The organism is Streptomyces sp. NPDC101152, from assembly GCF_044768275.1.
Lineage (GTDB): Bacteria > Actinomycetota > Actinomycetes > Streptomycetales > Streptomycetaceae > Streptomyces.
In genome coordinates this window covers 1-113081 of record NZ_JBIWPO010000009.1, presented here as the reverse complement: position 1 = coordinate 113081, position 113081 = coordinate 1, and the positions used below count along the sequence as shown (strand labels likewise).

Genomic DNA, 113081 nt, shown 5'->3' with positions numbered 1-113081 from the left:
ACAAGCCCTGCACCTTGGCCCGCCCGCCGAGCCGCCCCTCCGTGCCCACCTCGCGTGCGACCCGGGTCACCTCGCCGGTGAACAGCGACAACTGGTCGACCATCTTGTTCACCGCCCGGCCAAGGCGCCGCAGGTCACCGCGCAACTGCCGGTTCCCGTCGTGCAGATCGACCCGCTGGGTCAGATCGCCGCCGGCCACCGCGTCCAGCACCCGCGTCGCGTTCGCGGCCGGGGCCACCAGGGCGTCGAGCAACTGGTTGACGTCGTTGACCCGGGAGGTCCAGGCGCCCTGACCAGGGCTCGCCGACAGCCGTTCGTCCAGCCGGCCGGAGCGCACCAGCTCCCGCTTGACCCGCTGCGTCTCCGCGTTGAAGTGGGTGCTGCGGTCCATGATCTGGTTGAAGACGGCGGTCAGTTCGGCCACCATGCCGTGACCCGTCTCCGGCGCCTTCGTGAAGTCGCCGTCCCGGGCGGCCGTCATCGCGGCGAGCAGCGGGCGCAGCTCCGATGCTCGGACTTGTTCCGGTTTCTGACCGTCTTCGAGCACACGCGTAGCACTGTTCTCACTCATGGCGGCCCACTTCGGTAACTCGGCGCTTATGGGCGTGGCCAGTCTGTCACTCTGTCCGCATCGACTGAGGCGTATTCGTCCGAACTGCTCGGGGAGCTGGACATGGGGGCCATACCGACGCAACGGGAGACCGCTTCCCGTGCCTCCGGCATGCCTGGGCACCGGGAGGCGCCCGGCGGCGCGCGGACGTACGCGACCCTGCCGGGAAGCGCCGTCGCGCCCGGCTCCGCCCGCGCCCTGCTGCGCGCCGCGCTCACCGAGTGGGCCAAGGAGCAGCGCCCCGGCGCCGAGCACCTCACCGACCGTCTCGCCGACGACGCCGTGCTGGTGGCCAGCGAACTCGTCACCAACGCCGTCGTGCACGCGGGCACCGACGTCGAGCTGGACTGCCGGCTGGAGGAGACGTCCGGCGCGCTCGTCGTCGAGGTGTGCGACCAGCATCCCTCCCGCGCCCCGCGCGGCTCGGACGCCGAAGTGCCGTACGAGACACCGGAGTACGGCCGCGGGCTGCGCCTGGTCGCCACGCTCGCCGAGTCCTGGGGCGTCACCTACCGCACGGGCGCCAAGACGGTGTGGGCACGGCTGTGCCCCGAGCAGAACACGGCCGCAGGGCCGGCGGCCCCGGGCGCTGAGGCACAGCCGCAGCTCGCACCCCGGCAGACCCTGGAACAGGGCCTCAGCGTCGCCGAGTTCCTCGCGCCCGAGCCGCAGCGCGCCGAACGCGACCGGGAGTGGCTGCACCGGGGCGCCCTGTCCTTCCTCGCCGAGGCCTCCGACCTGCTCGCGGGGCAGCTCGACGAGAACCTCGTTGCCGCGCTCGCCGGCCAGCTGATCGTGCCCCGGCTCGCCGACTGGTGCGCGGTGTGGATGGAGGACGAGGCCACGGGCCGCTGGAGCGCGGGCGGCGACGGCTGGGACGCGGAAGGGGGCACGGGCGCGGGGCCGCGGCTGGCCAGGGTCTGGCACGGCAGCGAGAACCGCATCGAGGAACTGCGCCGGGCGCTGGAGAAGGACCCGCCGCAGGGCACCGACGGCATGGGGGTCCCCCCGGTCGAGCGCAGCCGAGAGTGGGGGAGGTCCGGGCCGGTGCCCTACCCCTGGCCCGGTGGGGCGCTCGAGCTGCGCGAGGCGCACGGCACCGCCCTCGCCTACCGGCTGATCGCGGGCGGCCGACCGCTCGGCACCCTCGTCATCGGCCGCTCCGGCCTGCTGCGCTTCCCCGACGAGGTCACCGGCCTGGTGGAGGACCTCAGCCGCCGGATCGCCCTCGCGATCGGCGCGGCCCGCCAGTACGCCCGCCAGGCCACCATCAGCCGCGTCCTGCAGCGCGGCCTGCTGCCCCTCGCCGTGGCCGAGATCCCCGGCATACGCAGCGCGCTCGTCTACGAGCCGTACGACAAGGGCGGCCCCAGCGGCGACTTCTACGACGTCTTCCCGGCCGGCGACGGCCGCTGGTGCTTCGCCGTCGGCGACGTCCAGGGCAAGGGACCCGAGGCGGCGGTCCTCATCGGCCTCGCCCGCCCCTGGCTGCGGCTGCTGGCCCGCGAGGGCTACCGCGTCGCCGACGTCCTCGACCGCCTGAACCAGCTCCTCCTCGACGACACCACCGAGGCCGCCGACGCCGCGGCCCGCGCCCTCGCCAGCGGCCGCCCGCCGGCCCCCGGCGACGGCCCGCAGACCCGCTTCCTCTCCCTCCTCTACGGCGAGCTGGTACCCGTCGACTCCGGCGTGCGCTGCACCCTCGCCTCCGCCGGGCACCCCCTGCCGCTGCTCCTGGGCGCCGACGGCGACGTGCGCACGGCGGCCCGCCCGCAGACCCTGCTCGGGGTCATCGAGGACGAGACCTACACCAGCGAGACCTTCGAGCTGCGCCCCGGCGACACCCTCCTCTGCGTCACCGACGGCGTCACCGAGCGCCGCTCCGGCTCCCGCCAGTTCGACGACGCCGACGGCCTCGCCACCGCCCTGGCCGGCTGCGCGGGGATGAACGCCGAGCTGATCGCGGAACGCATCGCGAGGCTGGTACACGAGTTCGGCGGCCGGCCGCCGGAGGACGACCTGGCGCTGCTGGTGCTGCAGGCGCAGTAGCCACCCGTCCCGGTACTGGACAATGGAGGGCATGCCCTCCGCACTCCCCGACGGCGAGCCGGTCCCCGCCGACGGCGCACTCCCCGCATCCGCCCTCGCCGGCGCGTCCGCCCGCCCCCTCGGCTTCTACCTGCACGTCCCGTACTGCGCGACCCGCTGCGGCTACTGCGACTTCAACACCTACACCGCGACCGAGCTGCGTGGCACGGGCGGTGTCCTCGCCTCCCGGGACAACTACGCGGACACCCTGACCGACGAGATCCGCCTGGCCCGCAAGGTCCTCGGAGACGACCCGCGCCCGGTGCGCTCGGTCTTCGTCGGCGGCGGGACACCGACCCTGCTGGCGGCGGGCGACCTGGTGCGGATGCTGTCGGCGATCCGCGACGCGTTCGGCCTCGCACCGGACGCGGAGGTCACGACGGAGGCGAACCCGGAGTCGGTCGACCCCGCCTACCTGGCCGCCCTCCGCGAGGGCGGCTTCAACCGGATCTCCTTCGGCATGCAGAGCGCGAAGCAGCACGTACTGAAGGTCCTGGACCGCACCCACACCCCCGGCCGCCCCGAGGCCTGCGTGGCCGAGGCGAAGGCGGCCGGCTTCGACCACGTCAACCTGGACCTGATCTACGGCACCCCCGGCGAGTCGGACGACGACTGGCGGGCGTCCCTGGAGGCGGCGCTCGGCGCGGGCCCCGACCACATCTCTGCGTACGCGTTGATCGTCGAGGAGGGCACGCAGCTGGCCCGCCGGATCCGCCGCGGTGAGGTCCCCAAGACCGACGACGACGTCCACGCGGACCGCTATCTGATCGCCGAGGACGTCCTGTCCGGGGCCGGCTTCGACTGGTACGAGGTCTCCAACTGGGCCACCACCCCCGAGGCCCGCTGCCTCCACAACGAGCTGTACTGGCGCGGCGCCGACTGGTGGGGGGCGGGCCCCGGCGCACACTCCCACGTCGGCGGGGTGCGCTGGTGGAACGTCAAGCACCCGGGCGCGTACGCGGCGGCCCTGGCGTCGGGCCGATCACCGGGCGCCGGGCGCGAACGCCTGTCCGACGAGGACCGTCGCGTCGAACGCATCCTGCTGGAACTGCGCCTGCGCGAGGGCGTACCGCTGGACCTGCTGCGGCCGGACGGCCTGGCCGCCGCCCGCCGGGCCCTGACGGACGGGCTGCTGCAGCAGGGTCCGTACGACGAGGGCCGGGCGGCACTCACCCTGCGCGGCCGGCTGCTGGCGGACGCGGTGGTCAGGGACCTGGTGGACTGACTACGCGGTGACGAAGTCGATCAGTTCCTCCACGCGGCCCAGCAGTTCCGGCTCCAGGTCCTTGTAGGAGCCCACGCGCTTCAGGATCGCCTGCCACACCGCGCCCGTGTTGTCCGAGGGCCAGCCCAGTGCCCGGCACACGCCCGTCTTCCAGTCCTGGCCGTGCGGGACGCGCGGCCATGCCTCGATGCCCAGGGAAGACGGCTTCACCGCCTCCCAGATGTCGATGTACGGGTGGCCGACGACCAGGGCGTGCTCGCTGGTCACCGACTCCGCGATCCGCCACTCCTTGGTGCCGGGGACCAGGTGGTCCACCAGGACGCCCAGCCGTGCGTCCGGACCCGGGGCGAAGTCCGCCACGATCGAGGGCAGGTCGTCCACGCCCTCCAGGTACTCCACGACCACGCCCTCGATGCGCAGGTCGTCACCCCAGACCTTCTCCACCAGTTCCGCGTCGTGCCGGCCCTCGACATAGATGCGCCCGGCGCGGGCCACGCGCGCGCGTGCGCCGGGGACGGCCACCGAACCGGACGCCGTACGGGCGGGGCGTACCGAAGCCGCCCCGGACGGCCGTACGAGGGTCACCACGCGGCCCTCCAGCAGGAACCCCCGAGGCTCCAGCGGGAAGACCCGGTGCTTGCCGAAGCGGTCCTCCAGGGTCACCGTGCCCGCCTCGCAGCGGATCACCGCACCGCAGAAACCGGTGCCGGGCTCCTCCACCACCAGACCGGGCTCCGCCGGGACCTCGGGGACGGGCTTCGGCCTCTTCCAGGGAGGGGTCAGGTCGGGGGAGTACTGGCGCATTCGGATGACGATAGGAGAAGCCGGCGGGCGATCACGTAGACACGCCGAAACGCGTTGCGAGCGCGTCCCGTTGCGCCCGTACGAAGCCGGCGTCCACCACCGCTCCGTGACCGGGCACGTACAGCGCGTCCTCGCCGCCCAGGGCCAGCAGCCGGTCGAGGGCGGCCGGCCAGCGGGACGGCACGGCGTCCGGCCCCGCCTGCGGTTCGCCGGACTCCTCCACCAGGTCGCCGCAGAAGACCACCTCCGGCGAGCCGGGAACCAGGACGGCGAGATCGTGGGCCGTGTGGCCGGGGCCGACGTTCGCCAGCAGGACCTGCCGGCCGCCGCCCAGGTCGAGGGTCCACTCGCCGGAGACCTGATGACGGGGCGGGACGAGGGCAGCCGCGGCCTCCTCCGCCGCGTCGGCGTCCAGGCCGCCCCGCACCGCGTCCGCGATCAGCTCCTCGCGCCCGTGCCGGGCGCCGAACACCGTGTCCATGCCCACCGCGCCGAACACCTCCGCGCCCGCGAAGGCCGCCGCGCCGAGGACGTGGTCGAAGTGGGGGTGGGTCAGCGCGAGATGGGTCACACGGCGACCGGCGAGTTCCTCGGCCCGGGTCCGCAGCCGCGCCCCCTCGGCGAGGCTCGACCCCGCGTCGATCACCAGTGCCGTGTCCGCCCCGACGACCAGCCCCGCCGTGCAGTCCCACCTCGGCAGCCGGCACCGCCCGACCCCCGCCGCCACCCGCTCCCACCCCAGCTCTTCCCAAGTCACCGTCATACCGCGACGCTAGCCGTACGCCCCGGCAACCCGGGCCGACCTTGCCGCGGGTGTACCCCACCGCCGTACACTGGGCCGGGGAACGCTGGCACTCGGACGGACAGAGTGCCAGGCGAAGTGCCGAGGGGACGACTGCTGGAGGTGTGCGCATGCTGAACGAGCGACGGCTTCAGGTGCTGCGCGCCATCGTCCAGGACTACGTCGGCACCGAGGAGCCGGTCGGGTCGAAGGCCCTGACCGAGCGGCACAACCTCGGGGTGTCCCCGGCGACCGTCCGCAACGACATGGCGGCCCTCGAGGACGAGGGGTTCATCGCCCAGCCGCACACCAGCGCCGGGCGGATCCCCACGGACAAGGGGTACCGCCTCTTCGTCGACAAGCTCGCCGGCGTCAAGCCGATGACCGGCCCCGAGCGGCGCGCGATCCAGAACTTCCTCGACGGCGCCGTCGATCTCGACGACGTCGTCGCGCGGACCGTGCGGCTGCTCGCGCAGCTGACCCGGCAGGTCGCCGTCGTGCAGTACCCGTCGCTGACCCGCTCGACCGTGCGGCACGTGGAGCTGCTCTCGCTCGCCCCCGCGCGCGTGATGCTCGTGCTGATCACGGACACCGGCCGGGTCGAGCAGCGGATGGTCGACTGCCCCGCGCCCTTCGGCGAGGCCTCGCTCGCGGACCTGCGGGCGCGGCTCAACAGCCGGGTCGCGGGACGGCGCTTCACGGACGTCCCCCGACTCGTGGAGGACCTCCCCGAGGGCTTCGACCTGGAGGACCGGGGTACCGTTGCGACGGTGCTCTCCACCCTCCTGGAGACGCTCGTCGAGGAGAACGAGGAGCGGCTGATGATCGGCGGAACCGCCAATCTGACCCGCTTCGCCCATGACTTCCCCCTCACCATCCGGCCCGTTCTGGAGGCGCTGGAGGAGCAGGTCGTGCTCCTCAAGCTGCTGGGCGAGGCCGGGGATTCGGGCATGACCGTACGCATCGGTCACGAGAACGCCTACGAGGGACTCAACTCCACCTCCGTGGTCTCCGTCGGCTACGGTTCGGGCGGCGAGGCAGTCGCCAAACTCGGCGTGGTCGGACCGACCCGCATGGATTACCCGGGAACGATGGGAGCGGTACGAGCGGTGGCACGGTACGTCGGACAGATCCTGGCGGAGTCGTAAGTGGCCACGGACTACTACGCCGTTCTCGGCGTGCGCCGCGACGCGTCGCAGGAAGAGATCAAGAAGGCCTTCCGGCGGCTCGCACGCGAGCTGCACCCGGACGTCAACCCGGACCCGAAGACCCAGGAGCGGTTCAAGGAGATCAACGCCGCCTACGAGGTGCTCTCGGACCCGCAGAAGAAGCAGGTCTACGACCTCGGCGGCGACCCGCTCTCGCAGGCGGGCGGCGGTGGCGCGGGCGGCTTCGGCGCCGGCGGCTTCGGGAACTTCTCGGACATCATGGACGCGTTCTTCGGCACGGCGTCCCAGCGCGGCCCACGCTCACGCACCCGGCGCGGCCAGGACGCGATGATCCGGCTGGAGATCGAGCTCGACGAGGCGGCCTTCGGCACCACGAAGGACATCCAGGTCGACACCGCGATCGTCTGCACCACCTGCAACGGCGAGGGGGCGGCCCCCGGCACCTCCGCGCAGACGTGCGACATGTGCCGCGGCCGCGGTGAGGTCTCCCAGGTGACCCGGTCCTTCCTGGGCCAGGTCATGACCTCCCGCCCCTGCCCCCAGTGCCAGGGCTTCGGCACGGTCGTGCCGACCCCGTGCCCGGAGTGCGCCGGCGACGGCCGGATCCGCTCCCGCCGCACCCTCACGGTCAAGATCCCGGCCGGTGTGGACAACGGCACCCGCATCCAGCTCGCGGGCGAGGGCGAGGTCGGTCCCGGCGGCGGTCCGGCCGGCGACCTGTACGTCGAGATCCACGAGCTCCCGCACGCCACCTTCCAGCGGCGCGGCGACGACCTGCACTGCACGGTGACGATCCCGATGACGGCCGCGGCCCTGGGCACCAAGGTGCCGCTGGAGACGCTGGACGGCATGGAGGAGGTCGACATCCGGCCCGGCACCCAGTCCGGCCAGTCGATCCCGCTGCACGGCCGGGGCGTCACCCACCTGCGCGGCGGCGGCCGGGGCGACCTCATCGTCCACGTCGAGGTCACCACCCCGACCAAGCTCGACCCCGAACAGGAACGCCTCCTGCGCGAACTCGCCAAACTCCGCGGCGAGGAACGCCCACAGGGGCAGTTCCAGCCGGGGCAGCAGGGTCTGTTCTCGCGGTTGAAGGATGCGTTCAATGGTCGCTGACGCGGACTGGTGGGCGGCCGGGGGTTCGGGGGTTGGCCCCTGGGCAGGCACAGTCAGCCGGGGCGGCAGGGGCTGTTCTCGCGGTTGAAGGATGCGTTCAATGGTCGCTGACGCGGCGATCAACCGGCGCTGAGGCTCACCCATTCACCTGGCCTATGCCATGGGGGCTGCCCGATTCGGACTTGTTCGGAGGACGTGACAACATGCGGCCATGTCCTCCGCACTGACCGATCTCTTCCCGCATCCGATCGTGCAGGCCCCCATGGCGGGCGGCGTCTCCGTGCCCGCCCTCGCCGCCGCCGTGTGCGAGGCCGGCGGGCTGGGGTTCCTGGCCGCCGGGTACAAGACCGCCGACGGCATGTACCAGGAGATCAAGCAGCTGCGCAGCCTCACCGGCCGCCCCTTCGGCGTGAACCTCTTCATGCCGCAGCCCGAGTACGCGGACCAGGGCGCCGTCGACATCTACCGCCACCAGCTGGCCGGCGAGGCCACCTGGTACGACACCGAGCTCGGCGACCCCGACAGCGGCCGTGACGACGGCTACGACGCCAAGCTCGCCGTGCTGCTGGACAACCCGGTGCCCGTGGTGTCGTTCCACTTCGGCGTCCCCACCCGCGAGGTCATCGACTCCCTGCACCGTCTGGGCACCTTCACCCTGGTCACCGCGACCACCGCCGAGGAGGCCCTCGCCGTGGAGCGGTCCGGCGCCGACGCGGTGATCGCGCAGGGCGTGGAGGCCGGCGGCCACCAGGGCACCCACCGCGACAACCCGGAGAACGACCAGTCCGGCATCGGCCTGCTCTCCCTCGTCGCCCAGGTCCGCGAGACCGTGACGATCCCGGTCGTGGCGGCCGGCGGCATCATGCGCGGCGGTCAGATCGCCGCCGTCCTCGCGGCGGGCGCGAGCGCGGCCCAGCTCGGCACGGCGTTCCTCGCCACCCCCGAGTCCGGAGCGGCCGCCGTCCACAAGCAGGCCCTCACGAATCCCCTGTTCACGCGTACGGAGTTGACCCGCGCCTTCTCCGGCCGCCCGGCCCGCGGCCTGGTCAACCGCTTCATGCGTGAGCACGGCCCCTACGCTCCCGCCGCCTACCCCGAGATCCACCACATCACCTCCCCGCTGCGCAAGAAGGCCGCCGCGTCCGGCGACGCGCAGGGCATGGCGCTGTGGGCGGGCCAGGGCCACCGGATGGCCCGCGAGCTGCCCGCCGGGCAGCTCGTGGAGGTCCTCACCGCCGAACTCGACGCGGCCAGGACAGCGTTGTCCGGCAAGGGGGACCCGCGATGACCGCGCCGGTGTTCGTGGCCGAGGACCTGCCGGCCGAGGCCGGGCAGTACGTCCTCGACGGTACCGAGGGCCGGCACGCGGTCTCCGTGAAGCGGCTGCAGCCCGGCGAGGAGGTCGTCCTGACCGACGGCGCGGGACGGCACGCCGCCTGCGAGGTGCTCGCCACCGAGGGCAAGGACCGGCTGGTCGTGCGGATCACCTCGGTGTCCGAGGAACCGGCGCCCTCGCCGCGCATCACCGTCGTGCAGGCCCTGCCCAAGGGCGACCGCGGCGAGCTGGCCGTGGAGACCATGACCGAGGTCGGCGTCGACGCCGTCGTGCCCTGGCAGGCCGCGCGCTGCATCACCCAGTGGAAGGGCGACCGCGGCCTGAAGGCGCTCGCGAAGTGGCGGGCCACCGCCCGCGAGGCCGGCAAACAGTCGCGACGGGTCCGCTTCCCGGAGATCGCGGACGCGGCGACGACCAGACAGGTGGCCGCACTTCTCGCCAAGGCCGACCTCGCGGCCGTCCTGCACTCCGACTTCGAGCACGTGAGCGAGCCCCTGGCCACCGCCGAACTCCCCGCCCACGGCGAGATCGTGCTCGTCGTCGGCCCCGAAGGGGGCGTCTCCAAGGACGAGTTGGCACTTTTCGAGGAGGCGGGTGCGAAGGCGTACATGCTGGGGCCCACCGTGCTGCGTACATCGACCGCCGGCACCGCGGCCGCGGCCCTGCTCCTGGGCCGCACCGGCCGCTGGTCCTGACGTAGGTCGTTTGTGCGACGCTTACCTCTTGAGGCGGGAACGCTGCTCACCTTGCTATATCGGGCTGTCGGCGTTGCTACGGTTGTCGCATCCAGCAGGATCTACCGCCGGACGGGCGGGAAGTCACGCCTGTGGAGGCCCTGTAAGACCGGCTCTTTCGGGAGCGGCGGGGGCCTGTGAAGCAGGAACCCGTGGTGCTGTCGCGTACGGCACGGACCGGAATCGTCTGCACCGCAGGCGAGGGCGAAAACGCTTCTATGCCGAGGTGCGTGGAGCTTCTGCGGCCCCTGCTGCCTGCCGGTGACGGTCTGTGGCAGGGGCTGCCTTTTGACCCCGGGAGTGCTTGCTGCTTACCGACTTCTCGATGCCGGTCCGCATCCAGGGGAGATGACCGTATCCGCCCTACCGCCGGACGGCACGTGATGGCAGGCTGCCCTCATGGGCGCGACGAGGCGCAGTCGGTGGCGACCGCCAGGACGACGGGTGGTGGCCGTGGCGGGTTTCGCCCTCGTGGCCGTCGCAGGGGCCGTGGCCTGCGACCCCGGAGGGCTCGGCACCGCGGCCGTCGCCTATACCACCGACCAGACCGCCACCAAGGAACTGAAGCGGCACAACATCGACGTGCAGTGGCTCAGCTGCACCTCCAACTACGGCAACAACAACACCGCTCACAACGCGACGCCCACCGCGAGCGAGACGACCGTCGCCGACGTCGACTGCCAGGGCCAGACCAAGGACCGCAAGGACATCACCGTCACCGGCAAGGTCACCCGGGCCGTCGACGGCGCCTGTGTGCGCGGTGATCTGACGGCCAAGGTCGGCGGCAGGACCGTGTTCCACGTCTCCGGGCTCGGCGACTGCACCTCGACGCCCTCACCGATACAGAACAACCCCGGTGGCGGCAGCGGCAGCGGGCCCGGCGCCACCGTCACGGTGACCGTGACGCGGACCATCTGGTGCAAGGGCGACCCGCAGTGCTGGCCGGTCCAGGGCAAGTGATCCAAACCCCTGCCCGGGAAGGCAACCGCTGCCTACAGTGATCGTGTGACGCAGCCCGCAGCTCCCGCGTATCTCCGGTTCCCGCACCTGCACGGCGAGTTGGTCGCCTTCACGGCCGAGGACGACGTGTGGCTCGCCCCCCTCGACGGCGGCCGGGCCTGGCGGGCCAGCGCCGACAACGTACCGGTCGACCACCCCCGCATCTCGCCCGACGGCACCACCCTCGCCTGGACGTCGACCCGCGACCGGGCGCCCGAGGTGCACATCGCCCCGATCGACGGCGGTCCCGCCAAACGCCTCACGCACTGGGGGAGTTGGCGCACCCAGGTGCGCGGCTGGACCCCGGACGGCGAGATCCTGGCGATCAGCACCTACGGCCAGGCCAGCCTGCGCCGCAGCTGGGCGCGGGCCGTCCCGCTCGACGGCGGCCCGGCCACCACCCTGCCCTACGGCCCCGTCGGAGACGTCGCCTTCGGCCCGGCGACGGTCCTGCTCTCCGCGCCGATGGGACGCGAGGCCGCCTGGTGGAAGCGGTACCGGGGCGGCACCGCGGGCAAGCTGTGGATCGACCCCGACGGCGACGGGGAATTCGTACGCCTGCACGAGGAGTTGGACGGCAACCTGGAGAGCCCCGTGTGGATCGGGGACCGGATCGCCTTCCTCTCCGACCACGAGGGCGTCGGAGCCGTCTACTCCTCCCTCGCCGACGGCTCCGACCTGCGCTGCCACACACCCACCGACGGCTTCTACGCCCGCCATCTCGCCGGCGACGGCTCGCGGCTGGTGTACGCGTCCGCCGGCGCGCTGTGGCTGCTCGACGGCCTCGACGGCGCCGAGCCGCGCCGACTGGACGTCCGGCTCGGCGGCCCCCGTGTCGACCTGCAGCCCTTCCCCGTCAACGCCGCCCGCTGGTTCGGCTCCGCGCACCCCGACCACACCGCCCGCGGCAGCGCGGTCGCCGTCCGCGGCGCCGTGCACTGGGTCACCCACCGCTCCGGCCCCGCCCGCGCGCTGGCCGCCGAACCCGGCGTACGGGCCAGGCTGCCGCGCACCTTCCGGGTGGACGGCGAGGAACACGTCGTCTGGGTCACCGACGCCGAGGGCGAGGACGCCCTGGAGTTCGCCCCCGCGACCGGGGCGGCCCCCGGCGCCACCCCGCGCCGGCTCGCCGCCGGGCAGCTCGGCCGGGTCCTCGGTCTCGCCGTGGCCCCCGACGGCGGCCGCGTCGCCGTCGCCGCGCACGACGGACGGGTCCTGCTCGTCGAACGGGACAGCGGCGAGGTCCGCGAGGTCGACCGCAGCGCCGACGGCAACGCCTCCGACCTGGTCTTCTCACCCGACTCCGGCTGGCTCGCCTGGTCCCACCCCGGCCCCAGCCCGCTGCGCCAGCTCCGCCTCGCCAACACCACCGACCTCTCGGTCACCGAGGCGACGCCCCTGCGCTTCCGCGACTACTCCCCGGCGTTCACCCTCGACGGCAGGCACCTCGCCTTCCTCTCGGCGCGCTCCTTCGACCCGGTCTACGACGAGCACGTCTTCGACCTGGCCTTCGTCGGCGGCTCCCGCCCGCACCTGATCACGCTGGCCGCGACCACCCCGTCCCCCTTCGGACCGCAGCGCCACGGACGCCCCTTCGACGCCCCGGACAAGGACGAGACGCCGGACAGCGAGGGCGCCCCCAGCACCCGTATCGACCTCGAAGGACTCGCGGACCGGATCGTGCCGTTCCCGGTCGAGGCCGCCCGCTACTCCACCCTGCGCGCCGCCAAGGACGGCGTGCTGTGGCTGCGCCACCCGGTGCGCGGAGTCCTCGGCGCCTCCCGCGCCACGCCCGACGACGAGGACCCCAAGACCGCCCTCGAACGGTACGACCTGGTCCAGCAGCGCATCGAGCACCTCGCCTCCGACGCCGAGCACTTCGCGGTCAGCGGCGACGGCAAGCGCGTCCTGCTGTGGACCGACGACAAGCTGAAGGTCGTCCCGAGCGACCGGCGCGCCTCGAACGACGACGAGAGCGACACCAACATCACCGTCGACCTCGGCCGCGTCCGCCAGACCGTCGACCCGGCCGCCGAGTGGCGCCAGATGTACGCCGAGACGGGCCGCCTCATGCGGGACCACTTCTGGCGCCCCGACCTGGGCGGCGTCGACTGGGACGGCGTGCTCGACCGCTACCGCCCCGTCCTGGACCGCGTCGCCACCCACGACGACCTCGTCGACCTCCTCTGGGAGGTCCAGGGCGAACTCGGCACCTCCCACGCCTACGTCAGCCCGCGCGGCGGCTACGGCAACGGCGAACGGCAGGGCCTGCTAGGCGCCGACATCTCCCGCCACGAGGACGGCAGTTGGCGCATCGACCGGGTCCTGCCCGCCGAGACCTCCGACCCCGCCGCCCGCTCCCCGCTGGCCGCACCCGGCGTCGCGATCCGCGCCGGCGACGCGATCGTCGCGGTCGCCGGGCGCCCGGTGGACCCGGTGACGGGCCCAGGCCCGCTGCTGGTCGGCACGGCGGGCAAGCCCGTCGAACTCACCATCCTGCCCTCCGGCGGCGGCGACCCCCGGCACGCCGTGGTCGTCCCCGTCGCCGACGAGGAACCCCTGCGCTACCACGCCTGGGTCGCCGACCGCCGCGCCTACGTCCACGAGAGGTCCGGCGGCCGCCTCGGCTACCTCCACGTCCCCGACATGGTCGGCTCCGGCTGGGCACAGCTCCACCGCGACCTGCGCGTCGAGGTCACCCGCGAGGGCCTGGTGGTCGACGTCCGGGAGAACCGCGGCGGCCACACCTCCCAGCTCGTCGTCGAGAAGCTGGCCCGCAAGATCGTCGGCTGGGACCTGCCCCGCGGCCTGCGCCCCTCCAGCTACCCCCAGGACGCGCCCCGCGGCCCCGTCGTCGCCGTCGCCAACGAGTTCTCCGGCTCCGACGGCGACATCGTCAACGCGGCCATCAAGGCCCTCGGTATCGGCCCGGTCGTCGGCACCCGCACCTGGGGCGGCGTCATCGGCATCGACAGCCGCTACCACCTGGTCGACGGCACCCTGGTCACCCAACCGAAGTACGCCTTCTGGCTGGAGGGTTACGGCTGGGACGTGGAGAACCACGGGGTGGATCCCGACGTGGAGGTGGTGCAGCGCCCCCAGGATCACGCCGCCGGACGCGATGTCCAACTGGACGAGGCGATCAGGCTGGCACTGGAGGCACTGGAGCAGCGGCCCGCGAAAACCCCGCCCGGATTGCCCACGTAAGGGGCGCGGGCGCGCGACCAGCCACAAGCCACCCGCACCCGGCGACGATACAGTTACCCCACATTCGATCACCGCTGTTCAGGAGGCCACATGGCTGGGGAACCGCAGAAAGACTGCCTGTTCTGCAAGATCGTGGAGGGCCACGTCCCGGCGACGATCGTCCGGCAGACAGACACCACCGTCGCCTTCCGCGACATCAACCCCCAGGCCCCCGTCCACATCCTGATCATCCCCAAGGTCCACTACGACAACGCCGCCGCCCTCGCGGCCGGCGCGCCGGAAATCGCCGCCGACGTCCTCCGCGAAGCGCAGGCCGTGGCGGACGACGAAAAGCTCGAAAGCTACCGCACCGTCTTCAACACGGGCCCCGGCGCCGGCCAGACCGTCTTCCACGCCCACGCCCACATCCTCGGCGGCCGCGGCCTCCAGTGGCCCCCCGGGTAACCCGCCGTGTCGGTACGTGAATTGGTCGTCCTCGGCACAGCGAGCCAGGTCCCGACCCGGCACCGCAACCACAACGGCTACCTGCTCCGCTGGGACGGCGAGGGCATCCTCTTCGACCCCGGCGAGGGCACGCAGCGCCAGATGCTGCGCGCCGGGGTCGCCGCGCACGACCTGAACCGCATCTGCGTCACCCACTTCCACGGCGACCACTCCCTCGGTCTCGCGGGCGTGATCCAGCGCATCAACCTCGACAAGGTCCCGCACGAGATCACCGCCCACTACCCGAAGTCCGGGCAGCGCTTCTTCGACCGCCTGCGGTACGCGACGGCCTACCGCGAGACCGTCGGAATCACCGAGGCGCCGGTCGACAGCGACGGCCCCCTCGCCACCACCCCGGCGTACACCCTGGAGGCCCGCCGGCTCTCCCACCCCGTCGAGTCCTACGGCTACCGTCTCACCGAACCCGACGGCCGCCGTATGCTCCCGGACCGCCTCGCCGCGCACGGCCTCACGGGCCCGGACGTGGGCCGCATCCAGCGCGAGGGCTCGCTGAACGGCGTCTCGCTGGACGAGGTCAGCGAGGTGCGCCGCGGCCAGCGGTTCGCGTTCGTCATGGACACCCGCCTGTGCGAGGGCGTGCACGAGCTCGCCGAGGGTTGCGACCTGCTCGTCATCGAGTCGACCTTCCTCGACGAGGACACCGACCTCGCGACCGAGCACGGCCACCTCACCGCAGGCCAAGCGGCCACCGTGGCCCGCGACGTCGGCGTACGGCATCTCGTGCTGACGCACTTCAGCCAGCGCTACTCCGAGCCCGAGGAGTTCGAACGGCAGGCGCGGGCGGCCGGCTTCGAGGGCGAGCTGACGGTCGCCCAGGATCTGCTCCGGGTCCCGGTTCCGAAACGTCGGTACTGCACCATTCCGGGGGATAACCCCCGGACCCCCAGCAGAAAAGCAGGTCAGCAGGGGTGGCCGACGCGGACACCGCGAGGCGAACTCGAGTAAGAGCACCCGTACGATGCTGTGATGCCCCTCCCCAAAGCGGAACTGCACCTCCATATCGAAGGCACCCTGGAACCGGAGCTGGCTTTCGAGCTGGCCGCCCGCAACGGCGTCGAGCTGCCGTACGGCGACACCGACGAGCTGCGCAAGGCGTACGCCTTCGAGGATCTCCAGTCCTTCCTGAACCTGTACTACGAGCTCATGGCCGTCCTGCGCACCGAGCGGGACTTCGAGGACCTGGCGAACGCCTACATCGCCCGCGCCGCCGCCCAGGGCGTCCGGCACGCGGAGATCTTCTTCGACCCGCAGGCACACCTCGCGCGGGGCGTGGAGATGGGCACGGTCGTGGAGGGGCTGTGGCGGGCGCTGGGCAGCAGCGAGGCGAACCACGGCGTCTCCACCCGGCTCATCCTGTGCTTCCTGCGCGACGAGTCCGCCGAGTCGGCCCTCGCGACCCTGCACGCCGCGAAGCCGTACCTGGACCGGATAACCGGCGTCGGCCTCGACTCGGCGGAGGTCGGACACCCGCCGGTGAAGTTCCGCGAGGTGTACGAGGCCGCCGCGGCCCTGGGCCTACGGCGGGTCGCCCACGCCGGTGAGGAGGGGCCGCCCAAGTACATCACCGAGGCGCTGGACGTGCTCGGCGTGGAGCGCGTCGACCACGGCCTGCGCTGCGTGGAGGACCCGGCGCTGGTCGATCGGCTGGTCCGGGACCGCGTACCGCTGACCCTCTGCCCACTCTCCAACGTCCGCCTGCGCACGGTCGACACCCTCGCCGACCACCCGCTCCCGGCGATGCTCGAAGCGGGCCTGATGTGCACGGTCAACTCCGACGACCCGGCGTACTTCGGCGGCTACGCGGGCGACAACTTCGAGGCCGTGCACACGACCTTGGGCCTGTCGCAGGACCAACTGCGCGACCTGGCCCGCAACTCGTTCCTCGCCTCTTTCCTCGAGGACGACGAGGAACGACGGGCCCGCTACTTGGCCGAGGTGGAGGCCTACGAGTTCTAGTGCCGCGGCACTAGGGGGTGTTGTGGAAGTCCAGTGCGGTGCCCGCGGTGTTCGGTGCGTGGCCTCGGCGTGCCGGACGAAGGTCCTGGATGGGGGTCCCCCCGCTCGAGCGTAGCCGAGAGTGGGGGAGGAGCTACTCGGGCCTTTGGCCGGTGCGGCGAGTGGGGGTACCCCCTCTGGGGGAGCGTGCCGGGCGCCGTGGGTGCTGTGCGGGGCTTTCAAAACACCCCCTAGGCCGCCTTGGCAACGTCCGGCGCGCTCTCGCGCCCCGACAGGGGCGCGGGGCCGGGTCGATATGCGGCTCCGCCGCGGGGCGTGACAAGCCCCCACCGACCCGCACGGGAGGCGACCACGGTCATGGGAACGGCGATCACGAGCAACCCCAGTGCCAACACCATCCCCATCACCGAAAACCCAGCCTGCGAGGACAGCACACTCCCCGTGAGGGGCCCCGCCGCCGTTCCCAGCGAAGACGCCGACCCCACCAGCACCGCCCAACGCCCCCGCGGGTCCAGGCAGGCAGCCAGGCCGATGACGTACGACAGCACCACCGGGTAGAGCAGGTTCCACGCGATCTCACCGCCCGCGAAGGAGGCCAGGTCGCTCGCGGAAGCGCTCAGCACGATGCAGCCCGCGATGAGCGCCGTACCGCCCCCGACCGGAACCGCCCGTCCGAGGCGCGGACCGACCGCGCCGGCGACCGTCACGCCCAGCAGCCCCGCGCCGAGCGCCACCGCGAAGACCGCGCCGACGGTGGCCTCCGTCAGGTGTGCCTGGGTCAGGCCGATTTGGCCGCTGACGCCCCACAGGGCGTTCTGCGCGAGGGACCAGCAGAGCATCGTGGCGGCGAGGACCGCGCCTGAGCGGCGGTGGGGGAGGCGGGTGCCGGCGAGGGGGCTGTGCGCGGTCGCCGTGCGGACCGGGAGGCGGCCGGTGAAGGGCCAGACGGCGAGCGCGGTGAGGGCGATCGCGGCGAGCGGCTGGCCGTGGCCGGGGCCGAGGTGGGGGACCGTCAGATAGACGGCGCCGGCGAGGGCGGAGACGCAGAGCAGGCCGACGGTGGTCGTGCGGTGGGGGTCGGGCTGGGCGGCGATGCCGGTGGCGGCCACCGTGGTCGCCGTACCGGAGCCGAAACCGCCGAGCAGGGCGGCGGCGACGACCGCCGGGATGCTGTCGGTCAGCGCCGCGGTGCCGTAACCGAGGACGGCGAGGGCGAGGCCGACGCGGGCCAGGGTGCGGGCGCCGATCCGTTCGACCCGCGAGGCGAGGACGAAGCCCGCCGACGCCGAGCTGAGCAGCAGGGCGCTGCCGAGGGCGCCCGCCTGGGTGGCGGTCAGGGGCAGCCCCGAGTCCAGGCGGCCGACGGTGGTGGGGAGCAGGTAGGGGGCGAGGTACCCGGCCGTGAAAAGGGCGACGAGGGGCCAGGCGACGGTGCGAGGGGCGAACACGGGCGTTCCCAGGGCATGCGAAAGAAGCGGCTCAAGAAGAGGGTTGGGCGCAGGCCGTCGACGGACAGGAACGCGCGAGCAAGTTGTATCAAGCACGCGGTTTGTGGAAGAAGCCGAACGGGTGTGATGTGGCACACGTTGCGTTTGGGGTGGGTGGGGTCGGGTAGAAGTGCGCCCCGCTCAGCCGGTCAGAGCTCAGCTGCTCAACGCCAGTGTGCCGAGCCCCCCGAACCCGGTGCCGTCGCCTCGATCTTCGCCCTGATCTCCCGCATCACCGCGACGATCCGCTCCTCGTGCTCCGGCGTCAGCCGGGCCACCGGCACTGAGCAGCTCACGGCGTCCTGTGCCGGGACCTCGTAGCGCAGTGCGAAGCCGAAGCCGACGATGCCGAGGACGCCCTCCTCGCGGTCGACCGCGTACCCGCGCGCGCGGACCTGTGCGAGGTCGGCGGCCAACGACTCCCTGGAGGTGAGGGAGTTGGGGGTGAGGGCCGCGTACGGACCCTCGGGGAGGTCCTCGTCGGGCCGTTCGGCCAGCAGCGCCTTGCCCAGCGCGCCCACGTGCGCCGGCAGGCGGCGGCCGACCCTGCTGATCGTCCTCAGGTATTCGTGCGACTCGCGGGTGGCGAGATAGGCCACGTCCCGGCCGTCCAGGCGTCCCAGGTGGATTGTCTCACCGAGCGCCTGGGAGGCCTCGTCGAGATAGGGCCGGACGAGACGGACCCGTGGGTCGGAGTCCAGGTAGCTCGTGCCGGTCAGCAGGGCGTGGATGCCGATGCCGTAGAGGGAGCCGGTGATGTCCGTGCGGACCCAGCCCCGGCTGATCAGGGTCTGCAGCAGGGCGTACATCGAGCTGCGCGGCACCTCGAGCGCCTCGGCCAGTTCCTGCAGCCGTGCCGGGCGGTCGCCGCGCGCGGCGAGCAGTTCCAGCAGTTCGACCGTCCGTGCCGCGGACTTCACCTCGCGGACGCCACCGCCTGTCTCCGACATGGGCCGATGGTAGTCCGCCGGTGACCGGACGTTGACGGGCCGCCGTTCGCCTATCTAGTCTTTGTCTCCATACGTAGATGACATCTATATGGGGAGACCTCGTGAGAGGCGAGACGGAAACAACCGCGCGAAGGCTGCGGGACGGCATGGACAGCGGAGTGCTCTCCTTCCCGCTGACCTCCTTCCACGACGACGGCTCGCTCGACCCGGACGGCTTCCGCGCCCACGTCGCGGCCCAGCTCGCCACCGTGCCCGGCGCCCTCTTCCCCGCCTGCGGCACCGGCGAGTTCTTCTCGCTGGACGAGGACGAGTACCGGCAGGTCGTCACCATCGCCGTCGAGGAGTCGGCCGGCCGGGTGCCCGTCGTCGCCGGCACCGGGTACGGCTGGGCCCAGGCCGCCCGCTTCGCGCGCATCGCCGAGGAGGCAGGCGCGGACGCCCTGCTCGTGCTGCCGCACTACCTCGTCGCCGCCCCGCAGGACGGGCTCGTCGGCCAGTTGGAGCAGATCGCCGCCCGCACCCGGCTCCCGCTCGTCGCCTACCAGCGCGGTCAAGTCGCTTACACGCCGGACTCGTTGCGGCGGATCGCCGGCATCCCCAACGTCATCGGCCTCAAGGACGGCCACAGCGACCTCGATCGCCTCCAGCGCCTCACCCTCGCCGCACCCGAGGGCTTCCTGTTCTTCAACGGCGCCGCCACCGCCGAGATCCAGGCCCGCGCCTACGCCACCGTCGGCGTCCCCGCCTACTCCTCCGCCGTGCACGCCTTCGCGCCCGAGATCGCGAACGCCTTCTTCACCGCCCTGCGCGCCGGCGACGACAAGAGCGTGGACCGGCTGCTGCGCGACTTCTACGTCCCCCTCGTCGAACTCCGCGACCGGGTGCCGGGCTACGCCGTGGCCCTCGTCAAGGCGGCCGCCCGGCTGCGGGGACGGCCGGTCGGTCCCGTCCGCGCCCCGCTCACCGACCCCTCGCCCGCGGACCTGGCCGACCTCCGGACCCTTCTCGCCACCGGACTCGACCTCGTAGGAGCCTCCCTGTGAACCTCACGATCACGGACGTACGGCTGACCCCGATCCTGGTTGCCGACCCCCCGCTGCTCAACACCCAGGGCGTGCACCAGCCCTACACCCCCCGCCTGATCGTGGAGGTCGTGACCGCCGACGGGATCACCGGGGTGGGCGAGACGTACGGCGACACCAAGTACCTGGAACTGGCCCGCCCGTTCGCCGAGAAGCTGCGCGGACGCCAGGTCAGCGACCTGAACGGGCTGTTCACCCTCGCCGACGAGGTCGCTGTCGACGACACCCGGGTCTCCAGGCAGGTGGACGTCGGCGGACTGCGCGGCGTCCAGACCGCCGACAAGCTGCGCCTGTCCGTCGTCTCCGGCTTCGAGGTGGCCTGCCTGGACGCCTTCGGCAAGGCGCTCGGCCTGCCGGTGCACGCGTTGCTCGGCGGCAAGGTCCGCGACGCCGTCGAGTACAGCGCGTACCTGTTCTACAAGTGGGCCGCCCACCCCGAGGGCGTCGCCGGGGAGAAGGACGACTGGGGTGCCGCCCTCGACCCGGCGGGCGTCGTCGCGCAGGCGCGGCTGTTCACGGAGCGGTACGGGTTCACCTCGTTCAAGCTGAAGGGCGGCGTGTTCCCGCCGGAGGAGGAGATCGCCGCCGTACGGGCGCTGGCGGAGGCCTTTCCCGGCCACCCCCTGCGCCTCGACCCCAACGGGGCCTGGTCGGTGGAGACCTCTTTCAAGGTCGCCAGGGAACTCGGGGGCGTCCTGGAGTACCTGGAGGACCCCGCGCTCGGCACGCCCGCGATGGCCGAGGTCTCCGCCGGCACCGACGTGCCGCTGGCCACCAACATGTGTGTGACGACCTTCGCCGAGATCAAGGAGGCGTTCACCCGGGACGCCGTGCAGGTCGTCCTCTCCGACCACCACTACTGGGGCGGTCTGCGCAACACCCAGCAACTCGCCGCGATCTGCCGGACCTTCGGTGTCGGGGTCTCCATGCACTCCAACACGCATCTCGGGATCAGCCTGGCCGCGATGACCCACGTCGCCGCCACCGTGCCGAACCTGCACCACGCCTGCGACTCGCACTACCCCTGGCAGTCGGAGGACGTGCTCACCGAGCGCCTGCGGTTCGAGGGCGGCAAGGTCACCGTGTCCGACACGCCCGGCCTGGGCGTCGAGGTCGACCAGGAGAAGCTGCGCGTCCTGCACCGGCGGTGGCTCGACGACGACGGTGCGCTGCGCGAACGCGACGACGCGGCGGCGATGCGGGTCGCCCACCCGGACTGGGTCACCCCGGCGGTGCCCCGCTGGTAGCGCGGAGGACGGCGCGGCGGGGCGTGCGGTGGCCGCCGGGGCGTGAGCGGCGGCAGGCTGTCAGTGATGTGGTGCACACTGACTGGATCCGCACCATGTCAGGGAGTGCACCGTGATCGCGCCCAACGCGCCCAACGCGTCCACCGGAAAGGGACCGTCGCCCCTCGCACAGGGACACCGGGGTCAGGACCAGGTCGACCCCCTGGCCGCGCTGCGCGCTCCCGGTGACCCGCCCTGGGACGTGTACCTGACCGGCACGGTCTTCCTGGACATCATCTTCACCGGGCTCGACTCCGCCCCGGTGCGCGGGACCGAGTCCTGGGCCCGCGGGATGGGGTCGAGCCCCGGCGGCGTCGCCAACATGGCCACCGCACTGGCCCGGCTCGGCCTCAGGACGTCCCTGGCGGCCGCCTTCGGCGACGACCACTACGGGGAGTACTGCTGGGACGCGCTGGAGACCGGCGAGGGCATCGACCTCTCCCCGTCCCGCACGGTCCCCGGCTGGCACTCCCCGGTGACCGTCTCCATGGCCTACGAGGGCGAGCGCACCATGGTCTCCCACGGCCACGAGCCGCCCCCGGAGGAACCGGCCCCCGACCACCCGCCGTACGCCCGCGCCGCCGTCGCCTCCCTCACCCCCGGCAAGCGGGCCCCCTGGATCGCCCAGGCCGCGAGCCGCGGCACCCGCGTCTTCGCCGACGTCGGCTGGGACGACACCGGCGCCTGGGACCTCGCGGGCCTCGCCGACCTCGAGCACTGCGAGGCGTTCCTGCCCAACGCGGAGGAGGCCATGCGGTACACGGGCGCCCAGTGCCCCCGCGCCGCCGCCCGCGCCCTGACCGAACACGTGCCGGTCGCCGTCGTCACCCTCGGCGCGGAGGGCGCCTACGCCGTGGACCGGCGCACCGGCGAGACCGCGGAGGTGCCCGCCATCGCCGTCGAGGCCCTGGACCCGACGGGAGCGGGAGACGTGTTCGTCGCCGGCTTCGTCACCGGCACCCTCGCGGGCTGGCCGCTCGCCGACCGGCTGGCCTTCGCGGGACTGACCGCCGCCCTGTCCGTGCAGGAGTTCGGCGGCTCCTTGTCGGCACCGGGCTGGTCGGAGATCGGCGCCTGGTGGCGCAGGGTCCAGTCGGTGGAGGGCCAGGACCCGCAGGCCCTGACCCGGTACGCCTTCCTGGAGGCACTGGCACCCGTGGAGGAGCCGTCCCGCCCGTGGCCGCTGCGGCGCGCGGTGCCCACGATCGGGTTCGGGAGGTCGGGATGAGACGGGCGTGAGCCCGTCAGCCCGCGGTGACCGTGCTCCGTACCGTCCCGTCGGGCCCCGCGAGCAGCACCGGCGTCCGCTCGCCGCCGAGGTCCCGAACGGCCGCCCGGTCCTGCTCGGACACCGACTCGGCCGCCGTCACCACGGCGGCCGCCTCCAGCGACTTCGCGCCCGAGGCCACCGCCATCGCGACCGCCGTCCGTAGCGCGCTCAGCTCCAGCGAGGGAAGACTCACCGTCCCGGCGACGTACGTACGGCCGGTCTCGTCGCGTACGGCCGCCCCCTCGGGCACACCGTTGCGGGCCCGCGCGGAACGGGCCAGGGTGACGATCTTGCGGTCCTCGGGGTCGAGCGCGCTGCTGTCGGTCATGGGGCGAGCATACGTAGCCGTACCGCCGCTATCCGGCCAAGGGGTACATCGTCCCGCGCCGGCCCTCGGGCGAGGCCGGCCACACGCCCCCACCTGGCCGGTCTGGCTCGCCGTGACCGCCGTCTTCCTGGCCACCACCTCCGGCGACCTGCTGTCGGGCGTGCACACGGTTCTGGCGATCGACGCGGCCGTGGTGCTGCTCGCCGCCGCACTGGTCGCGGCGGGAAGCGCTCAAGGGCGGTCGAGACGAAGGCGCTCGGCGCGCGGTAGACCGGCCACGACCAGGTCGTACGAGTCCTCGATGAGCTCCCGGACCAGCCGGTCCGGGAGCTTCCCGTCCACCGTGACCGTGTTCCAGTGCCGCTTGTTCATGTGGTAGCCGGGGACGATCAGACCGGGGTGGTCGGCGCGCAGGCGGACGGCGTCCTCGGGGTCGCACTTGAGGTTGACGGTCAGCGGACGCGCGCCGAGGCTGCTCAGCGCGAACAGCTTGCCCAGGACCTTGAAGACCGAGATCTCCGGGTTGAACGGGAAGTCCTCCACCACCGCGTTGAAGGACAGACAGAAGCCGCGCAGCTCCTCGGGGGTCACTCGGCCTTCTCCTCCTCGGGCACCTGAGCCGGTTCCACCGGCTCCACCAGCACTGTCACGATCTTGTTCCGGCGCCCGGCCGACGCCTCCGCGGTCAGCCGCAGCGCCCGCCCGTCCGGGAGCTCGACCACGCTCGACGCCCCCGCGATGGGCACCCGGCCCAGGGCCTTCGCGAGCAGCCCGCCGACGGTCTCCACGTCCTCGTCGTCGAACTCGTCGAGCCCGTACAGCTCGCCGAGGTCGGTGATGTCGAGGCGGGCCGTGACGCGGTGGCGGTCCTCACCGAGGTCCTCCACCGGCGGGAGCTCACGGTCGTACTCGTCGGTGATCTCGCCGACGATCTCCTCGAGGATGTCCTCGATGGTGACGATGCCGGCCGTGCCGCCGTACTCGTCGATGACGACGGCGACGTGGTTGCGCTCCTGCTGCATCTCGCGCAGCAGGTCGCCGGCGTTCTTGGTGTCCGGCACGAAGGCCGCGGGGCGCATCGCCGTCGACACCAGCTCGCTCTCCGCGTCCCGGCTGATGTGCGTCTTGCGGGCCAGGTCCTTCAGGTACACCATCCCGACGATGTCGTCCTCGCTCTCCCCGGTCACCGGGATGCGCGAGAAACCACTGCGCAACGCCAGCGTCAGGGCCTGACGGATCGTCTTGTAGCGCTCGATCACCACCAGGTCCGTGCGCGGGACCATCACCTCCCGCACCAGCGTGTCGCCCAGCTCGAAGACCGAGTGCACCATCCGGCGCTCCTCGTCCTCGATCAGCGACTCCGCCTCCGCGAGGTCGACCAGTGCCCGCAACTCCGCCTCGGAGGCGAAGGGACCGCGCCGGAAACCCTTGCCTGGGGTCAGCGCGTTGCCGATCAGGATGAGCAGACTGGGGATCGGCCCCATGATCCGCGCGAGCGGCAGCAGCACGTACGCCGCCGCGGTGGCCGTGTTGAGCGGGTGCTGGCGGCCGATGGTGCGCGGCGAGACACCGACCGCGACGTACGACACCAGCACCATCACGCCGATCGCGACGAGCAGGGCACGGGTGGTACCGGGGAACTCCTGCAGACAGGCGTACGTCACCAGGGCCGCCGCCGCCATCTCGCAGGCCACGCGCACCAGCAGGGCGACGTTCAGATAGCGGGTCGGGTCGGCGGCGACCTGCGCCAGCTTCGCGCTGCCGCGGCGGCCGGAACGCACCGCCTCCTCGGCCCGGAAACTGGAGACACGCGCGAGGCCCGCCTCCGCACAGGCGGCGAGCCACGCCACGACGACCAGGGCGACCGCGCCCGCGACGATCTGCCCACTCATGACACGGTCGGGGCCGGGGACGGGCCACTGAGGCCCTTCTCCGCGCGCCAGCCGTCCACGATGGCCGCCTGCAGACCGAACATCTCGGCCTTCTCGTCCGGCTCCTCGTGGTCGTAGCCCAGCAGGTGCAGCACCCCGTGGACGGTGAGCAACTGGAGCTCCTCGTCCATGGAGTGCTGCGTCGGGGCTTCCTCGCCCTGCTTCTTGGCCACCTCGGGACACAGCACGATGTCACCGAGGAGGCCCTGCGGGGGCTCGTCGTCGTCCTTCGACGGCGGCCGCAGCTCGTCCATCGGGAAGGACATGACGTCCGTCGGCCCCGGCAGGTCCATCCACTGGATGTGCAGCTGCTCCATGGCGTCGGCGTCCACGACGATCACCGAGAGCTCGGAGAGTGGGTGGATGCGCATCCGCGCGAGTGCGTAGCGGGCGATGTCGAGGATCGCCTGCTCGTCGACCTCGGTTCCGGACTCGTTGTTGACGTCGATCGACATGGCGCTGTGTGTGTCTACTTCCCCTTGTGCCCGGACTTCCCCCGGCCGCCCTTGTGGGTGCCGTTCTCCGTGCCGTGCGTGCTGTCGTACTTCTCGTACGCGTCGACGATACGGCCGACCAGCTTGTGCCGAACGACGTCCTGGGACGACAGGCGGGAGAAGTGGACGTCGTCGAGCCCCTCGAGGATGTCCTGCACCTGACGCAGGCCCGACTTGGTGCCGTTGGGCAGGTCGACCTGCGTCACGTCGCCGGTGATCACGATCTTCGAGTCGAAGCCGAGCCGGGTGAGGAACATCTTCATCTGCTCGGGGGAGGTGTTCTGGGCCTCGTCCAGGATGATGAAGGCGTCGTTGAGCGTACGGCCGCGCATGTATGCCAGCGGCGCCACCTCGATCGTCCCCGCCGCCATCAGCCGGGGGATCGAGTCCGGGTCCAGCATGTCGTGCAGCGCGTCGTACAGCGGGCGCAGGTACGGGTCGATCTTCTCGTACAGCGTGCCCGGCAGGAAGCCCAGCCGCTCGCCCGCCTCGACCGCGGGCCGGGTCAGGATGATGCGGTTGACCTGCTTGGACTGCAGGGCCTGCACGGCCTTGGCCATGGCGAGGTAGGTCTTGCCGGTACCGGCGGGGCCGATGCCGAAGACGATCGTGTGCTTGTCGATCGCGTCGACGTACCGCTTCTGGTTGAGGGTCTTGGGGCGGATGGTGCGGCCGCGGGAGGACAGGATGTTCTGCGTCAGTACCTCGGCCGGGGTCTCCTGGCCGTCGCTCGTCCCGTTCTCGCTCGCCTTCAGCATGGCGATCGAGCGTTCCACTGCGTCCTCCGTCATCGGCTGCCCGGTGCGGAGCACCAGCATCATCTCGTCGAACACGCGCGAAATGAGGGCGACGTCGTGCGGGTCGCCGACCGCGCTGATCTCGTTTCCCCGGACGTGGATGTCGGCTGCCGGGAAGGCCGTCTCGATCACGCGCAGGAGGGAGTCGCCGGATCCCAGCACGGTGACCATCGGGTGCTGGGCGGGGACCGTGAGCTGTGCTCTCGCCTGCTCCTGCGCGGGGGTGTGAGCTGTGGGTGTCTGAGTCATGGGCCGGCTCTGTAGGCCTGCGGTTCCTCCTCGTCAGGGCCGCACAGCTGAGGGCGGCCTCGCGATTCCAAGAGTACGACGGGGCACTGACAACGCCGTAGGACTTTTCGGAGCGGAGTCGCTGGCCGTCACGCTACGGGTACGACCGCTCACGGAACGGCGCCGCACCCGCAGGCTGAAAATCGCCCTTCGCGGAGTCGGCCGGAAATCGTCCTTGCCGCCCCCTTGCCTCTGGCGCATCAATGGAACCGGTAGTTCCGACGGACCGTCAGATCCACCACGCCACCCCCCACCCGGCGCCCCGCACCGCGCCTCCCATCCATCCCCACATGGCTTTCCCACACGGGAAGGGAGCCGGATTCCATGAGAGGCAAACGCATAGGAGCAGGTGCGGCCATGGCGGTAGGGGCCCTCGCGGCCGCTTCGCTGGCGTTCGCGCCCAGTGCCCTCGCCGTCACCCCGCAGTCCGCGACGATCAGCGCGGACTGCGGCAGCTTCGGCAGCGGGCAGGCAACCCTCACCGCCACCCAGGACGGCACGGCGGCCACCATCACCGTCACGTCGGCCGTCACCGCCCCGATCGCCCTGTCGCAGGACTCGATCTCCTCGACGCTCACCCTGGTGAACAACACCACCGGCGCCACCAGCACGTTCAGCGGGACCAAGAACCCCGCGATCGCGGCCGGTGACCCCGTCACCGTCGGTCCCCTCGACGGCACCGTCGCCTCCGGTGACAGCCTGGAGGCCTACGGCGGCTCGCTGCAACTGGTCGTCTTCGGGATCACCGTCACCTGCACGCCGACCGGGACCCAGTCGCCCGGACCGTTCGTGTTCGACTGACACGTCCTTGTGCAGATAGCCAACTGGCCGTCAGTTCCTGGGCGACAGACAGGAACTGACGGTCCATCAGTTCATTTCGGCATCTCCATTGACTTCTCACGCGATCCCCACATCAATGCCCCCAGCGAGCACAGAAGAAGAGGGGGCACACCCATGGGTTCGCAGAACCGAAGACGCCGTATGGCATCGCTGCTCGGGGCGGCCGCGCTCGCGGTCACCGCGGGTGGCGCCCTGGCCTGTCCGGCCGGCGCCGCCACCAACGTGGACTTCCCCACGCACTGCATCCCGCCCGCCGTCGCCGGCATCCCGCCGATCGACGGCACCACCACGGCGAGCATCGCCGTCGACAACGCCGCGCCGAAGGTCGGCGACACCGTCACCGTGACCTACACGGTCGTCAAGCCCGCCGCCAGCAATCCCACCGCGATCGCGCTGCCGGCCGACATCATGACGCCCACCGGCAAGGTCACCCTCGGCGGCGCGCAGACCGGGAGCGTCACGGTCGCCGGACCCAAGAAGAACGACCCGGTGCCGGGCAACGGCGCCTTCCCGTCGTTCTCCATGTCCGGCACCTTCAAGGTCACCGCGCCGGGGGCGATCACGCTCTCGCCCGGCGACTACAACATCCACACCAGCTACGTCCTCGAGCTGGACACCCCGTGCACGGTGACCAACCCGCCCGCCCCGGTCTCCGCGACCGTCACGGCGACGAACTCCACCCCGGTCAACACCCGTGCCATCACGCTCGACAAGGCCTCCGGCAACCCCGGTGCCAGTGTCGTCGTCAGCGGCACCGGCTTCACCGCGGGCGCCACGGTGACCCTGGCCGGCCGCTCCGGGGCCACCCAGACCGCGGACAAGGCCACCGTCACCGCCGACGCGAGCGGCAAGATCAGCGGCCCCCTCGTCGTCAACGACAAGACGACGACGGGGATCGTGGCGTACGAGGGCAGCGCGTACAGCGACGCCCTGGGCGCCGGGCCGGCCGCGTACACGGTCGTCGACAACACCCCGATCCCGGCCGGGAGTCAGAAGCTGACGACCACCGTGAACGCGGGCACGCTGTCGATGTCCCAGGCCGGGGACTCCGTCGCGCTGTCGGCGGTGGACTTCGGCAAGGGCGGGGCCTCGACCGGCAAGCTGCAGACCGTCACCGTCAAGGACTTCCGCGGCGGTCCGGCGGGCTGGTCGCTCACCGGCAAGGTCACCGACTTCACCGGACCCGGCGCGAAGATCGACGCCGGGAAGCTGAGCTGGAACCCCGCCTGCGCCACCAAGGCGGGCAGCCCGAGCACCTGCCAGGCGGGTTCGGCGGGCGCGGTCGGCACGTCGGGGGCGACGCTGGCGTCCACCCCCAACGGCACGCTGACCGGCGGCGAGTTCACGGCGGACGCCGGGCTCTCGCTGGACGTACCGGCGTTCACCCCTCCGGGGTCGTACGCCGCCGTCCTGACCCTCACGCTCAGCTGACCGTACGGGCGTCCGCACCCGCCCGTCCCTCTCCTACCGCCGAAGTCCGTGGGGGTCCGCACCCATGAGAAAGCTGTACGTCCTCCTTCTCGGCCTGTTCCTCGCCGCACTCACCCCGTCCGCCCATGCCGCCGACAACGGCAGCTGGTCCGTCTACCCCGTCTCCTCGAAGATCGCCGCCCGCCCGTACTTCTACCTCTCCGCCGACCCCGGTACGAGCATCTCGGACAAGGTCGTCGTCGCCAACAAGACCGCCGGGCCGCTGACCTTCCGCCTCTACGCCGCCGACGCCTACAACACCGCCCGGGACGGCGGGTTCGCGGTTCGGACGGTGCACGAGACGCAGCATGGCGTCGGGGCCTGGGCCAGGCCCGCCAGGTCCCGGATCACCGTCCCCGCGCACGGCAGGGTCACCGTGCCCTTCACCCTGCACGTGCCCGAGGGCGCCGAACCCGGCGACCATCCGGGAGCGCTGGTCGCGCTGGACGAGCGGATCGACAGGGGCGGCGGGTCTCTGGCGCTCGGCGTGCAGCGCGCCGTCGCGGCCCGCGTCTACCTCCGCGTCGGCGGTCCGACGGTCCCCGCGATCTCCGTCGAGAACGTGCACATCAGCCACAGCCAGCCGCTCGTCCCCGGCTTCGGGACCAGCACGTCGACGATCTCCTACACCCTGCACAACACCGGCAACGTCACCCTCGACCCGAAGGTGGAGCTGCGGGCGAAGGGCCTGTTCGGCCGTACGCTGCTCTCCCGCGACCTGTCCCGCGTCCCGTCCGAACTCCTGCCCGGCCAGCGGGTCCGGCTGACCGAGCCGTGGCGCGGGGCGCCCCAACTCGACTGGGGGGACGTCACGTTGACGGCGAGCGCGCAGGACACCCGGGAGTCGGCGAGCGCGTCCTTCCTCGCGCTGCCGTGGGTGGCGGTGGCGGTGCTGCTGACGGCGCTGGTCGTGGGCGCGGTGTTCGTCGTCAGGGCGCGTCGGGGCCGGGCGGTCGGGCAGGGCTCCGTGCGTGAGGCGGCAGCCGCTCGCGTCCCGGAGGTGAGCTCGTCGCGGAGGTGAGCTCAGAGCGCGTCGGGGCCGCGTTCGCCGGTGCGGACCCGTACGACGGTCTCGACCGGCAGGGCCCAGACCTTCCCGTCGCCGATCTTGCCCGTCTGCGCGGCCTTGACGATCGCGTCGATGACGGCGTCCGCGTCGGCGTCGTCGACGACGACCTCGATGCGGACCTTGGGCACCAGGTCGACCTGGTACTCGGCGCCGCGGTACACCTCGGTGTGGCCGCGCTGACGGCCGTACCCGCTGGCCTCGGTCACGGTCAGGCCGTGCACGCCGATCTCCTGCAGGGCCGTCTTCACCTCGTCGAGGCGGTACGGCTTGACGATCGCGGTGATGAGCTTCATGCCTGGGTGTTGACCTTCTGGGCGGAGGGGACGACGGACGAGCTGACCGGGGCGCCGTGGCCCAGGACGCCGTGATCGTATGCGGTCTCGGCGTGCACCGTAAGGTCCAGGCCGGTGTGCTCGTGCTCCTCGGCCGCCCGGAAGCCCATGGCCTTGTCGATCAGTTTGCCGATGCCGTACGTCACGGCGAAGGCGTACGCGGCCACGACCACCACCGCGACCGCCTGCCTGCCGAGCTGGGCGAGCCCGCCGCCGTACAGCAGCCCCTCGGTGCCGCCGGTCATGGCCTTCTCGGCGAAGACGCCGATCAACAGGGTGCCGATGACGCCGCCGACCAGGTGGACGCCGACGACGTCGAGCGAGTCGTCGTAGTTCAGCTTGAACTTCCAGCTCACCGCGTACGAGCAGACGACGCCGGCGGCGAGGCCGACCACCAGGGCGCCCAGCAGGGACACCGTGCCGCAGGAGGGCGTGATGGCGACCAGGCCCGCGACCGCGCCGGACGCGGCGCCGAGGGTCGTGGGGTGGCCGTCGCGCCGCTGCTCGACGAAGAGCCAGCCGAGCAGGCCGGTGCAGCCGGCGGCCAGGGTGTTGAGGAACGCGGCCGCGGCGAGGCCGTTGGCGCCGAGCGCGGAGCCGGCGTTGAAGCCGAACCAGCCGAACCAGAGCAGGCCCGCGCCCAGCATCACCATCGGCAGGTTGTGCGGGCGCATCGCGTCCTTCTTGAAGCCGAGCCGCGGGCCGAGGACCAGCGCGAGGGCGAGACCGGAGGCGCCGGACGTGATCTCGACGGGCAGACCGCCCGCGAAGTCCAGGGCACCGAGGTGGTCCACGATCCAGCCGCCCGGTCCCCAGACCCAGTGCGCGACCGGAACGTATACGAGCAGCGCCCACACCGGTACGAACACCAGCCACGCCGAGAACTTCGCGCGGTCCGCGATCGCGCCGCTGATCAGGGCCGCCGTGATGATCGCGAAGGTGAGCTGGAAGGTGGCGAACAGGACGGTGGGGACGGTGCCGTGCACACTGTCCGGGCCGAGGCCCGCCATGCCGGCGTGCCCCAGCCCGCCGAGGAGGCCGGCGCCGATGTCGTCGCCGAAGGCGAGGGAGTAGCCGGCGACCAGCCACACCACCGTCACCAGGGCGATCGACACGAAGCTCATCATCAGCATGTTGAGGACGCTCTTCGTGCGGACCATTCCGCCGTAGAAGAGGGCCAGGCCCGGGGTCATCAGCAGGACCAGGGCGGTGGCGGCGAGCAGCCAGGCGGTGTCACCCGTGTTGATCTGCGCGGCGGCGAAGGTCACGGTCGTCTCCATCGAGGTGGGGGCTCGTCAGAGGGTCACCGGTGTGCGTTTCCGGTTGCGTACGGCTGTGTTTCCGTGACGTTTCGTTGCGTCGGGGTTACCGAATCCTCACGGTACGGCGGGGGTCCGGGGATCAGGGAGAATGGGCGCATGAGCGTTCGTACCCAGTCATCCGAAGAGTCGGGCGAGACCGTCCACCGTGCCGGCTTCGCCTGCTTCGTGGGGCGCCCCAACGCGGGCAAGTCCACCCTCACGAACGCTCTGGTCGGGCAGAAGGTCGCGATCACCGCCGACCAGCCGCAGACCACGCGGCACACCGTGCGCGGCATCGTGCACCGGGAGGACGCGCAGCTGATCCTGGTGGACACGCCGGGCCTGCACAAGCCGCGGACCCTGTTGGGGGAGCGGCTCAACGACGTCGTGCGCACGACGTGGGCCGAGGTGGACGTCATCGGCTTCTGCCTGCCGGCGAACGAGAAGATCGGGCCCGGTGACCGGTTCATCGCGAAGGAGCTCGCGGGGATCCGGAAGACGCCGAAGGTCGCCGTCGTCACCAAGACGGACCTCGTCGACTCCAAGGCGCTCGCCGAGCAGCTGATCGCTATCGACCAGCTCGGCAAGGAGCTGGGGATCGAGTGGGCGGAGATCGTGCCGGTGTCGGCGGTCGGGGACAAGCAGGTGAAGCTGCTCGCCGATCTGCTGGTGCCGCTGCTGCCGGAGGGGCCGGCGCTGTATCCCGAGGGGGACCTCACCGACGAGCCCGAGCAGGTGATGATCGCCGAGCTGATCCGGGAGGCGGCGCTCGAGGGGGTGCGGGACGAGTTGCCGCACTCCATCGCGGTGGTGGTCGAGGAGATGCTGCCTCGGGAGGATCGGCCTGCGGATCGGCCATTGCTGGACATTCACGCGAACCTTTTCATCGAGCGGCCCAGTCAGAAGGGGATCATCATCGGTCCCAAGGGCAGGCGGTTGAAGGAGGTCGGGATCAAGTCGCGGAAGCAGATCGAGGCGTTGCTGGGGACGCCGGTGTTTCTCGACCTTCATGTGAAGGTCGCCAAGGATTGGCAGCGGGATCCCAAGCAGTTGCGGCGGCTGGGGTTCTGAGGGGTTTTCTCGCCCCCGCCGCCCCTTCCCTTCCCGTCCCCAGGGGGCTCTGCCCCCTGGACCCCCTGTCGGCCCTTCGGACCTCGTCCTCAAACTCCCCCAAAGGGGGGACCCCCAGACGGGCTGGAAGAAGCCGGCGCAGTCAAGTCCTGTAGGCCTACCACCCGTAGCAGACGCAGCCGCTCATGGGATTCCGTTCCCGGGCGGGCCGTGTGGATGATCAGGTGGTGGTGGGCCGTCTCGTTGAGGAGGATTTCGCAGTCCAGTTCCAGGAGGCCGACCGCGGGGTGGCGGAAGCGTTTCGTGGACTGGCGGCGGACGGCCACCTCGTGCTCGGCCCAGAGGCGGGCGAACTCCTCGCTGGACGAGCGTAGTTCGGCCACCAGGGCGGCCGGTTCCGGGTCGTCGGGGCGGGACGCGGCGACCGCGCGGAGGCTCGCCACGTGGCTGCGGGCGTGGGCCGGTACGTCCTCCGGCGGGAACATGTCGCGGGCCGTCGGGTCCAGGAAGAAGCGGCGGAGCATGTTGCGGTCCCGGGGCGGGCGGGCCGACATGTCGCCGCTCAGCGCCCTCGACAGCGCGTTCTGCGCCAGTACCTCGCCGCAGTCCGTCGAGATCATCGCCGGGGTGTCGTGCAGGCGGTCGAGGATGAGCAGGAGGCCCGGGTTGACGTGCGAGGACGTGCTGCCCCGGCGTGGGGGTTCCTCGGCGGCCAGGTGGAAGAGGTGGTCGCGTTCGTCGTCCGTCAGGCGCAGGGCGCGGGCCAGCGCCGTGAGGATCTGCCGGGACGGTCGCGGCCCCCGGGACTGTTCCAGGCGCGTGTAGTAGTCGGCCGACATCCCGGCGAGCTGCGCCACCTCCTCGCGGCGCAGGCCCGGCGTGCGGCGGCGCGCGCCGGCCGTGAGGCCCACGTCGGACGGGGCCAGGCGGGCACGGCCACGGCGCAGGAAGTCGGCGAGTTCGGCTCGGTTCACCCCTCCAGCGTGCCGTCGGCTGTCCGGCTTATCCAGGGTCTGCCGATCCCCCGATCGGCAGGTCTCTCCCGGGTGCCGCAGCCGCGTTGAAGGCTGGGCCGGGAACGAGAGGAGCAGCACATGCTGACATTGGTGACCGGAACGACGGGGCAGGTCGGGCGACGGTTCGTGCCGAGGCTGCTGGCCGAGCGGCGCCCGGGGGAGACCGTACGGGTGCTGGTGCGGGACGCGGCGCGCGGGGAGCCGTTCGCGGCGCTGGGCGCCGAGGTCGTCGTCGGGGATCTGCGGGACGCGGACGTGCTCGGCAAGGCGGTCGCGGGAGTGGACGCGGTGGTGAACGTCGCCGCCGCCTTCCGCGGGGTGCCCGACGAGGAGGCACGGGCCGTCAACCGGGACGCCGCGGTGGAGCTGGGCCGCGCCGCACTCGCCTCCGGTGTGCGGCGCTTCGTGCAGGTCAGCACCGGGCTCGTGTACGGCGTGGGGCGGGGGCGCCCGGTGACCGAGGAGGACGAGAGCCGGCCCGGCGGCGCGATGTGGGGCGCCTATCCGGCGTCGAAGGCCGAGGCCGAGCGGGAACTGCTGGCGATGGAGGGGCTGGACGTGCGGATCGCCCGGCTGCCCTTCGTCTACGGCGAGGGTGACCCGCACCTCGCCCAGTCGCTGCGCTGGGCCGGGCAGTGGGCGGCGACCCAGCGGCTGCACATGGGGCACCACGCGGACGTAGCCCAGGGCCTCCTGCGCATCCTGCACGCGCCCGGCGGCGCAGGCCGGATCTACAACATCGCCGACGACGCCCCGGTCACGGCGGTCGAACTGCACCAGCTCAACGGGGCCGAGGTGCCCGCCGAGCTGTACGAACGCAGCGATCCCGACCCCTGGCTCGGGGTCATGTCCACCGACCGTATCCGGCGGGAGCTGGGCTACCGTCCCGTGTATCCGTCGGTCTACGCCGCCCGGGACGCCGGCGCGCTGTAGGTCAGTCCACGTTCCGGATGCGTCCGACCAGCACCGCCCCCGCCAACCCGATCACCGCAGACACGAGATACAGCATCCGGTATCCGCCCAGGTAGGTGACGATCGGTGCGGCGAGGGCGGGGGCGGCCACCTGGGGCAGGGCGTTGGCCACGTTGATCACGCCCAGGTCCTTGCCGCGGTCCAGGGCCTTCGGCAGGACGTCGGTCATCAGCGCGAAGTCGACCGAGGTGAAGACGCCGAAGCCGATGCCGAGCACGGCGGCGGCGACCACCGCTCCCGGCCAGGTCTGCCAGGCGGCCAGGGCGCCGGTCGCGACCGCCATGAGCACGCCGGACCAGATCACGAAGGGCTTGCGTCGCCCGATCCGGTCCGACCACACCCCGCCCACCACGACCGTGGCCAGCAGGGTCACGCCGTTGACGGCGGTCAGGACCAGCACGCCCTGCTCGGGGTCGTGGTGGTGGAGCCGGTCGCGCAGGTAGTAGAGCAGGTACAGCAGCACCAGTGCGTTGCTGAGGTTGATCAGGAAACGGGTCAGCCAGGCCCACCCCAGGTCGGGATACCGCCGCGGACTCAGCCAGAACCCGGCGAGGAAGCCGCGCCAGGACCACTCCGGCCGGTCGGCGACGTCCAGCCGCAGATCCGGATGCCGGAGCACGTACGGCAGCACCCCCACCAGCGTGAACACCGCGCAGGCCACATAGCCGGCCCCGATCCCGCCCGCCACCGTCGCGAGCCCCGTGCCGCCGACCACGCCCAGGATCTGCGCCACCCCCAACCAGCCGCCCACCGAGCCCCGCTGGAACCGTGGCACCCGGTCCGGCACGGCCGCCGTCACCGCCGCGAAGGCCGCGTTCAGCGTCAGCTGGACCAGGCACCAGCCGAGCGTCATCGTCGCCATGCCGCCCGCACCGGCGAGGACCAGCAGCGACAGCGCGCCGCCCGCCGCCCCGGCCACGATCCAGGGCGTACGGCGGCCCCAGCGCGCCGTCGTCCGGTCCGAGAGCGCGCCGAAGAACGGGTTGGCGACCAGGGAGACCAGCGCGCCGATGCCGGTCACCCAGGCCAGCATGGTCTCCTTCGACATGCCGGATCCGGACGCGAAGTCCTTCGCCTGGGAGGCCAGCAGGATCTGCAGGGGGCCGTACCAGCCCACCCAGATCGCCCCGTTGGCGAGGGAGAGGGAGGCGGTCCAGCCGCGGCCGACCCGTTCGACCGGCTCGGCGAGGGCCCGCGGTGGGCGGGTGGTCGTCATCTCTGCGCCCGCAGGACGTCCTTGAACCACTCGTAGGAGGCCTTCGGCGTCCGCGCCTGCGTCGCGAAGTCCACGTGGACCAGGCCGAAGCGGCGCGCGTAGCCCTCCGCCCACTCGAAGTTGTCCAGCAGCGACCACACGAAGTACCCGCGCACGTCCACGCCCGCCTCCGACGCCCGGTGCAGGGCGCGGAGATGGCCGTCGAGGTAGGCGATGCGGTCCTGGTCGTCGAGGCCGTCGTAACTGCAGCCGTTCTCGGTGATGACGATCGGGGGCAGCCGGTCGCCGTAGCGGTCGCGGAAGCCGGTGAGGAGTTCCGTCAGGCCCTCGGGGACCACGGGCCAGCCGAAGTCGGTCACCGGGACGCCCTCGATCTCCCTGACCGAGAAGGGCAGTTCGGCGGGGATGGTGAGGCCGCCGAACTCGATGTCCGCGCCCTGCGGGGCGCCCACGCGGGTCGGCGCGTAGTAGTTGACGCCGTACCAGTCGATCGGCTCGGCGATGACCTTCAGGTCGGCCTCCACGTCGCCCGGCATCAAGTCGCCGATGCCGTCCGGGTACTGGCCCAGCAGGAGGGGGTCGGAGAAGAGCCGGTTGAGCAGCAGGTCGTAGAAGTCGGCCGCCTCGGTGTCGGCCTGTTCCGAGGACGCCGGCCAGGTCGGGCCGTGCGAGTTGGCGATACCGATGTCCGTGGCACCGGCCGCGCGCAGGGCCCGTACGGCCAGACCGTGGGCCAGCAGCTGGTGGTGGGCGACCGGGAGCGCGTCGAACATGAGCTGCTTGCCGGGCGCGTGGGCGCCCAGCGCGTGCCCCAGCAGGGTGTGTTCGGCGGGCTCGTTGAGGGTGATCCACTTCCGCACCCGGTCGCCCAGCCGTTCGGCGACCACCGACACGTACTCCGCGAACCGCGCGGCCGTGTCCCGTTCCAGCCAGTCCAGGGCGACGGGCAGGTCCCAGTGGAAGAGGGTGGGCACCGGGCGGACGCCCGCCGCCAGCAGTTCGTCGACGAGACGGTCGTAGAAGTCCAGGCCGCCGGGGGAGTTCACCCTCGGCCAGGAGATCGAGAAGCGGTACGCGTCCACGCCGAGGCCGGCCAGGAGCGCCACGTCCTCGCGGTAGCGGTGGTAGTGGTCGCAGGCCACCGCCGCCGTGGAACCGTCCTTCACCCGTCCCGGCTCGGCCGTGAAGGCGTCCCAGACCGAGGGCTCGCGCTCGTCGGCCGCGCCCTCGATCTGGTGGGCCGAGGTCGACACGCCCCAGAGGAAACCGGCCGGGAAACGGGGTATCGGATTGCCTGCATCAGTCGCCATGGGCGGATCATCCTTACCGCCGGTAACGGAAGTCAACGCCCTGGCGTCAAACGGTGGTTACGTCGGTGGTCACGCCCCTTCCTTCAGGACCCGGGAGATCAGTTGCCGCTGCTCCTCGGTGAGCCGGGGATCGGCGGCGTACACCGTCCTCGTGCCGACCGTGATCTCGTAGCTGAACCCGTCGGGCACGCCCACCGGCGGCGTGGCCCGGCCGGAGGCGAGCGCCTTCTCGGCCAGGGCCCGCCACTCGTGCGCGTCGGGCAGCCCCGAGGTGTCCACCTCGGCGCTGCGCTCGATGCCCGCGAACCCGCCCGTGCGCCTCACTCGAATACGCATGGGACCGTGTCTAGTACGGAACTACGCCGTGCGCACCCCGACCTGCTCCCAGGCCTTGAGAACGGCCTGAAGCTCCTCCCCGTCGTTGTACCGGGCCTTGGCCGCCGCGACGGTGAGCTTGGCGAAGTCCGTGAACAGGGCGTCCTTCTTGAGCGCGCCGCCGGTCAGGACGTCGTACCAGATCTGACCCGCCTTCTCCCAGGCGTGGCCGCCGAGTGCGTTCGCCGCCAGGTAGAAGGCGTGGTTGGGGATGCCGGAGTTGATGTGGACGCCGCCGTTGTCGCGGCCGGTGCGGACGAAGTCGTCCATGGTCCCCGGCTGCGGGTCCTTGCCGAGCGTGGGGTCGTCGTACGCCGTGCCCGGCTCCTTCATGGAGCGCAGCGCCTTGCCGGAGATGTGCGGGGCGAGGAGGCCCGCGCCGATCAGCCAGTCGGCCTCGGCGGCGGTCTGGCCGAGCGTGTACTGCTTGATGAGCGAGCCGAAGACGTCGGACAGCGACTCGTTGAGGGCGCCGGACTGGCCGAAGTAGGTCAGATTGGCCGTGTACTGCGTGACGCCGTGGGTGAGTTCATGGCCGATGACGTCGATCGGGATGGTGAAGTCCAGGAAGATCTGGCCGTCACCGTCGCCGAACACCATCTGCTCGCCGTTCCAGAAGGCGTTGTTGTAGTCCTTGTCGTAGTGCACGCTCGCGTTGAGCGGGAGTCCGTTGCCGTCGATCGAGTAGCGCTCGTAGGCCTTCAGGTACAGGTCGAAGGTGGCGCCGAGGCCGGCGTAGGCGCGGTTGGCGGTGGCGTCCTTGCCCGGGGCGTCGCCCTCGCCGCGGACCTTGGTGCCGGGCAGGTCGGTGCCGTGGCCGGCGTCGTAGATGGTGCGGTGCGGCTGGTCGGCGGCCGCCGGGGTGGGCGGCGCGACGGTCGGGGCGCCGATGACCGTGGTCAGACGGCGGTGGGTGCGCTCGAAGGCGTCCCGCTCGAGAGTCCTGCGAGCGGGGTTGGCGAGCGCCGGGTCCTCGTGCTGGGCCAGCTTGTCGAGGATGTGCGGCGGCACGACGGTGCAGAAGACGGGCTCTGGGCCCCCGTTGGTCTTCGTCATGCCCGGCACGATGGCACTGCGTTAGCTTGGTGTCACTAGGGGCGACCTTGATTGGTGAAATATAGGGATGATCCAGTCGGGGGTGGTTGCTGTGTGTTATGCAGTGCGGGCGCGCTGTGGCTGGTCGCGCCCACGCGGCGGAGCCGCATATCGATACAGCCCCGTGCCCCTGAAAAGCCTCGGCGGTTCCGCATGCTGATACGGGGGCGTCGATTCCGGGCGACTCCGTTACAGTGGCTCGCATCATGCGTTTCGGGCTGCTTCTTCTTAGCTGCCGCGGCGAGGGCCTGTAGGACAGGTCGACTCCCTCCCCGCGGAGCTTCGTGTTGCGTCGTCGGCCGTCCTTCCGGACACCAAGAGGAGCCCCGCAATCATGGCGAACCGCCAGCAGCCCAGCAGTATGCCGATCCACAAGTACGGGAAGTACGAGCAGGTCGACATCCCCGACCGCACCTGGCCCGAGAAGCGGATCACCCAGGCCCCCCGCTGGCTCTCCACCGACCTGCGGGACGGCAACCAGTCCCTGATCGACCCGATGTCGCCCGAGCGCAAGCGCCGGATGTTCGACCAACTGGTGAAGATGGGCTACAAGGAGATCGAGGTCGGCTTCCCGGCGTCGGGGCAGACGGACTTCGACTTCGTACGGTCGATCATCGAGGAGCCCGGGGTCATCCCCGAGGACGTCACCATCTCCGTACTGACCCAGGCCCGTGAGGACCTGATCGAGCGGACGGTCGAGTCCCTGAAGGGCGCCCGGCGGGCGAACGTCCACCTGTACAACGCCACGGCCCCCGTCTTCCGGCGGGTCGTCTTCCGCGGGTCCAAGGACGACATCAAGCAGATCGCCGTCGACGGCACGCGGCTGGTGATGGAGTACGCGGAGAAGCTGCTGGGCCCGGAGACGGAGTTCGGCTACCAGTACAGCCCCGAGATCTTCACCGACACCGAGCTGGACTTCGCGCTGGAGGTCTGCGAGGCGGTCATGGACGTCTGGCAGCCGGGTCCCGGCCGCGAGATCATCCTGAACCTGCCGGCGACGGTCGAGCGCTCCACGCCCTCCACCCACGCCGACCGCTTCGAGTGGATGGGCCGCAACCTGTCCCGCCGCGAGCACGTCTGTCTGTCGATCCACCCGCACAACGACCGCGGTACGGCCGTCGCCGCCGCCGAGCTGGCGCTGATGGCCGGCGCCGACCGCGTCGAGGGCTGTCTGTTCGGGCAGGGTGAGCGCACCGGCAACGTCGACCTGGTCACCCTGGGCATGAACCTGTTCTCGCAGGGCGTCGACCCGCAGATCGACTTCTCCGACATCGACGAGATCCGTCGCGTGTGGGAGTACTGCAACCAGATGGAGGTCCACCCGCGCCACCCGTACGTGGGCGACCTGGTCTACACGTCGTTCTCCGGCTCCCACCAGGACGCCATCAAGAAGGGCTTCGACGCGATGGAGGCCGACGCGGCCGCCAAGGGCGTCACGGTCGACGACATCGAGTGGGCGGTGCCGTACCTGCCGATCGACCCGAAGGACGTCGGCCGCTCCTACGAGGCGGTCATCCGGGTCAACTCGCAGTCGGGCAAGGGCGGTATCGCGTACGTCCTGAAGAACGACCACAAGCTGGACCTGCCCCGCCGGATGCAGATCGAGTTCTCGAAGATCATCCAGGCGAAGACGGACGCCGAGGGTGGCGAGGTCACCGGCGCCGACATCTGGGCGGTCTTCCAGGACGAGTACCTGCCGAACCCCGAGAACCCGTGGGGCCGTATCCAGGTCAGGAACGGCCAGTCGACCACCGACACCGACGGTGTGGACACGCTCAGGGTCGAGGCGGTCGTCGACGGCGAGGAGACCGTGCTGACCGGTTCCGGCAACGGTCCGATCTCCGCCTTCTTCGACGCGCTGCAGAAGGTCGGGGTCGACGCCCGTCTCCTGGACTACCAGGAGCACACGATGAGCGAGGGTGCCTCCGCGCAGGCCGCCTCCTACATCGAATGCGCGATCGATGACAAGGTCCTGTGGGGAATCGGCATCGACGCGAACACGACGCGTGCGTCCCTGAAGGCGGTCGTCTCCGCGGTCAACCGCGCCGCCCGCTGACGCCTCTGACGTGCTGGTTCGGGGTCCTGATCTCGGTATACGGTGATCAGGGCCCCGTCCCTTTTCGGCCATCTGTTCGTGGAGGTCACGGAAAGGTCTCTTCCGGGGTGCTGACTGCGCCTGGCTGATGTGGCTAACATCACGACACCGCTGCGATGAAGCCGCGGTGTCAAGGAGGTGCGACGTGCTGCCAGTACGGGGACGAAACGGCCGAGCCGCCAGGCCTGCGCGCCTCCTGGGCACCCGCACCGCGTGGACGCCCGTCGGGGACGGCGAGTTCTTCTGCCCCGGCTGCGGAGGCGACCGCAACTACCAGCGGCTCACCGGCCGCCGCCGCTTCACCCTCCTCGGCGTCCCGGTCCTGCCGCGCGGCGAGACCGGCCCGGTCGTCGAGTGCGCCGCCTGTCGCCGCCACTTCGGCACCGACGCCCTGGACCACCCCACCACCACCCGCTTCTCCGCGATGCTCCGCGACGCCGTCCACACCGTCGCCCTCGCGGTCCTCGCGGCGGGCGGCACCTGCGCCCGTACGACACTGGAGACCGCCGCGGCCACCGTGCGCGCCGCCGGCTTCGACGACTGCACGGAGGAGCAGCTCAGCGCGCTGGTCGACGCCCTGGCCGCGGACACCGGCCGGGTCTACGGCGACCCGGGCGGCGCGGGTCTGGCCATCGAGCTGCACGAGGCACTGGACCCCCTCGCCCCGCATCTCGCCCCGGTCGGCCGCGAATCGATCCTCCTCCAGGCCGCCCGCATCGCCCTGGCCGACGGTCCCTACACCCCGGCCGAGCGGGACGCCCTGGCCACGGTGGGCGCGGCCCTGACCATCTGCTCGGACGACGTCACCCGCCTGCTGGCGGCGGCACGGACACCGTCCTGAGCGGCGGCGCGGACAGGGCGGCGGTGGATCCGGGAGCCTGAGCGAGGGCACCCGTTCGGCCGACGCCCTCGACGCTGACCCGGTCACCGGGGGAACTCCTGCTCCCGTGATCTCCCTGAGCCGCACCCTCCTCGTGACCCTCTCCTTCCTCGCCACCACCACGGCCACCGTGCCCGCCACGACCGCCCGCACCTGCACGTCCTCCGTCCCGTACGTCTCCGGCCGGGGCGGCTACGCCACCTACCGCATCCCGGCGGTCGTCACGACCCGGCGGGGCACGGTGCTGGCCTTCGCCGAGGGGCGGCGGCAGGGCGCCGCCGACTCCGGGGCCATCGACGTCGTCCTGCGGCGGTCGGGGGACGGTGGCTGCACCTGGGGCCCGTTGCAGGTGGTGGCCGCGGGGGAGGGGGACACACGGGGGAATCCGGCGCCGGTGGTCGATCCGCGCACCGGTGCGATCGTGCTGGTGACGTCCTACAACAGCGGTGCCGTGACCCAGGCGCAGATCCTGCGGGGCGAGGTGACGGCGGAGCAGGGCCGACGGGTGTTCGTGCAGTACAGCCGGGACGACGGACGCGGCTTCTCGGCGCCCCGCGAGATCACGGCGGAGGTCAAACGGCCGGACTGGCGGTGGTACGCGACGGGACCGGGGCACGCCGTCGCGCTGACCCGGGGCCCGCACGCCGGCCGCCTCGTGGTCTCCGCCGACTTCTCCGGCACCCCGCCCGCCGGTTCCCCCGACACCGGCGCGGAGGCCAGGTACGGCGGCGCGCACGCCCTCTACTGCGACGACGGGGGCGCGAGCTGGCAGCTCGGGTTCGTGGACGACACCTACGACGGTGTGCTCCACCCCAACGAGTCCACGGCCGCCCAACTCCCCGACGGACGCCTGTACTTCAGCTCTCGCAACCAAAACGGCAGGGAGTCCGGCCACCGGCTGGACACCTACTCCCGCGACGGCGGCCGCAGCCTGGACCGCCCCTACGCCCAGCAGCCCACCCTCGACGACGTCCCGGTCGTCGAGGGCAGTGTCCTCCAGCTCGCCGGCCCACGGGCCCCGTTGCTCTTCTCCGCCCCGTCCGTCCGCACGGCCCGCCGCTCGATGGCGATCTGGAGCAGCGCGGACGCCGGAGCGACCTTCAGGAAGTCCCTGACCCTCTCCGACCGGCCGGCCGCCTACTCCGACCTCACCCAGGTGGACGGCACCACGGTCGGCCTCCTCTACGAGACGGGGAGGAGAGGGCCGTACGACACCATCGAGTTCCGCCGACTGCCGATCGACGCCCTCTAGCCGAGACCCGCGGCGGCGAGGTACTCGGCGATCCGTTCCACCTCCCGCGGTGACAGCGGTACCTGGGGTTCCGCCGTCGCGGGGCAATCGATGACGCCGCGCAGGTGCAGGGCCGCCTTGAAGGCGCCGAGGGCCGACGAGCCCGCGCCCATGCGGGCCGGGTCGCCCACGCCGACCAGGCCGAAGAGGGCGCACAGGCGTTCCTGTTCGGCGCGGGCCCCGTCCAGGTCGCCGGCCCGGAAGAGGCGGTCGAGACGGACGTAGCCGTGCGGGTCGACGTTGGCGAGACCGGGCACCGCCCCGTCGGCGCCCAGGGCGAGCGCGGCGTCGACGAGCAGTTCCGAGCCCGTCAGCGCGCTGAAGCCGGGCAGGGCGCGGGCACCGGTGACGACCTCGCGGAAGGCGGCCAGGTCGCCGCTGGAGTCCTTGAGCCCGGCGATCGTGCCCTCGGCGGCCAGTTCGAGGACGAGGCCGGCGGGGAGCTTGGTGTGGACGGCCACAGGGATGTCGTAGGCGAGGACCGGCACCGGGGACGCCTGGGCGACCAGGCGGAAGTGGCGGGCGATCTCGGCGGGGTGGGTGCGGGCGTAGAAGGGGGCCGTCACGACCACCGCGTCCGCGCCGGCCGAGGTCACCGCCGCCACGTGGTCCAGGACCCGGGGTGTCGTCATGTCGATCGCCCCGGCCAGGACGGGGAGCCGGCCGCCCACGTGGTCCACGACCGACTCCACGACCAGTCGCCGCTGCCGGTCCCGCAGGTACGCCGCCTCCGAGGAGGAGCCGAGGACGAACAGCGCGTCCACCCCGGCCCCCACCAGATGGTCCACCAGCCTGAGCAGCGAGGGCACGTCCACCTCGCGGTCCGGTGTCAGGGGCGTGCAGACGGGCGGAACGACTCCGGTCAACGGGGCGAGGAAGGTCATCAGGGCTCCCTGGGGTGGTTCCGCGGTGCGAGGTCGCGTGGTGAATCCGGACTCCTCTCCAGGATGGTGGGTGCGCGGCCGGTGACCGTAACCTGACGCGATGACGGACACCTGGAACCCCGTGGACCCCGGCGTGCTCCGGCTGCCGTCGGGTCGCCTGATCCGGGGCCGCGGCCTACGGCGGCCGCTCCCGCCGCGGGCACCCGCACCCTCGTACGCCCTCTACCTCCTGGGCAGGCAACCCCCGCCCGTCTCCTGGGAGTTCACCTGGATCCGCTGGCCCGACTTCCGGCTTCCCGCCGACCGTGCCGCCGCCCGCGCCGCGCTCACCGGGGCCTGGGAACGGGCCGCGGACGAGCGGGTCGAGGTCGCCTGCGGGGGCGGGCGGGGACGCACGGGGACGGCGCTGGCGTGTCTGGCCGTGCTGGACGGGGTGCCGGGCGAGGAGGCGGTGGAATTCGTGCGGCGGCACTACCACCCGCGGGCGGTGGAGACGCCGTGGCAGAAGCGGTACGTGCGGGACTTCGCGGGCGCAGCTCACAGCGAGCGGCGCATGACGAGGCGGTCCGCGCCCGGACCGAAGTAGTCCTTGCGGACGCCCTCGTCGGCGGTGAAGCCCAGCGACTCGTACAGGACGATCGCCGCGAGGTTGGCGGGGTCCACGGTGAGGCACACCTCGCGCACCCCGTCGGCCCGCAGCCGCCGCAGCGCCTCCCGCATCAGCCGCCGGCCGTGACCGCGCCCACGCTCGTCCCGCGTGATGCCGAGCCCCAGCACCCAGCTGGGCCCGTCGTCCGGGGGCGTCGCGACCAGCACGTACCCCTTCAGGGCGGTGCCGTCGTCCAGGACGAGCAAATGGCCGGGGTGCAAGTCGTACATCTGGCGCAGCACGAAGTAGGGGTACGGCTCCTCCGGGAAGATCTCGCGCTCGAGAAGGGCCAGCGCCTCGAGGTCCCCCTCCGTGACGCCCCTCAGGTGCAGCGGCGGCGGGGGCTGTTCACCTCGATGTGTGGGCAGAGGAGTCATCCCACCCCCTGGTGATGATCCGTGGCGTAGATCTCTACGAACACGTTGGCCTCGTCTCCGATCTTACGGCTGACGATTGCCAGTGCGGTGACGGACGCCGTACGTCATTCCTAGGTCGCCGGGCCGTAGACCTTCGGCGGACGCCGGAGCGAGCCTGGTGACGCCAGGCTGATGGCATGGAGAAGACCAAGGGGATCACCCGGGCCGGTTTCCTCGCGGGCGCCGCGGCCGCCGCGGTCGGCCTCGCGACGGGACCGGCCACGGCGCGGACCGAGCGGCACCGGGGCCTGCGGCACCACGGCGTCGTCTACACCGTCGGCGAGGGCGAGACGCCGGGAACGGCGTGGAGCGCGACCCGGATGCGGCACGACCTGCGGACCATCCGCGACGAACTGCATGCCGACACCGTCGACGTCACCGGTGACGGCGTCGAACGCCTCACCGCCACCGCCGCCGAGGCCGCCGAACGAGGGCTGCGCGTATGGCTCCAGCCGACGCTCGCCGACGCCCCGGAGCGGGACATCCTCGAGCACATGGCGGAGTGCGGCCGGTTCGCGGAACGGCTGCGGCGGCAGGGGGCGGGCGTCGACTTCAGCGTGGGCTGCGAGTTCTGGCTGTTCGTGCCCGGGATCGTGCCGGGCGAGACCGTCCTGGAGCGGGTGCACAACATTCTCAACGGCGACTTCGACCCCGTGCGGATGCAGCGCCGCCTCGACCGCTTCACCGCGAAGGCCGCGGCGGTCGGCCGGTCCGTCTTCCACGGCGACCTGAGCTACGCCGCCGCCCAGGACGACAAGGTCGACTGGCGGCTCTTCGACATCGTCGGCATCGACTACTACTCCTACTTCCGCCACCACCCCGACTACGCAGGCGAGTTGAGGCGCTACCAACGCTGGGGCAAGCCCCTCGCCATCACCGAGTTCGGCACCTGCGCCTACGTCGGAGCGCCCCGGACGGCCGGCATGGGCTGGAACGTCGTCGACTACGACAAGGGCGAGATCAAGGGCCACCTGGTCCGCAGCGAACACACCCAGGCCGCCTACCTCACCGACCTCCTGGAGGTCTTCGAGTCGATGAACCTGTACGCGGCGATGGTCTTCGAGTTCGTCACCCCGGACGCCCCGCACCGCACCGACGACCCCCGCAAGGACCTCGACCTGGCCAGCTACAGCATCACCAAGACCATCAAGGACCGCCCCGACGACCCCCGCTCAGGCTGGCACTGGGAACCGAAGGAGGCGTTCAACGCCCTGGCCCGGCACTACGCCAGGTGCGCTCACTCGCAGACCACGTCCCGCTGAGGCCGCTCGCCGGTCGCCAGGAACCGCGAGACGGTCTCGTCGCCGCAGGCGTTGCCGTTGGCGAGGTAGGCCTCGTGGCCGGTGGAGTCCACGGTCACCATGACGGCCCGCCGCCCCAGGGCCGCGCGCATCTTCAGGGCGCCGCTCAGCGGAGTGGCCACATCCCGTTCGTTCTGGACGAGCATGATCCGGCCGGCCGGCCCCCGGTCGGTGATCCGCACCGGTGCCTGCTTCGGCTGCCACGGCCAGGCGGAGCACACCATCGCGTTACGGGGCATGCCCGCGGTCAACGGGTACTTGGCGCGGCTCTCCTCGACGGCCTTCCGGTACACGGCGGCCGACCGGGGCCAGGCGACGTCGTTGCAGATGGTGCCGACGGCGACCGCGGTCAGGTTCTGCAGCGCCTGCTGAGGGGGAGACTGTGGCGCGGGCGGGACCGTGCCCTGGCGCGCGGCCAGGATCAGCCGGGCGAGCGAGGCGTAGTCGTCGGGGTCGTAGAAGCTGTTCAGCAGGGCCTGGCGCAGGACGTTGCCGTTCAGCTCCTCCGGGTTGGCGCCGGGCCAGGGAATCGGCTCGCGGTCCAGACGGGCGGCGAGCCGGAGGAACAGCGGGCGCACCTCGGCGGCCGTGTCGGCGAGCCGGTACGGATTGCCGGGCGCGGACGCCCACTTGGCGAACACGGGGAAGTTGTCCTCGACGCCGACTTCGTACGCCTGCAGCCAGGCGCGTTCTGCCCGGACGGGGTCCGGGTTGCCGCTGCTGTCGAGCACGACGCGGTCGGTGCGCTGCGGGAAGAGCTGGGCGTACACGGCGGCGATGTACGTCCCGTACGAGACGCCCCAGGCGGACAGCCTGCGTTCGCCGAGCGCGACGCGGATCCGGTCGATGTCCCGGGCGTTGTCGACGGTGCTGATGTGCCGTATCAACGCACCGCCGTTGTGCGCGCAGGCGTCCGCCATGCGCCGGGCGGTGGCCAGGTTCCCGGTGATCGATCCGTCGGCGGCCGGCCAGGGCCGCAGCGCCGTCACGGCGAGGTCGGCATGGCTGAGACCGCAACTGACGGCGGTGGACGGCGCGTTGCCGCGCGGCGCGAAGCCGATCAGGTCGTAGCGGTCCCGCACGGCTCGCGGCAGCTTCTGCCCCTTCCCAGAAGGGTCGTCGAGGCTGGAGCCGCCCGGTCCACCGGGGATGAGCAGGAGGGAGCCCCGGCGGGCGGACGGCTTCTCGGCCGGGATGCGGGAGACGGCGAGGTCGATCCGCCGGCCGTCGGGGTGGGCGTAGTCCATCGGCACGGCGAGGGTCGCGCACTCCTGACGCGGATCGAGGCCCGCGCCCTCGCACTTGGTCCAGTGCAGCGACCCCTCGGGGCGTGCGGACGCGGTCACCGGCGCGACGAGACCGAGGACGACGGCGGTGGCGGCGATCAGGGAGGCGGTACGGATGCTCTTCGTCATGGCCATGAGCCTGGCGGATCCGCGCCGCCCCTCCCATCCGGTCAACAGCCTTGTCCAGCAGGGGGTTTACCCCACCCCTGGCCACGGGTTCCTCATACGTCCCGCCGGTCGACGGCCACCACGGCGATCACCGCGCTCACCGCCGCCCACGCCCCGAACACCACCCACGCGCCCCCCGCGGTCGTCGGGTACTTGGAGACCAGGGTGAAGGGATGGGTGCCGTATCCGATGTCGACGAGCCGCACCCACGCGTTGAAGGGCAAGGCGTTCCGGACGCAGGCCGTCCAGTGGTAGGTCTCGGTGACGAAGGACGGCAGCAGGAGCAGCACGAGCGTCGTCAGGACCATCGTCGTCGCGCTGTGCCGGATCAGCGCTCCCACGCCCATGCCGACCAGTGCGCTCACCGGGGCCAGCAGCGCCGAGGCGGCGACCACCCGCCAGGCGCCGGGGTACCCGATCGACACGCCGACGCCTCGGCCGTCGAGAATCGCCTGGGACGCGGCGAAGGAGACACCGGCGACCAGCGCGCCGTACAGCGTCATCACCGCCGTCACCACGACCACCTTCGCCGCCATCAGCGCCCGCCGGTCCGGGACGGCGGCGAAGGTCGTGCGGATCAGGCCCGTCGCGTACTCACCCACGACCGTGATCGCCCCGATGCTCGCGCACGCCAGCACCATCATCAGGGCGGCGCCCTCGGTGAAGGCGTCACGCAGCGCCCAGTAGACGAAGTCGCGGTGGATCGGGCCGCCGTAATGCGGATAGTTGACGTAGTCCGCGCGGGCCGCGTTCGCGTTGAAGGCGATCAGGACCAGGGCGCCGGCCCCGAGGGCCCAGTAAGTGGAGCGCAGAGAACGGAGTTTGAGCCATTCCGCGGCCAGCAGGTCGCTGAAGCGGGCGGCGGGCAGGGCGAGCGTGGTCATCGGGGGTCTCCGGCCAGGTATTCGACGCTGTCGGCGGTCAGTTCCATGAAGGCCGTCTCCAGGGAGGCGGCCGAAGTCGACAACTCCCAGAGCAGGAAGCGGTGTTCGTGGGCGACCTCGCCCACCCGCCCCGCACTCGCCCCGCTGACCCGCAGCGTCTCCACGTCGTACGGCGTCACCACCGCGCCCTCCGCCTCCAGTACGGCCGCCAGGGGGCCGGCGTCGGGCGTGCGTACCGTCACGGTCGGCGCCGTCCCGCGCGCCGCGAACTCGGTCAGGCTCTCGGCGGCGATCAGCTCGCCCCGGCCGATGACGACCAGTTCGTCGGCGGTGTGCTCCATCTCGGACATGAGGTGACTGGAGACGAAGACGGTACGGCCTTCGCGGGCGAGGCGGCGGAACAGCTCCCGCACCCACAACACCCCCTCCGGATCGAGGCCGTTGAGCGGCTCGTCGAAGATCAGCACCGGTGGGTCGCCGAGCAGGGCCGCCGCGATGCCCAGCCGCTGCCTCATGCCGAGCGAGAACGCGCCGACCCGACGCCGGGCCGCCGTTTCGGTGAGGCCGACCTCGGCGAGCACCTCGTCGACCCGGCGGCGTGGGATCCGGTTGCTGCGGGCCAGCGCGTGCAGATGCGCCCGGGCGCTGCGGCCGCCGTGCACGTCCTGCGCGTCCAGGAGGGCGCCGACGTGGTGCAGGCCGCGTGGGTGGCGGCGGAAGGAGTGGCCGCTGATCGTCGCCGTACCGGACGTCGGCTCGACCAGCCCCAGCAGCATCCGCAGGGTCGTGGTCTTGCCCGCGCCGTTCGGGCCGAGGAAGCCGGTGACATGGCCGGGGCGGACGGTGAAGGACAGGTCGCGTACGGCCGTCGTGGGGCCGTACCGTTTGGTGAGCTGCTCGACTTCGATCATGTGGACACGGTCGCGCGGGCGGGCGGTCCGGGGCATCGGGCGGGTGCTGACACTCCAACGGCCCGGCTGTCGACCGTGGTTGTACGTCCCCGGTCCGATGACCGGGCCGGGAAGGGCCCCTTACGATCACGGCATGTCCGCGATCCCGCCTCCGCAGCCCCTGCTCAAGCGTGTGTCGCCGGGCGACTGGACAGCGCTCGTGTGGTGTACGAGCACGCTGTTCACGCTGCTGACGACGTTCCGGCTGCCCGGCGAACTGGAGCCGAGCCAGTGGCCGGCGGTCCAGCTGTACCGCTGGGACGGGATGCTGTTCCTGGCGCTGTCCACCGCGATGGCGTTCCGGGGCGGCAGGCTGCTGCAGCGCAGGCCGGTGAGGGCGCTGACGTGGACGATCCTCGCCGCGGTCGTCGAGACGATCACCCTCGGCGTGGGCCAGCTCCCCATGGCGCAGTACCTCACCACCATCGTCGCGCTGTACTTCGTCGCCGCCGCCCACCCCCGGCGCACCGCGCTGATCGCCCTGGCGCTGGCGGTCGGCACGCTGGTCGTCTACGTGTGTGCGCGGATGCTGCGCGGCTGGGTCGCCGGTACCGGACCGGAACTGGCCGTCGCCCTCGTCACCGTCATCGCCTGGCTGCTCGGCAACTCCAGCCACCAGTCCCGGATGCACGCGCAGCGCCTCAGCGCCGAGCACGCGGAGCGGGCGGTGACCGCCGAACGGCTGCGCATAGCCCGCGAGATGCACGACACCGTCGCCCACAGCATCGGAATCATCGCCCTCCAGGCAGGCGCCGCGACCCGGGTGGCGAAGACCCGCCCCGAGGCGGCCCTCGCGGCCATGCGGGCGGTCGAGAACGAGGGCCGCGAGACCCTGGCCGGCCTGCGCCGCATGCTGGTCGCGCTGCGGGCGGCCGACGACGGCACGGACGGCGGCGAGGCGGCCCCGGCTGGCCTGGACGACGTCGACCGGCTCGCGGCCACGACAACCGCGGCGGGCGTACGGGTGGAGGTACGGCGGGTGGGGGAGCCCCGGCGCCTGCCCTCCGACATCGACCTGTCGGCGTTCCGGATCATCCAGGAGTCGGTGACGAACGTGGTCCGGCATGCGAGGACACCCCGGTGCCATGTCACCTTGCACTACGGCGCCGACGAACTCGCCCTCGAGATCACCGACGACGGCCAGGGCCCGGGCCACAGCACCCCCGACACCGGCTTCGGCCTCGCCGGCATGCGCGAACGCGTCGCCCTGCTGCACGGCGAGTTCACGGCGGCGCCCCGCCCCGAGGGCGGCTTCCGGGTCGCTGCCCGGCTGCCCGTACCGGCGGGTGCGCGATGACGCCCGACCCGGTACGGGTCGTCCTGGCGGACGACCAGGAACTGATCCGTACCGCGCTGAGCATGGTGATGGGCGAACTCGAGGACATCGAGGTGGTCGGCGAGGCGGCGACCGGCGCGGAAGCCGTCCGGCTGACGGCCGAACTCGCCCCGGACGTCGTCGTGATGGACCTCCGCATGCCGGGCATGGACGGCATCGAGGCCACCCGCCACATCACCGCGGCCGGCTCCGAGGCCAAGGTGCTCGTCCTGACGACCTTCGACGACGACGATCACGTGTACGGCGCCCTGCGGGCCGGCGCGTCCGGCTTCCTGGTCAAGGACATGGCGCTGGACGACATCATCGGCGCGGTACGGGTGGTGGCGTCCGGCGACGCGCTGATCGCGCCCAGCGTGACGCGCCGCCTGATCCACGACTTCGCGGCCCGTCCCGAACCGGTCCTCGCACGCCGGGAGCTGACCGGCATCACCGACCGCGAACGCGAGGTCCTCACCCTGGTCGGCTCCGGTCTGTCCAACACGGAGATAGCCGCCGAGCTGTGCATCAGCGTGGCCACGGCGAAGACCTACCTCACCCGCCTCCTGACCAAGCTGAACGCGAGGGACCGCGTCCAGCTGGTGATCATCGCTTACGAGGCGAGGCTGGTGGCGGTGACGTAGGCGACTGGTCCCTCAGGTAGGTAGAGCGCTCCCACGGAGTGAGGGTCCGGTGGACGGCCCGCTGGATCCTCCTGATGGCGGCGCGCGGGTCGGGAAGGAAGACGTTCCACAGCCGGATCGTCCCGTCCTGCCCGCCGCTGGCGAGCGTGCGGCCGTCCGGGCTGAACGCCAGCGACTCCACGGGGGTCGTGTCCCCCATCAGGCGGTGCCCGAGCGGGAGAGCGGCGGCGAACAGGCTGGCGGTGGCCTCTTCGGTCGGACTGGTCCGGTAGGCCTGCACCGCCAGGAGCGCAGCCAGGTCGGAATCGACGTCCAGGAGGTCGGAGGACTGGGCGGCAAGCTGGCGGGAAAGGGCCCTGTGCTGGGCGGCGACCGCCTGTCGCCGCTGTCGCTCGCTGGCCCGTGACTGCTGCCACGCGGTCACTCCCGCGGCCAGCGACAGCACGAGCAGGATCGACAGGGCCGCGGTGAACTGCCGCAGGCGTCGGGCGGTACGGCTGTTCGCATCGTCCTCACGCCGACGTGCCCCCAGACTGCAGCTGAGGAAGTCCCGTTCCACCGGTGTGAGTTCACCTTTGACGTCCGCACGGAGAAAGGTCTCCTCGGCCGCACTGAGCCGTGTGCCGCGATACAGCGCGCCGGGGTCTCGGTCCAGGCGGTCCCAGGTCTGTGCCGCGTCGGTGAGTTGGCGGTGCAGGCGCAGCCGCTCACGCGCGTCGTCGATCCACTGCCGCAGCCGGGGCCAGGCGGTGATGAGAGCTTCGTGGGCCAGGTCGACGGTGTCGTGTTCGATGGTCAGCAGACGGGCGCGGGCGAGGAGTTCGAGGACCTTCACCGTGTCGTCGGGATCACCGAAGTCGAGCTCCGAGCGGGGAGTGGGCCGTCGGGTGTCCGGGGTCGCCTCGCCCGGGGGTGATGAGGCGCAGCAGGACGCGTCGGGCGACGTCGGCCTGCGAGTGGGTCAGCTGAGCGTGAACGTCTTCGGCGGTGCGGGCGATGGCACCGTCGAGACCACCCGTCGCCTCGTAGGCCTGGATGGTCAGCGTGCGGCCCCTGCGGCGGCGCCAAGTCTCCAGCAGCGCGTGTGACATGAGCGGCAGGGCGCCCGGTTCGCCTCCGACTTCGTCGAGGATACGCGCGGTCAGGGCACGGCCAGTCCCCGGTACGGGGCCTCGGCGTTCCCCTCCTCGGTGTGCGAGGCTGCCGCCGCCTCCGCGGCCGCCTCACGCCACCGCTCCTCCCACTCCTCCGGGTCGCCGCCGCACGCTCGCACGTACGCCAGCACCACAGGAAGGGTCGGCAACCGCTCCCCGGCAGCTGCTTGCGACAGGGTGCTCGCGCCCTGCCCCGTACTCTCCGCCATCACCCGATAGGTCGGGCTGCCCGCCTCCCCCCGCAGTTTGCGTAACTCGGCGGCGAACCGCGTAACCGGCCCCGCGCTCGGATCCAGTTGACTCTCCGGACGCCCTGCCATCAACGTCCACCTCCCCGACCCGCTTCCCCCGTGGACGCGGTGGCCGCAGGAGGTACGCGCGCTCGCGGCAGAAGGGCAAACAAGGGGCATGAACTTCGGTCAGTGCACCGTGCCGCACCCGTGATCTGCGACAAGGCCATTGATCAGGCCGGTGCGACCTGCTGTCCATTCAATGTGCCGCCCGCTGGAATCGATGACGTGCCGCCCCGTCAGGCGGCGCCCAGCCAATCGAAAGGCAAACCATGCGACCGAACACAAGGACGGGGGCCCGCGTCAGCCGACGTATGGCCTTGTTCGCGGGAACCGCCGCGGTGGCCGTCGGCGGGCTCACCGTCACGGCCCCCGCCGCCCAGGCATCCGGCACCTACCTCGGCGACAGGTATGTGGCGCAGGTGTCCGGCTGCAAGGCCTGGATGAACGGCGCCGACTGGACCTCCGCGTCCGGCGGCTACTACCAGCAGACCCAGGCGATGCTCGAGTCCTGGGGCGCCAACTGCCGGATGGACTACGTGCGGACCGGCCCCAAGGCGTCAGACGGGTTCGACGACGAGCGTTACCAGGACGGCGCCGGCACCCTGTCCACCAACTTCTACTGGGACGGCCCCGGGTACCGCACCTGGGTCTGCGTGGTCAATCTGGACCAGGGCGTTTCGCAGTGCGGCGACGAGTACTGAGTCGCCCACTGCCGTCAATCTGACGGTCCGGGCTGCCGGCCGGCGCGAGGGGAGCGGCCGGCGGCCCGGACCGCTGCGCGTTCTCGCCCGGTTCCGCCAGGAGCCGCGGTGAGGAATCAGCGCGTGCAACCGCGCACGAACTCCGCCCAGGCCCCCGCCTCCACCACCAGCACCGGCCCGTCCGGCACTTTGCTGTCCCGGACGGGAACGACGCCGGGGACTCCGTCGGCGACCTCGACGCAGTCGCCGCCTTCGCCGTTGCTGTAGGTGCTCTTGCGCCAGCGGGCGGCGCCGGGGAAGGCGTACGCGACCTCGACGCAGCTGCCGCCCTCGCCGTTGCTGTGGCTGCTCTTCTGCCAGCGGGCGTTGGTCAGGTCGTACTCGCGCATCGTCTGAAGTCCTCCGCCGCCGACTCGATCAGGGCCAGGGACGCCTCCGGCGACAACGCGGCGACCCTGAGCAGATCGTATGCGCGCTGTGCCCGCTTCACCACGGCCGGATCGTCGACCAGCGTTCCCGAAAACGCCGTCTCTGTATAGGCGATCGGCGGTGCGTCCTCGAACTCCATGAGCTTCACGGACCCGGCCATGGAGGCATGGGCCCCGGCCGCGTACGGAAGCACGGTCACCCACACCGTGCGGTCCCGCATCAGCCCCGCGATGTGATCCAGTTGCTCCGCCATGGCGGCCGGACCGCCCACCGGAATGCGCAGTGCGTTCTCATGCAAGGTCACCCAATACTCGGGCCTTGTAGTGTCCTTGAGGATCCGCGCGCGTTCTAGTCGGGCTGTGACCTTCTCCTCGACGTACTCGTCCGTGACGAACGGGTTGGCCGCGACGGTGATCGCCCCGGCGTACGGGGCCGTCTGCAGCAGCCCTGGCACCACGGTGGGCGCGAACTCGCAGATCTTCGTGGCCGTCCGCTCGAACTCGAGGACCCTCGCGAAGTAATCCGCGTACCGCTTGTCGTTGATGAGTTTTCGGCACAGGCGCTCGAAAATACCGTCGGTTTGAAGGATCTGGTCGATGCGTTGGGAGATATCGAGCTGGGGTTTTCGAATCGCCTGCTCGAACTGCCCGATATAGGCGCCGGACACGAAGACGCGGGCCCTCAACTCCGCCTGCCTGAGCCCGGCGTCCTCCCGGTGTCGTCGCAGCTCCGCGCCGAAGAATTCCCAGGCCGCCTGTCGTGAACCGTTGGCCATGGCCAACCCCCTTGTGCTGCCTCGAACTTGTAGAGCACAGACTCCTGCCGAGTGTAGGGCGAGCGGTGCAAGCTGTGCGAGGAAAAGGGTGAAACCCGAAAAGGGAGGGCACGCTGGAGGCGCGCGGGACGCGCCACTCGGAATTGTGGGTCGTTTTCGTTACGGTCGTTAAGGAGAGGAAATGAAATCCCCCAAGCCCCCTGTCGGCAGCCATGTCGTGGACACGCGGACCGGAAAGGCCGGGATCGTCATGGGGCACGAGGGGCCGTACGTCCAGCTGAGACCCTTCGGCGGCGGCAAGGAGTGGGACGCCGATCCGGGGGCTGTACGGGAGGCACCCGCGGTAGGCGAGAATGGGAGCCATGAGTCTGTTCCGCGACGACGGCACCGTGCTGCGCACCCGGAGGCCGGGTGAGGCGGACCGGACGCTGCCCGGACCGGGGTATAGCGGAGGCGCGCGATGAGCCTGTTCCGGGATGACGGCGTCGTGCTGCGGACGCAGAAGCTCGGCGAGGCGGACCGCATCATCACGCTGCTCACCCGCGGACACGGGCGGGTGCGTGCCGTGGCTCGAGGGGTGCGGCGGACCAAGTCGAAGTTCGGGGCGCGGCTGGAGCCGTTCTCCCATGTCGACGTGCAGTTCTTCGCGCGCGGGAGCGAGCTGGTGGGGCGCGGGCTGCCGCTGTGCACGCAGAGCGAGACCATCGCCCCGTACGGCGGCGGGATCGTGACCGACTACGCCCGCTACACCGCCGGCACCGCCATGCTGGAGACCGCCGAGCGGTTCACGGACCACGAGGGCGAGCCGGCCGTCCAGCAGTACCTGCTGCTGGTCGGTGCCCTGCGGACGCTGGCCAACGGCGAGCACGCCCCGCACCTCGTCCTGGACGCCTTCCTGCTGCGCTCCCTCGCCGTCAACGGCTACGCGCCCAGCTTCGGCGACTGCGCCCGGTGCGGGATGCCCGGGCCGAACCGGTTCTTCTCGGTCGCCTCCGGCGGCTCGGTCTGCGTCGACTGCCGGGTGGCGGGAAGTGTCGTACCGTCTCCGCAGACCCTGGAACTCCTCGGCGCGCTGCTTACGGGAGACTGGGAGACGGCGGACGCGTGCGAGCCGCGGTACGTCCGGGAGGGGAGCGGGCTGGTGTCCGCCTATCTCCACTGGCATCTGGAACGCGGCCTGCGCTCGCTCAGGTACGTGGAAAAGTAGAGGGAGACGAGAAGCACATGGTCGTACGCGGGATCCTGGGACGCCAGCGCCGCGAGTACCGGGCACCGGAGCCGCACCCGTCGGGCGCCCGCGCGCCGAAGCTGCCGGGCGAGCTGGTCCCTAACCATGTGGCCATCGTCATGGACGGGAACGGCCGCTGGGCCAAGCAGCGCGGGCTGCCCCGCACGGAGGGGCACAAGGTCGGTGCCGAGCGCGTGGTCGACGTCCTGCAGGGCGCGATCGAGATGGGCGTCGGCAGCATCTCCCTGTACGCCTTCTCCACGGAGAACTGGAAGCGCTCGCCCGACGAGGTCCGCTTCCTGATGAACTTCAACCGCGACTTCATCCGCAAGAGCCGTGACACGCTCGACGAACTCGGCGTCCGGGTGCGCTGGGTGGGCCGGATGCCCAAGCTGTGGAAGTCGGTCGCCAAGGAGCTCCAGATCGCCCAGGAGCAGACCAAGGACAACGACCTGCTGACCCTGTACTTCTGCATGAACTACGGCGGTCGCGCGGAGATCGCCGACGCTGCGCAGGCACTGGCGGAGGACGTGCGGGCCGGCCGCCTCGACCCGTCGAAGGTCAACGAGAAGACCCTCGCGAAGTACCTGTACTACCCGGACATGCCGGACGTGGACCTGTTCCTGCGGCCCAGCGGCGAGCAGCGCACCTCCAACTACCTGCTGTGGCAGAGCGCCTACGCCGAGATGGTCTTCCAGGACGTCCTGTGGCCGGACTTCGACCGCCGTGACCTGTGGCGGGCCTGCGTCGAGTACGCCTCCCGCGACCGCCGCTTCGGCGGGGCGGTGCCGAACGAGAAGCTGCTGGAGATGGAGGCGGCGATGAAGGGCGACGACACCGCCTGAACGGCCCGGCTCAGCCTGCGGCGCAGTCCGCGCAGGTGCCGAAGATCTCCACCGTGTGTGCCACGTTGACGTAGCCGTGCTCGGCGGCGATCGCCTCCGCCCACTTCTCGACCGCGGGCCCCTCCACCTCCACGGCCTTGCCGCAGACCCGGCAGACGAGGTGGTGATGGTGTTCGCCGGTGGAGCAGCGGCGGTAGACGGACTCGCCGTCGGAGGTGCGCAGGACGTCGACCTCGCCGGCGTCGGCGAGGGACTGGAGGGTGCGGTAGACCGTGGTGAGGCCGACCGAGTCGCCCTTGTGCTTGAGCATGTCGTGAAGGTCCTGCGCGCTGCGGAACTCATCGACCTCGTCGAGGGCTGCCGCCACGGCGGCCCGCTGCCGGGTGGAACGGCCCTTCACGGGCGGTCCAGCGGTCGTCACCGGTTGCTCCTTCCAGAAGGTCACGTCTGCGCTTGCCCGGCCATTGTGCCAGTCCGGGCCGTGCGCGGTCAGACGCCGACCTTCCCGTCGGCCTCCCGGGCGGCCGGGACGGCGCACTCCAGGGGGTCCTGGGCGGGCCGCGCGGCGGCGGCCGCACGGGCGCGGCGCCGGGCCAGCGGGGTGGCCAGCGCGGTCAGCGCGACGAACGCCCCGATGGTCAGCAGCACGATCGTCGCGCCGGGCGGGACGTCCTGGTAGTACGAGGTGATGGTGCCGCTGACCGTGACGGCGACCCCGATGGCGACGGCGATCGCGAAGGTCGCCGCGAAGCTGCGGCTGAGCTGCTGGGCGGCGGCGACCGGCACCACCATCAGCGCACTGACCAGCAGCAGGCCGACCACCCGCATGGCCACCGTCACCGTCACCGCCGCCGTGACGGCGGTCAGCAGGTTCAGGGCGCGCACCGGCAGGCCCGTCACCCGGGCGAACTCCTCGTCGTGGCTGACCGCGAACAGCTGCCGGCGCAGACCGAGGGTGACCAGCACCACGAACCCGGCCAGCAGGCAGATCGCCGTGACGTCCGACGGGGAGACGGTCGACAGGGAGCCGAAGAGGTACGAGGTCAGGTTCGCGTTGGAGCCGCCCGGCGCGAGGTTGATGAACATCACGCCGCCGGCCATGCCGCCGTAGAAGAGCATGGCGAGGGCGATGTCGCCGCGGGTGCGGCCGTACCAGCGGATCAGCTCCATCAGGATCGCGCCGAGCACGGAGACGAGGGTCGCCATCCACACCGGGGACGTGGACAGCAGGAAGCCGAGGCCGACGCCGGTCATCGCCACATGGCCGATGCCGTCGCCCATCAGGGCCTGGCGGCGCTGTACGAGGTAGATGCCGATCGCGGGGGCGGTGATGCCGACCAGGACGGCGGCGAGCAGGGCCCGCTGCATGAAGGCGAAGTCGAGGAAGTCCATCAGCTCAGCAGTCCTGTCCGCATCGGCTCGGGCTCGTGGGGGTGGACGTGGTCGTGGCCGGGGAGGGCGTGCTGTCCCACCGCGCGCGGCGGCGGCCCGTCGTGCAGCACGCATCCGTCGCGGAGCACGACCGCGCGGTCGATCAGGGGCTCCAACGGGCCGAGTTCGTGCAGGACGAGGAGGACCGTCGTACCGGCCGCCACCTGCTCGCGCAGGGTCCGGGCCAGCACCTCCTGGCTGGCCAGGTCGACGCCCGCCATCGGCTCGTCCATGATCAGCAGGTCGGGTTCGGCGGCGAGCGCGCGGGCGATCAGGACGCGCTGGTGCTGGCCGCCGGAGAGGGCGTTCACGGAGTCCCTGGCCCGGTCCGCCATGCCGACCAGCTCCAGGGCGGCGCGTACGGCCGCGTGGTCCGCCCCCCGCAGGATGCCGAAGCGGGCCCGGGACAGCCGTCCCGAGGACACGACCTCGGTGACGGTGGCCGGGACGCCGCCCGCGGCCGTCGTGCGCTGCGGGACGTAGCCGATCCGCGCCCAGTCCCGGAACCGGCGCAGGTCCGTGCCGAACAGTTCGACCCTGCCCGCGCTCATCGGGACCTGCCCGATGACCGACCGGATCGCCGTCGACTTGCCGGACCCGTTGGCGCCGAGCAGCGCGACGACCTCACCGCGTGCCACGGTGAGGTCGATGCAGCGCAGGACGGGGCGCGAGCCCAGCTCGGCGCGCACCCCGCGCAGGGATATGACCGGCTCGGTCGGCACGCTGTCCTCGGATGTCATTTCGCTCCCAGAGCCGTCTGCAGGGCCTTGAGGTTGGCCTTCTGGACGGAGAAGTAGTCCGTGCCGCGGGACTTGGCGGTGATGCCCTCGATCGGGTCGAGGACGTCCGTCTTGAGGCCGGCGTCGGAGGCGATGGTCTTCGCGGTCTTGTCGCTGACGAGGGTCTCGTAGAACACCGTGGTGACGCCGTCGGCCTTCGCCATCTGCTCCAGGCTCTTCACCCGGGCGACGCTCGGCTCGGACTCGGGGTCAAGGCCGTTGATGGCCTCCTCGGTCAGGCCGTAGCGCTCGGCGAGGTAGCCGAAGGCGGCGTGGGTGGTGATGAAGACCTTGGTCCTCGTGTTCGCGAGCCCGGTCTTGAACTGCGTGTTCAGGTCGTCGAGCTTCTTGACCAGGGCCGCGGTGTTCTTCTTGTAGTCGGCCGCGTTCTTCGGGTCGGCCTTCTCGAAGGCGGTGCCCACTCCCTGGGCGACCTGGGCGTAGCGCACCGGGTCGAGCCAGATGTGCGGGTCGAGACCCGACAGGTCGGCGTTCTTCGAGGTGTCGTGGGAGGCCGCGTGGCCGCCGACCTCGTTGCCGTGCTTCTCCATGGAGGTCAGGGAGGCGGCGTCGATCTTCGTCTTGACCGGGGACTGGGCCACCGCGTCGTCGACGGAGGGCTGGAGGTTCTTGAGGTAGAGCACCGCGTCGGACTCCTGGAGGCGCGCGGTCTGCTGGGCGCTGATCTCCAGGTCGTGCGGCTCCTGGCCGGGCTGGGTGAGACTGGTGACGTGGACGTGGCCGCCGCCGATCTGCTCGGCGAGGTAGGCCATCGGGTAGAACGACGCGACGACCTCGAACTTTCCGTCGCCGGCGGCGGCCGCGCTGTCGGAGGAGCAGGCGGAGAGCGTGCCGAGGCCGAGGGCGGTGACGGCCGCCACGGCCACCCCGGATATGTGTTGTCGTCGTACGTTCATGACAGTCATTTTCATCTGAGATGAGAACCGTTGTCAATAAACGATCCGACCGGAACCGATTTGATTGAGGGGGAGCACCCGCCGGTACCCTGAAGCATTCGCTCTGAAGCGTCTCGCTTCGTCGCCCGTCGTCGTAATGAAGAGAGCACCGTGGCCGCCGACAAGATCGACACCATCGTCAGCCTGAGCAAGCGCCGTGGCTTCGTATTCCCCTGCAGTGAGATCTACGGCGGCCAGCGCGCCGCCTGGGACTACGGACCGCTGGGTGTCGAGTTCAAGGAGAACATCAAGCGCCAGTGGTGGCGCTACATGGTGACGTCGCGCGAGGACGTGGTCGGTCTCGACTCGTCCGTGATCCTGGCCCCCGAGGTCTGGGTCGCCTCCGGCCACGTCGCCACCTTCACGGACCCGCTGACCGAGTGCACCTCCTGCCACAAGCGGTTCCGCGCCGACCACCTGGAGGAGGCGTACGAGGCCAAGCACGGCCGCCTCCCGGAGAACGGCCTGGCGGACGTCAACTGCCCGCACTGCGGCAACAAGGGCCAGTTCACCGAGCCCAAGCAGTTCTCGGGTCTGCTCTCCACCCACCTCGGCCCGACCCAGGACAGCGGCTCGGTCGCCTACCTGCGCCCGGAGACCGCCCAGGGCATCTTCACCAACTTCGCCCAGGTGCAGACCACTTCGCGCCGCAAGCCACCGTTCGGCATCGCGCAGATGGGCAAGTCCTTCCGCAACGAGATCACGCCCGGCAACTTCATCTTCCGCACCCGCGAGTTCGAGCAGATGGAGATGGAGTTCTTCGTCAAGCCGGGCGAGGACGAGAAGTGGCAGGACTACTGGATGGAGCAGCGCTGGAACTGGTACACCGGCCTGGGCCTGCGCGAGGAGAACATGCGGTGGTACGAGCACCCGAAGGAGAAGCTCTCCCACTACTCCAAGCGCACCGCTGACATCGAGTACCGCTTCCAGTTCGGCGGCAACGAGTGGGGCGAGCTGGAGGGTGTCGCCAACCGCACCGACTACGACCTCACCGCCCACGCCAAGGCCTCCGGCCAGGACCTCTCCTACTTCGACCAGGAGGCCGGCGAGCGCTGGACCCCGTACGTCATCGAGCCGGCGGCCGGTGTCGGGCGCGCGCTGCTCGCCTTCCTCCTGGACGCCTACGTCGAGGACGAGGCGCCGAACGCCAAGGGCAAGATGGAGAAGCGCACGGTGCTGCGCCTCGACCACCGCCTGGCGCCGGTGAAGGTCGCGGTCCTGCCGCTGTCCCGCAACCCCGAGCTCTCCCCGAAGGCCAAGGGCCTCGCCCAGGCCCTGCGGCAGAACTGGAACATCGAGTTCGACGACGCCGGCGCCATCGGCCGCCGCTACCGCCGCCAGGACGAGATCGGCACGCCGTACTGCGTCACCGTCGACTTCGACACGCTCGAGGACAACGCCGTGACGGTGCGCGAGCGGGACTCCATGAAGCAGGAGCGCGTGTCCCTCGACCAGATCGAGGGCTACCTCGCCGGCCGACTGGTCGGCGCGTAGGTAACCGGGTTCTTCGAACGCCGGACGGGCTCGGAATGCCCGTCCGGCGTTTTTCGTGCCATCGGTGTATCAGCTGACAGATATTGAAATCTGTCAGCTGATCTGTCAGGGTGGGTCCCATGACGATCCAGACGCGAAACCTCGGCACAACCGGCCCCCAGGTGTCCGCTCTCGGGCTCGGTTGCATGGGCATGTCCGGAATGTACGGCGAGTCGGACCGGGCCGAGTCCATCGCCACCATTCACGCCGCCCTGGAAGCCGGCGTGACCCTGCTCGACACCGGCGACTTCTACGGCATGGGGCACAACGAACTGCTGATCAGCGAGGCCCTGCGCACCGCCCCGCCCGCCCTGCGGGAGAACGCGCTGATCAGCGTGAAGTTCGGCGCCCAGCGCGGCCCGGACGGCGCCTGGCACGGATACGACGCCCGCCCGGCCGCCGTGAAGACCTGGGCCGCCTACTCCCTCCAGCGCCTCGGCGTCGACCACATCGACGTCTACCGCCCCGCCCGGCTCGACCCGAACGTGCCGATCGAGGAGACCGTCGGCGCGATCGCGGAACTCGTCGACCAGGGACACGTACGGCACATCGGGCTGAGCGAGGTCGGCGCGGAGACCATCCGCCGGGCCGCCGCCACCGCCCCGATCGCCGACCTCCAGATCGAGTACGCGCTCATCTCTCGTGGCCCCGAGCGGGAGATCCTGCCCACCCTGCGCGAACTGGGCATCGCCGTCACCGCGTACGGCGTGCTCTCCCGTGGCCTGATCTCCGGCCACTTCTCGGCCGACCGCGGCTTCGCCGCGAACGACTTCCGCGCCCACTCGCCCCGCTTCAAGGGCGAGAACTTCCAGCACAACCTCACGCTGGTCGAGTCCCTGCGCAAGATCGCCGAGCAGAAGGGCGTCTCCGTCGCGCAGATCGCCATCGCCTGGGTGCTGTCCCGCGGTGAGGACATCGTGCCGCTGGTCGGCGCCCGTACCCGGGAGCGGCTCGGCGAGGCGCTGGGCGCCCTCGACGTGACGCTCGACGCGGCCGACCTCGCCGCCATCGAGGCCGCCGTACCCGCGGACGCGGCGGCCGGTGAGCGGTACGCCCCCGCGCAGATGGCGATGCTCGACAGCGAGAGCTGATCGCGTGCCGGGTACCGTCTAGGCATGGCACTGCCCACCGAGACCCTGACCGCCGAGCGCATCCTCGAAGCGACCGAGGACGTGCTGCGCCGCTACGGCCCCGCCAAGGCCACCGTGGTGGACGTGGCCCGCGCGCTCGGCGTGAGCCACGGCAGCGTCTACCGGCACTTCCGTACCAAGGCGGTGCTGCGGGGAGCGGTGACGAAGCGGTGGCTGGACCGGACGATGGAGGTGCTGGCCGGCATCGTCGCGGACACCGGACGCGACCCGGAGGCCCGGGTGCGGGCGTGGCTCGCCGCGCTGTTCGCCGCCAAGCGGCGCAAGGCGGGAGACGACCCGGAGCTGTTCGCCACGTACACGGTGCTGACCCAGGAGAACGGCGAGGTCGTCGCCACTCATATCGCCGAGCTGACCGGCCAGTTGACCGAGCTGGTGCGCGCCGGGGCCGACGCGGGTGTGTTCGCCGCCGACGACCCGGAAGCCACCGCTCGCGCCCTCTTTCAGGCCACCGGCCGCTTCCACGACCCGGGTTACGCGGGGGAGTGGGAGCGGCCGGAGGCCGAGGCGGACTTCACCGCCCTGGTGGACCTGCTGATACGCGGGCTCAGGGCACGCTGAGCGGGCTCACTTCACCGTGACGGTGACGACGGGGGAGTGGACCGTGCCGGCCGAGATCCGCAGGTGCTCGGTGCCCTTGGTGTTGAGCTTCGCGGTCAGCGAGTAGCTGCTGCCCTTCTTGACCGTCGTGCTCGCCTTGAGGGTGGTCCACTTGGTGCCCTTCTGGTGCTGCAGCACCAGCAGCGTGCCGACCTTCAGGCCCTTGGTGCGGCCGGTGAAGGTCACCGTGTTGCCGGCCTTGACCGAGGTCTTGTTCACCGTGATCGTGATCGAGGCGGCGGTGGACTTCGACGGGCTCGGTTTCGCCGACTTCGACGGGCTCGGCTTCGCCGACTTCGACGGGCTCGGTTTCGCCGACATCGACGCGCTCGGCTTCGGCTTGGCCTCCGATGCGAAGGCACCGGCGGTACCGGCTGACAGCAGGGCCAGGGAGAGGACGCCGGCGGCCAGAGAACGGCGTATCGGACGTTGGATCGAATGCATTGCGGGGCTCCTGTCGGGTTTGAAGGAGAACACCCCCAGGCTTGATCCAGTTCGCCACGACGGCGAGCGGGGCCGGGTGCACAAGCGGTGGGACCGGCCCTGGTTCCCCCCAAAGTCGCAGGTGGCAGGGGTTGGCAAGGCTCAGGATTCTTACCTTGTGGATCACCCGAACGCCGTATCCATGATCACCCCGGCCCGCTCGGGGTCAGGCGGTGGCCCGCCAGAAGTCCCGCATCAGCGGTGTCGGGGTGGGGTTGGTCATCGCCACCTGGGTGAGCAGGATCGTGACCGTCCCGGTCGCCGGGACGACGTGGGCCGAGGTGCCGGTGCCGCCCACCCAGCCGTAGCGGCCGGGGACGTTCCACGGGTCGGCCGGGGTGACGTCGACCTGGCCGCCGTAGCCCCAGCCCTGGCCCTCCAGGAAGAGGGTGACCCGGCCGCGCTGCTCGGCCGTGAGGTGGTTGGTGGTCATCCGGCTGACCGACGTGGGCGTGAGCAGTCCGCCGCCCGCGTCCAGCAGCATCCGGGCGAAGGCGAGCCAGTCGTCGGCCGTGGAGACCAGGCCCCCGCCACCGGACAGGAAGCGCGGGGCGTGGGCGAACTCGCCGTCGGGGGTGTCCGACACATGGAGAGTGCCGTCGGGAGCCGGGGCGTAGGCCGTGGTGAAGCGGTGCCGCTTCGACTCCGGTACCTCGAAGGCCGTGTCCGTCATGCCGAGCGGCTCGAAGATCCGCTCGGCCAGGAACTGAGCGAACGTACGGCCCGAGGCGCGCGCGACCAGGATGCCCTGGACGTCGGAGGAGGTGCCGTAGAGCCAGGCCTCGCCCGGCTGGTGCAGCATCGGCACCTGCGCGAGGCGGCGCAGCCATTCCTCGGGATCCGGCCAGTCCTGGAGACGGCGGCCGTCCTTCTGCACCTCGAACAGCGCCTGGACCGCCGGGAGGGTGAAGTCGGCGGGGAAGCCCCAGCCGGTGCGGAAGCTGAGCAGGTCCTCCACGGTGATGGGACGGGCCGCCGGGACGACGCCGTCGAGCGGGGACCGCGGGGTGCGCGCCACCAGCGGCTTCGCCAGCTCCGGCAGCCACTCCGCCACCGGCGAGTCCAGCGCAAGCACCCCGTCATCGACCAGCATCAGCACGGCCGCCGCGGTGATCGGCTTGGTGATGGAGGCGATACGGAAGATCGAGTCACGGGCCATCGGGGCCGTGCCGTCGGTGTCCACCGACCCGACGGCCACCGCCTCGACCTCGTCGCCGCGGGCCACCAGGCCGACGGCACCCGGAACCGTTCCCCGGTCGACATGCTGGTGCAGGGTGTCGTCAAGAGCGCTCATGGGTCGCCTTCCGGTGCGAGTCGGTCGTACCGGGTACGACTGCCGGTCCAGCGGAAACTCATCGCTCCGCGCCGGACGGGTCCACCGTCGCCTGGTGCGCCTCGGCCAGATGCTCCTCCGCCTTCAGCCAGGGCAGGAACTGCGCGCCCTGGCGCCAGCCGCACGTCTCACATCTGATCGTGCGCTGCAGCCCCGTACGCCGCACCCGCACGACATGCTCCCGCCCGTGCTGATCCCAGCGGCTCACCCAGTGCCGCGGCAGGCAGCGTTCGCCCGTCGCGACGCCCGGCACGCCCTCTCGCCGCACCGGCCGAAACCCCCAGTACGTCCGGTCCATCAACGGGGCATTCCGTCCGGCACGCCGAGAGGACGCTCCCCCACTCTCGACTTCGCTCGATCGGGAGGGGCCCCACGACGCCGCTCCTTACCGGGCAAACGCTGCCTGCCGCGGCACTGGCTCGCGTTGATCTCCAGCATGATGTCTCGCCTCCGGCACAGGAGTGTGCAGCAAGACCAATATCAACAGGGGGTCCTGAGCGGCGAGTTGACCGAGCCGTGGCCTGCCGCCCACCTCGGGGTCAGCCGATGGTGCGCGGCAGGCGCAGGCTCAGGAGGCAGGTGAGGGCGACGCAGCCCAGCTGGGCCAGGAGCGTGGTGACCAGGGCGTCACGCATGCCCAGGTCGGGGACCAGGGACAGGAAGAGGGTGCCGAGGGCGGCCACGCCGAGGGCGAGCGCCGACTGTTGGGTGGTCATCATCACGCCACTGCCGACGCCGGCCCGTGCGGGCTCCACCTCGGAGAGGACGACCCGGAAGATGATGGGGAGTTGGAGCGCCTGCCCGGCTCCGGCGAGCGCCGCGCCCGGCAGCAGCTGAACGAAGCCGAGGTCCGGCCAGGACCGCCAGGCCGCCAGCGCCATCAGGCCCACGCCGAGCCCCTGGACCAGCCCGCCGGCCGTCACCACCCGGGTGCCGTACCGCGCGACCAGCCGGGGGCCGGCGAGCGAGACGAAGAAGAAGACGACGGCCATCGGAGCGAGCGCCAGGCCCGCCGGGACCGGGCCGAGCCCCGCACCCCGCTGCAAGGCCACCGCGATCACGAACATGAAGCCGCTGAAGCCGACGGAGAACGGCACGATCATCACCAGCCCGCGCCGCAGCGAGGTCAGGGCGAACAGGCTCGGCGGGACCAGGGGCGTACGGCCCTGGCGGTCGGCCCGGCGCTCCACCGCGTAGAACGCCCCCGCGACGAACGGGAACGCCGCCAGCGACAGCCACGTCCACAGCGGCCAGCCGGCCGTACGGCCCTCGGTGAGGGGGGCCAGCAGGGCGAGCAGGGAAGCGGTGAGCAGGACGGTGCCGGGGCCGTCGACCGGCTCGGGGCGCTGGGAACGGGTCTCCGGCACGCCCCGGGCGGCCAGGACCAGGCCCAGGACGACGACCGGGACGTTCACCAGGAACACCGAGCGCCAGCCGGTGCCCCAGACGTCCGCCGCGACCAGGACGCCGCCGAGGATCTGCCCGGCGACCATCGACAGGCCGGCCGTGGCGCCGTACAGGCCCATCGCCCTGGCCCTGCGCGGGCCGGCGGTGGTCGCCTGGATGGTGGCGAGGACCTGCGGCAGCATCGCGGCGGCCGCCGCGCCCTGCGCGACACGCGCCGCGACCAGGGTCCAGGCGCTGGGCGCCAGACCGCAGGCCAGCGAGGTCAGGCCGAAGGCCGCCATGCCGCCGAGAAAGAGCCGGCGGCGGCCGAACAGGTCGCCGAGCCGGCCGCCGAGGACGAGCAGGACGGCGTAGGCGAGTCCGTAGCCGGCGACGACCAGCTCCAGCACGGACTCGCTCGCGTGCAGGTCCCGGCCGATGGTCGGCAGGGCCACGTTGACGATGAAGAAGTCGATGAGGGGAAGTGCCGCAGCCAGCAGCACGGTGAAGAGCCCGAGGCCGCTGAGCACGGGTGACGCCACGGGCGATCGGACGGTGGTGCGCGAAGTGATGGTTTCGGTCACGTCCTCGAGCCTGCGCCCGTATCCAGACAGGTACCAGAGTCTTCTTATCCTGGTACTGCCACTACCTGGCAACAGGATGTAGGGGGCGGCATGCTGGGAGCATGACGACGATGGTTGAGCAGGGGATGGTTGAGCAGGCGCGACCGGGCACCGCGGCGGCGGTCCGGCGGCACGAGCTCGCCGCCTTCCTGCGCCACCGCCGCGAGCACATCACCCCCGAGCAGGTCGGACTGCCCCGGGGCACCCGGCGCCGCACCCCCGGCCTGCGCCGCGAGGAGGTCGCGCAGCTCGCCTCGGTCGGCGTCACCTGGTACACGTGGCTCGAGCAGGCCCGGGACATCCAGGTCTCCGTCCAGGTCCTGGACGCCCTGGCGCGGACCCTGTTCCTCGACCCCAGCGAGCGCGCCCACCTCTTCCAACTGGCCGGCCAGGTCGACCCGACGCCGGCCACGAGCTGCCCGTCGATCACCCCCGCGGTGCGCACGATTCTCGCGACCATGGAGCCGATGCCGGCCTGCGTGCAGAACAGCCGGTACGACATCCTCGCCTACAACCGCACGTACGGGCTGCTCCTGTGCGACCTGGACGAGGTGCCGCCCGAGGACCGCAACTGCCTCGTGCTGTCCTACACGCACGACCAGTGGCGCTCCTCGATCGTCCACCTGCAGGACACCCAGCGCCTGATGGCCGCCCGCTTCCGCGCCACCATGGCCGGCCATCTCGCCGAGCCCGCCTGGAAGCTGCTGCTCAAGCGGCTGCGCGCGGAGTCCGCGGAGTTCCGCGAGAACTGGGACCGGCACGAGGTGGTGGCCCACCGCAGCAAGCGCAAGGACTTCGACAACCCCTACGTCGGCCGCATCTCCGTCGACCACACCGACCTGTGGCTCGGCCCCGAACTCGGCCCGCGCCTCGTGACGTACGCACCGGCGGACGAGGAGTCGAGGCAGCGGCTGGAGAAGCTGCACGCGATCGCGGTGGAGCGGGACGGCGTCCGCGTGGGCTGACGGGCGCGGGCGGTGCCGGTTACGCGTTGAGCCCCGCCGCTTCGCGGACCTCCGCTGACTGGAGTCGATCCGCCGTTCGGGACGCGGCTCGGCGGGCCCACTGGCCGGTGGTCAGGGCTCCGAGGACGAACACGGCGACCCCGCAGCAGACGACGATCCACCATCCCGGCACCGACGCGGAGACGAACGCGTCCTTGTACGAGGACGAGCCCACCCCGGAGGCCAGCACCGCCCCGATGACGGCGACCCCCAGCGTCTGCCCGAGCTGGCGGCTGGTGGAGGCCACGGCGGCCGCGACCCCGGCCTGGGCCCGCGGCATGCCGGACACCGCGGTGTTGGTGATCGGCGCGTTCACGAAGCCGAAACCGACCCCGAACAGCGCGTACCCGATGAACAGCGTGACGTTGGACGTCTCCGCCTGGAACGCGGCGAACAGCACGGCGCTCACCGTCATCGCCGTCCCGGCGATCAGGAGCGGGAGGCGCGGGCCCCGGTTGCCCACCAGGCGGCCCGACAGGGGTGCGCACAGCATGATCGGTACGGCGGTCGGCAGCATCCAGAGCCCCGCGTGCAGCGCGTTCAGTCCGCGTACGTTCTGCAGGTACAGCGTCGACAGGAACAGGAACCCGCCCAGCGACGCGAACGCGCTGATCGCGATCGCCGTCGCCCCGCTGAACGGAGGCGAACGGAAGAACCGCAGGTCGATCAAGGGTTCCTCGCGGCGGGCCTCGTACCAGACCAGTCCGAGGAGGGCGAGGAGCGCGATCACCGCGAACGGCAGCACCGCGCCGAAGCCGGACTCCGGTGCCTGGATGATCGCGTACGTCAGCCCGGCGAACAGCGCGATGACCAGGAGCTGGCCGATGGGGTCGGGGCGGCGGGCCTTGGGGGCGCGGGACTCGGGGACGAACTTCAGGGTGAGCAGCAGCGCGGCGAGACCCACCGGCAGGTTGATCCAGAAGATCGAGCGCCAGCCGACGGATTGGACCAGCAGGCCGCCGATCAGGGGGCCGGCGGCGAAGGAGATGCCGACGACCGCGCCCCACACGCCGATCGCGCGGGCGCGCTCCCGGGGGTCGGTGAAGGTGTTGGTGATGATCGACATGGCGACCGGGTTGAGCATCGAACCGCCGACCGCCTGGATCACCCGGAAGGCGATCAGCGTGTCCAGGCTGGGCGCGAGTGAGCACAGGACCGAGCCGGCGACGAACACGGTCAGGCCGGTCATGAAGACGCGCTTGCGGCCGATGCGGTCGGCCGTGGAGCCGGAGAGCATCAGCAGCGAGGCGAGGACCAGGGTGTAGGCGTCGATCGTCCACTGCATGCCGGACGTGCTCGCGTGCAGCTCGTCGCGGATGGAGGGCAGGGCGACGTTCAGGATGGTGACGTCCAGGCCGACGATCAGCAGGCTCATGCAGCAGATCGCGAGGACCAGGAGGCGTCGGCGGGGGCTGAGCTCGGGCATGCGTCCCATGGTAGGACTACTTCGATAGTGTGTCTAACTAATAGTGCTGCTAACTAATGGCTGTAGCAGGAGTCCGGGTTCGGGTACCCCTGCGGGTACGGGACAATGGGGGAATGTCCACGACCACCGCCACGCCGCTGCAGATCGGCCCGCACACCGTCCAGCCGCCCGTCGTCCTCGCGCCCATGGCCGGGATCACCAACGCTCCTTTTCGCACGTTGTGCAGGGAGTTCAGTGGGGGGAAGGGGCTGTTCGTCAGCGAGATGATCACGACGCGGGCGTTGGTCGAGCGCAACGAGAAGACCATGCAGCTGATCCACTTCGACGCGAGTGAGAAGCCGCGTTCGATCCAGCTGTACGGCGTCGATCCGGCGACCGTCGGCAAGGCCGTCCGCATGATCGCGGAGGAGGACCTGGCCGATCACATCGACCTGAACTTCGGGTGCCCGGTGCCGAAGGTCACGCGCAAGGGCGGGGGCTCGGCGCTGCCGTACAAGCGGAACCTGCTGCGGGCGATCCTGCGCGAGGCGGTCTCGGGGGCCGGGGACCTGCCGGTCACCATGAAGATGCGCAAGGGCATCGACGACGACCACATCACGTACCTCGACGCCGGCCGCATCGCCGTCGAGGAGGGCGTCACCGCCATCGCCCTGCACGGGCGGACGGCCGCCCAGCACTACGGCGGCACCGCCGACTGGGACGCCATCGCGCGGCTGAAGGAGCACGTTCCGGAGATCCCCGTGCTCGGCAACGGTGACATCTGGTCGGCTCAGGACGCGCTGCGGATGGTGCGGGAGACCGGGTGCGACGGGGTGGTCGTCGGGCGTGGGTGTCTTGGGCGGCCGTGGCTGTTCGCGGATCTGGTGGCGGCCTTCGAGGGGCGTACGGAGGCGATCGCGCGTCCTTCGCTGCGTGAGGTCGCCGATGTCATGGTTCGCCATGCGAGTCTGCTCGGCGAGTGGATCGGCGACGAGTCGAAGGGCGTCGTCGATTTCCGTAAGCATGTGGCCTGGTATTTGAAGGGCTTCGCGGTCGGCAGTGAGATGCGCAAGCGGCTGGCGATCACGTCGTCGTTGGCCGAACTGCGTGCCGGGCTGGACGAGTTGGACCTCGAGCAGTCCTGGCCCACGGGTGCGGATGGTCCACGGGGACGTACGTCCGGCAACAACAGGGTGGTGCTGCCGGACGGGTGGCTGAAGGACCCGTACGACTGTGCGGGGATCGGGGAGGACGCGGAGCTCGACACGTCGGGGGGCTGAGGTCGCGTAGCCGTTGGTTTGGGGGTGCCCGGTGACGGACGCCCGGCACTGCGGGCGGACACCCCCCGCCCCGTCCCCTTCGCTCTTAGGGCGACTGCCACCAACCCGCCGTCTTGCGTCAGTTCTTCTTCGGGTGCGGGGTCGAGCCGTACGCCGTCAGGAACTTGTCGCGGAAGGAGCTCATCTTCCAGACGGGGGCGTCGTGGGCCGGGCGCAGGCCGTCGGTCCAGCCCCAGCTGTCGATCTTGTCGAGGACCTTCGGGTCCTTGGCGACGATGGAGATCGGGACGTCCCGGCTGGCGTGGTTGCCGCTGACGCGGGCGATCGGCTGGTGGTCGCCGAGGAAGACGAGGACGGTGTTGTCGTTGCCGTAGCGCTCCAGCCACTCGGTGAGCGCCGTCACCGAGTACTGGACCGACTTGCCGTACTCCGCCTGGGACTTGGGCGAGCTGGCGATGATGTCCGAGGGCTTCTTGCCGGCCGCGTGGATGGCGTTGAAGACCGAGCCGTCACCGAGGTCGTTCCACGGGACCATCTTCGGGATCGGCGCCCAGGGCTGGTGGCTGGAGGTCAGGATGACAAGGGAGAGGAGCGGCTTGCTCCGCTTCTTGCTGTGCTCCAGGTTCTGGAAGGCCTGGAGGGCGTACTGGTCCGGCATCGTCGACCAGCTGAACTTCGGGCCCTTGTAGCCCATCTGGAAGGCGTTGCGGTAGCTCTGCAGGCCGTAGAACTTCGACTCCGGCCAGCCCTTCTGCACACCCGGCATGATGCCGACGGTGTCCCAGTCGCCGGTCTTCTGGAAGGCCTTGGTGAGGCTGAGGTGGTCGCTCGCCGTCACGGTGCGGTATCGGTTCTGGTTGTTGATCCACAGGCCGGACATCGTCGTGGAGTGACCGAGCCAGCTGCTGCCGCCGTACGTCGCCGAGGTCAGCCAGCCGCTCTTGGCGTGGAAGCCGGCTTTTGCGAGGGCCTGCGTGCGGGCGTCGAGCGTCGCGTCGACGCCGGGCGCCTCGACCGGGTCCTCGATCGCGCTGCGGCCGTAGCTCTCGATGAAGGTGAAGATCATGTCCTTGCCGCGCAGGTCCGGCACCAGTTGGCCGGGCGGGGTGTTGCCGAACGCGTCGACCTTGGCGATCTTCTGGAAGTCCGCCTCGTCCTTGAGCGTCTGGCGGACTCCTTTCGCCTGCACCAGGAGGGCGCCTGCCGCCCGGTCCGACGCCAGCGGCCCGCCCCCGAGTTGCAGCCCCAGCGCTGAGCAGAGGACCCAGACGACGGCTGCGGCCAGGGTGCCTCTGGTCGCCGTCTGCTTGTTGCGTGCCAGCAGGTTGCTGAGCCGGACCATCGCCAGTGCCGTCAGGGAGAGAAGGAGGAACACCAGGACGAAGACACCTATGGTGGCGGCGATCTCCACCGTCCTGCCCATCGAGTCCTGCACGTACGACTGCGCGTCCGGTAGCAGGTCCCAGTCCAGGACCGGGTTGAAGGGCCGGCCGAGGTACTCCCAGAAACCCATGTCCAACATGTTCAGGATCGTCAGGGCGCCGAGTGCCACCCCCGTCACCACCGCCACCACGAGCCGCGGCCGACGCGGCAGCACGAGCGCCACGGCCGCCCCGAGCACGGCCTCCACGGGTATCCGCAGGAACCGCACGGTGTGCAGCCCGCTCATCCTGTTCGGCAGCACCAGCGCGCCCAGCACCAGGACGGCCGCAAGGACCGTGACCGTCCAGCGCGCCGCGCGCACGGGGGTGGGGTTCCGCTCACGCCAGCCGGCGAACCGGGTGCGCAGGCTCACCCGGGCGGGCGCCACCTGCTCCGGCGATTCCGGCTCGACCTCGGGTGACATGTCCGGTTGTTGGCGAAGGCGCGTGAAGACAGGCACCCGAAGGTCCTTCCGTTGCGAGGCCCGGGGAGGGAAGAGGCGGGCCACGCAGGGAGGCAACGACCCGCCACATTCCGGTACGGGTTACGTCCAACGGCTGTTCACGCTCAAGGGCAAACACCGGGCAAACGCCTCGTCAACGCCACGACAGAGGCCTTTTCAGGGGCGCGGGGCTGTATCGATATGCGGCTCCGCCGCGTGGGCGCGACAAGCCCCCACCGGCCCGCAGTCGCAACACAACAGAACAACCGAGCTATTAGGCGCCCCCCACCGCGGTCAGCAGAGCAAGTGGCGCCGCCGCAGACCGAGACTCCCGCACGCACGCATGCGGATACGGCACCGGCTCCGCATGCGTATCCCGCCCGTACCCCGCGATCACCTCCGGCAGCCGATGCCCCGTCGCCGTCGCCGCGGCCACCAGCCCGTGGGCCACCGTGCGGGCCTCGTCGTGCAGGCCGTAGCGGGCCAGGCCCAGCGTGATCAGCGCGTTGTCGTGCGGCCAGACCGAGCCGCGGTGGTACGACAGCGGGTGGTACGCCGCCTGCCCCGCGGCCAGCGTGCGGACGCCCCAGCCGGAGAAGAAGTCCGGCTCCAGCAGTCGTCGGCCCACCACCTCGCCGTACTCCTTGTCCAGCAGGCCCGACCACAGCAGGTGCCCGGCGTCCGAGGCGAGGGCGTCCACCTGGCGGCCCTCGCCGTCCAGGGCGAGGGCGGGGAAGGAGGCGTCCGGCATCCAGAAGTCCCGCTGGAAGCGGTCCCGCAGGTCTGTCGCCGCCTGCTCCAGCAGTGCCGCGTACGTGTCGTCCTTCCACACCGTGCGCGCGACGCCGGCCGTGCGGCGCAGGGCGTCGTAGGCGTAACCCTGGGCGCCCGCCGCCATCACCGGACCGCTCGCGCGCGTCCCGTCGGCGGAGCAGATCGCGCCGGGGGAGTCCTTCCAGTTCTGGTTGGCCAGGCCGCCCTGGTCGGCGCGGTAGACGAGGTAGCCGCGCGAGGTCAGGCCGCCGTGGTCCAGCATCCAGCCGATCGCCGCGCGGGCGTGGGGCTCCAGGCGGCGGGCCAGGTCCGTGTCCCCGGTCTGCTCGACGTACGCGCCGAGGAGGACGAGGAACAGTGGCGTGGCGTCGACCGAGCCGTAGTAGCGGCCGTAGGGGACCTGGCCGAAGTGCGCGAGTTCGCCGTGGCGGACCTCGTGGACGATCTTGCCCGGCTGGGCCACCGAGTCGGCGCCGGTCTCGGTGGCCTGGGTGGCGGCGAGGGCGGGGAGCGTGGCGGCTGCCAGCTGGGGGCGGTAGGGGAGGGTGAACAGCGAGGTCAGCAGGGCGTCACGGCCCAGCAGGGTGAGGAACCAGGGGGCGCCGGCGGCGGGGACGCGCAGTTCCTCGCCGTCCGGGCCGGTCGCCGGGATCTGCAGCGCCGCGAGGTCGGCGAGGCCCCGCGCGCAGGCCGCCGCCAGTTCCGGCCAGCCCGTCGGGAAGGGGACGCCCTCCACGAACTCGCCTTCGAGGGAGAGGAGTTGGTTGTTGAGGGCGGCGGGGGACGCCGGGACGCGCAGGGTTCGCTTGTCGCCATGGGGGCGGGCCATCACTCGTAGGGTGAGTTCCGCGGTGCCGTGCGGGTCGAGGTCGAGGGTCCATACGAGGCGTCGGGCGCCGGTGCCTGTCTCCTCCACGGCGTCGGGGACGGGTTCGGCCGTCACCGTCGTACAGGAACGCCACTCCCCGCGCTGGTAGCCGAACTCCACGCCGTCGTCGAGGATCTGGCGGGAGCGGGTGGCGCCGATCTTGGTGTACGTGCGGTGGTCGGAGCGCAGTTCGAACTGGTCCGTGAAGTCGGCGTCCGCGGTGACCGCCAGGCGGACCGTAGTCGGCACGGGGCGGTTGCTGGTGATCCGGAGGGATTCGACGAACGATCCGTCGCCGACCGCCTGTTCACGGAAGACCGTGTACGCGGGTGGCTCCTGCCGGCCGCCGCGCGGGACGAGGACACAGCGTGCCGTGTCCCCGTCCGCGACCGGCGTGAGCGACTCCGGCACCGCGCCGTCGACCGTCAGTTGCCAACGGCTCAGGTGGCGGGCGTCGCGCACGAACAATCCGGCCGGTGAGCCGGCTCCCCGTACCCCGTTGATGTCCCCGTTGTCGCCCACGGCCGCGAACGTCCCGCCGCGCACGAGCAGATGATGCCGGTCCGTCATGCCCGGTCCCCTCCCTTGTCACTCATCTCGAACGTCTCGACGCCCGTGGGGGACACGTCGTGTCCGGGGCGCGAATGGAGCAGATCCAGCGCGAGCGCGGCGGTCCAGCCGAAGCCGAGTGCTCCGCAGGGCTCGCCGGTGTACGGGTCGACGTACTCCGCGAATCCGGAGGCGTCGGCGATGTCGAGGACGGCCTCCCGCAGGGCGTCGGCGCTCTGCTCCTCGCCGTGGGTGCGCAGGCCGCGCTCCAGCAGCCAGCTGGTGTTGAACCAGGCCGGGCCCCGCCAGTAGCGGTGCGGGTCGAAGGCTTCGCCGAGGAGGTCGTAGGAGGGGGGTAGCCGGGTGGTCGCGCCCAGCCCGAAGTGGGGGCCGTGGAGGGTGCGGACCAGTGTCTGCACGATGTCGTGGGGGAGGCCGGGGAGGAGGAGCGGGACGAGGCCGGAGACGCTGCGCTCGGGGACGAGGGCGCCGCTGCCCAGGTCACGGCACAGGAACATGCCGGTCGGAGCGTCCCACAGGCGGTCCACCAGGGCCGTCGTCAGTCGTTCCGCGCGGGCGTGCCTCGCCGTGCCCGGTGCGCCCAGTTCCGCCGCGATCCGGGCCAGCGCGTGCTCGGAGGCGATGAGCAGGGCGTTGAACGCCGGGTCCTCCACCGCGAAGCCGCCGCCGTCATCGGCGTACCCGGCGTCCCGGTAGTCCGTCGCCAGGCGTACGTACCGGCCGTAGTCCAGGTCCGTCGGGCGGTCCTCGGGGGCGCCGTGGGCGAGGTCGGCGCGGCGGAAGGAGCGGGAGGGGGCGGGGGTGACGCGGGACAGCGGGGCGTCCCAGCAGGGGCTGTTGTCCATACCCTGTTCCCAGGGGTGGACGACCGACGCGAGGCCGCCTCCGCCCAGGTCGCGGCGGTGCAGGAGGTAGCGGTGCCAGGCGGCCAGGCGGGGGTGGACGCGGGTGAGGAAGCCGCGGGCGCGGGACAGGCCCGGGTCGGCGCGGTGCACCAGCCAGGCCGCCAGCGCGTGTACCGGTGGCTGCACGATGCCGGAGGTCTGTACGGTGCGCGGGGCGCCCGCAGCGCGCCCCGCGGTCGAGGAGCGCCAGAAGTCGGGGCTCGGGAAGTACGCGTCCAGCGGGACGGAGGGGTTGAAGACGATGTGCGGGATCCGCCCGTCCTCCCACTGGGCGGCGAGCAGCGTCTCCAGCTCCGTCTGTGCCCGCAGCGGCGACAGGTGCCGCAGGCCGATCGCGATGAACGCCGAGTCCCAGGACCACTGGTGCGGGTACAGGCTGCGCGAGGGGACGGTGGAGGCGCCCGTCCAGTTCTCCTCCAGCACCCGGCCGGCCCTCACGTGCAGCGCGGTCGGCGCGGGCGGTGGATCGTATGCAACAGGGTGCTGCGCCGCGCGGCTGGTGAGTTGGGCAGTGCGATCCACTCGGGGCTCCCCGAAAGACGTCCGGCCGACCGGTTCGGTCTGGTCCACCATAGAGTTACGTCTATTTAACACGCAAAACCCAATATGTAATGCAAGGTTGAGAAACACAAGGGGGTGCGCATGACCGGACGCAGCCAGGCCAGCGCCGGCGATCTGCTCGAACTGGTGCGCAGTGGGCGCGCGACCACGCGCGGGGCGCTCCAGCAGGTCACCGGACTGTCCCGGGCCACCGTCGGTCAGCGCCTCGACCGCCTCTTCCGCGCGGGGTGGCTGCGCGAGGGCGCCGGCGGCCCGGTCGACTCGCCTCTCGGCGGCCGTCCCTCCATCACCCTGGAGTTCGACGACGAACACGCCGTGGTCCTCGCCGCCGACCTCGACACCCGCCACGCGCGCGCGGCCGTCCTCTCCCTGACCGGCGAGATCCTCGCCGAACACACCGGCACGCTCGTCATCGAGGACGGCCCGGACGCCGTGCTCGGCGGCCTTGGGCGGTGGTTCGCGCAGGTGCTGGAGAAGGCCGGGCGGCCCGCGGGCGCGGTGTGCGGGATCGGGCTCGGGGTGCCGGGGCCCGTCGACAGTGAGACCGGCCGGGTCGTCCAGCCGCCGATCATGCCGGGCTGGGACGGCTACGACATACGCGGCCGCCTGGCCAGGGCGTTCACCGAGCACACGGGCGCCGGCCCGGTGCCGGTGCTGGTGGACAACGACGCGAACCTCATGGCGTACGGCGAACAGCGCACGGGGTATCCCGACTGCTCGGCCTTTGTGCTGGTCAAGGTGTCGACCGGTATCGGTGCGGGGGTGGTGGTCGACGGGGCCGTCTACCGCGGCATCGACGGGGGCGCGGGGGACATCGGGCACATACGGGTGGGCGCCGACGCGCTGTGCCGTTGCGGCTCGTACGGCTGTCTCGCCGCCGTCGCCAGCGGTGGCGCCGTGGCGCGGCGGCTGGCCGAGGCGGGTGTCGCGGCGGCGTCCGGTTCGGACGTGCGGGACCTGCTGGCGGCAGGGCATCCGGAGGCGGTCGGGTTCGCGCGGGAGGCCGGGCGGCTCGTGGGGGACGTGCTGGCGACCGTCGTCACACTGCTCAACCCCGGGGTACTGATGATCGCGGGCGACTTGGCCGGAACTCCGTTCCTGACCGGGGTGCGGGAGCTGCTGTACCAGCGGGCGCTGCCCCGCTCCACGGCCCACCTGGACGTGGTCACCTCGCGGCTCGGTGAGCGGGCGGGGCTGGTCGGGGCCGGGGCGCTGGTCGTGGAGCATCTGTACGCGCCCGAACGGGCGGAGGAACGGCTGCTGGCGATGGGTGTGTGAAGCGTCCGCATGGTGAAATCCGATGCTCTGTGGGAGCGTGATTCTCGCCACCCTTGATAAGGGTTGCGCTCAGATGAGCGGATCTTGAGCGGCTGCACTTCCTCAAGTGGTGGCACTGGGTGCCACCCTTCGATCGTTCATCGATCGAAAACAGATGTCGAGGTCGGGCGCTCGTTTGAGCGGAATACCTCACCGGTGGGCAGTGATGCCTTCATGAAGTGAAAACATCAGTGCTTGGTTGCTTGCCTTCCCTTGACTTTCGATCCACTGGCGGACGGATGGTTACGGGCGTATGACACGTGAGTGGACGTACCCAGACGCCTTCGATCTGGGTATGTTCCTCGCCGTTAGGGCAGCCACCGCGTCCTCGAGGAGTCGAGACCCGTGTCGGAAAACAAAGAACCCCACGTAGCGAAGTTCGTTTACGACTTCACCGAGGGAAACAAGGACCTCAAGGACCTCCTGGGTGGCAAGGGCGCGAACCTCGCCGAGATGACCAACCTGGGACTCCCCGTTCCCCCGGGCTTCACCATCACGACGGACGCCTGCAAGGTCTACCTGGACAGCGGTGAGGAGCCCGCGGCACTGCGTGACGAGGTGAGTGCGCACCTCGACGCGCTGGAGTCCCGGATGGGCAAGAAGCTCGGCCAGCCGGACAACCCCCTGCTCGTCTCCGTCCGCTCCGGCGCCAAGTTCTCCATGCCCGGCATGATGGACACGGTCCTGAACATCGGTCTCTCCGACAAGTCCGTGAAGGGCCTCGCCGACCAGGCCGGCGACGAGCGCTTCGCGTGGGACTCCTACCGCCGCCTCATCCAGATGTTCGGCAAGACCGTCCTCGGCGTCGACGGCGACCTCTTCGAGGAGGCCCTCGACAAGGCCAAGGAGGCCAAGAAGGTCACCGTCGACACCGAGCTGGACGCCGCCGAGCTGAAGAAGCTGGTCGCCACCTTCAAGAAGATCGTCAAGAAGGAGGCCGGCCGGGACTTCCCGCAGGACCCGCGCGAGCAGATGGACCTCGCCATCCACGCGGTCTTCGACTCCTGGAACACCGACCGCGCCAAGCTCTACCGCCGCCAGGAGCGCATCCCGCACGACCTCGGCACGGCCGTCAACGTCTGTTCGATGGTCTTCGGCAACCTCGGCCCCGACTCCGGCACCGGCGTCGCCTTCACCCGCGACCCCGCCTCCGGCCACCAGGGCGTCTACGGCGACTACCTGCAGAACGCGCAGGGCGAGGACGTCGTCGCGGGCATCCGCAACACCGTGCCGCTCGCGGAGCTGGAGCAGATCGACAAGAAGTCGTACGACCAGCTGATGCAGATCATGGAGACGCTGGAGAACCACTACAAGGACCTCTGCGACATCGAGTTCACCATCGAGCGCGGCCAGCTGTGGATGCTGCAGACCCGCGTCGGCAAGCGGACCGCGGGCGCGGCCTTCCGTATCGCCACCCAGTTGGTGGACCAGGGGCTGATCGACGAGACCGAGGCGCTGCAGCGCGTCAACGGCGCTCAGCTCGCCCAGCTGATGTTCCCGAAGTTCGACGAGGAGGCGAAGGTCGCGCAGGTCGGCCGGGGCATCGCGGCCTCGCCGGGCGCGGCGGTCGGCAAGGCGGTCTTCGACTCGTACACCGCCGTGAAGTGGTCCCGTTCGGGTGAGAAGGTCATCCTGGTGCGCCGGGAGACCAACCCCGACGACCTCGACGGCATGATCGCGGCCGAGGGCATCCTCACCTCCCGCGGCGGCAAGACCTCCCACGCGGCCGTCGTCGCGCGCGGCATGGGCAAGACCTGCGTGTGCGGCGCGGAGGAGCTCGAGGTCGACACCAAGCGCCGTCGGATGACGATTCCCGGTGGTCACGTGGTCGAGGAAGGCGACGTGATCTCCATCGACGGTTCGTCCGGCAAGGTCTACCTGGGCGAGGTCCCGGTGGTGCCCTCCCCGGTCGTGGAGTACTTCGAGGGCCGGATGCACGCCGGCGCCCAGGACGCCGACGAACTCGTCGAGGCCGTGCACCGGATCATGGCCTTCGCCGACCGCAAGCGCCGGCTGCGGGTGCGGGCCAACGCGGACAACGCCGAGGACGCGCTGCGCGCCCGTCGCTTCGGCGCCCAGGGCATCGGGCTGTGCCGTACCGAGCACATGTTCCTGGGCGAGCGCCGCGAGATGGTCGAGAAGCTGATCCTCGCCGACACCCAGGACGAGCGGGAGGCCGCCCTCGCGGAGCTGCTGCCGCTGCAGAAGAAGGACTTCGTCGAGCTGTTCTCGGCGATGGACGGCCTGCCGGTGACGGTACGGCTGCTCGACCCGCCGCTGCACGAGTTCCTGCCGGACATCACCGAGCTGTCGGTGCGGGTCGCCCTCGCCGAGTCCCGCCAGGAGTCCCACGAGAACGACCTGCGGCTGCTCCAGGCGGTGCACCGGCTGCACGAGCAGAACCCGATGCTGGGTCTGCGCGGTGTGCGCCTCGGCCTGGTCATCCCCGGCCTGTTCACCATGCAGGTCCGGGCGATCGCCGAGGCCGCCGCCGAGCGCAAGAACGCCAAGGGCGACCCGCGCGCCGAGATCATGATCCCGCTCGTCGGCACGGTCCAGGAGCTGGAGATCGTGCGCGAGGAGGCCGACCAGGTCATCGCCGAGGTCGAGGCGGCCACCGGGACGCAGCTCAAGCTCGCCATCGGCACGATGATCGAACTCCCGCGCGCCGCCCTGACCGCCGGGCAGATCGCCGAGGCGGCGGAGTTCTTCAGCTTCGGCACGAACGACCTGACCCAGACGGTGTGGGGCTTCAGCCGCGACGACGTGGAGGCCTCCTTCTTCACGGCCTACCTGGAGAAGGGCATCTTCGGCGTCTCCCCCTTCGAGACGATCGACAAGGACGGCGTCGGCTCCCTGGTGAAGGCGGCGGCGACGGCGGGCCGCGCGACCCGTCCCGACCTCAAGCTCGGCGTCTGCGGCGAGCACGGCGGCGACCCGGAGTCGGTCCACTTCTTCCACGAGGTGGGTCTGGACTACGTCTCCTGCTCCCCGTTCCGCATCCCGGTCGCGCGGCTGGAGGCGGGGCGCGCGGCCACCGAGTCGACGGGCAGCGACCACCGCTGACCCGCTGACTCCGCGACCGCCGCCCGTCCCCGACCCTCGACACCGATGGACGGCGGTCGCGGATCACGAAGGAGGGGCGTCACCCTGTGCGGGGGTGACGCCCCTCTCGTACGTTGGAGGCCAAGGTACGTACCTCGGCGAGGAGTGGCGGTTCATGTCCGGCTGGAACACGCACGACATCCCCGACCAGCACGGCCGCGTCGCCGTCGTCACCGGGGCCAACAGCGGCCTCGGGTACGTCGTCGCGCGGGAGTTGGCGCGCAAGGGCGCGCGGGTGGTGCTCGCCTGCCGGAGCGGGGCACGGGGGAGCGCCGCCGTCGACCGGGTGGTGGCCGAAGTGCCGGGCGCGGTGGCCGACTTCGCGCGGCTCGACCTCGGGGACCTCACGTCCGTGCGGGAGTTCGCGGAGCGCTTCCCGCACGAGCGGCTCGATCTGCTCGTCAACAACGCCGGGGTGATGGCGCTGCCGTACGGGACGACGGCGGACGGGTTCGAGACGCAGTTCGGCGTCAACCACCTCGGGCACTTCGCGCTGACCGGGCTGCTCGCACCGGTGCTGCTCGCGACGCCGGGCGCCAGGGTCGTCAACGTCTCCAGCGGGATGCACGCACTGGCCAACGTCGACCTGGACGACGTCAACGGCGCGCGCCGCTACCGGCGTTGGATCGCCTACGCCCGGTCCAAGAGCGCCAACCTGCTCTTCACCCACGAGCTGGCACGCAGGCTGGCGGCGCACGGCGCGGACGTCGTCGCGGCCGCCGCGCACCCCGGGTACGCGGCCACCAACCTGCAGACCGCCGGGCCCCGGATGGAGGGGCGCAGGCTGACGGAACGGCTGGTGGAGTTCGGCAACCGGATCGTCGCACAGTCCGCGGAGTCCGGTGCGCTGCCGCTGCTGTACGCGGCGACCGCCCCCGACGTGAAGCCCGACTCCTTCACCGGACCGGCGCTCATGATGTGGCGCGGCGCTCCGGCGCCCTCGTGGCGGGCACCATGGACGCTCGACGACGCGGCGGGGGAACGCCTTTGGGTGGCCTCGGAACGACTGACGGGCGTCGCGTACGAGGTGCTGAAGGCGTGACGGGGGGTCAGTGACCCCGGTCCCGCCGGACCGTGAAGAAGGCCGGCACCGCCAGCGCCGCCGTGCCGGATGCCACCGCCAGGGCGGCGGGGAGGCAGTGGCCGGCGATCGCGCCTGCGACCGCCGCGCCCACGGCGAACCCGGTGATCTTCAGGCTGGCGCCGGTGGTGAAGATCTGGCCGCGCAGCCGGTCCGGGGCCTCCCGGTGCCGTATCGCGAACAGCGCGGTGAGCTGGGGGCCTGCGCCCACGCCGGTGAGCAGGGCGGCGGCGACGAGCAGGGCCGGGTGGGCGGTCGCCGCCAGGGCCAGTGCCGCGGCCTGGACGACGGCGCCGGCCCAGATCGCCGTGTCCGGGGCGAGCGTACGCGGACGTTTCGCCAGCAGGGCGTTGGCCACGAGGGACGACACGGCCGCACAGGACAGCAGCAACGCCCCGCGCCCGGACCCGCCGAGCGCCCGGGCCCCGAGCAGCGGAACACAGGCGGTGAACATCCCCTCGGCCGTGCAGCACAGCACCGAGGCGAGCGTCGCCCGGGCGAGCGGGGGGCACCGCACGATGAAGCGGAGACCGGCGGCGAGGGGCACGCGCGGTGGGGCGTGGGTGGTGCTTCGGTCGTGGGACGTCGGTAAGCGCCAGGCGACGGGGGCCGCCAGGGCGACGAGGGTCACCGCGAGGACCACCGCCGTCGGTGCGCCCAGCGTCTCGGCCGCCGCGCCCGCGAGGGCCGGTCCGGCGAGGCTCGCGGTGGTGAAGGTCATCGCGTCCAGGGCGTTGGCGCGGGGCAGCGCGTCGCCCGCCACCACGCGGGGGAGCTGGGCCGTCCAGCCACCGGAGAGTGCCGGTCCGAGCAGCCCCGTGCACACCGCGATCAGGACGGTGAGGGGGAGGGGCAGGCGCCCGAGCCCGAGCAGGATCGCCGCCACTCCGGCGCCGTATGCGGCCAGTGCGCAGGCCAGCAGGCGGCCCGGGCGTGACGATCGGTCCAGGAACGCGCCGAGCAGCGGTCCGCCGACTGCCGCGGCGGCGTTGAGCCCGGCAAGCAGCGACGCGGCGGCCGACGCGGAGCCGGTCATGGCGAAACCAGCCAGCATCATGGCCGGTCCGGACATCTCGTCGCCGGTACGGGCGGACACCGCTCCAGCGAAATAGGAGGCTGCCGCGTAACGCCTTGTCATCGTCAACACGTTACGTGGGTAACCCCAAAGTGGGTCAACATGCGTTACCTTCGGTCGGTGTCACCTCCCTCCGGCGACTGGACCACCCGCCACTCCGTCCTGACCATGGCCCGACGTGCCGCGGCCCTCGTCAACGTCCTCACCGCCGACCGTCCGGACCCGGACGAGGTCGCCGAGGTCCTGCGCGCGTACGGCGAGCGGGAACCTCTCGACCTGGCCGGCGACGACATCGCCGACCTGCGTGCGGCCGCGGTCCTGCTGCGGGAGGTCTTCCTCGCCGCCGACGTCGACATCGCCGCCGCGACCCTCAACCGATTGCTGAGCGAGAACACCGGCCCGCTCCGGCTGACCTCCCACGACGGCGGCACCCCATGGCACCCCCACCTGGACCGCGCCGACGACGGCCCTTGGGGCGCCTGGCTGCTGGCGTCCTCCTGCCTGGCGCTGACGGTCCTCGTCTGGGACCACCAGCGTCCTCCCGGCCGGCTGTGCGCCTCGTCCGACTGCCGGCAGGTCTTCGTCACCCAGGGCGCCGGCCCCGAACGCCGCTACTGCTCCCGCCGTTGCGCGACCCGCGAACGGGTCGCGGCCCACCGGCGGGCGAAGCGCAGCCAGGGTCCCTCCTGAGGAGCCGGGGAGGTCAGAAGGCGCCCTGGTCAGTCGGCGCGGACCGGGTACGTCGCGACCCGTACCGTCTCGTCGTCCAGGCACTGCCCCGACAGCAGGTCGAAGCGCTGCTTGAGCAACGGTGAGGCGACGAACGGGCGGCCCTGGTGGGTGCCGGTCAGGCCGCGGGAGAGGACCGCCGCGCCGCCGAAGGGGTCGCGGTTGTCGATGGCGTACAGATTGCCGTTGCGGTCCCGGAAGAGGGCGGCCTGACGGCCGTCCGGCAGGAGCGCGGCCACGCCCCGCCCGGGAACCAGTTGGGTGAGGTCGCAGACCGTGAACCAGTCGTCCGCGAGCCGGAGTTGGACCTTGAGGTCGGTCGTCTCGGGTGCCAGGGTCATCGCTGGGCGCTTCCTTCCAGGGGACGGTGGCCGATGGTGAGCAGCGGCAGGTCGGGCTTGATCTGGTCGCGCTCCGGGACGAAGCCGACGACCGGGTCGGGGGTGTCGGGGGCGTTGACGAAGGACACGAACCGGGCGAGCTTCTCCGGGTCGTTGATGGTCTCGGCCCACTCGTCGCGGTAGTGGGCGACATGGGCCGCCATCAGGGACTCCAGCTCCTCGCAGATGCCGAGGGAGTCCTCCACGACGACCTCGCGCACGTGGTCCAGGCCGCCGGGGATCCGCTCCAGCCAGGTCGAGGTGCGCTCCAGGCGGTCGGCGGTGCGGATGTAGAACATCAGGAACCGGTCGATCAGGCGCACCAGTTCCGCGTCCGACAGGTCCTGCGCGAGCAGGTCCGCGTGGCGCGGGGTGGCACCGCCGTTGCCGGCCACGTACAGGTTCCAGCCGTTGGCGGTGGCGATCACGCCGAAGTCCTTCGACTGGGCCTCGGCGCACTCGCGGGCACACCCGGAGACCGCCGACTTCAGCTTGTGCGGGGAGCGCAGGCCCCGGTAGCGCAGCTCCAGGTCGATGGCCATGCGCACCGAGTCCTGCACGCCGTAACGGCACCAGGTCTGGCCCACACAGGACTTCACCGTCCGCAGCGCCTTGCCGTAGGCGTGCCCGGACTCGAAGCCGGCGTCCACCAACCGGGCCCAGATCAGCGGGAGTTGTTCGACGCGGGCGCCGAACATGTCGATCCGCTGACCGCCGGTGATCTTCGTGTAGAGGCCGAAGTCGCGGGCGATCTCACCGATCACGATGAGGCCCTCGGGGGTGATCTCCCCGCCGGGGATGCGCGGGACGACCGAGTAGGAGCCGTTCTTCTGCAGGTTGGCCAGGAAGTGGTCGTTGCTGTCCTGCAGCGCCGCCTGCTCGCCGTCCAGGACGTAGCCGCTCGCGCCGATCGCCGGGGCGAGGGAGGCGATGATCGAGCCGACCGCCGGCTTGCAGATCTCGCAGCCGTCGCCGCCCCGGGCGCCCTCGCGGCCGTACCGGTCGAGCAGGTCCTGGTAGGTGTTGATGCGCAGGGCGAGGACGATCTCGTACAGCTCCTCGCGGGTCTGGGAGAAGCAGCCGCACAGGCCCTTGTCGACCTCGACGCCGGACGCCTCCAGCTCGGCGTCGACCAACTGGCCGAGCACCTTGACGCAACTGCCGCACGTGGTACCGGCCTTGGTGCACTTCTTCACCTCGGGCACGGTCGTGCACCGGTGGTCGGTGACCGCGCCGCGGATCGTGCCCTTGGTGACGTTGTTGCAGGAGCAGATGATCGCGTCGTCCGGCAGGGCCGTCGGGCCGAGCTGGACCGACTCGCCGGCCCCGGCGGGCAGCACCAGCGACTCCGGCTTGACCGGCGGGACGGAGCCGGTGAACGCCTTCAGCGTGCCGTACGCCTCCGCGTCGCCGACCAGGATGCCGCCGAGCAGCGTGCCGTCGCGGCCGATGACCAGCTTCTTGTACAGGCCCGAGCGGGAGTCGGAGTAGACGACGTCCAGGCAGTCCTCGGTGGTGCCGTGCGCGTCACCGAAGGAGGCGACGTCGACGCCGAGCAGCTTCAGCTTGGTCGACAGGTCGGCGCCGGTGAACTCCGCCTCGTCCTCGGCGATCGTCGCCGCCGCCGTCTCCGCCTGCTCGTACCCGGGGGCGACCAGGCCGTACACCCGGCCGTCCGAGGCCAGCGCGCACTCGCCGATCGCGAAGACGTGCGGGTCGGAGACCGTACGGCACTGCTCGTCGACGGTGATGCCGCCGCGCTCGCCGACGGTGAGCCCGCAGTCCCGGGCGAGCTGGTCGCGGGGGCGGACACCGGCGCTGAACACCACCAGGTCGGTGGCGAGTTCGGAACCGTCGGACAGCTTCATGCCGGTCACGGCACCCGACTCGTCGACGACGATCTCCTGCGTGCCCACGCCCGTGTGGACCGTCAGGCCCATCTCCTCGATGGTGCGCAGCAGCGCGGCCCCGCCGCCCTCGTCCACCTGGACGGGCATCAGCCGGGGCGCGAACTCCACGATGTGGGAGGTGAGTCCGAGGCCCTTCAGTGCACCGGCCGCCTCGAGCCCGAGCAGACCGCCGCCGACCACCGCGCCGGTGGTGGCCTTCGTCTTCGCGTACTCCTCGATCGCCAGCAGGTCCTCGATCGTGCGGTAGACGAAGCAGCCCTCGGCGTCCTTGTTCGGGACCGGGGGGACGAAGGGGTAGGAGCCGGTGGCGAGGACGAGGATGTCGTACTCGAAGACCTGGCCGGAGCGTGCCGTGACCGTCCGCGCCTCGCGGTCGACGGTCTCGGCAGGGTCGCCGACGTACAGCTCGATGCCGTGGTCGTCGATGAACTGAAGGTCCGTCATGGACAGTTCTTCGGGCGTCCTGCCCGAGAAGTACGAGGTGAGGGCGACGCGGTCGTACGCGGGACGCGGCTCCTCGCACAGCACGACCACCCGGTGCGTGGCGGTCAGGCCGCGCCCGGCGAGCGCTTCGAGGAAGCGCTGGCCGACCATGCCGTGGCCGACGAGCACGATCGTGGGGGTGCCGGTGGTCATCAGGAGCCTCCATCGTTGGTGAGCAGGTGGAGCAGGGGGCCGTCGTCGGGGAGCGGCTCTGCTCCCTCCCAGGCGCGGGCGAGCGCGCCGACGGTGCCGAGTTCGCCGACGAGGACCCCGCCGACCAGGCGGTCGTCGCGGACGACGACCTTGCGGTAGGTGCCACGGGTGGCGTCCGCGAGCTGGACGACGTCGTCCCCGGGACGCGGCTCCGTCTCGCCGAACGCGGCGAGGTCGAAGAAACCCTCACCGGCGAGGGTGAGCCGGGTGAGCGAACGGGTGCCGGCGTAACGGGCGTTCGCGTCGCCCGCCAGCGACTCGGCCAGTACCTCGGCCTGTTCGAGCGCCGGGGTGGCGAGCCCGTACACCGTGCCGTCGTGCTGGACGCAGTCGCCGATCGCCCGGATGTGCGGGTCGGAGGTGCGCAGTTCGTCGTCGACGAGGATGCCCTTGTGGACGGCGAGACCCGCGGCCTGCGCCAGGCCGACGCGGGGGTGCACCCCGCAGGCGAGGACCACCAGGTCGGCGTCGAGGGCGTACCCGTCGGCCATCTCGACCGAGCGGACCACCCCGCCGACACAGCGCACGTCCCGCACCCGGCACTCGGTGTGGATCTCCACGCCGAGGTCCTTCAGATGCCGCCGGACGAGCTTCGATGCGGTCGGGTCGAGCTGATGCTCCATCAGGCGCTCGGCCTGCTGGGCGAGCACGACCTGCGCGCCGCGCTGGGCCAGCGCCCGGGCCGCGGACACCCCGAGGAGCCCGCCGCCGATGACGACGGCGCGCACCCCCGGCCGTACCGCCTTGGACAGGCTCAGGCAGTCGTCCATGGTGCGGAACGCGTGCACACCTACGGGCAGTTCGTGGTCCGCAGTGAACAGGCCGCGCAGGGGCGGGAGCACCGGGTTGGAGCCGGTGGCCAGGACCAGCGTGTCGTATGCGATCTTCGAGCCGTCCGCGAGGTGTACGGCTCTCACCTCGCGGTCGATGCCCGTGACCCGCCCGCGGATCAGCTCCGCGGGCGCGGGCAGCGCGATGACGTCGGGGCTGTACCGCCCGGCCAGCACCTCGGCGAGGAGCACCCGGTTGTACGGGCGGTGCTCCTCCTCGCCGACGAGCGTCACGGGCGTGCCGAGCTCACCGAGCCGCCGGGCGAGCCGGACGCCCGCGAGGCCGGCGCCGATCACCACCACACGCGTATTCGAGGTCATGTCCAGGAGCGTGCGATGCCGGTGTTACCCGACCGCATCACATCTGTTTCCCGTGAGGAACGCTGCCCTCTTCAGGAGCGCGGCCGGGGTGTGAGGGTTCGGCGTACGCGCCGGGTGTGTGGTGTGAGATCGGCCGGGGCGGGACCGGCCGCACCACCGGTTTCCGTGCGGGCACCATCGTCTACGACCGGACGCGCGGCGAGCCCGGATCCATCGGTTTCACCAGCTCACGCCCGGGGGGAAGCGGCAGGGACGCAGTCCGGAACGTCCCGGTTCACGCCACCGTCGCCGCACGGGTGAGGCGGGTGGTGGGCGAGCCGTCATCGCCGGCACCTGGCGCCGTCTCGCCGACCCTGCCGGCTGGTGTGGCGTGCGTCCCACCGTCGCTCATTCTGCCGGAAAAGCAGTCGGAGCCGGCGCGGGTGCGAGGCTACGGTGACCCCGTGACCACTCAGGTGATCGTGCTCAACGGCGGCTCCAGCAGCGGCAAGTCGGGCCTCGTGCGGTGTCTTCAGGCGGTGTTGCCCGAGCCGTGGCTGGCCTTCGCGATCGACACGTTCGTGGACTCCCTGCCGGCGTCCCTGCGCGCCTCGCTCGCCGGGATCGAGTTCGCCCCGGACGGCACGGTGACCGTCGGACCGGAGTTCTCGAGACTCGAACAGGCCTGGATGGAGGGCGTCGCGGCCACGGCACGCGCGGACGCCCCCGTCATCGTCGACGACGTCTTCCTCGGCGGCGCGGACTCCCAGAGCCGCTGGCGCAAGGCCCTGACCGGCCTGGACGCGCTCTGGGTCGGCGTCCGCTGCGCCCCCGCCGTCGCCGCCGGCCGCGAGCTCGCCCGCGGTGACCGGCCCCCCGGGATGGCGGAGCGGCAGGCGGAACTGGTCCACCGGGGCGTGGTCTACGACATGGAGGTGGACACCACCCACACCGAGTCCCTGGTGTGTGCCCGCACCATCGCGGACGCTCTGGTCACCGGCTCCGGCTCCCGGTGAGGTGCGCGAACACGACCACGTTCCCCTGGTAGCCGGTCGCCCGCGAATACCCCCCGCCGCAGGTGATCACCCGCAGCTCGGGCCGGTCGGCGGCGCCGTAGACCTTCTCGTCGGGGAAGTCGGTCGCCTTGTAGACGGCGATCGCGTCGACGGTGAACACGGCGACGCTGCCGTCACGCCGGTCGACCTCCACCGACGCGCCCTTCTTCAGGGCCCCGAGGGAGTAGAAGACGGCGGGCCCGTCGGCGTTGTCGACGTGCCCGGCGACGATCGCCGTACCGGTCTCGCCGGGAGTGGTACCGGCCTCGTACCAGCCGGCCAGGTTCTTCTTCGTGGCTGGCGGGACGGCGAGGCTGCCGGACGGGGTGAGACCGAGGCCGGTCAGCGGGGCGTCGACGCGGATGGAGGGGATGCGGATGCGGTCGGGTGGGGAGGGCGGCAGCGCGGGCGCCGACCGCGTCGCACCGTGGCCCTCGTGCGCCTCGGCCGCCGCGGGCTGCGGCGGGGCGTGCGTGCCGGCGCCGCCGCTCAGCAGCCACGCGCCGGAGCAGAGCGCGGCCACCGTCACGGCCGCTATCGCGGTGTTCACCAACCTGCGCATTCGATCCTCCCGGAGGGACCCGGTCCCCCTCCGGGCCGCGAGGGGCGTCGGACCCGGAGGGGGAGGGACATGCGGTACCGCGGACGGACAGCGGAGGGTGTCCGTCAGATCCCGTCGCCTCTCGCTCGGCGATGCAGGAGCCAGGTACCGCCCGCGGCGGCGACGGCGAGGGCCGCCACCCCGGCCGCGGTCTGCACGGGGTCGGGGCCCATCACGCCCCCGACCCCCGTCTTCACACTTCCCCGGGGCTGCACCTGCCCACGGGGCGCGCTCAGCGTCACCACCAGGTCGCCCGAGACCTGCCGTCGGCCCTCGGCGCACTCCGCGACGATCTCGTACGTCCCCTGCTGCGCGCTCTCCGGCACCCGGAACTGCCCGATCGCCTCGCCCTCGTGCGCGCTCGGCGCGAGCGTGAAGGCGCCGGCACCCACCGCGCTGGCGTCTCCCGCGGCCGTCCCCGCGTCGCCGCACGCCGCGGTGTTCACGCTGACCTCGCCGCCGGGCACGACGGAGGACGGGTACACCTCCAGACTGCCGCCGCCGTCATCGCCGTACGCGGGCGCCGCGACGCCTCCCGCGGCGACGACGGCGAGCGCGGCAGCGGTCAGCAGACGGGCGGTACGGCGCATCAATGCTCCCTCGAGCGTCTTCGGTGTCCTCTGCCCTACCGAGCAAAGTCCCAGCGAGCCGAGCGCGCTTCCTGAGGGAGTGTCAGAAGTGGGGCGAACGGGTGTCGGCCACCTCCCCACCGAACCCGATCAGCCGACGTATCGGCAGGTCACCGGCTTGGGGCGGGTCGGCAGAGAAGAGAACCCGAAGGGCGCAGACGGAGCGTGTGAACGGGTGACCCGCTCACGAAACCCCCTCGCCGCCCCCACCGCCCCTGGGGCATGCCGCCACCGTGATCGATCGGGAGACCGCGGTCAGAATCGTCGAGGACGGACTGGAGCGGGAGCGTCGGGTGTGGGCGGAGCGCGGGGTGGACCCGGTGCCCGGGGCGGTGGCCGGCGTCAGGGAGCACGAACTGGTGTGGCTCGTCTCGGTGCAGTCCGAGGAGTATCTGCGCACGTCGGACTGGCGGCACATGCTCGTGGGCGGCGGCCCGTACCTGGTCGACCGGGTCGACGGAGGGCTGCACCGGATCGGTTCGGTCTCCTCCGCCACCGGGGCGTGGGAAGCCGACTACAGGTCCCGCATCCGGGGGCTCGTGCGGCGCACGGCCGTGGACGACCTCCACGACGAGGTCCGGGCGATGGCGACCGCACGCGGACGGAACCACGCCATGCGCGTCCTGCGCGAAAGGCCGCCGACGCTCACGCCCGCGGATGCCCTCGCGTACGTGAGCGGGTTGCGGCAAGGGGACGTTCCGGCCCGCCTGGTGGCCGTGGCGCCCCAGGCGCTGGCGCGGCCTGTCGATCCGGTGCTCACCGTGGAGACCATCCGTCCGGGCCGGCGTCCCGTTGCTGGTGACGGCGTCAGTTCACATTGACCGCGCTCCAGGCCGCCGCCACCGCGTTGTACTCCGTGCTCCCGGCGCCGTACAGATCCTTCGCTGCGTTCAGCGTCGCCGTTCGCGCGCCCGCGTAGTTCGTCGACGACGTCATGTAGACCGTCAGGGCCCGGTACCAGATCTGCCCCAGCTTCTCCCGGCCGATCCCGGTGACCGTGGAGCCGTTGTACGTGGGCGAGTTGTAGCTCACCCCGTTGATCGTCTTCGGGCCGCTGCCCTCTGCCAGGAGGTAGGCGAAGTGGTTCGCGACGCCCGAGGAGTAGTGGACGTCGAGGTTCCCGACGGACGAACTCCAGTAGTCCGCGGAAGCGCCGTCCCGCGACGGCTTGTCCATGTAGCGCAGGGCCTCCCGGCCGAAGCCGGACCGCACGACCTTCTCGCCGATGAGGTAGTCCCCGGGATCGGAGGGGCTGTTGGCGTACCACTCGACCAGCGTGCCGAGGATGTCGGAGGTGGCCTCGTTCAGGCCGCCGGACTCGCCGGAGTACGTCAGGGCCGCCGTCTTCGACGTGACGCCGTGCGTCATCTCGTGACCGGCCACGTCCAGCGACACCAGCGGCCCGAACGTCGTACCGTCACCGTCGCCGTACGTCATGCAGAAGCAACTGTCGTCCCAGAACGCGTTGTTGTACGCGGTGCCGTAGTGGACCCGATTGTACGAGCCCTTGCCGTCGCCGGCGATGCCGAGGCGCCCGAACTCGCTCTTGTAGAAGTCCCAGGTGACGTCCGTCCCGTACTGCGCGTCCACCGCCGCCGAGGAGCGGTCGGCCGTCGTCCCCGTGCCCCAGTGGTTGTCGGTGTCCGTGAACACCGTCGACGGAGCCCGGCTGACGCAGATGCTGGTCAGGAAGCACAGGTCGGTCTTGTTCGCCGCGTCACCGGTGTACGTGTTCCCGCGCGTCGGGTCCTTGAGCTGGTAGGTCGATCCCGACAGCGTGGTCTGCAGCGGAACCGTGCCGCTGTACAGCGACTTGCCGTCCCCCGTCGCCGTCTCGATGTCGTCCCAGGCGTCGATCTGCCGCCCGGTGGCGGCGTCCGTGATCACCGTGCGGGCCACGGGGTTGCCGAGGGTGTCCTGCGCCGTGACGTTCGTCCGCCAGGCGAGCTTGGGCTTCCCGTGCAGGGCGTCGACCACCAGTTGCGGCCGGGCGGTCAGCCGCCTCAGCGTCTCGCCCAGGTTCACCGCGCGCAGCGCGTTCGCCGCGATGTCGGCTGCCTTCGGGGCGGACACCGAGGGGACGATGGAGGCGAGGGATATCTCGCCCCTCGTCGCCCGGTTCGCGCCGCGGTACGCGCCGTCCCGGGCCAGGTGGACCACGAAGTCCCCGCCCAGCACCGGGAGCTGACGGTACGTCCGGTCGTAACGAACGTGCTGCGTACCGTCCTTGTCGACGATCACGTCCCGCACCGAGGTCCCCTCGGCGGAGGTGAGCCCGAGACTCGCGGCATGCGCCAGGAGCGCCGACGCCGCGTTCGCGATCACACCGGACCTGGTCGGTCTGTCGGCGGCGACGGCGGCGGGGGAGAGGGCGGAGGCCAGCAGGGTGGCGGCGGTGGCGGCCACGCCGGCGGTGGCGAGACGACGGGAACCTCGGACGTGCGGCCGTATCCGGCTCATCGATCTCCTCGGGAAGGCGCGGGCGAGCGCGTGGGGACGGGAGGGCGTTGACCATGATTTAAGGGGCCATGACAGCCGCGGGTAAAGGGCGAGGACGAGGAGGTGTGTGTGGAGAGAGAATCGTTTTTGTGAGTTTCCACCTCCCCTTCTTCGTCTACGGCACCCTCCGCCCCGGCGAGACCAACCACGACCTCTTCCTGCGGGGCCGCACCCACAGCGAGGAACCGGCCCGGCTGAACGGCTCGGTGCTGTACGACGGCCCCGGCTACCCCTACGCCGTGGACGAGCCCGGCGGCACGGTGCAAGGGGACCTGGTGAGCGCCCTTCCCGAGCGGTACGAGGAACTGCTCGTCGCCCTCGACCGGTTGGAGGAGTACGCGCCCGACAATCCGCGCAGCCTCTACGAACGGGTCCCGCGCGAGGTGCGCCGCGAGGCCGACGGGACCGTCGTACGGGCATGGGTGTACCTCGCCGCCCCCTCCGTCGCCGCCCGGCTGCGTGCCCGCGGCAGGCTCATCCAGAGCGGGGACTGGCGGATCAGGAGTTGACGGTCTCCAGCCGCACCGCGCACGCCTTGAACTCCGGCATCCGCGACGTCGGGTCCAGCGCCGGGTTGGTGAGGGAGTTGGCGCGGCCCTCGCCCGGCCAGTGGAACGGCATGAACACCGTGTCCGGGCGAATGGCGGTGGTGATGCGGGCCGGCGCCACGGCACGCCCGCGCCGCGAGACCACGGCCACCGGATCGCCCTCCGCCGCTCCGAGCCGCGCCGCCAGCCGCGGGTGCAGCTCCACGAACGGGCCCGGAGCGGCGGCGTTCAGTTCGTCGACGCGGCGGGTCTGGGCGCCGGACTGGTACTGCGCGACGACCCGCCCCGTCGTCAGCAGGACCGGGTACTCGGCGTCCGGCTCCTCCGCGATCGGCCGGTGCGAGACCGACACGAACCGCGCCCGCCCGTCCGGCGTGGCGAAACGGTCGAGGAAGAGGCGGGGCGTGCCGGGATGGACGTCGCCGTCCGTCACTCGGGTGTCCTGCGGCTGCCCGTCCGCCGGGCACGGCCAGAACACACCGTTCTCCTCGGCGAGTCGGCGGTAGGTGATGCCGGAGTAGTCCGCGAGTCCGCCCGCGCTGGCCCGGCGCAGTTCCTCGAAGACCTCCTCGGGATCCGTCGGGAACCCCTTCTCCACGCCGAGCCGGTCGGCCAGCTCGTGCAGGACCTCCAGGTCGCTGCGGACGCCCTCGGGAGGGCTGATCGCCCGCCGGCGCAACAGCACCCGGCCCTCGAGGTTGGTGGTGGTGCCGGTCTCCTCGGCCCACTGCGTCACGGGGAGGACGACGTCGGCGTGAGCTGCGGTTTCGGACAGCACCATGTCACATACCACCAGGAGGTCCAGCGACTTGAGCCGCTCCTCCACATGCCCCGCCCGCGGCGCCGACACCACCGGGTTGGACCCCATCAACAGCAACGCCCGGACATCGTCGCCCAGCGCGTCCAGCAACTCGTAGGCACTGCGCCCCGGCCCGGGAAGCGAGTCCGGGTCCACTCCCCACACCTCGGCCACGTGCCGACGCGCCGCCGGGTCGTCGAGCTTCCGGTAGCCCGGCAACTGGTCGGCCTTCTGCCCGTGTTCGCGCCCGCCCTGGCCGTTGCCCTGCCCGGTCAGACACCCGTACCCGCTCAGCGGGCGACCCGCCCGCCCGGTCGCCAGGCACAGGTTGATCCACGCGCCGACCGTGTCCGTCCCCTTGGACTGCTGCTCGGGTCCGCGCGCGGTGAGCACCATCGCGGCCTCCGGCTCGCAGAACATCCGCACGGCTTCCCGGAGTTGGGGCACCGGTACGCCGGTGATCCGCTCCACGTACTCCGGCCAGTGCGCCATCGCCGCCGCCCGCGCCTCCTCCCAGCCGACGGTGCGCTCCGCCACGTACTCCTCGTCGACCCGGCCCTCGGCGACAACGAGGTGCAACAGCCCCAGCGCGAGGGCGAGATCGGTGCCGGGCCGCGGCGCGAGGTGCAGGTCGGCCTGCTCGGCGGTCCTGGTCCGCCGCGGGTCGACGACGATCAACGTGCCGCCGTTCTCCCGCAGTTCGGTGAAGAAGCGCAGCGAAGGCGGCATGGTCTCCGCGAGGTTCGAGCCGACGAGAATGACGCAGCCGGTCTTCGGGATGTCCTCCAGCGGGAAGGGCAGCCCCCGGTCGAGCCCGAACGCCTTGGTGCCGGCCGCCGCGGCCGAGGACATGCAGAAACGCCCGTTGTAGTCGATCTGCGAGGTGCCGAGCACGACTCGCGCGAACTTGCCGAGCGTGTACGCCTTCTCGTTCGTCAGCCCGCCCCCGCCGAAGACCCCGACCGCGTCCGGACCGTGCTCGGCCCTGATGCGACGGAGGTTCCCTGCGACACGGTCCAGTGCCTCGTCCCAGGTGGCGGGCACCAGAGTGCCCTCGGAGCGCACCAACGGGGAGGTCAGGCGCACCCGGGACGAGAGCACGGCCGGGGCCGTACGGCCCTTGCCGCACAGCGCGCCCCGGTTCACCGGGAAGTCCGCGCGCTCGCCCACCTCGACCGTGCCGTCCGGCGTGGGCGTCAGGTTCATCCCGCACTGCAGGGCGCAGTACGGGCAGTGGGTGGGCGTCACGGCGTTCTCCATACCGGCCAGCGTGCTTCGGCCGTGTTACGTCCGGGGCGGCCCCTTGTTACACGGGCGGGACGGCGACCTCCCCGCGCCGCGCCGGCCACCGTGAGCCGCCCGTCACCGCGCCCCGGCCAGCGCCTCGGCGACCCCCTTCTCCTTCGGCCCGAGGAAACGGGGGCCCGGGTGGAACACGACGTCCAGCGCCGCCTTGCCCGCCGCGAACAGCTCCCGGGTGCCGCCGTAGTACCAGGTGACGTCGTGCTTGTCCTGGACACCGATGCCGTACGACGACACGCCCGCCGCCCGGCACAGCGCGAGGGCCCGGCGGATGTGGAAGCCCTGGCTGATCAGCACCGCCCGGTCCACGCCGAAGATCTTCCTCGCGCGCACGCAGGAGTCCCAGGTGTCGAACCCCGCGTAGTCGCTGACGATCCGGGATCCCGGCACGCCGTGCTTCGTCAGATAGGCCCGCATGGCGTCGGGCTCGTCGTAGTCCTTGCGGCTGTTGTCACCGGTGACGAGAACGACCTCGACGCGCTTGTTCCGGTACAGCGTGGCCGCCGCGTCGAGCCGGTGGGCGAGGTAGGGGGACGGCTCGCCGTTCCACAGGCCCGCGCCGAAGACGACGGCGACCTCGGTACGGGGCACGTCCGCGGTCGTCCGCAGCCCATCGCCCGTCGTGACGTACAACCAGGTCGACGGCAGCAGCGCGAGCACGCACACGGCCACGACGGCCTGCACGAGCCGCCGCTGTCCCGCACGGGTACGCGGCAGGCGCGGTCTGCGCAGCTCGGGTCGGTGCATCGGGCGATCCCCTCGTCGGTCGTGCTTTCGACAGCCAGAGACGTCCTGTCAGGACGCCCGGTTCGGCGTCTGCTGCGTGACCAGATTCACTACATCCAGTGAAGCCGCAGCTCACAGCGCCTCACACGGCGCACACCCCGCACCGTGAAGCGCCGGAAAACGCCCGTCATTCCCATGCAACGGGGCGGCAACCTCCCGCCGCGAGGATCGGTCCATGACGGACAGTACGGCGCACCTCCTGAGCCAGATCGGCCTCCGGCTCGCCAGCCAGCTCAGCCTCGTCTCTCTCGACGGCAGGCGGCGCCCCAGCCCGCCGGCGCTCGTCGTCGTGGCGCACGGCAGCCGCGATCCGCGCGCCCTGAGCACGGTCCGCGCCCTGCTGGACCGCGTCCGCGAGCAGCGCCCGGGCCTCCCCGTCCACCTCGGGCACATCGAACTGAACGCCCCGCTGCTCCCCGACACCCTGACCGACCTCGGCACGGCCCAGGCGGTCCTCGTCCCCCTCCTGCTCAGCCGCGGATACCACATCAAGCGGGACATCCCCGAGATGGCGGCCCGCTCCGAGGTACGCGCGCGCGTGGCCGAAGCGCTGGGCCCCCACCCCCTGCTCGTGGACGCCCTGTACGCCCGCCTGGTCGAGGCCGGCTGGCGCACCCGCATGGACGAGGCGACGCGCCGCGTCAGCGCCGTCGTCCTCGCGGCGGCGGGCTCCCGCGACCCCGAGTCCAAGGTCGACACCAACCGCACAGCCGAACTCCTGTCCGACCGCCTGGGCGTCCCGGTGGTCCCGGCCTACGCGACGACGGCGGCCCCGACGGTCCCGGACGCGATCCAGGCCTTGGCGGCACGGGGCCGCCACCGGGTGGCGGTGGCTTCGTACTTCACGGCCCCAGGGCGCTTCGCGACGGAGTGCGCAGAAGCGGCCCCGTGGATCGCGTCGGCTCCCTTGGGCACCCACCCGGCAATGGTGGAACTTCTCCTCCACCGTTACGACAACGCCGCCAGGGGCGCGGGGCTGGGTCAAGGTGCGGCTGCGCCGCGGGGCGCGATCAACCCCACACCACCCGCACTCGCCGTATGACAGATCCCGGCAGCCCCTTCGGCGGAATGTCACTCCTTGCCCGTACTGTCAAGACATGCCGTACGACGCGCAGTCCACAGAACGCTGGGCCCCCGAACCCGACAAACGCCCCGGCCGCACAGCCTTCCAACGCGACCGCGCCCGCGTACTCCACTCAGCCGCACTCAGAAGGCTCGCGGGTAAGACCCAGGTCGTCACCCCAGGAACCCGTACCCAGATGTGGGACGCCAGCCCCCGCACCCGCCTGACCCACTCCCTGGAGTGCGCCCAGGTCGGCCGCGAACTCGGCGCAGCCCTCGGCTGTGACCCCGACCTGGTCGAGGCCGCCTGCCTCTCCCACGACCTCGGCCACCCCCCCTTCGGCCACAACGGAGAACACGCGCTGAACGCGTTCGCCGAGGACTGCGGCGGCTTCGAGGGCAACGCCCAGTCCCTGAGACTCCTCACCCGCATCGAACCCAAACGGTTCACCTCGGAGGGTTCGGTCGGCCTCAACCTCACCCGCGCCACCCTCGACGCCGCCACCAAGTACCCGTGGCCCCGAGGCGCGCACCCCACCGACCCGGCATCCCCCAAGTTCGGTGTCTACGAGGACGACCGCCCCGTCTTCGACTGGATCCGCAAGGACGCCCCCGGCACCCGCACCACCTTCGAGGCGCAGGTCATGGACTGGTCGGACGACGTGGCGTACTCGGTGCACGACGTCGAGGACGGCCTGCACGCCGGCCACATCGACCCGAACTCCCTGCACGCGGAACCGGAGCGCCAGGAGGTCTTCGCGGTCGCCGTCGGACGGTACGTCGCCGCCGACACCGACCCGGCGGAGCTGTCCGCCGCCCTCGACCGCCTCCAGGACCAGGACTGGTGGCCGCACGGCTACGACGGCTCCGCGGTCGCCCAGGCCCGCCTCAAGGACGCCACCAGCCAGCTCATCGGCCGCTTCTGCCTCGCCGCCGAGGCCGCCACCCGCGCCGCGTACGGCTCCGGCCGGCTCACCCGGTACGACGCCGAACTCGTCGTACCGCGCGAGACGCGGCTGGAATGCGCGGTGCTCAAGGCGGTCGCCGACCGGTACGTCATGCAGCGCGCCGAGCAGGAGCGGCTGCGGGCCGATCAGCGCGTCGTGGTGGCCGAACTGGCGCGGGCGCTCACCGTGCGTGCACCCGACGGTCTCGACCCGCAGTTCCGCGCGCTGTTCGACCAGGCCGGGGACGACCGGGCGCGCAAGCGGGTGATCGTGGACCAGATCGCCTCACTGACGGACGCCTCGGCCCGGTCGCTTCACGCGCGTCTGGCGGGGAAGGCGAGAGACTGACGCGACATGAGTGACCCGGTTTGCGCCCGAATGTGACCCTCCGTGGCCTGATCGGGCCACTCCCTCTTCCCCCCTCACACTCCGTGCGGGACGCTCGCATGTGGCGGCACCCGCTGTGTTACCCGGGGGGACACCCCTCGGACACCCCCGTAGGAGGCATCAAGTGGTCGACGCGGATCAGACATTCGTCATCGTCGGAGGCGGCCTGGCCGGCGCGAAGGCGGCCGAGACGCTCCGAGCGGAGGGCTTCAGCGGGCGCGTGATACTGATCTGCGACGAGCGCGACCACCCCTACGAGCGCCCCCCGCTCTCCAAGGGCTACCTGCTGGGCAAGGAGGAACGCGACAGCGTCTTCGTCCACGAACCCGCCTGGTACGCGCGCAACGACATCGAGCTGCACCTCGGCGAGACCGTCGACGCCATCGACCGCGCCGCGAAGACGGTCCGCTTCGGGGAGGACGGCACCCTCGTCCGCTACGACAAACTGCTCCTGGCGACCGGCGCCGAGCCGCGCCGCCTCGACATCCCGGGCACCGACCTGGCGGGCGTCCACCACCTGCGCCGCCTCGCGCACGCCGAACGGCTCAAGGGAGTGCTCGCCGCCCTCGGCCGGGACAACGGCCACCTCGTGATCGCGGGCGCCGGCTGGATCGGCCTGGAGGTCGCGGCGGCGGCCCGGGAGTACGGGGCCGAGGTCACCGTCGTGGAGCCGCTGGCCACCCCGTTGCACGCCATCCTCGGGCCCGAGCTCGGCAACCTCTTCGCCGAGCTGCACCGCGGGCACGGCGTCCGCTTCCACTTCGGCGCACGGCTGACCGAGATCGTCGGCCAGGACGGCATGGTGCTCGCGGCCCGTACCGACGACGGCGAGGAGCACCCCGCGCACGACGTCCTCGCGGCGATCGGCGCGGCCCCCCGCACCGCGCTCGCGGAGGCGGCGGGCCTGGAGATCGCCGACCGGGCGCACGGCGGGGGAGTGGTGGTCGACGAGCAGCTGCGCACCTCCGACCCCGACATCCACGCCGCGGGCGACGTCGCCTCCTTCCACCACGCCCTCTTCGACACCCGGCTACGCGTCGAGCACTGGGCCAACGCCCTCAACGGCGGCCCGGCGGCGGCTCGCGCGATGCTGGGCCAGAGCCTCACCTACGACCGCGTGCCCTACTTCTTCTCCGACCAGTACGACCTGGGGATGGAGTACAGCGGCTGGGCGCCCCCGGGGTCGTACGACGAGGTGGTGATCCGCGGGGACGCGGGGAAGCGTGAGTTCATCGCCTTCTGGGTGAAGGACGACCGGGTGCTGGCCGGGATGAACGTGAACGTGTGGGACGTCACGGAACCCATCCAGAAGCTGATCAGGTCGAAGACCCGGGTGAACACGGACTCCCTGGCGGACCCCCACGTTCCGCTCGAAAGCCTCGTCCCGTAGGTGTCACACCGCCACCGTGCTGCAATCCCCCGGGGGCACCCCCCGGACCCCCGGCCGAGGGCCTCTCGCCTCAGGAGTGTCAGTTCTGACCCGTAGAATCACCCCGTGGCAGGACGGATCAACGACGAGGACGTGAAGGCGGTACGGGACGCGGTCCCGATCGACGCCGTGGTGTCCGAGTACCTCCAGCTGCGCAACGCGGGCGGTGGCAACCTCAAGGGGCTGTGCCCGTTCCACGACGAGAAGTCGCCGTCCTTCCAGGTCAGTCCGAGCAAGGGACTCTTCCACTGCTTCGGCTGTCAGGAGGGCGGCGACACCATCACGTTCGTGATGAAGGTCGACCACCTCTCCTTCTCCGAGGCGGTCGAGCGCCTCGCCGCCCAGGCCGGCATCACCCTGCGGTACGAGGAGGGCGGCTACAACCCCTCCCACCAGCGTGGCGAACGCATCCGCCTGGTCGAGGCGCACAAGATCGCCGCCGACTGGTACACCGAGCAGCTCGCCACCAGCCCCGAGGCCGAGACCGGCCGGGTCTTCCTCGCCGAGCGCGGCTTCGACCAGGCCGCCGCCCAGCACTTCAGCGTCGGCTACAGCCCCCAGGGCTGGGACCACCTCACCCGCTACCTCCGCGGCAAGGGCTTCAGCGACAAGGAGATCCTCCTGTCCGGCCTCGCCCAGGAGGGCCGCCGCGGCCCCATCGACCGCTTCCGCGGCCGCCTGATGTGGCCCATCCGCGACATCGGCGGCGACGTCGTCGGCTTCGGCGCCCGCAAGCTGTACGACGCGGACAACGGCCCCAAGTACCTCAACACCCCCGACACGGCGATCTACAAGAAGTCCCAGGTGCTGTACGGCATCGACCTCGCCAAGCAGCACATCGCCAAGGCCAGCCGGGCCGTCGTCGTCGAGGGCTACACCGACGTCATGGCCTGCCACCTCGCCGGTGTGACGACGGCCATCGCGACCTGCGGTACGGCCTTCGGCGGGGAGCACATCAGGATCCTGCGCCGCCTGCTCATGGACAACGGCTCGGCCCGCGTGATCTTCACCTTCGACGGTGACGCGGCCGGCCAGAAGGCGGCCCTGCGCGCCTTCGAGGACGACCAGAAGTTCGCCGCCGAGACCTACATCGCCATCGCCCCCGACGGCATGGACCCCTGCGAGCTGCGCCTGGCCAAGGGCGACGAGGCGGTCGCCGACCTGGTCGAACCCCGCACCCCGCTCTTCGAGTTCGCCCTGCGCCAGATCGTCGTCCGCTACGACCTCGACACCCCGGCCGGCCGCGCGGCGGCGCTGGACGAGGCGGCCCCCATCGTCGCCCGCATCAAGAACAGCGGCGCCCAGCACGAGGTCGCCGTCCAGCTCGCCGGCATGCTCGGCATCCTCGACACCCAGTTCGTGGTCAAGCGGGTGGCCCAGCTGGCGCGTTGGGCCCGCGACCGCGGCGGCCGGGGCACCCCGGCGCCGGCGCCCCGCGGCGGACAGCAGCCGTACGAGGCCGCTCCCCGCCCCCGCTCCTCCGGCCCCGCCCTGACCCTCCGCAACCCCGTCTACGCCACCGAACGCGAGCTGCTGAAACTCGCCCTGCAGCGGCCCGAGTTGGTCTCCCCGGCCGTCGACGCGTACGGCGTGGACGAGTTCACCGCCGCGCCCTACGCCGCCGTACGCCAGGCGATCATGGACGCGGGCGGCGCCGATTACGGCACGCAGGACGGCCAGGAGTACCTGGTCCGGGTCCGCGAGGCCGCACCCGACGACACGGTCCGCGCCATGGTCACCGAGCTGGCCGTCGAACCGATCATGCGGCGCACCGTGGACGACGTGTACGCGGGCACGGTGCTGGTCCAGGTCCGGCGCCGCGCGGTGGAACGCCGCATCCGCGACATCCAGTCCCAGATGGCCCGCCTGTCCGCCGGCGGCGATCCGGCACAACTGGCCGCCGTACAGAACGAGTTGTGGGTGCTGCAGCAGTACGACCAGGCGCTGCGGGAGCACGGGGCCGCCGCCCTGTGAGGTGCTGGCCTACGGGACGGTAACCACCGGGTCACGCCGCGATTGCAAAAAGTCACCGCACGCCCCTCGTGGCGGCGATGTGTCGTACTCCACACTGGGTCCGGTGCCTGAGTCCTCGGAGCGCGGCCGATCCGTCCCACACGGGTCCCACACCCCCGCGGTTCCGCTCATCGCGTACGGGACGGACAGCGGCGTGGCCGCCGACTCCGCCCCCGAAGTACCGCTGCCGCACTCCTTGGCAGCGATCATCCTGGAGGTCGCCCCCGTGCAGACCCAGACCCTCACCCAGACCGACAAGAGTACGGACGCCACGGAGCCGGACGCCGAGACCGACGTTCTCGTCGCGGTCCCTCCGCAGAACCGTGTCGTGCACCACCCCGAGGCGGACCCGGTGGACGCCGACGACCCGCCCGAGCCGCCCGCCGAGGCGCTGGAGGCCGCCGAGCCGGAGGAGGCTCCCGTCGTGGAGCGCGCCCGCGCGGACACCAGCGGCCCGTCCTCGGACCTGTTCCGCCAGTACCTGCGGGAGATCGGCCGTATCCCGCTGCTCACCGCCGCCGAGGAGGTCGAACTCGCCCGCCGGGTGGAGGCGGGCCTGTTCGCCGAGGAGAAACTGAGCAACACCCCCGACCTGGACAGCCAGTTGGCCCTCGACCTCGACCACCTCGTCGTCATGGGCCGCATGGCCAAGCGCCGTCTCATCGAGGCGAACCTGCGCCTCGTCGTCTCCGTCGCCAAGCGGTACGTCGGCCGTGGCCTGACCATGCTCGACCTGGTCCAGGAAGGCAACCTCGGCCTGATCCGTGCGGTCGAGAAGTTCGACTACGCCCGCGGCTACAAGTTCTCCACGTACGCCACCTGGTGGATCCGCCAGGCCATGTCGCGTGCCCTCGCCGACCAGGCCCGCACCATCCGGGTCCCGGTCCACGTCGTCGAGCTGATCAACCGGGTCGTCCGCGTCCAGCGCCGCATGCTCCAGGAACGCGGCTACGAGCCGACCCCGGAGGAGGTCGCCACCCACCTCGACCTCGCGCCCGAACGCGTCAGCGAGGTCCTGCGCCTGGCCCAGGAACCGGTGTCCCTGCACGCCCCGGTGGGCGAGGAGGACGACGTGGCCCTCGGCGACCTGATCGAGGACGGGGACGCGGCGTCGCCGGTGGAGTCCGCCGCGTTCCTGCTCCTCAGGGAACACCTGGAGGCGGTCCTGTCGACGCTGGGGGAGCGGGAGCGCAAGGTCGTACAGTTGCGGTACGGCCTGGCCGACGGCCGTCCGCGCACCCTGGAGGAGATAGGCCGCATCTTCGGCGTGACCCGGGAACGGATACGCCAGATCGAGTCAAAGACCCTCAACAAGCTACGGGACCACGCATTCGCCGATCAGTTGCGGGGATACCTCGACTGAAGCCAACCAGGGGCGCGGGGCTGGATCAATATGCGGCTCCGCCGCGTGGGCGCGACCAGCCACGACGGACCGTCAGCCGACCGACGGCCCATCGTGGCAACCCATTAGTCGACCTCGGCCACCGCCTGCGCGAACTGCGCCTTGTACAGCCGCGCATACGCCCCGTCCGCCGCCAACAGCTCCGCATGCGCGCCCTGTTCCACGATCGACCCGTTCTCCATGACGAGGATCGTGTCCGCGTCCCGGATCGTAGACAGCCGGTGCGCGATCACGAACGAGGTACGGCCATGCGCGAGCTTGGCCATCGCCTTCTGGATCAACACCTCGGTACGCGTGTCGACCGAGGACGTCGCCTCGTCGAGCACCAGGATCGTCGGGTCGGACAGGAACGCCCGCGCGATGGTGATGAGCTGCTTCTCACCGGCGCTGACGCCCGAGCCCTCGTCGTCGATCACGGTGTCGTACCCGTCGGGCAGCGTCCGCACGAACCGGTCCGCGTGGGCCGCCCGCGCCGCCTCCTCGATCTCGCCCCGGGTCACGTCCCGGGACGCCCCGTACGCGATGTTCTCCGCGATCGTGCCGCCGAACAGCCAGGTGTCCTGCAGCACCATGCCGATCCGGGCGCGCAGTTCGTCCCGCGACATGGTGGAGATGTCGACGCCGTCGAGGGTGATCCGGCCGCCGGAGACCTCGTAGAACCGCATGAGCAGGTTCACCAGCGTCGTCTTGCCGGCGCCGGTCGGGCCGACGATGGCGACCGTGTGCCCGGGTTCGACCGTGAGCGAGAGGTCCTCGATGAGCGGCTTCTCCGGGTCGTACCGGAAGGAGACGTGCTCCAGCGCCACCCGCCCGCGCAGTTCCTCGGGCAGCGCGCCCGGCATCGGATCCGCCTCCTGCTCCTCCGCGTCCAGGAGTTCGAAGATCCGCTCGGCCGAGGCCACCCCGGACTGCACCAGGTTCGCCATGGAGGCGACCTGCGTCAGCGGCATCGAGAACTGCCGCGAGTACTGGATGAAGGCCTGCACGTCACCGATGGACAGCGCGCCCGAGGCGACCCGCAGGCCACCGACGACCGCCACCAGCACGTAGTTGAGGTTGGAGACGAACATCATCAGCGGCTGCATGATCCCGCTGTTGAACTGCGCCTTGAACCCCGCCTCGTACAGCGCGTCGTTCTGCTCGGCGAACAGCCGCGCCGACTCGTCCTGGCGCCCGAAGACCTTCACCAGGGTGTGCCCGGTGTACATCTCCTCGATGTGGGCGTTGAGCTTGCCGGTGGTGCGCCACTGCTGCACGAAGTGCGGCTGCGACCGCTTGCCGATCCGGGTGGCCACCACGAACGACAGCGGCACGGTCACCAGCGCGACCAGCGCCAGCAGCCAGGACACCCAGAACATCACCGCGAGCACGCCGATGATGGTCAGCACCGAGTTGATCAGCTGGCCCATCGACTGCTGGAGCGTCTGCCCGATGTTGTCGATGTCGTTGGTGGCACGGGACAGCACCTCACCGCGCTGCCGCTTGTCGAAGTACGACAGCGGAAGCCGCGACAGCTTCGCCTGCACGTCCTCGCGCAGCCGGAACATCGTACGGTTGACGCTCCGGTTCACCAGCCGGGTCGCGAACGCCATCAGCAGCCCCGCGACCAGGAACGTACACAGCGCCAGCAGCAGGACCCGGCCCACCGCGTCGAAGTCGATGCCCTTGCCCGGGGTGAAGTCGGTCGAGCGGAGCATGTCGGCGATCTGCCCCTGGCCCCGCTCCCGCATGGAGGCGAGGACCTGGTCCTTCGTCGCCCCGGCCGGCATCTGCCGTCCGATGATCCCCGAGAAGACCAGGTCGGTGGCCTTGCCGAGGATCTTCGGCCCGATCACGTTGAGCCCGACGCTCACCACCACGCACAGCAGCAGCGCGTAGATGGTCAGACGCTCCGGCTTGAACTGGGCGATCAGGCGTTTGCCCGACACCTTGAAGTCCATCGAACGGCTGTCGGGGCCACCGCCCTGGCCCATCATCCGCGCCATCGGCCCGGCCATCAGGCAGCCTCCGCTTCCGTCAGCTGGGAGAGCACGATCTCCCGGTAGGTCTCGTTGTCCGCCATCAGCTCGTGATGGCGGCCGGTCCCGACGACCCGTCCCTCGTCGAGGACGACGATCCGGTCGGCGTCCCGGATGGTCGCCACCCGCTGGGCGACGATCACCACGGTCGCCTCGGCGGTCTCCCGCGCGAGCGCCGCGCGCAGCGCCGCGTCGGTCGCGTAGTCGAGAGCGGAGAAGGAGTCGTCGAACAGATAGATCTCCGGCCGCTGGACGAGCGTCCGCGCGATCGCGAGCCGCTGCCGCTGACCACCGGAGACATTGGTGCCGCCCTGCGCGATCGGCGCGTTCAGCCCGCCCTCCAGCTTGCTGACGAAGTCCTTGGCCTGCGCCACCTCCAGCGCGTGCCACAGCTCCTCGTCCGTGGCGTCCGGATTGCCGTAGCGCAGATTGGTCGCCACCGTCCCCGCGAACAGGTACGGCTTCTGCGGGACCAGCCCGACCGTCTTCGCGAGCAGCTTCGGCTCCAGGGTGGACACCTCCGTGCCGTCCACCAGGACCTCGCCGTCGGTCGCGTCGAACAGGCGGGGGACCAGGCCGAGCAGCGTCGACTTGCCGCTGCCGGTCGAACCGATGACGGCGGTCACCTCACCCGGCCGGGCGACCAGGTCGACCGCCTTGAGCACGGGCTCCTCGGCACCCGGGTAGCGGAACCCGGCGCCCCGCAGCTCCAGATGCCCGTGCCGGCGCAGCTCGAGGACCGGCGCGCTCGGCGGCACGACGCTCGAGTCGGTGTCCAGCACCTCCTCGATGCGCTCGGCGCAGACCTCCGCGCGCGGCACCATCATGAACATGAAGGTGGCCATCATCACGGACATCACGATCTGCATCAGATAGGCGAGGAACGCGGTCAGGTCGCCGATCTGCATCCCGCCGCTGTCGATGCGGTGCGCGCCGAACCACACCACCGCGATCGACGACAGGTTCACGGTCGTCATGACCACCGGGAACATCAGCGCCAGCAGGTTGCCGGTCTTCAACTGCATCTCGGTGAGATCGCTGTTCGCCTTCCGGAACCGGTCCTTCTCGTACTCGTCCCGTACGAAGGCCCTGATCACCCGGTTGCCGGTGATCTGCTCGCGCAGCACCCGGTTGACGGTGTCCAGGCGGACCTGCATGGCCCGGAACAGCGGGCGCAGCCGCCGTACGATCAACGTCACACAGATGCCCAGCGTCGGTACCACGGCGACCAGCACCCCGGACAGCGGTACGTCCAGGCCGAGCGCCAGCACGATGCCGCCCACGCACATGATGGGCGCCGACACCATCAGGGTGAACGTCATCAGGGCCAGCATCTGGACCTGCTGCACGTCATTGGTCGTACGGGTGATCAGCGAGGGAGCGCCGAAGTGGCTGACCTCACGCGCCGAGAAGGACTGCACCCGGTCGAACACGGCGGCCCGTACGTCCCGGCCGAGCGCGGACGCGGTCCGGGCGCCGTAGTACACGGCCCCGATGTTGCACACGACCTGCGCCAGCGAGATGCCGATCATCAGGGCACCGAAGGAGAGGATGTAGCCGGTGTCGCCCTTGACGACACCGTTGTCGATGATGTGCGCGTTCAGCGTGGGCAGGTAGAGGGTGGCGCAGGTCTGCAGGAACTGCAGCAGCACCAGCACACCGATGGGTTTCTTGTACGGCCTGAGATAGGTCCGCAGTAGTCGTATGAGCACGCTACGTCTCTCGGAGTCGGCGATGGGGCGGGTTCGTTGCCCGTGGCCCCTATCGTCGGACACTCCACCCGCGTTACCTCAACCGATTAAGCCGACAGCGGTCCTCTTTGTCGTCCTACGGGCGGAACGCGCCCGGGTGTGTCTGCTCCCTGACCGAAACGTACTGCTGCCGCACAGCCTGCCCCACCGCCAACTCGTCGCCGGGCTCCAGTACCTGCGCCGCCGCACCCTGCCAGGCCGGCGGGGTGCGCGGATCGAGCGTGCCCTGCGAGGCACCGAGCGCCCACGCGGCCTGCCGGGCGGCCCCGATCGCCGCGTAGTCGGCGGGCTGCGGTACGACGACCTGCGCGCCGAACAGCGCGGGGGCCGCGGCCTGCACGGCCGTCAGCTCCGCGGCCGCCCCCAGCAGGAAGACCCGCCGCACCTCGACGCCCCGGCCGCGCAGCACGTCCAGCGCGTCCGCGAGCCCGCACAGCATGCCCTCGAACGCGGCCCGCGCCAGGTGCTCGGCCTTCATCGACTCCCGCCGCAGCCCCGCGAGCGTGCCCGCGGTGTGCGGCAGGTTCGGCGTCCGCTCACCCTCCAGATAGGGCAGCAGGACGAGCCCGTGCGCCCCCGGCGTCGACTTCATCGCCAGGTCGGACAGGCTCTCCAGGTCGGGCAGCCCGAGCAGCTCGGCGGTCCCGCGCAGGGTCCGTACGGCGTTCAGGGTGGTGACGACGGGCAGGTGCATGCCGGTCGCGTCGGCGAGGGCGGTGATCATCCCGGTGCCGTCGACGAGGGCCTCGGGGTGCACGGCCATGACGGACCCCGACGCGCCCAGCGACACGACCGCGTCCCCGAGTCCGATGCCCAGCCCGAAGGCGGCGGCCATGGTCTCGCCGGTCCCGGCGGAGATCAGCAGCCCCTCCGGTGTCGTACCGGCCGCCTCCGCCGGGCCGATCACCTCGGGCAGCATGGCCTGGTGACCGAGCGCCAGCTCGAGGAGGTCGGTGCGGTAGTTGCCGGTGGCGGCGGACCAGTACCCCGTCCCGGAGGCCCCGCCGCGATCGGTGGTCCGCCGCACGGGCCGTCCCAGCAACTGCCAGACCAGCCAGTCGTGGGCCTGCATGAGGATCGCGGCGCGCAGGGCGGCGTCGGGTTCGTTCTTGGCGAGCCAGCGCAGCTTGGTCACGGGCTGCGCCGCCTGCGGTACGCAGCCCACGGCCTGCGCCCAGGCCTCCCGCCCGCCGAGCGCGTCGATGAGGTCCGCCGCCGCGACCTGCGTCCGCCGGTCCGCGCCGACCATCGCGGGACGCACGGTGTTGCCCTGCGCGTCCAGCGGGATCAGGGCGTTCTGCTGCGCCGAGACGCCGATGGCCTGCACGCCCTCCAGCAGCCCGCCGCCGGCCGCCTCACCGAGGGACAGCAGCCAGGCCTGCGGGTCGACGTCCGCGGGGCGGTCACCGTCCACCGGATGCGGGGCGTACCCCTGCCTGAGCACGGCGCCCGTGTCCGTGTCGCAGACGACGATGCGAGTGAAATCGGGCGAACTGTCCAACCCGGCGACTATCCCCATGGCGCAAATTCTATGGGCCACCCGCCATGGGGATGTGTGCCGTCGCCCGCCCAGAACCTATGTATCGCTGGTGCCCCAGTCGTCCTCGCGGGCCCCGTTGTGGCTGCGGTCCCGCAGCGAACGCACCCGCTGGGTCACCTGGGTCACCGAGTCCGGCACCCGGTCGCCGACCTTGTCGCTGACCGCGTGGTACGCCTTGTCGGCGAACTGGCGGCCCTGCTGTGCGGCCGACTCGGCGGTGTTGCGGACGGCGGGGTTCTGGGCGACCTGGCGGGCGGATTTCTTCAGCTGTTCGTAGCGTTCGCGCCCGGCACGCGTGCCGAGCACGTAACCCACGGCCAGGCCGACGACGAACGTGAGCTTGTAGCGCATGGAGGCCACCCTTCCCTCGTGTAGGTCGGCGCCGGGGGAACCGATTGGCGGAGCACCCCCCTGCTTGCGCTAATGTATGTGTCGCAGCGAGCGCCCGCCCCCTGGCGAATACCCAGGTAGGTACGTTCGATGCAACGAGGCATTCCTCCGTAGCTCAATTGGCAGAGCAGCCGGCTGTTAACCGGCAGGTTACTGGTTCGAGTCCAGTCGGGGGAGCTCGGTCCTCCGTAGCTCAATTGGCAGAGCAGCCGGCTGTTAACCGGCAGGTTACTGGTTCGAGTCCAGTCGGGGGAGCATGCTGAACGAGGGCCCCCGAAGGGGTCCTTTTTCATGCCCTCACCCCCACCCCGGGAACCGCGCAGGTCACGGCGGAGTCCTCAAGGGCATGCGAAGTCGCCCCTGCGAAGCAGGAGATCGTATGAGCGGCTATGCTGCGGCAGACGGCGCGTACACATGTACGCGACACGCCGTACGGGGCGGTAGCTCAGCCGGTTAGAGCAGCGGACTCATAATCCGTCGGCCGTGGGTTCGAGTCCCACCCGCCCCACCACTCGCTACGCGAGGAGAAACCTTCTGACCAGCAACTTAGCTGAGGGGTCGGGTGACTTGAGAGATCTTGGCGGCTCTAGTGGATCAAGGAAACATGATCCAGGGGCCAGCCAGGGGCCAGAGGGTCAGGCCGCCTGCGCGGGGCCCTCATCAGGGGCCGAGTCGTCCCCCTCGGATGCTGCCGTGGAGTCCTCGGGGGGCTCCACAGCCCCGTCCTGATCCTTCTTCTTGGGGCTGGCCTTGCGCTCGGCGCGGGGCACCGTGGCGATGGTCGACTCCGCCTCGGCGGTCATCAGCTGGGGCAGGACGCTGGTGTACGTGTCCGAGGTGATCTGCCGGGAACTGTGGCCCAGCCGCTCCTGCACCACCTTGATGTCGTTCTTCGCGAGCAGCGAGAGAGTGGCGGAGATGTGGCGCAGATCATGAAGGCGGACGGGTGGGAGCCCGGACAGCTCGACCAGCCTCTTGAAGCGCCGACTGATCCAGTCCGGGTGGTACGGCTCGCCGTTCTCCTGGGTGAAGACCCGGTCCGACTCGGTCCAAGCCTGCGCACCGGACCACTGCGTGCGTTCCTTCTCTTGGGTGATCCGCCACGCGCGAAGCACTTCTACCGACTCCGCGCTCATGGAGATCGTGCGGACGCTGTCGGCCTTCGGGGGTTCTCCGTACAGCCGGTACGCGACTTCGACGATCTGAGCGGAGACGCGGAGCCAGCGGGTCGTCAGGTGCACCTCCGGCCACGGCAGTGCGCACATCTCACCGCGTCGTGGTCCGAGGAAGATGAAGGTGTGCCACAGGGGGTAGAGCCGGTCGTCGCTCACGAAGTCGAGGAACTGGCCAGTTTGTTCGGGGGTCCAGACCATGACCGGGCCCGGCTTCTCGCCCGTCCGTCTCCACTGCTCGACGCGCTCTGGTGTCCACACCAGCGGCTTGGGCCGTTTGGCTGCTGGAAGTTCGACCAACTGGGCCCAGTTGGTCGAGTACTCGCCTCGTTTGATGCCGATTCCCAGGAAGGAGCTGAGGGTGGCGTTGATCCGGTGCATCGTGGCGGCGCTGGTGATCTTCCGCTTGCCCTTGCGGCCCTCCCGCAGCGCGGCGTTGGCGTCGAGGTAGGTGCGGCGTGCGGCACGGCGCTCCTCCTTCTTGCCCGCGGCGCGTACCCACGCTTTGTAGGCGGCGTCGCGAGCTTCCTGCAGTTCGACCACCTCGGCGTGGTGGAGGAGCCGCAAGGCGTTCTGACGCTCGATCGCGTCGTACATGGCCTCGATGTGGCGCAGCTTGAGTTCGCGCCGCTTGACGTGACCGAGGTGCGGTTCGAGGTAGAGGTCGATGTGCTCCTCGTAGCCGTGGCGGGTGGTACGGGCCAGGCTCCGCTTACGCTTGAGCCAGGCCCGCAGGTCTTCACCGACGGTGGTGTCGCTGAGGACGTCGGTGCCGCCGAAAGCCTCGCGGTACACCTCGGCGGCCTTCTCCTTCGCCGCGTCCTTGGTCGCGAACCCGCCCCGCCGCGCGCGTTGCCGCCTGCCCCCCTCGCCGGGATCGACGTCGAAGGCGAAGTACCAGGTCCCGTGGCCCTTGCGCGTGAGCTTGGGGCAGGTCTGGCCGATGTCCTTCATCTTCCGTGAGCCGTCGGCCTTGAATATGGGCTCCCCGTCGTCGTCTGTCGCCGGCGCCTTGCACTGGCAGCGTTTGAAGTAGTTGATGTCTGACACGCTTCTCCCCGAGTCGTGGCATGTGGATCTTTTGTGCCGGTCCTTGCCGAACCAATGCATATCTTGCCCCAACACTCCAGTGTTGACGTATCCTTATGGCACGTTGGCGTGGGGGAGAACGCGACAACGGGAATGACAACGAAGGACGCATCTGTAGCGACGGACACCGGGGTCAGTTCGATGACCTTGGAGGAACTACTCGCGCTGCCGCCGACCGTGAACGTTGTGACGGCTGCGCGGGCGCTGGGGATCGGCACGCACAAGGCTTACAACTTGATCAAGGAGGGGTCTTTCCCCGTACAGACGCTCCCTCTGGGCGGCACGGTGAGAGTCCCCACCGCTGCACTCTGGCAAGTGCTTGGGGTGACGCCCTTGGTGCAGTGATCTCTGTAGCCCGCCGTCGGTCTCGCTGGGCCATAGCTCGGAAGTGCCGTGGCCTAGGATCAGGCGGCTACGGGCGCACGACGAGAACGGACCACCGCATGCCACGGCTCTACGGTTTCGATGACGCCTCACGTCGTCGGCTACGTGACGACGAAGTGGACCCACTCCGCCAGATGGTGAGCCGGGCGCTGAGCAATCTGTCCAACCAGGACGTTGCAGTATGGGCGAACGGTGAGGGCTACCGGGGAACGCTCGGCGGGGAGTGGAAGGACGCGTCGGTTGGACGGCTGTTCCGCAACCCCGCGATCGCCGGGCTGCGCTACGACGATGACGGCGAACTCGTCGACGCGGGTCACCCCGGAGCTATCACGCGCGAAGAATTCGAGGCCCTTCTGGAGAGGGAGAAGGCTCGCAGCACGAAGGATGCGGTGCCTGCGTACGACTACCTCCTGACTGGCGGTGGCAGCACCTGCGGCAAGTGCACAAAGGATCTTGGAGGCGCCCGTACCAATTCGGGCACGCCTGGATACCGCTGCCGTCCGAAGGACAAGAGTGGGAGCGGCGGTTGCGGTGAGGTCCGGATTGACGCCGAGCTGTTGGAGGACTACGTCGGCGAGAACGTCGCGGCGGAACTCCTCAAGCCCGGCATCCGAGCCCAGATCGCCAAGGCTCAGGCCGCCGTGCGCAAGCAGGTTGCGGACCTCAAGCGGGACATCGAGGACCTGGAGGGTCGCCGGGCGGAACTCGGGAGGCTCTACGGCAGCCGAGAGATCAGCAGCGAGGCACTGGTAGCCGGAGAGCGCGAGATCGCGGCCAACCTCAAGGACCTGCGTCCGCGCCTTCGCTACGCGGAGCAGATGGCGAACTTCTCACTCGGCCATGCCGAGGACCTGGTGAAGTGGTGGAACACAGCACCGACCGCGTCGAAGAGAGCCATCACGCTGCTCCTTCTGGAGAAGATCGAGGTGTTCCCCGCGAGCGCCCGCGGCGTCCGGACGATCGAGCCGGGTCGAGTCGTCCTCCACTGGCGCAAGCTGCCCGGCGTGTCAGGTGGCTGAGGCCGTCACCCTCGTTGCGAGCCGCCTGCCCACCATTGCCATGGTCAGCCCGGTGATCAGTGCGATCACGGCGAGCCCGGCCAGGAGTGGAGAGACGAGCTCCTCGTAGCGCAGCGGCCACGGGTGGCCCAGGTAGTGAGTAACCAGGTAAGACCCCTTGCTGGCAGCGTAGGCCACTCCGAGGAGTGCGGAGATCGAAGACAGGCCGAGACCACGGGCTGACCAGGCGTGTCCTGCGCGCCGGGCAACGAGCGCCATCCCGGTGCACAGGAACGCGATCTCGCCGCAGGTGATCGCCACGTAGCCCAGGTAGACCATGAGGTAGACGGTGACACCCGGCACGACGGCGTACTCGGTCGTGAACTCCACGCTCTCGTCAGTGGTGTTGACGAAGAGCGGCAGCATCGCCGTGAGGACGCACACTGCCAACGCGATACGTGCGTACAGACTGGCCTTCAACACCTCGTGGTTGTAGGACCAGTCCACGAGCATCAGCTGAAGGCTGCCGCACCACACGACGGCGCAGATGTGCGCCCTGAAGTTCCCCCAAGGCCGGGTAGTTAAGGTTTCCGGCCGGGGTGCAAGGCGGGGCGGGACGGGGCCCGTCGCGGTGTGCAGAACGTGATCAACGCGGCCCCG

At 71.2% G+C, this 113081-nt stretch carries 100 protein-coding genes, 3 tRNA genes and 2 pseudogenes (1 of these 105 running past the window's edge); 51 read left to right on the top strand and 54 right to left on the bottom strand.

The genetic code is table 11. The annotated features are described in order from the left end of the window. Window positions 1–571 carry part of the coding region annotated (locus ACIRVK_RS14795) for a HAMP domain-containing protein (RefSeq protein ID WP_404246847.1) on the bottom strand (this coding region is incomplete at its 3' end). Its footprint begins 435 nt before the window's first position, so 571 of the 1006 annotated nt are shown. A 102-nt stretch (window positions 572–673) separates the two neighbouring features. Here ACIRVK_RS14795 and ACIRVK_RS14790 point away from each other — a divergent pair. Both ACIRVK_RS14790 and hemW read left to right on the top strand, forming a co-directional pair. Continuing rightward, entirely contained in the window at window positions 674–2659 is a 1986-nt protein-coding gene (locus tag ACIRVK_RS14790) for a SpoIIE family protein phosphatase (protein ID WP_404246846.1), read from the top strand. 31 nt (window positions 2660–2690) lie between these two features. Next, on the top strand, window positions 2691–3923 hold the full coding sequence (gene hemW, locus ACIRVK_RS14785) for a radical SAM family heme chaperone HemW (RefSeq protein ID WP_404246845.1): 1233 nt from the start codon (window positions 2691–2693) through the stop codon (window positions 3921–3923). Here hemW and ACIRVK_RS14780 read toward each other — a convergent pair whose 3' ends face one another. Next, entirely contained in the window at window positions 3924–4727 is an 804-nt protein-coding gene (locus ACIRVK_RS14780) for a DUF3097 domain-containing protein (RefSeq protein ID WP_404246843.1), read from the bottom strand. A 31-nt stretch (window positions 4728–4758) separates the two neighbouring features. After that, a complete protein-coding gene (locus ACIRVK_RS14775; protein WP_404246841.1) occupies window positions 4759–5490 on the bottom strand; it encodes an MBL fold metallo-hydrolase in 732 nt (243 codons plus the stop codon). 149 nt (window positions 5491–5639) lie between these two features. Between ACIRVK_RS14775 and hrcA the strand changes: the two genes are divergently transcribed. The 9 genes and pseudogenes from hrcA to ACIRVK_RS14730 all read left to right on the top strand — a co-directional run bounded on the left by hrcA (window position 5640) and on the right by ACIRVK_RS14730 (window position 16529). Beyond that, a complete protein-coding gene (gene hrcA, locus ACIRVK_RS14770; RefSeq protein WP_404246839.1) occupies window positions 5640–6656 on the top strand; it encodes a heat-inducible transcriptional repressor HrcA in 1017 nt (338 codons plus the stop codon). Then, window positions 6657–7793 carry a molecular chaperone DnaJ gene (gene dnaJ / locus ACIRVK_RS14765; protein WP_404246837.1) on the top strand — a complete coding sequence of 379 codons (1137 nt, stop codon included), beginning with the start codon at window positions 6657–6659 and terminating at the stop codon, window positions 7791–7793. Window positions 7794–8004: 211 nt separating this feature from the next. Next, window positions 8005–9081 (top strand): nitronate monooxygenase, encoded by a 1077-nt coding sequence (locus ACIRVK_RS14760; protein ID WP_404246835.1) that lies wholly within the window; start codon window positions 8005–8007, stop codon window positions 9079–9081. After that, window positions 9078–9824, top strand: a complete 747-nt coding sequence (locus ACIRVK_RS14755; RefSeq protein ID WP_404246833.1) for a 16S rRNA (uracil(1498)-N(3))-methyltransferase — start codon at window positions 9078–9080, stop codon at window positions 9822–9824. The genes ACIRVK_RS14760 and ACIRVK_RS14755 overlap by 4 nt, the downstream gene beginning before the upstream one ends. A 438-nt stretch (window positions 9825–10262) precedes the next feature. Further along, window positions 10263–10823, top strand: coding sequence for a hypothetical protein (locus tag ACIRVK_RS14750; RefSeq protein WP_404246831.1), 561 nt, complete (start codon window positions 10263–10265; stop codon window positions 10821–10823). A gap of 45 nt (window positions 10824–10868) precedes the next feature. Next, window positions 10869–14069, top strand: a complete 3201-nt coding sequence (locus ACIRVK_RS14745; RefSeq protein ID WP_404246829.1) for a S41 family peptidase — start codon at window positions 10869–10871, stop codon at window positions 14067–14069. A gap of 90 nt (window positions 14070–14159) precedes the next feature. Continuing rightward, window positions 14160–14513, top strand: a complete 354-nt coding sequence (locus tag ACIRVK_RS14740; protein WP_404246827.1) for a histidine triad nucleotide-binding protein — start codon at window positions 14160–14162, stop codon at window positions 14511–14513. Between the two features lie 6 nt (window positions 14514–14519). Then, a pseudogene (locus tag ACIRVK_RS14735) lies at window positions 14520–15422 on the top strand (ribonuclease Z); the annotation flags it as partial. A gap of 117 nt (window positions 15423–15539) precedes the next feature. Next, window positions 15540–16529 (top strand): adenosine deaminase, encoded by a 990-nt coding sequence (locus ACIRVK_RS14730; RefSeq protein WP_404246825.1) that lies wholly within the window; start codon window positions 15540–15542, stop codon window positions 16527–16529. Between the two features lie 230 nt (window positions 16530–16759). Here ACIRVK_RS14730 and ACIRVK_RS14725 read toward each other — a convergent pair whose 3' ends face one another. Together ACIRVK_RS14725 and ACIRVK_RS14720 are read right to left on the bottom strand one after the other, a co-directional pair. Next, window positions 16760–17977, bottom strand: coding sequence for an MFS transporter (locus ACIRVK_RS14725; protein WP_404246823.1), 1218 nt, complete (start codon window positions 17975–17977; stop codon window positions 16760–16762). 203 nt (window positions 17978–18180) lie between these two features. Then, complete coding sequence (locus ACIRVK_RS14720; RefSeq protein WP_404246821.1) at window positions 18181–18966, bottom strand: IclR family transcriptional regulator; 786 nt, start codon at window positions 18964–18966, stop codon at window positions 18181–18183. Between the two features lie 146 nt (window positions 18967–19112). On the opposite strand from ACIRVK_RS14720, the gene ACIRVK_RS14715 reads away from it, so the two are divergent. The 3 genes from ACIRVK_RS14715 (at window position 19113) to ACIRVK_RS14705 (ending at window position 22562) form a co-directional block, all read left to right on the top strand. Beyond that, entirely contained in the window at window positions 19113–20009 is an 897-nt protein-coding gene (locus ACIRVK_RS14715; RefSeq protein WP_404247116.1) for a 5-dehydro-4-deoxyglucarate dehydratase, read from the top strand. After that, window positions 20006–21295, top strand: coding sequence for a glucarate dehydratase family protein (locus tag ACIRVK_RS14710; protein WP_404246819.1), 1290 nt, complete (start codon window positions 20006–20008; stop codon window positions 21293–21295). The genes ACIRVK_RS14715 and ACIRVK_RS14710 overlap by 4 nt, the downstream gene beginning before the upstream one ends. 112 nt (window positions 21296–21407) lie before the next feature. Beyond that, on the top strand, window positions 21408–22562 hold the full coding sequence (locus ACIRVK_RS14705) for a carbohydrate kinase family protein (RefSeq protein ID WP_404246817.1): 1155 nt from the start codon (window positions 21408–21410) through the stop codon (window positions 22560–22562). Between the two features lie 16 nt (window positions 22563–22578). Here the strand turns inward: ACIRVK_RS14705 and ACIRVK_RS14700 are convergent, their stop codons facing one another. The 5 genes from ACIRVK_RS14700 to ACIRVK_RS14680 form a co-directional block, all read right to left on the bottom strand. Next, window positions 22579–22932, bottom strand: a complete 354-nt coding sequence (locus tag ACIRVK_RS14700) for a cytidine deaminase (RefSeq protein WP_404246815.1) — start codon at window positions 22930–22932, stop codon at window positions 22579–22581. Between the two features lie 231 nt (window positions 22933–23163). Beyond that, the gene (locus ACIRVK_RS14695) at window positions 23164–23523 is read right to left on the bottom strand and encodes an MmcQ/YjbR family DNA-binding protein (protein ID WP_404246813.1); all 360 of its coding nucleotides are present in this window, start codon (window positions 23521–23523) and stop codon (window positions 23164–23166) included. Next, complete coding sequence (locus ACIRVK_RS14690) at window positions 23520–24824, bottom strand: hemolysin family protein (RefSeq protein ID WP_404246811.1); 1305 nt, start codon at window positions 24822–24824, stop codon at window positions 23520–23522. The genes ACIRVK_RS14695 and ACIRVK_RS14690 overlap by 4 nt, the downstream gene beginning before the upstream one ends. Next, complete coding sequence (gene ybeY / locus ACIRVK_RS14685; protein WP_404246809.1) at window positions 24821–25318, bottom strand: rRNA maturation RNase YbeY; 498 nt, start codon at window positions 25316–25318, stop codon at window positions 24821–24823. Before ybeY ends, ACIRVK_RS14690 begins: the two co-directional genes overlap by 4 nt. Before the next feature lie 14 nt (window positions 25319–25332). After that, the gene (locus ACIRVK_RS14680; RefSeq protein WP_404246807.1) at window positions 25333–26403 is read right to left on the bottom strand and encodes a PhoH family protein; all 1071 of its coding nucleotides are present in this window, start codon (window positions 26401–26403) and stop codon (window positions 25333–25335) included. Window positions 26404–26766: 363 nt separating this feature from the next. Here ACIRVK_RS14680 and ACIRVK_RS14675 point away from each other — a divergent pair, with 363 nt between their 5' ends. From ACIRVK_RS14675 to ACIRVK_RS14665, 3 genes are all read left to right on the top strand, one after another. Beyond that, window positions 26767–27243 carry a hypothetical protein gene (locus tag ACIRVK_RS14675; protein WP_404246805.1) on the top strand — a complete coding sequence of 159 codons (477 nt, stop codon included), beginning with the start codon at window positions 26767–26769 and terminating at the stop codon, window positions 27241–27243. A gap of 153 nt (window positions 27244–27396) precedes the next feature. Beyond that, window positions 27397–28713 carry a beta-xylosidase gene (locus ACIRVK_RS14670; RefSeq protein WP_404246803.1) on the top strand — a complete coding sequence of 439 codons (1317 nt, stop codon included), beginning with the start codon at window positions 27397–27399 and terminating at the stop codon, window positions 28711–28713. Between the two features lie 64 nt (window positions 28714–28777). Beyond that, window positions 28778–29773: a WxL protein peptidoglycan domain-containing protein gene (locus ACIRVK_RS14665; protein WP_404246801.1), complete on the top strand. Its 996-nt coding sequence runs from the start codon at window positions 28778–28780 to the stop codon at window positions 29771–29773. Between the two features lie 2 nt (window positions 29774–29775). On the opposite strand, the gene ACIRVK_RS14660 is transcribed toward ACIRVK_RS14665, so the two are convergent. Together ACIRVK_RS14660 and ACIRVK_RS14655 are read right to left on the bottom strand one after the other, a co-directional pair. Next, window positions 29776–30114, bottom strand: a complete 339-nt coding sequence (locus ACIRVK_RS14660; RefSeq protein ID WP_404246799.1) for a P-II family nitrogen regulator — start codon at window positions 30112–30114, stop codon at window positions 29776–29778. Beyond that, window positions 30111–31433 (bottom strand): ammonium transporter, encoded by a 1323-nt coding sequence (locus ACIRVK_RS14655; RefSeq protein WP_404246797.1) that lies wholly within the window; start codon window positions 31431–31433, stop codon window positions 30111–30113. Before ACIRVK_RS14655 ends, ACIRVK_RS14660 begins: the two co-directional genes overlap by 4 nt. 138 nt (window positions 31434–31571) lie before the next feature. Between ACIRVK_RS14655 and era the strand changes: the two genes are divergently transcribed. Next, window positions 31572–32525, top strand: a complete 954-nt coding sequence (era, locus tag ACIRVK_RS14650; protein WP_404246795.1) for a GTPase Era — start codon at window positions 31572–31574, stop codon at window positions 32523–32525. Between the two features lie 89 nt (window positions 32526–32614). Here the strand turns inward: era and ACIRVK_RS14645 are convergent, their stop codons facing one another. After that, complete coding sequence (locus ACIRVK_RS14645; protein WP_404246793.1) at window positions 32615–33499, bottom strand: helix-turn-helix transcriptional regulator; 885 nt, start codon at window positions 33497–33499, stop codon at window positions 32615–32617. 120 nt (window positions 33500–33619) lie between these two features. Here ACIRVK_RS14645 and ACIRVK_RS14640 point away from each other — a divergent pair, with 120 nt between their 5' ends. Further along, window positions 33620–34474 (top strand): NAD-dependent epimerase/dehydratase family protein, encoded by an 855-nt coding sequence (locus ACIRVK_RS14640; protein ID WP_404246791.1) that lies wholly within the window; start codon window positions 33620–33622, stop codon window positions 34472–34474. A gap of 1 nt (window position 34475) precedes the next feature. On the opposite strand, the gene ACIRVK_RS14635 is transcribed toward ACIRVK_RS14640, so the two are convergent. From ACIRVK_RS14635 to ACIRVK_RS14620, 4 genes are all read right to left on the bottom strand, one after another. Continuing rightward, a complete protein-coding gene (locus ACIRVK_RS14635; RefSeq protein ID WP_404246789.1) occupies window positions 34476–35729 on the bottom strand; it encodes an MFS transporter in 1254 nt (417 codons plus the stop codon). Continuing rightward, window positions 35726–37039 (bottom strand): GH1 family beta-glucosidase, encoded by a 1314-nt coding sequence (locus tag ACIRVK_RS14630; protein WP_404246787.1) that lies wholly within the window; start codon window positions 37037–37039, stop codon window positions 35726–35728. The genes ACIRVK_RS14635 and ACIRVK_RS14630 overlap by 4 nt, the downstream gene beginning before the upstream one ends. A 69-nt stretch (window positions 37040–37108) precedes the next feature. Further along, window positions 37109–37375, bottom strand: a complete 267-nt coding sequence (locus ACIRVK_RS14625) for a protealysin inhibitor emfourin (RefSeq protein ID WP_404246785.1) — start codon at window positions 37373–37375, stop codon at window positions 37109–37111. A 21-nt stretch (window positions 37376–37396) separates the two neighbouring features. After that, a complete protein-coding gene (locus tag ACIRVK_RS14620; RefSeq protein ID WP_404246783.1) occupies window positions 37397–38470 on the bottom strand; it encodes a M4 family metallopeptidase in 1074 nt (357 codons plus the stop codon). A 373-nt stretch (window positions 38471–38843) separates the two neighbouring features. Here ACIRVK_RS14620 and leuA point away from each other — a divergent pair, with 373 nt between their 5' ends. From leuA to ACIRVK_RS14605, 3 genes are all read left to right on the top strand, one after another. Further along, a complete protein-coding gene (gene leuA / locus ACIRVK_RS14615) occupies window positions 38844–40565 on the top strand; it encodes a 2-isopropylmalate synthase (RefSeq protein WP_404246781.1) in 1722 nt (573 codons plus the stop codon). A 184-nt stretch (window positions 40566–40749) separates the two neighbouring features. Beyond that, complete coding sequence (locus tag ACIRVK_RS14610; RefSeq protein WP_404246779.1) at window positions 40750–41445, top strand: TerB family tellurite resistance protein; 696 nt, start codon at window positions 40750–40752, stop codon at window positions 41443–41445. Window positions 41446–41551: 106 nt separating this feature from the next. Continuing rightward, on the top strand, window positions 41552–42736 hold the full coding sequence (locus ACIRVK_RS14605) for an exo-alpha-sialidase (RefSeq protein WP_404246778.1): 1185 nt from the start codon (window positions 41552–41554) through the stop codon (window positions 42734–42736). Here ACIRVK_RS14605 and ACIRVK_RS14600 read toward each other — a convergent pair. Then, window positions 42733–43659: a dihydrodipicolinate synthase family protein gene (locus tag ACIRVK_RS14600; RefSeq protein ID WP_404246777.1), complete on the bottom strand. Its 927-nt coding sequence runs from the start codon at window positions 43657–43659 to the stop codon at window positions 42733–42735. The two genes, ACIRVK_RS14605 and ACIRVK_RS14600, sit on opposite strands and share 4 nt — an antisense overlap. Window positions 43660–43759: 100 nt before the next feature. Between ACIRVK_RS14600 and ACIRVK_RS14595 the strand changes: the two genes are divergently transcribed. Further along, window positions 43760–44245 (top strand): protein phosphatase, encoded by a 486-nt coding sequence (locus tag ACIRVK_RS14595; RefSeq protein WP_404246776.1) that lies wholly within the window; start codon window positions 43760–43762, stop codon window positions 44243–44245. Here the strand turns inward: ACIRVK_RS14595 and ACIRVK_RS14590 are convergent. Further along, the gene (locus ACIRVK_RS14590) at window positions 44197–44685 is read right to left on the bottom strand and encodes a GNAT family N-acetyltransferase (RefSeq protein WP_404246774.1); all 489 of its coding nucleotides are present in this window, start codon (window positions 44683–44685) and stop codon (window positions 44197–44199) included. The genes ACIRVK_RS14595 and ACIRVK_RS14590 overlap by 49 nt on opposite strands. 176 nt (window positions 44686–44861) lie before the next feature. On the opposite strand from ACIRVK_RS14590, the gene ACIRVK_RS14585 reads away from it, so the two are divergent. Continuing rightward, window positions 44862–45986: an abortive phage infection protein gene (locus ACIRVK_RS14585; protein ID WP_404246772.1), complete on the top strand. Its 1125-nt coding sequence runs from the start codon at window positions 44862–44864 to the stop codon at window positions 45984–45986. On the opposite strand, the gene ACIRVK_RS14580 is transcribed toward ACIRVK_RS14585, so the two are convergent. The 3 genes from ACIRVK_RS14580 to ACIRVK_RS14570 all read right to left on the bottom strand — a co-directional run bounded on the left by ACIRVK_RS14580 (window position 45962) and on the right by ACIRVK_RS14570 (window position 49274). Continuing rightward, a complete protein-coding gene (locus ACIRVK_RS14580; RefSeq protein WP_404246770.1) occupies window positions 45962–47440 on the bottom strand; it encodes an alpha/beta hydrolase in 1479 nt (492 codons plus the stop codon). The two genes, ACIRVK_RS14585 and ACIRVK_RS14580, sit on opposite strands and share 25 nt — an antisense overlap. Before the next feature lie 92 nt (window positions 47441–47532). Continuing rightward, window positions 47533–48363 (bottom strand): ABC transporter permease, encoded by an 831-nt coding sequence (locus ACIRVK_RS14575; protein WP_404246768.1) that lies wholly within the window; start codon window positions 48361–48363, stop codon window positions 47533–47535. Beyond that, window positions 48360–49274: an ABC transporter ATP-binding protein gene (locus ACIRVK_RS14570; protein ID WP_404246766.1), complete on the bottom strand. Its 915-nt coding sequence runs from the start codon at window positions 49272–49274 to the stop codon at window positions 48360–48362. Before ACIRVK_RS14570 ends, ACIRVK_RS14575 begins: the two co-directional genes overlap by 4 nt. A 133-nt stretch (window positions 49275–49407) precedes the next feature. On the opposite strand from ACIRVK_RS14570, the gene ACIRVK_RS14565 reads away from it, so the two are divergent. Together ACIRVK_RS14565 and ACIRVK_RS14560 are read left to right on the top strand one after the other, a co-directional pair. Continuing rightward, on the top strand, window positions 49408–50610 hold the full coding sequence (locus ACIRVK_RS14565; RefSeq protein ID WP_404246764.1) for a sensor histidine kinase: 1203 nt from the start codon (window positions 49408–49410) through the stop codon (window positions 50608–50610). Further along, entirely contained in the window at window positions 50607–51269 is a 663-nt protein-coding gene (locus ACIRVK_RS14560; protein ID WP_404246763.1) for a response regulator, read from the top strand. The genes ACIRVK_RS14565 and ACIRVK_RS14560 overlap by 4 nt, the downstream gene beginning before the upstream one ends. Here ACIRVK_RS14560 and ACIRVK_RS14555 read toward each other — a convergent pair. The 3 genes and pseudogenes from ACIRVK_RS14555 to ACIRVK_RS14545 form a co-directional block, all read right to left on the bottom strand. Then, complete coding sequence (locus ACIRVK_RS14555) at window positions 51232–51468, bottom strand: WD40 repeat domain-containing protein (protein ID WP_404247114.1); 237 nt, start codon at window positions 51466–51468, stop codon at window positions 51232–51234. The genes ACIRVK_RS14560 and ACIRVK_RS14555 overlap by 38 nt on opposite strands. 501 nt (window positions 51469–51969) lie before the next feature. Further along, window positions 51970–52360, bottom strand: a pseudogene (locus tag ACIRVK_RS14550) (hypothetical protein); the annotation flags it as partial. 50 nt (window positions 52361–52410) lie between these two features. Beyond that, complete coding sequence (locus tag ACIRVK_RS14545; protein WP_404246761.1) at window positions 52411–52632, bottom strand: hypothetical protein; 222 nt, start codon at window positions 52630–52632, stop codon at window positions 52411–52413. A gap of 395 nt (window positions 52633–53027) precedes the next feature. Between ACIRVK_RS14545 and ACIRVK_RS14540 the strand changes: the two genes are divergently transcribed. Further along, on the top strand, window positions 53028–53417 hold the full coding sequence (locus ACIRVK_RS14540) for a hypothetical protein (protein WP_404246759.1): 390 nt from the start codon (window positions 53028–53030) through the stop codon (window positions 53415–53417). A gap of 116 nt (window positions 53418–53533) precedes the next feature. Here the strand turns inward: ACIRVK_RS14540 and ACIRVK_RS14535 are convergent, their stop codons facing one another. Together ACIRVK_RS14535 and ACIRVK_RS14530 are read right to left on the bottom strand one after the other, a co-directional pair. Beyond that, window positions 53534–53806 (bottom strand): DUF397 domain-containing protein, encoded by a 273-nt coding sequence (locus tag ACIRVK_RS14535; RefSeq protein ID WP_404246757.1) that lies wholly within the window; start codon window positions 53804–53806, stop codon window positions 53534–53536. Next, window positions 53788–54621 carry a Scr1 family TA system antitoxin-like transcriptional regulator gene (locus tag ACIRVK_RS14530; RefSeq protein WP_404247112.1) on the bottom strand — a complete coding sequence of 278 codons (834 nt, stop codon included), beginning with the start codon at window positions 54619–54621 and terminating at the stop codon, window positions 53788–53790. Before ACIRVK_RS14530 ends, ACIRVK_RS14535 begins: the two co-directional genes overlap by 19 nt. A gap of 181 nt (window positions 54622–54802) precedes the next feature. On the opposite strand from ACIRVK_RS14530, the gene ACIRVK_RS14525 reads away from it, so the two are divergent. Genes ACIRVK_RS14525 through ACIRVK_RS14515 form a run of 3 tightly spaced genes read left to right on the top strand, consistent with a single transcriptional unit; the run spans window position 54803 to window position 56694 of the window. Then, entirely contained in the window at window positions 54803–55036 is a 234-nt protein-coding gene (locus ACIRVK_RS14525) for a hypothetical protein (protein ID WP_404246755.1), read from the top strand. 45 nt (window positions 55037–55081) lie between these two features. Beyond that, on the top strand, window positions 55082–55828 hold the full coding sequence (recO, locus tag ACIRVK_RS14520) for a DNA repair protein RecO (protein ID WP_404246753.1): 747 nt from the start codon (window positions 55082–55084) through the stop codon (window positions 55826–55828). Window positions 55829–55845: 17 nt separating this feature from the next. Then, window positions 55846–56694: an isoprenyl transferase gene (locus tag ACIRVK_RS14515; protein ID WP_404246751.1), complete on the top strand. Its 849-nt coding sequence runs from the start codon at window positions 55846–55848 to the stop codon at window positions 56692–56694. Between the two features lie 10 nt (window positions 56695–56704). Here ACIRVK_RS14515 and ACIRVK_RS14510 read toward each other — a convergent pair whose 3' ends face one another. The 4 genes from ACIRVK_RS14510 to ACIRVK_RS14495 all read right to left on the bottom strand — a co-directional run bounded on the left by ACIRVK_RS14510 (window position 56705) and on the right by ACIRVK_RS14495 (window position 59821). Continuing rightward, complete coding sequence (locus ACIRVK_RS14510; protein ID WP_404246749.1) at window positions 56705–57115, bottom strand: Fur family transcriptional regulator; 411 nt, start codon at window positions 57113–57115, stop codon at window positions 56705–56707. A 68-nt stretch (window positions 57116–57183) separates the two neighbouring features. Further along, the gene (locus ACIRVK_RS14505) at window positions 57184–58086 is read right to left on the bottom strand and encodes a metal ABC transporter permease (protein ID WP_404246747.1); all 903 of its coding nucleotides are present in this window, start codon (window positions 58084–58086) and stop codon (window positions 57184–57186) included. Beyond that, a complete protein-coding gene (locus tag ACIRVK_RS14500; protein ID WP_404246745.1) occupies window positions 58086–58865 on the bottom strand; it encodes a metal ABC transporter ATP-binding protein in 780 nt (259 codons plus the stop codon). The genes ACIRVK_RS14505 and ACIRVK_RS14500 overlap by 1 nt, the downstream gene beginning before the upstream one ends. Then, a complete protein-coding gene (locus ACIRVK_RS14495; RefSeq protein WP_404246743.1) occupies window positions 58862–59821 on the bottom strand; it encodes a metal ABC transporter substrate-binding protein in 960 nt (319 codons plus the stop codon). The genes ACIRVK_RS14500 and ACIRVK_RS14495 overlap by 4 nt, the downstream gene beginning before the upstream one ends. A 150-nt stretch (window positions 59822–59971) precedes the next feature. Between ACIRVK_RS14495 and ACIRVK_RS14490 the strand changes: the two genes are divergently transcribed. The 3 genes from ACIRVK_RS14490 (at window position 59972) to ACIRVK_RS14480 (ending at window position 63102) form a co-directional block, all read left to right on the top strand. Continuing rightward, window positions 59972–61354, top strand: coding sequence for a glycine--tRNA ligase (locus tag ACIRVK_RS14490; protein WP_404246741.1), 1383 nt, complete (start codon window positions 59972–59974; stop codon window positions 61352–61354). Between the two features lie 119 nt (window positions 61355–61473). Continuing rightward, window positions 61474–62484: an aldo/keto reductase gene (locus ACIRVK_RS14485; protein WP_404246739.1), complete on the top strand. Its 1011-nt coding sequence runs from the start codon at window positions 61474–61476 to the stop codon at window positions 62482–62484. Window positions 62485–62508: 24 nt separating this feature from the next. Next, complete coding sequence (locus ACIRVK_RS14480) at window positions 62509–63102, top strand: TetR family transcriptional regulator (RefSeq protein WP_404246737.1); 594 nt, start codon at window positions 62509–62511, stop codon at window positions 63100–63102. Between the two features lie 6 nt (window positions 63103–63108). Here ACIRVK_RS14480 and ACIRVK_RS14475 read toward each other — a convergent pair whose 3' ends face one another. The 4 genes from ACIRVK_RS14475 to ACIRVK_RS14460 form a co-directional block, all read right to left on the bottom strand. Then, window positions 63109–63585 (bottom strand): hypothetical protein, encoded by a 477-nt coding sequence (locus tag ACIRVK_RS14475; RefSeq protein ID WP_404246735.1) that lies wholly within the window; start codon window positions 63583–63585, stop codon window positions 63109–63111. A gap of 205 nt (window positions 63586–63790) precedes the next feature. Continuing rightward, window positions 63791–64918, bottom strand: a complete 1128-nt coding sequence (locus tag ACIRVK_RS14470; protein WP_404246733.1) for a serine hydrolase domain-containing protein — start codon at window positions 64916–64918, stop codon at window positions 63791–63793. A 58-nt stretch (window positions 64919–64976) separates the two neighbouring features. Beyond that, window positions 64977–65255, bottom strand: a complete 279-nt coding sequence (locus tag ACIRVK_RS14465) for a hypothetical protein (RefSeq protein ID WP_404246731.1) — start codon at window positions 65253–65255, stop codon at window positions 64977–64979. Window positions 65256–65496: 241 nt separating this feature from the next. Then, window positions 65497–66927: an MFS transporter gene (locus ACIRVK_RS14460; protein ID WP_404246729.1), complete on the bottom strand. Its 1431-nt coding sequence runs from the start codon at window positions 66925–66927 to the stop codon at window positions 65497–65499. 101 nt (window positions 66928–67028) lie between these two features. Between ACIRVK_RS14460 and ACIRVK_RS14455 the strand changes: the two genes are divergently transcribed. Continuing rightward, window positions 67029–67931: a helix-turn-helix transcriptional regulator gene (locus tag ACIRVK_RS14455; RefSeq protein WP_404246727.1), complete on the top strand. Its 903-nt coding sequence runs from the start codon at window positions 67029–67031 to the stop codon at window positions 67929–67931. Between the two features lie 19 nt (window positions 67932–67950). Here ACIRVK_RS14455 and ACIRVK_RS14450 read toward each other — a convergent pair whose 3' ends face one another. Beyond that, window positions 67951–69396 carry an MFS transporter gene (locus ACIRVK_RS14450; protein ID WP_404246725.1) on the bottom strand — a complete coding sequence of 482 codons (1446 nt, stop codon included), beginning with the start codon at window positions 69394–69396 and terminating at the stop codon, window positions 67951–67953. Window positions 69397–69509: 113 nt separating this feature from the next. Here ACIRVK_RS14450 and dusB point away from each other — a divergent pair, with 113 nt between their 5' ends. Continuing rightward, entirely contained in the window at window positions 69510–70655 is a 1146-nt protein-coding gene (gene dusB, locus ACIRVK_RS14445; RefSeq protein ID WP_404246723.1) for a tRNA dihydrouridine synthase DusB, read from the top strand. Window positions 70656–70773: 118 nt separating this feature from the next. On the opposite strand, the gene ACIRVK_RS14440 is transcribed toward dusB, so the two are convergent. From ACIRVK_RS14440 to ACIRVK_RS14430, 3 genes are all read right to left on the bottom strand, one after another. Further along, the gene (locus ACIRVK_RS14440) at window positions 70774–72501 is read right to left on the bottom strand and encodes a CDP-alcohol phosphatidyltransferase (protein WP_404246721.1); all 1728 of its coding nucleotides are present in this window, start codon (window positions 72499–72501) and stop codon (window positions 70774–70776) included. Window positions 72502–72793: 292 nt separating this feature from the next. Beyond that, on the bottom strand, window positions 72794–74731 hold the full coding sequence (locus ACIRVK_RS14435; protein ID WP_404246719.1) for a glycogen debranching N-terminal domain-containing protein: 1938 nt from the start codon (window positions 74729–74731) through the stop codon (window positions 72794–72796). Continuing rightward, window positions 74728–76158: an MGH1-like glycoside hydrolase domain-containing protein gene (locus tag ACIRVK_RS14430; RefSeq protein ID WP_404246717.1), complete on the bottom strand. Its 1431-nt coding sequence runs from the start codon at window positions 76156–76158 to the stop codon at window positions 74728–74730. The genes ACIRVK_RS14435 and ACIRVK_RS14430 overlap by 4 nt, the downstream gene beginning before the upstream one ends. A gap of 120 nt (window positions 76159–76278) precedes the next feature. Between ACIRVK_RS14430 and ACIRVK_RS14425 the strand changes: the two genes are divergently transcribed. The 3 genes from ACIRVK_RS14425 (at window position 76279) to ACIRVK_RS14415 (ending at window position 81661) form a co-directional block, all read left to right on the top strand. Continuing rightward, window positions 76279–77475 (top strand): ROK family protein, encoded by a 1197-nt coding sequence (locus tag ACIRVK_RS14425; RefSeq protein ID WP_404246715.1) that lies wholly within the window; start codon window positions 76279–76281, stop codon window positions 77473–77475. Window positions 77476–77859: 384 nt separating this feature from the next. After that, window positions 77860–80580, top strand: a complete 2721-nt coding sequence (gene ppdK / locus ACIRVK_RS14420) for a pyruvate, phosphate dikinase (protein WP_404246713.1) — start codon at window positions 77860–77862, stop codon at window positions 80578–80580. Window positions 80581–80734: 154 nt separating this feature from the next. Further along, window positions 80735–81661: an oxidoreductase gene (locus ACIRVK_RS14415; protein WP_404246711.1), complete on the top strand. Its 927-nt coding sequence runs from the start codon at window positions 80735–80737 to the stop codon at window positions 81659–81661. Window positions 81662–81668: 7 nt separating this feature from the next. Here ACIRVK_RS14415 and ACIRVK_RS14410 read toward each other — a convergent pair whose 3' ends face one another. Then, window positions 81669–82838 carry an MFS transporter gene (locus ACIRVK_RS14410; RefSeq protein WP_404246709.1) on the bottom strand — a complete coding sequence of 390 codons (1170 nt, stop codon included), beginning with the start codon at window positions 82836–82838 and terminating at the stop codon, window positions 81669–81671. A gap of 39 nt (window positions 82839–82877) precedes the next feature. Between ACIRVK_RS14410 and ACIRVK_RS14405 the strand changes: the two genes are divergently transcribed. Next, window positions 82878–83465 (top strand): CGNR zinc finger domain-containing protein, encoded by a 588-nt coding sequence (locus ACIRVK_RS14405; protein WP_404246707.1) that lies wholly within the window; start codon window positions 82878–82880, stop codon window positions 83463–83465. Window positions 83466–83494: 29 nt separating this feature from the next. Here the strand turns inward: ACIRVK_RS14405 and nirD are convergent, their stop codons facing one another. Genes nirD through ACIRVK_RS14390 form a run of 3 tightly spaced genes read right to left on the bottom strand, consistent with a single transcriptional unit; the run spans window position 83495 to window position 87641 of the window. Further along, a complete protein-coding gene (gene nirD, locus ACIRVK_RS14400; RefSeq protein WP_404246705.1) occupies window positions 83495–83845 on the bottom strand; it encodes a nitrite reductase small subunit NirD in 351 nt (116 codons plus the stop codon). Then, on the bottom strand, window positions 83842–86430 hold the full coding sequence (gene nirB, locus ACIRVK_RS14395; RefSeq protein WP_404246703.1) for a nitrite reductase large subunit NirB: 2589 nt from the start codon (window positions 86428–86430) through the stop codon (window positions 83842–83844). The genes nirD and nirB overlap by 4 nt, the downstream gene beginning before the upstream one ends. Continuing rightward, complete coding sequence (locus ACIRVK_RS14390; protein ID WP_404246701.1) at window positions 86430–87641, bottom strand: NAD(P)/FAD-dependent oxidoreductase; 1212 nt, start codon at window positions 87639–87641, stop codon at window positions 86430–86432. The genes nirB and ACIRVK_RS14390 overlap by 1 nt, the downstream gene beginning before the upstream one ends. A gap of 443 nt (window positions 87642–88084) precedes the next feature. Here ACIRVK_RS14390 and cpt point away from each other — a divergent pair, with 443 nt between their 5' ends. Beyond that, window positions 88085–88636, top strand: coding sequence for a chloramphenicol phosphotransferase CPT (cpt, locus tag ACIRVK_RS14385; RefSeq protein ID WP_404246699.1), 552 nt, complete (start codon window positions 88085–88087; stop codon window positions 88634–88636). On the opposite strand, the gene ACIRVK_RS14380 is transcribed toward cpt, so the two are convergent. Together ACIRVK_RS14380 and ACIRVK_RS14375 are read right to left on the bottom strand one after the other, a co-directional pair. Next, the gene (locus tag ACIRVK_RS14380) at window positions 88614–89237 is read right to left on the bottom strand and encodes a class F sortase (protein ID WP_404246697.1); all 624 of its coding nucleotides are present in this window, start codon (window positions 89235–89237) and stop codon (window positions 88614–88616) included. The two genes, cpt and ACIRVK_RS14380, sit on opposite strands and share 23 nt — an antisense overlap. A 104-nt stretch (window positions 89238–89341) precedes the next feature. Continuing rightward, complete coding sequence (locus ACIRVK_RS14375; RefSeq protein WP_404246695.1) at window positions 89342–89866, bottom strand: hypothetical protein; 525 nt, start codon at window positions 89864–89866, stop codon at window positions 89342–89344. A gap of 272 nt (window positions 89867–90138) precedes the next feature. Between ACIRVK_RS14375 and ACIRVK_RS14370 the strand changes: the two genes are divergently transcribed. Continuing rightward, the gene (locus ACIRVK_RS14370; protein WP_404246693.1) at window positions 90139–90726 is read left to right on the top strand and encodes a YrhB domain-containing protein; all 588 of its coding nucleotides are present in this window, start codon (window positions 90139–90141) and stop codon (window positions 90724–90726) included. Here ACIRVK_RS14370 and ACIRVK_RS14365 read toward each other — a convergent pair. Further along, a complete protein-coding gene (locus tag ACIRVK_RS14365) occupies window positions 90713–92365 on the bottom strand; it encodes a M4 family metallopeptidase (protein WP_404246691.1) in 1653 nt (550 codons plus the stop codon). The genes ACIRVK_RS14370 and ACIRVK_RS14365 overlap by 14 nt on opposite strands. A 128-nt stretch (window positions 92366–92493) precedes the next feature. Here ACIRVK_RS14365 and ACIRVK_RS14360 point away from each other — a divergent pair, with 128 nt between their 5' ends. Then, complete coding sequence (locus ACIRVK_RS14360) at window positions 92494–92913, top strand: gamma-glutamylcyclotransferase family protein (RefSeq protein WP_404246689.1); 420 nt, start codon at window positions 92494–92496, stop codon at window positions 92911–92913. On the opposite strand, the gene ACIRVK_RS14355 is transcribed toward ACIRVK_RS14360, so the two are convergent. Continuing rightward, the gene (locus tag ACIRVK_RS14355) at window positions 92903–95011 is read right to left on the bottom strand and encodes a molybdopterin oxidoreductase family protein (RefSeq protein WP_404246687.1); all 2109 of its coding nucleotides are present in this window, start codon (window positions 95009–95011) and stop codon (window positions 92903–92905) included. The genes ACIRVK_RS14360 and ACIRVK_RS14355 overlap by 11 nt on opposite strands. 102 nt (window positions 95012–95113) lie before the next feature. Further along, entirely contained in the window at window positions 95114–95800 is a 687-nt protein-coding gene (locus ACIRVK_RS14350; RefSeq protein WP_404246685.1) for a vancomycin high temperature exclusion protein, read from the bottom strand. Between the two features lie 214 nt (window positions 95801–96014). Between ACIRVK_RS14350 and ACIRVK_RS14345 the strand changes: the two genes are divergently transcribed. The 5 genes from ACIRVK_RS14345 to ACIRVK_RS14325 all read left to right on the top strand — a co-directional run bounded on the left by ACIRVK_RS14345 (window position 96015) and on the right by ACIRVK_RS14325 (window position 103040). Continuing rightward, window positions 96015–96881 (top strand): sirohydrochlorin chelatase, encoded by an 867-nt coding sequence (locus tag ACIRVK_RS14345; protein WP_404246683.1) that lies wholly within the window; start codon window positions 96015–96017, stop codon window positions 96879–96881. 55 nt (window positions 96882–96936) lie between these two features. Further along, the gene (locus ACIRVK_RS14340; RefSeq protein ID WP_404246681.1) at window positions 96937–98196 is read left to right on the top strand and encodes a deoxyguanosinetriphosphate triphosphohydrolase; all 1260 of its coding nucleotides are present in this window, start codon (window positions 96937–96939) and stop codon (window positions 98194–98196) included. Window positions 98197–98359: 163 nt separating this feature from the next. Next, complete coding sequence (locus ACIRVK_RS14335; protein ID WP_404246679.1) at window positions 98360–99625, top strand: NAD(P)/FAD-dependent oxidoreductase; 1266 nt, start codon at window positions 98360–98362, stop codon at window positions 99623–99625. Window positions 99626–99730: 105 nt separating this feature from the next. Continuing rightward, the gene (gene dnaG, locus ACIRVK_RS14330; protein ID WP_404246677.1) at window positions 99731–101638 is read left to right on the top strand and encodes a DNA primase; all 1908 of its coding nucleotides are present in this window, start codon (window positions 99731–99733) and stop codon (window positions 101636–101638) included. A 103-nt stretch (window positions 101639–101741) separates the two neighbouring features. After that, the gene (locus tag ACIRVK_RS14325) at window positions 101742–103040 is read left to right on the top strand and encodes an RNA polymerase sigma factor (RefSeq protein ID WP_404246675.1); all 1299 of its coding nucleotides are present in this window, start codon (window positions 101742–101744) and stop codon (window positions 103038–103040) included. Window positions 103041–103144: 104 nt separating this feature from the next. Here ACIRVK_RS14325 and ACIRVK_RS14320 read toward each other — a convergent pair whose 3' ends face one another. The 4 genes from ACIRVK_RS14320 to ACIRVK_RS14305 form a co-directional block, all read right to left on the bottom strand. Further along, on the bottom strand, window positions 103145–105076 hold the full coding sequence (locus ACIRVK_RS14320; RefSeq protein ID WP_404246673.1) for an ABC transporter ATP-binding protein: 1932 nt from the start codon (window positions 105074–105076) through the stop codon (window positions 103145–103147). Further along, window positions 105076–106809, bottom strand: a complete 1734-nt coding sequence (locus ACIRVK_RS14315) for an ABC transporter ATP-binding protein (RefSeq protein ID WP_404246671.1) — start codon at window positions 106807–106809, stop codon at window positions 105076–105078. The genes ACIRVK_RS14320 and ACIRVK_RS14315 overlap by 1 nt, the downstream gene beginning before the upstream one ends. 115 nt (window positions 106810–106924) lie before the next feature. Further along, the gene (locus ACIRVK_RS14310) at window positions 106925–108367 is read right to left on the bottom strand and encodes an FGGY family carbohydrate kinase (protein ID WP_404246669.1); all 1443 of its coding nucleotides are present in this window, start codon (window positions 108365–108367) and stop codon (window positions 106925–106927) included. A gap of 57 nt (window positions 108368–108424) precedes the next feature. Then, window positions 108425–108739 (bottom strand): YtxH domain-containing protein, encoded by a 315-nt coding sequence (locus ACIRVK_RS14305; RefSeq protein WP_404246667.1) that lies wholly within the window; start codon window positions 108737–108739, stop codon window positions 108425–108427. Window positions 108740–108882: 143 nt separating this feature from the next. Between ACIRVK_RS14305 and ACIRVK_RS14300 the strand changes: the two genes are divergently transcribed. The 3 genes from ACIRVK_RS14300 (at window position 108883) to ACIRVK_RS14290 (ending at window position 109289) form a co-directional block, all read left to right on the top strand. Then, window positions 108883–108955, top strand: a tRNA-Asn gene (locus tag ACIRVK_RS14300). Between the two features lie 5 nt (window positions 108956–108960). Then, window positions 108961–109033: transfer RNA gene (locus tag ACIRVK_RS14295), tRNA-Asn, on the top strand. Window positions 109034–109212: 179 nt separating this feature from the next. Then, a tRNA-Ile gene (locus tag ACIRVK_RS14290) sits at window positions 109213–109289 on the top strand. 124 nt (window positions 109290–109413) lie between these two features. Here the strand turns inward: ACIRVK_RS14290 and ACIRVK_RS14285 are convergent. After that, window positions 109414–111000, bottom strand: a complete 1587-nt coding sequence (locus tag ACIRVK_RS14285) for a tyrosine-type recombinase/integrase (protein WP_404246666.1) — start codon at window positions 110998–111000, stop codon at window positions 109414–109416. Between the two features lie 482 nt (window positions 111001–111482). On the opposite strand from ACIRVK_RS14285, the gene ACIRVK_RS14280 reads away from it, so the two are divergent. Then, entirely contained in the window at window positions 111483–112442 is a 960-nt protein-coding gene (locus ACIRVK_RS14280; protein ID WP_404246664.1) for a recombinase family protein, read from the top strand. On the opposite strand, the gene ACIRVK_RS14275 is transcribed toward ACIRVK_RS14280, so the two are convergent. Continuing rightward, on the bottom strand, window positions 112431–112934 hold the full coding sequence (locus ACIRVK_RS14275; protein WP_404246662.1) for a hypothetical protein: 504 nt from the start codon (window positions 112932–112934) through the stop codon (window positions 112431–112433). The two genes, ACIRVK_RS14280 and ACIRVK_RS14275, sit on opposite strands and share 12 nt — an antisense overlap. Window positions 112935–113081: the final 147 nt, after the last annotated feature.

Bases quoted from the DNA above. Each gene is read 5' to 3' on its own strand.
- ACIRVK_RS14790 (WP_404246846.1), top strand. From the start codon at position 674: ATGGGGGCCATACCGACGCAACGGGAGACCGCTTCCCGTGCCTCCGGC.
- hemW (WP_404246845.1), top strand. From the start codon at position 2,691: ATGCCCTCCGCACTCCCCGACGGCGAGCCGGTCCCCGCCGACGGCGCA.
- ACIRVK_RS14780 (WP_404246843.1), bottom strand. From the start codon at position 4,727: ATGCGCCAGTACTCCCCCGACCTGACCCCTCCCTGGAAGAGGCCGAAG.
- ACIRVK_RS14775 (WP_404246841.1), bottom strand. From the start codon at position 5,490: ATGACGGTGACTTGGGAAGAGCTGGGGTGGGAGCGGGTGGCGGCGGGG.
- hrcA (WP_404246839.1), top strand. From the start codon at position 5,640: ATGCTGAACGAGCGACGGCTTCAGGTGCTGCGCGCCATCGTCCAGGAC.
- ACIRVK_RS14760 (WP_404246835.1), top strand. From the start codon at position 8,005: ATGTCCTCCGCACTGACCGATCTCTTCCCGCATCCGATCGTGCAGGCC.
- ACIRVK_RS14755 (WP_404246833.1), top strand. From the start codon at position 9,078: ATGACCGCGCCGGTGTTCGTGGCCGAGGACCTGCCGGCCGAGGCCGGG.
- ACIRVK_RS14750 (WP_404246831.1), top strand. From the start codon at position 10,263: ATGGGCGCGACGAGGCGCAGTCGGTGGCGACCGCCAGGACGACGGGTG.
- ACIRVK_RS14740 (WP_404246827.1), top strand. From the start codon at position 14,160: ATGGCTGGGGAACCGCAGAAAGACTGCCTGTTCTGCAAGATCGTGGAG.
- ACIRVK_RS14730 (WP_404246825.1), top strand. From the start codon at position 15,540: ATGCCCCTCCCCAAAGCGGAACTGCACCTCCATATCGAAGGCACCCTG.
- ACIRVK_RS14720 (WP_404246821.1), bottom strand. From the start codon at position 18,966: ATGTCGGAGACAGGCGGTGGCGTCCGCGAGGTGAAGTCCGCGGCACGG.
- ACIRVK_RS14715 (WP_404247116.1), top strand. From the start codon at position 19,113: ATGGACAGCGGAGTGCTCTCCTTCCCGCTGACCTCCTTCCACGACGAC.
- ACIRVK_RS14700 (WP_404246815.1), bottom strand. From the start codon at position 22,932: ATGACCGACAGCAGCGCGCTCGACCCCGAGGACCGCAAGATCGTCACC.
- ACIRVK_RS14690 (WP_404246811.1), bottom strand. From the start codon at position 24,824: ATGAGTGGGCAGATCGTCGCGGGCGCGGTCGCCCTGGTCGTCGTGGCG.
- ybeY (WP_404246809.1), bottom strand. From the start codon at position 25,318: ATGTCGATCGACGTCAACAACGAGTCCGGAACCGAGGTCGACGAGCAG.
- ACIRVK_RS14680 (WP_404246807.1), bottom strand. From the start codon at position 26,403: ATGACTCAGACACCCACAGCTCACACCCCCGCGCAGGAGCAGGCGAGA.
- ACIRVK_RS14675 (WP_404246805.1), top strand. From the start codon at position 26,767: ATGAGAGGCAAACGCATAGGAGCAGGTGCGGCCATGGCGGTAGGGGCC.
- ACIRVK_RS14670 (WP_404246803.1), top strand. From the start codon at position 27,397: ATGGGTTCGCAGAACCGAAGACGCCGTATGGCATCGCTGCTCGGGGCG.
- ACIRVK_RS14665 (WP_404246801.1), top strand. From the start codon at position 28,778: ATGAGAAAGCTGTACGTCCTCCTTCTCGGCCTGTTCCTCGCCGCACTC.
- ACIRVK_RS14660 (WP_404246799.1), bottom strand. From the start codon at position 30,114: ATGAAGCTCATCACCGCGATCGTCAAGCCGTACCGCCTCGACGAGGTG.
- ACIRVK_RS14655 (WP_404246797.1), bottom strand. From the start codon at position 31,433: ATGGAGACGACCGTGACCTTCGCCGCCGCGCAGATCAACACGGGTGAC.
- era (WP_404246795.1), top strand. From the start codon at position 31,572: ATGAGCGTTCGTACCCAGTCATCCGAAGAGTCGGGCGAGACCGTCCAC.
- ACIRVK_RS14640 (WP_404246791.1), top strand. From the start codon at position 33,620: ATGCTGACATTGGTGACCGGAACGACGGGGCAGGTCGGGCGACGGTTC.
- ACIRVK_RS14635 (WP_404246789.1), bottom strand. From the start codon at position 35,729: ATGACGACCACCCGCCCACCGCGGGCCCTCGCCGAGCCGGTCGAACGG.
- ACIRVK_RS14630 (WP_404246787.1), bottom strand. From the start codon at position 37,039: ATGGCGACTGATGCAGGCAATCCGATACCCCGTTTCCCGGCCGGTTTC.
- ACIRVK_RS14625 (WP_404246785.1), bottom strand. From the start codon at position 37,375: ATGCGTATTCGAGTGAGGCGCACGGGCGGGTTCGCGGGCATCGAGCGC.
- ACIRVK_RS14620 (WP_404246783.1), bottom strand. From the start codon at position 38,470: ATGACGAAGACCAACGGGGGCCCAGAGCCCGTCTTCTGCACCGTCGTG.
- leuA (WP_404246781.1), top strand. From the start codon at position 38,844: ATGGCGAACCGCCAGCAGCCCAGCAGTATGCCGATCCACAAGTACGGG.
- ACIRVK_RS14600 (WP_404246777.1), bottom strand. From the start codon at position 43,659: ATGACCTTCCTCGCCCCGTTGACCGGAGTCGTTCCGCCCGTCTGCACG.
- ACIRVK_RS14595 (WP_404246776.1), top strand. From the start codon at position 43,760: ATGACGGACACCTGGAACCCCGTGGACCCCGGCGTGCTCCGGCTGCCG.
- ACIRVK_RS14590 (WP_404246774.1), bottom strand. From the start codon at position 44,685: ATGACTCCTCTGCCCACACATCGAGGTGAACAGCCCCCGCCGCCGCTG.
- ACIRVK_RS14585 (WP_404246772.1), top strand. From the start codon at position 44,862: ATGGAGAAGACCAAGGGGATCACCCGGGCCGGTTTCCTCGCGGGCGCC.
- ACIRVK_RS14580 (WP_404246770.1), bottom strand. From the start codon at position 47,440: ATGACGAAGAGCATCCGTACCGCCTCCCTGATCGCCGCCACCGCCGTC.
- ACIRVK_RS14575 (WP_404246768.1), bottom strand. From the start codon at position 48,363: ATGACCACGCTCGCCCTGCCCGCCGCCCGCTTCAGCGACCTGCTGGCC.
- ACIRVK_RS14570 (WP_404246766.1), bottom strand. From the start codon at position 49,274: ATGATCGAAGTCGAGCAGCTCACCAAACGGTACGGCCCCACGACGGCC.
- ACIRVK_RS14565 (WP_404246764.1), top strand. From the start codon at position 49,408: ATGTCCGCGATCCCGCCTCCGCAGCCCCTGCTCAAGCGTGTGTCGCCG.
- ACIRVK_RS14560 (WP_404246763.1), top strand. From the start codon at position 50,607: ATGACGCCCGACCCGGTACGGGTCGTCCTGGCGGACGACCAGGAACTG.
- ACIRVK_RS14555 (WP_404247114.1), bottom strand. From the start codon at position 51,468: ATGGGGGACACGACCCCCGTGGAGTCGCTGGCGTTCAGCCCGGACGGC.
- ACIRVK_RS14545 (WP_404246761.1), bottom strand. From the start codon at position 52,632: ATGGCGGAGAGTACGGGGCAGGGCGCGAGCACCCTGTCGCAAGCAGCT.
- ACIRVK_RS14540 (WP_404246759.1), top strand. From the start codon at position 53,028: ATGGCCTTGTTCGCGGGAACCGCCGCGGTGGCCGTCGGCGGGCTCACC.
- ACIRVK_RS14535 (WP_404246757.1), bottom strand. From the start codon at position 53,806: ATGCGCGAGTACGACCTGACCAACGCCCGCTGGCAGAAGAGCAGCCAC.
- ACIRVK_RS14530 (WP_404247112.1), bottom strand. From the start codon at position 54,621: ATGGCCAACGGTTCACGACAGGCGGCCTGGGAATTCTTCGGCGCGGAG.
- ACIRVK_RS14525 (WP_404246755.1), top strand. From the start codon at position 54,803: ATGAAATCCCCCAAGCCCCCTGTCGGCAGCCATGTCGTGGACACGCGG.
- recO (WP_404246753.1), top strand. From the start codon at position 55,082: ATGAGCCTGTTCCGGGATGACGGCGTCGTGCTGCGGACGCAGAAGCTC.
- ACIRVK_RS14515 (WP_404246751.1), top strand. From the start codon at position 55,846: ATGGTCGTACGCGGGATCCTGGGACGCCAGCGCCGCGAGTACCGGGCA.
- ACIRVK_RS14505 (WP_404246747.1), bottom strand. From the start codon at position 58,086: ATGGACTTCCTCGACTTCGCCTTCATGCAGCGGGCCCTGCTCGCCGCC.
- ACIRVK_RS14500 (WP_404246745.1), bottom strand. From the start codon at position 58,865: ATGACATCCGAGGACAGCGTGCCGACCGAGCCGGTCATATCCCTGCGC.
- ACIRVK_RS14495 (WP_404246743.1), bottom strand. From the start codon at position 59,821: ATGAACGTACGACGACAACACATATCCGGGGTGGCCGTGGCGGCCGTC.
- ACIRVK_RS14485 (WP_404246739.1), top strand. From the start codon at position 61,474: ATGACGATCCAGACGCGAAACCTCGGCACAACCGGCCCCCAGGTGTCC.
- ACIRVK_RS14480 (WP_404246737.1), top strand. From the start codon at position 62,509: ATGGCACTGCCCACCGAGACCCTGACCGCCGAGCGCATCCTCGAAGCG.
- ACIRVK_RS14475 (WP_404246735.1), bottom strand. From the start codon at position 63,585: ATGCATTCGATCCAACGTCCGATACGCCGTTCTCTGGCCGCCGGCGTC.
- ACIRVK_RS14470 (WP_404246733.1), bottom strand. From the start codon at position 64,918: ATGAGCGCTCTTGACGACACCCTGCACCAGCATGTCGACCGGGGAACG.
- ACIRVK_RS14465 (WP_404246731.1), bottom strand. From the start codon at position 65,255: ATGGACCGGACGTACTGGGGGTTTCGGCCGGTGCGGCGAGAGGGCGTG.
- ACIRVK_RS14455 (WP_404246727.1), top strand. From the start codon at position 67,029: ATGACGACGATGGTTGAGCAGGGGATGGTTGAGCAGGCGCGACCGGGC.
- ACIRVK_RS14450 (WP_404246725.1), bottom strand. From the start codon at position 69,396: ATGCCCGAGCTCAGCCCCCGCCGACGCCTCCTGGTCCTCGCGATCTGC.
- dusB (WP_404246723.1), top strand. From the start codon at position 69,510: ATGTCCACGACCACCGCCACGCCGCTGCAGATCGGCCCGCACACCGTC.
- ACIRVK_RS14440 (WP_404246721.1), bottom strand. From the start codon at position 72,501: ATGTCACCCGAGGTCGAGCCGGAATCGCCGGAGCAGGTGGCGCCCGCC.
- ACIRVK_RS14435 (WP_404246719.1), bottom strand. From the start codon at position 74,731: ATGACGGACCGGCATCATCTGCTCGTGCGCGGCGGGACGTTCGCGGCC.
- ACIRVK_RS14425 (WP_404246715.1), top strand. From the start codon at position 76,279: ATGACCGGACGCAGCCAGGCCAGCGCCGGCGATCTGCTCGAACTGGTG.
- ACIRVK_RS14415 (WP_404246711.1), top strand. From the start codon at position 80,735: ATGTCCGGCTGGAACACGCACGACATCCCCGACCAGCACGGCCGCGTC.
- ACIRVK_RS14410 (WP_404246709.1), bottom strand. From the start codon at position 82,838: ATGACAAGGCGTTACGCGGCAGCCTCCTATTTCGCTGGAGCGGTGTCC.
- ACIRVK_RS14405 (WP_404246707.1), top strand. From the start codon at position 82,878: ATGCGTTACCTTCGGTCGGTGTCACCTCCCTCCGGCGACTGGACCACC.
- nirD (WP_404246705.1), bottom strand. From the start codon at position 83,845: ATGACCCTGGCACCCGAGACGACCGACCTCAAGGTCCAACTCCGGCTC.
- nirB (WP_404246703.1), bottom strand. From the start codon at position 86,430: ATGACCACCGGCACCCCCACGATCGTGCTCGTCGGCCACGGCATGGTC.
- ACIRVK_RS14390 (WP_404246701.1), bottom strand. From the start codon at position 87,641: ATGACCTCGAATACGCGTGTGGTGGTGATCGGCGCCGGCCTCGCGGGC.
- ACIRVK_RS14380 (WP_404246697.1), bottom strand. From the start codon at position 89,237: ATGCGCAGGTTGGTGAACACCGCGATAGCGGCCGTGACGGTGGCCGCG.
- ACIRVK_RS14375 (WP_404246695.1), bottom strand. From the start codon at position 89,866: ATGCGCCGTACCGCCCGTCTGCTGACCGCTGCCGCGCTCGCCGTCGTC.
- ACIRVK_RS14365 (WP_404246691.1), bottom strand. From the start codon at position 92,365: ATGAGCCGGATACGGCCGCACGTCCGAGGTTCCCGTCGTCTCGCCACC.
- ACIRVK_RS14355 (WP_404246687.1), bottom strand. From the start codon at position 95,011: ATGGAGAACGCCGTGACGCCCACCCACTGCCCGTACTGCGCCCTGCAG.
- ACIRVK_RS14350 (WP_404246685.1), bottom strand. From the start codon at position 95,800: ATGCACCGACCCGAGCTGCGCAGACCGCGCCTGCCGCGTACCCGTGCG.
- ACIRVK_RS14345 (WP_404246683.1), top strand. From the start codon at position 96,015: ATGACGGACAGTACGGCGCACCTCCTGAGCCAGATCGGCCTCCGGCTC.
- ACIRVK_RS14340 (WP_404246681.1), top strand. From the start codon at position 96,937: ATGCCGTACGACGCGCAGTCCACAGAACGCTGGGCCCCCGAACCCGAC.
- ACIRVK_RS14320 (WP_404246673.1), bottom strand. From the start codon at position 105,076: ATGGCCGGGCCGATGGCGCGGATGATGGGCCAGGGCGGTGGCCCCGAC.
- ACIRVK_RS14310 (WP_404246669.1), bottom strand. From the start codon at position 108,367: ATGGGGATAGTCGCCGGGTTGGACAGTTCGCCCGATTTCACTCGCATC.
- ACIRVK_RS14305 (WP_404246667.1), bottom strand. From the start codon at position 108,739: ATGCGCTACAAGCTCACGTTCGTCGTCGGCCTGGCCGTGGGTTACGTG.
- ACIRVK_RS14280 (WP_404246664.1), top strand. From the start codon at position 111,483: ATGCCACGGCTCTACGGTTTCGATGACGCCTCACGTCGTCGGCTACGT.
- ACIRVK_RS14275 (WP_404246662.1), bottom strand. From the start codon at position 112,934: ATGCTCGTGGACTGGTCCTACAACCACGAGGTGTTGAAGGCCAGTCTG.